The sequence below is a fragment of the Mesorhizobium sp. WSM4816 genome (assembly GCF_055811535.1).
This window is the reverse complement of record NZ_JBVVQR010000005.1, coordinates 234381-339095: the sequence shown is the minus strand read 5'-3', so window position 1 is coordinate 339095 and position 104715 is coordinate 234381. Positions and strand designations below refer to the sequence as shown.

The following is a 104715-nucleotide window of genomic DNA, read 5'->3' as shown; positions in this document are numbered from 1 at the left end:
TCAGCGGCGGCTGTGGCGGCAGCGGCGGCAGTGGCGGCAGCGGCGGCAGTGGCGGCAGCGGCGGCAGTGGCGGCAGCGGCGGCAGTGGCGGCAGTGGCGGCGGCGGCGGCGGTGGTAGCGGCGGCAGCGGCGGTGGCGGCGGCAGCGGCGGCTAACGACCCCACCAGATGTTCGCTCGATAATCGCGAAGGTGAGCGTCTAAAGGCGCTCACCTTCCGTTTGGGATACTGAACTGGAGGGCCGGCGCGAGGGTGACTATCGGCCGCGAAGCTATCTTCACTCCTCCGCGCCGGGCTTCGTCGCAGACCGGCCCTTCAATTGCAGCGACAAACCAGGATCTTCACGGCTCTCTACGCTCATTTGGAGCCCGGCCCTACAGCCGAGGCCGTTGCCACCGCATAGACCCTGCCATTACAGTCGACGGTTGAAGAGCAGCCCAAATCTCGATCAATCTCGGCGAAACCATGTCCGCCCACCGGGTTCAAACCTCCAAACGCCTCATGCCGAAGACGAGCTTTCATCGCGCCGAACGGTCTCCCGAACGACGGACGGACGTGTCGCTGCCGGAGGAGATGGCAAGGATCCGAGACTTGGCGGAAGCCTGGATAATCCGTAATATTGGAAAAAAGGGCCTGTTTACCTACAGTATTAATCCGTATACGGGCGAGAAATCCGAAAAAAACAATGAACTGAGACAGCTTATGTCATCGCGCACGTTGGCGGAAATGAGCGTAGGAAATCTCTCGCTTCGCCCTGTTCATCGCCGCAATTTATCGTTCATCATGAATACATGGTATAGGGAAGAGCGTGGCATTGGTTATATTGAATATGATGGCAAGTCAAAACTCGGGGCGAATGCGATGCTGCTTCGCACATTCGCGGCAAGCCCTCATTTTGGACAGTTCCAGTCAAAGGCCAGGGCAGCCGCGGAGGGCATCCTTGCGCTCCAGAATGCAGACGGGTCTTTTCGCCCTTGGCTAAAGGAGCCGAATTATTCCTTCGACGCAAAATATCTCTTAACATTTTACTCAGGGGAAGCACTGGTAGCTTTGCTGGAATATTATTTCCGAACTGGATTAACCCGTTATTTTGACGAAGCGGCGCGCAGTGCAGAATTCTATTTAGATGAATATGTCCGCAATATCGCAGATAATTATTACCCGGCATACGTGCCTTGGCACACCATCGCTTATCGGGATCTATATGAGTTGACGAAAGCCGATAAATTCGCCGAGGCGGTGTTTACTCTGAACGACAAATTGCTTGAACTTCAGGACCGGTCGTACAGGATTGGACGATTCTTCAATCCAGAAACCCCTCAGTACGGCCTTCCGCACGCGTCCTCGGACGGAGTTTATACCGAGGGGCTGGCTTATGCATTCGAGATGGCGCAGCGGACAGGGGATGAGGTGAGGGCAGGGCGATACCTTGACGCTATTATGCTCTCGTTGAAAAACATCGCATCTTTGCAGTATAGAGAAAAACTGGATGAATCTTCTCTTCCTTTTTATGCGTACCGAGGAGCCATCAGGACCAATGCAGAGAAAAATAGGTGGGCTCGCATAGACAATGCTCAGCATACGATAGACGCTATCCAGGCCTTGGGGAATTTTCTCGGAAGCAAGCAGGCTTCTACATTCGAGCTGGGGCTTTGACTCCCGTCAAAGGACAGCCGGGAGCCCCGAACTGCTCCTGCGTTTCTTCACCCGGGCAGTGCGGCCAGCAACCCAGTCTGGATCTGTACCATTTCGACCTTCAACGCCACCCAAAATATTGCCCATGGTTCTGCTTGACCGGCTCAAGCCATGATGCAAGCATGGAAAAGCGTTTTGAACACATCAGGCTCATAAATGCCGACGTTGGAATACCTGTTGACCCCATCGCCGGAAGAGCTGGCGCAAACCCATGTGCTGTTTTTGGCGCGTCATGCCCTCGACTCCAGCCCGGAGCGCAGGGCCAAGTACGGCTACCACGTCGTCTACCATGCCATCATGCTCGAAACGCTGCGCGGGCTGGGTTTCAGGGTCACGCCGGCGAGCGAGCACGAGGTGCTGTTCGGGCCTCTCGACTTTGATTTCCTCTATGCCATTCATTCGCATGCGATATTCGATGGTCACGAGCTCCTGGCGCCGGCAATCGCGGCCTATCGTGGCGTCCCGTGTCTCGGCGCATCGGCGTCAAGTCGGGCGGTCTCGGAAGACAAGGTATTGGCCAAGCAACTGGCTGCTTCGCTGGGGCTCGATGTCGCCAAGCACAGGATCATGCAGCCCGGTGAGGTCAGCAATGACAAGTTCAGCCTGCCCGGTTCGTGGATTGTCAAGCCGCGAGGGGGTATCGCTTCCGACGCAATTGTAAAGGTCGAGAACGAAGCGGATTGGCGGGATGCGCTGACAACCATCTCGGATCCGCGTCACGGCGGCCGTGAATTCATTGCAGAAGAGTTTGTGCCGGGCCTCAATCTGACGGTTCCAATTGTCGAGGGCTTCCCCCCGGGTTCATTGGCGGTCTTCGAGGAGCGCGGCCGCCCTGGCGACAATGTTCTGACCAATGAAGCAAAGCGAGGGCTCAACAGTTCCTACAAGTCCGCTCCTTACGACGGACCGGGAGCTGAAGAGGTTTCGGAGGCAACCGCACGAATGGTGGCCGAGATGTCGCCATTCGATTATGCCCGCTTCGACTTCCGTTATGATCCCGACACGCGGCGGACCGTTTTCATCGAAGTGAACATCGCCTGCAACATGGCGCCGGCCTCGGCGGTCTATCGTTCGGCCGCCCTGCATGGGATCAAGTATGAAGAACTGGTGGGACATGTTTTGACGCACAGTCTCAGGCGTCAGAGAAAGCGGCAAAGATAGCCGCAACGCTCGATAGGGCACTTCAGTGATGGTCAGCGCATGCAAATCGATATGGTCGACAAATTCGAAGCGTTGCAGCCGCTGAGAGAGAATTGGGACCGGGTATATGACTCCGATCCGGAGGCGAACTTCTTCCTGTCGTGGCCATGGATGTCGAATTGGCTGCGACGCCCAAATTGGGTGATTTTGGCTGCGCGATCTCCCGGGTCGAACGAGTATGTCGCCTTCTTCCCTTTGCAACTCGTCACCGGGCTTGATGAGCAGACGGGGTTTTATAGCAGCATAAGGATGGCCGGCTCGTATTTCGCCACCTATACGGGCTTCATCTGCGTTCCCGAATTCGAAGAGCAAGTCATTTCGTCGTTCGCCGATCGCCTGCAGGCGCTGAATTGGGCAACGTTACACTGCGACGACATTTCGATATCGGCCAGGCGCCGTCAAATGCTGCTTGGAAGCTTTTCCGACAATGATTTTGTGAAAGAAAAGATTGAACGACGTCGCCATACAACCCGAACAGGCGAAAACATAAATCATGACATCTACATGTATGTCGATTTGCCAGCCGATTGGGACGAATTCCTGGATGGCAACCTTGGCCCGAAAACCCGTCGTGACGTCCGTCATTTTCTTCGTCAGGTCGAAAATAGCGGAGAATACCGGATAAGTTTGGCGGACTTCGAGACAATCCAAAGCGACCTGGAGGTTTTCTATCAACTTTGGCTTGCGCAGTGGGAGGCCAAAAGCCGCGTCTATGCTCAGGGTGTTATTGCCAACTGCCGCCATATGTTACTTGAGTGCCACAAGGCGGGTGTGCTGTTCGCGCCCGTATTGTGGAAAGGCGATACTCCATTAGGAATACACATTACGTTTATCGACAGGTCGAAGCGTTCACTCGTCTGTTTCCTTGTCAGCCGCAATCTCGCAATTCGGAAGCCTCCACCGGGCTTGTTGCTTCACGCCTACAGCATCCGTTGGGCAATTCAAAACGGCCTCAGGACCTACGACCTTGGCACTGGAGATTTTTCTTACAAGTACAGTTTCGGATCGAAGGAGCGGCTTGTAGAGGGTGTCCGGATCGACTCCACCAACAGCCGCGGAAACAGGCTGGATCGAAGAAGCCTTCCCTCGGTGATTTCGTCGGTGCGAAAGCTGCGTCAGGAGGGGAAGTTCCATCTGGCCGAGCGCGGTTGCAGGCAGGTGCTCGAAACTGAACCGAGCAATCTGGAGGCGCGCCGGCTTCTGGACGAGCTTGTGGCGGCTAGGCGTATTGAGGAGCAATTTGCGCGTGCGCTGCAATGCCATCGGAGCAAGCAATTTTTGGATGCCCAGAGGATTTATCTGCAGGTATTGGCAGCAAATCCCCGGCATTACGACGCTAATTATCTGTTGGGCGTTCTATGTCTTCAGGCCGGTCGGTATCAGGCAGCGGACACCTACCTGGCTCGCGCCACCGAGATCAATCCGAAAGCCGCAGCTGCGTACAACAACAGGGGGCATGCCTTGCGCGGCCTGAAACGGTATGACGAGGCTCTCGCGTGCTACGAAAAAGCCATCGGGGTGAAACCCGATTTCGTGCAGGCAATGAACAATCGGGGGGTGACGTTGCGGGCGTTGGGGCGCATTGATGAAGCACTCGCCAGCTTTGACGAGGCGCTGACGCTCAAACCGGACTTTGCCAAGGCCTTGTCCAATCGCAACCAGTTGCGTGTGCCCCTGCCGCGCGACCGTTTGTCCATCGCCGATGATGTGGACACCTTAGAGTAAAGCGCATCGCGTTTTGCATCTGGTCAAGGACAGGAATGGCCGCGTAAACCGTCGACCTGCTAACCTTTCCACTCCATCGATAGCCCATGCGGATCGCAGATCGCGAGCGTTTTGACCCTGCGCTCGCCATTGAAGTATCTGCTGACCTTGAGAGGATTGAACGTCTCAGTGGGGTTGGGGTGTGCGACCTCGCCTTCGACGGTTACGCGCCAGACCGGCGCCGTCTTGCTCGCCTCCAACAGGATATCGTTTATGCGTCGGTGTTGATCGCCGGAAAGCTGATAGCCCATTATCGTGTGATACACGCAGCGGGCTTGATAAGGCGGAATCTCCGCCAGCGCAGAGCTCAGGTTCAACACGGCGTCGCCGCCTTTGATCCGGGGCGGATGCGCGGCGGCGACCTTCAAGGCGCCATCCAGTTTTGTGAGCCGGTCAATGCGCTCGGGCCAGACAAGCGCCTTGAGCCACCGGCGTTCATTTTCATCCCGAACATCGGTCGGATAAAGTTCGAGGCCGACCCTCGATAAAACGGGGGGCGGGAACGTCCCCAATACAGGCACGCCAGGCCCTTCAAGGATGCAGGAAAGGACGAAATCCGCATCGGTCCACCGCTCCAGCTTCGGAGCGCCTGCCCCGTCCGTATACCGATATCCATAGCTGTCGAAGTTCAGGTTGAGGCCGGCGCTGGATCCGATCTCTATGAGGCCAAGCGGAGCGGCGGCTTCGCGCGCAACCAGATCGAATGCGGGCAGCAGCAGCGCGCTGCGGCCAGCCTCGTTGGTGTTGGTGGCGCGCTTCGCGATAATGTCGACGAGTTCGGCTTCGTGGGCACCGCAAAAAGCGGCGAAAAGTTCGAATGCGCGATCGTCGGCCGGCCGCGTTCCGCCCAGACTCGGATAATATTCCCTAAGAGGATGATCGACGCCGCCAAGCAGGAGATACTGTACCGCGCCGAAGACCAGGTTCGCCGCCGGCTGACCCTTCCTGCGCCCTGCCGCCAGGCGCTGCAGCGCGACATTGTCCGCAATCCCGAGCGACAGCTTTTCATAGAGGGGAGAGCCGCCACGACGAGACTCGTTGGCAAAGAAGCGGTAATAGTGAGCGCTTGTTTCAAACACCACCATAGCACGGACCTAGCGGGTAATAGATTGTCTTGGATGTGGCTTCCACCTGTAATTGCCTTAATGCTTTCGGCCCAGCGGGTCAAGGAACCGGCCGAACAAGAGAGGCTCTCGAGCATACACTCTTGTGAGACTGGCGGATGAACGAAACCGTGGACGATTCACCTTCGGGATATACTGCCATTGATGGCGCCTTTCGCGGCGAATCGCGCAGCCGTTCGGTGCCATACCGGCTTTATGCCCCGGCTCCCCTCTCTGGCGCTTACCCGGTGATCCTTGTGTCGCATGGCATTGGAGGATCGCGCGAGGCGATGCCTTACCTCGGGCGGCGCCTGGCGGAAAGCGGTTACGTGGCGGTGCACCTGCAGCATACCGGGACGGACAGCTCGATCTGGCAACACGCAAACTCTCTTGCGGAAGTCTACCGCCTTCTTCGTGAAGCCATGTGGGACGCCAATGCGGCGCGCGCGCGATTTCAGGACGTGCCCTTTGCCCTGCGCGAGCTTGCGCGCATGAACGGCGAGGGGCGGCTCGCCGGCCGCCTGGATTTGACACGCATCGGCATGGCCGGACACTCTTATGGAGGCGTCTCGACGATGGTTGCCGCAGGGCAGAGAATGGGTCCGGGCGGGCAGTGGTCGTTCAAGGAGCCAGGAATTCGCGCTGGCCTGGTCATGAGCCCGAACATACCCATCCAGGGCGGCGACTTGGCCGCCCTTTACCGCGATATCAGTATCCCGCTGTTTCACATCACGGGCACGAAAGATGGCAATGCGGTGCCCGGCAACAAGGAATTCGATCCGATACAGCGGACCCTTCCTTACGAAGCGCTGACCATCCCTCATCAATATCTGCTCGTTCTCGACGGTGCTGGCCACAATGCGTTTTCCGGCCTGAAGCACGGACCACACGCCCACGGTCCCGAGGAGGAGACCCGCTACACGCGCGTTGTACAAGACGCAGCAGTGTCGTTCTTCGATGCCTACCTGAATGGGAAAACGGCGGCTCTGGCGGCCCTTCGCCAAACGTTTCAATCCAGCCTTGAGCCGACCGACAGGTATGAATGGAAATAGCGGGAAGTCCGCCAGCGTTCACTACAGTTGTTCGACCTGGATTCGACGTGGCAGGATGGGGGAAGCAGCCAGCTTGACTTTATCTGGTACGCCCAAGGGGAATCGAACCCCTGTTACCGCCGTGAAAGGGCGGTGTCCTGACCGCTAGACGATGGGCGCGCTCAGATGTGAGCGCTTATAGTTGCGTTGCACCAAACCGGCAACCCGTCTGCCGCTACCTGCGACAACTTTTTTCGGTGACCGCAAAACCGCGCATTTTCGGCGATTTCCCCCGGTTCGACGCAGCATCGCGCGCCGTGCTGAGACAGCACTGCGGGCGTTGCATAGACGAGAGGAGAACCGGCCGTTACCGCCGCCGACGGCAGCGCCAGTTCCAGTCGCGCTCGGGACCGACGTCGATGTGAACGGATTCGGTATGGCAGTAGGTGCCGACGCCGCCGCGCCCGGGCATGCTGCGGATGTAGCTTGCCAATTGCGCTTTCGAGACGCCTGGAACCTGGATATCGGCGGCGGCGCAATACATGTGCAGCGAATTCTTGGCGCCGTTGGCGCGGCGGTTGCGGGCCGGGTCACGATAGCCGGAGGTGACGATCATCTTCTTGCCGTAGTGGCCCTCGATCGTCTTCAGCACGCGGACCAGCGAAGGTTTCAGGCAGGCAACGTCGACATTCTCGGTCTGCTTCAAAAGACCGTTGGGCGCCAGCCGGGCAAGTCCGGGAGCGTATGCCACCTGATAGGCGTCATCCTCGTTCAGGTCGACGTCGCTGTCGTCGTCGAGGCCGGATTTGCGCTTGATCTCGAAAAGCGCGGTCTTGCGCACGCCAGGCAGCGCGTCCTCGGTGAAACGGCTGGTATCGCCGAGCGAAGCCAGTTGCACCGGCTTTTCAGCCGGTTTGGCCGAGGCCAGGGTGATGGTGGGTTTTGCCACCGCCTTGGGCTGCGCGGCCTTGGGCTGCGCCGCCGACGGTTGCTCGCCCGACCTGTTGTTGGCCTGCGGGGCTGCCGAGGCGGGCGTGGCGCTGAACAAAGAGGCGAAAAACCCCTTTTTCCTCGGCGCATAGGCCTGTGGCTCTGCGGCGGTCACATAGACCGGGTTGTTCATCGCCGGCGCGGCGGCCTCGGCCTTTGATTTCGGCGACTTCGGCGTGGCCGTGCCGGCATCGGCGGTTTCAGTCTTCTGCGTAGCAGCGTCGGCCTGTTCAACCGTCTGCGCCGCCTGTGGCTGCGGCGTTTGGCCCGCAGCCGTCTCTGCGCCCGCTGTAGCCGCGACGGGGAAGCCGGCATCCGATTTGGCGCCTCCCTGGAGGGCCTGCGCCCCTGGCTTGGCCGCCGGCACAGAAGCGACCTGCTCGGGAAGGCTTGCGTCGCCCTTGGCGGTCATCGTCATTTGTGAAGTCGTCATCTGCGACGATGAATCGGTGGTGACCTGTTGGGTGCCGGCGGCCGTGTCCGTAGCGGAGGCATTGTAGCCAGGCATGCCGACGGACAGCGACGGGTCGCCGGCCGAGGTGCAGGACGCCAGGAGCACGGAGAAAAGCGCGGCCGCAATGGCGCGGCTTTCTCCCTTCGCGAGGCGCGATCCTGCTGATTTCAAAACAAAATTCCCCCTCGATGTCCGGTCGGTACTTCATTGGCGGCACCGAAACGTCTCGCCGCAATAAACCCTTGTCCCCGAACGGAAACGAGACCTGTGTCAAATCCGCAAGCCCCAGAGTAATTCGACGGCTAGAGAAGAATCGGGAGTGCTTAAGGGTTGACGACACCATTTCGCCCTCTTTTACCGGCGCGTCAACTCACCACACATTACAGAAGGTTACACACGCACCTTGACATAGGTGCCCGGCGCATCGCCCAGGGTTTTCATGTGCTTGCCGGGTTTGCGGGCCGGCACGCGGGTGTCGTCCCTGGCCTCGATCCAGCGTTGCCAGTGCGACCACCAGGAGCCGGGATGGTTGGTGGCCTTGGCGAGCCACTCGTTGAAGTCGCCGGTTGGCTTGCCGCCGGTCCAGAAGTGATATTTCTGCGCCGCCGGCGGATTGACGACGCCGGCGATGTGGCCGGAGCCGGCCAGGACGTAGTCGACCTCGCCCCCGAAATATTTCGAACCGAGGAACACCGAAAGCGCCGGCGCGATATGGTCTTCCTTGGAGGCGAGGTTGTAGACCGGGATGGTGACATCCTTCAGCGATACGACGTGGCCCGCCAGTTCCATCTCGCCTTGCGAAAGTCTGTTCTCGAGATAGCAATTGCGCAGGTAGAAGGAGTGGTTGGCTGCGGCCATGCGGGTCGAATCGGCGTTCCAGTAGAGCAGGTCGAAGGGCAGGGGATCCTTGCCGCGCATGTAGTTGTTGACGACATAGGGCCAGATCAGGTCGCCCGAGCGCAGCATGTTGAAGGCGGTCGCCATCTTGGTGCCGTCGAGATAGCCTTTCTCGTTCATCGCCTTTTCGACGGCCGCGACCTGCTCCTCGTCGACGAACACTTTCAGGTCGCCGGCATGGGTGAAATCGACCTGCGTGGTGAAGAAGGTGGCCGATTTGATTCGGTGGTCGCCCTCCTGCGCCAAAAGCGCCAGGGCGGCTGCCAGCAACGTGCCGCCGACGCAATAGCCGACGGCGTTGACGTCCTGTTCGCCGGTGGCCTTTTCGATCGTGTCCAGGCCGTATTGCAGGCCCTCTCTGATATAGGCCTCCCAGCTCTTGGTGCCGTGCCGCTCGTCCGGGTTGATCCAGGAGATGACGAAGACGGTGTGGCCCTGCTCGACCGCCCAGCGGATGAAGGATTTTTGCGGGTTGAGATCGAGAATGTAGAATTTGTTGATCCATGGCGGGCAGATCAGCAGCGGCCGCTTGAGCACGGTCTCGGTCGCCGGATCATATTGCAGGATCTCGGCGACGTCGCTGCGGCCCACCACCTTGCCGGGTGTCGTGGCCAGGTTCTTGCCGATCTCGAAGGACGAATAGTCGGCCTGCCTCAGTTTCAGGTCGCCCTTGCCGGCGGCGATGTCCTCGGCCAGCATCTTCATGCCGCGCACCAAGTTTTCGCCATTCGAAGCGATGGTCTCGCGAAACAGTTCCGGGTTGGTCAGGATGAAATTCGACGGCGAGATGGCGTTGGACACCTGCTTGACGTAAAAACCAGCCTTGTGGCGGGTGTGCTCGTCCAGGCCATCGGCGTGCTCGACCAGGTCGTTCGCCCAGCGCGAGGTGACGAGATAGGCCTGTTTGAGGAAATCGAAAAAGGCATTGCGGCCCCATTCCGGGTCCTGGAAACGCTTGTCGCCGGGCTCGGGCTTGAACGCGCCTTCGGCGTCTTCGCCGCCGTCGCTGAGGCGCTGGATGGAGTTGGCCCAGACGGTCATGTAGCCGGAAAACAGCCGCGTTTGCGCCTCCAGCGCGCGCTGCGGATCGGAAAGCCAGTATTCGCTGAGCTTGGAGAAGGTTTTCACCATATCGACGACCGGCTCGGCGACATGATCGCGCACGTCGCCTTTCTCGCGCGGCTCGGCCCATGCGGAAGCCGCCTTGCCGGCCTGCTCGATCATGCGCGCCATGTTCAAGGCGAAGCGCTCCGGATCCTTGACCAGATATTGCTCGACGGTCGAAGGCCGGTCATCTTCCGCTTTGCCCGAATCGGGTGTTTTGGACATGGTTCGCGGGGTTCCTCCCGAAGCGTTTTCTTGACATAGTATCATGGCACATCCAACAGGGTCCAACGCGCTCTATCTTGGCTGCCCGGGAAACAATATGACGACTGGTACTGGCAAGACTGTTTTTTCTGGCACTGGTCGTTTTTGCCACATGGGCGCGGCGGTCGTCATTTTGGCGATCGCCGGCTGTTCGAGCACCAATATCGAGGGCGCCACGCCTGTCGCGGCTACCGACGGGCCGAAGAACACCGGCACCTATCCGAACCTGAATATCCCGCCGCAGGCGGCGGCGGAGCAATTCACCGAGGCGGAAAAGAACGCCAAGCTCGCCCAGTTGAAGGCGGAGGCACAGGCGCAGGGCTCAAAGGGCGGCGCGGTCAAGGTCGCGAACCCGGCGGCGCTGAACACATTGGCGAAGCAGCATGGCGCCGATGCGCTGAAGCAGATCGAAGCCAAATGCGATCCCGCCCTCGACCCTACCTGCAAATAGGATTATATCGCGCGACCGACAAGCACCACCGACGGGCACCTTTGCCAAAAACCACTTTGACCGTCTGGAATTGAACCCACCACTGGAAACGACATGGAAGAATTTCACAAGGTCCGCCGGCTTCCGCCCTACGTCTTCGAGCAGGTCAACCGGCTGAAGGCCAGTGCCCGCTCGCGCGGCGCCGACATCATCGACCTTGGCATGGGCAATCCGGACCTGCCGACGCCCAAGGCCATCGTCGACAAATTGTGCGAGGTCGTGCGCGACCCGCGCACGCACCGCTATTCATCGTCGCGCGGCATTCCGGGCCTGCGCCGCGCCCAGGCCAATTACTATGCCCGCCGTTTCGGCGTGAAACTCGACCCGGACACGCAAGTGGTGGCGACGCTGGGCTCGAAGGAGGGCTTCGCCAATATGGCGCAGGCGATCACCGCGCCCGGCGACGTGATCCTGTGCCCAAATCCGACCTATCCGATTCACGCTTTCGGCTTCATCATGTCTGGCGGCGTCATCCGCTCGTTGCAGGTGGAACCGGACGACGGCTTCATTCCGGCGCTGGAGCGCGGCATCCGCCATTCGATCCCGAAGCCGCTGGCGTTGATCCTCAATTATCCGTCGAACCCGACGGCGCAGGTCGCCTCGCTCGATTTCTACAAGGAGGTGGTGGCCTTCGCCAAGAAGAACGACATCATCATCCTGTCTGACCTTGCCTATTCGGAAATCTATTTCGACGGCAATCCGCCGCCCTCGGTGCTGCAGGTGCCGGGCGCGATCGACGTGGCGGTCGAGTTCACCTCGATGTCGAAGACCTTTTCGATGCCCGGCTGGCGCATGGGTTTTGCCGTCGGCAACGAGCGGCTGATCTCGGCGCTGACGCGGGTGAAATCCTATCTCGACTACGGCGCCTTCACGCCGATCCAGGTGGCTGCCGCGCACGCGCTCAACGGCGACGGCGCCGATATCGCGGAAGTGCGCGACATCTACCACAAGCGCCGCGACGTCATGGTCGACGCCTTCAGCCGCGCCGGCTGGGTCGTCCCGGCGCCGGCGGCGTCGATGTTCGCCTGGGCGCCGATCCCGGAGCCGTTCAAGCATCTCGGCTCGCTCGAATTCTCCAAGCTTCTGATCGAGCACGCCGACGTGGCGGTGGCGCCGGGCGTCGGCTTCGGCGAGCATGGCGACGATCATGTGCGCATCGCGCTGGTCGAGAACGAGCACCGGATCCGGCAGGCGGCGCGCAACATCAAGCGCTTCCTGGCGTCCAGCGCCAAACAGCCCAACAATGTGGTGCCGCTCGCCGCGCATCGTTGAGTTGCCACAGATCACATCGACCAAATTCTTGAGGGGCGTCGCCGGACATGGCTGAAGCGTTGCGCGTTGGAATCGCCGGTCTCGGCACTGTCGGCGCTTCGGTGGCGCGCGTGCTGCGCGACAAGGCGGCGGAACTGACTCGGCAATGCGGCCGCGAGGTCGTCGTGTCGGCCGTTTCGGCCCGCGATCCCAAACGCGACCGCGGCGTCGATCTCGGCGCGGCCAAGTGGTTCGACGATCCGGTAAGAATGGCGCAGACCGCCGAGATCGATGTTTTCGTCGAACTGATCGGCGGCGACGAAGGGCCGTCGCATTCATCGGTGAAAGCGGCGCTTGAAGCCGGCCGCCACGTCGTCACAGCCAACAAGGCGCTGCTCGCCAAACATGGCGTGGCGCTGGCCGAGACCGCCGAGAAGAAGGGCGTGCTGCTCAATTACGAGGCGGCGGTGGCGGGCGGCATTCCGGTCATCAAGACGATGCGCGAGGCGATGGCCGGCAATTCGGTGACCCGCGTCTTCGGCATCCTCAACGGCACCTGCAACTACATCCTGACCCGCATGGAAGCCGAGGGCCTGTCGTTCGACGACTGCCTGAAAGATGCGCAGCGGCTGGGCTATGCCGAGGCCGACCCGACCTTCGACATCGAGGGCCACGATACCGCGCACAAGCTGTCGATCCTGACCAGCCTTGCCTTCGGCACGAGGATTGCCGCCAACGACATCTATATGGAAGGCATTTCCAACATCAGCCAGGCCGACATCCGCGCGGCCGGCGATCTCGGCTACCGGATAAAGCTGCTCGGCGTCGCCCAGCGCACGGAAAGCGGTATCGAACAGCGCGTGCACCCGACCATGGTGCCGACGGCCTCGGTCATCGCGCAGGTGCACGGCGTCACCAATGCGGTGGCCATCGAAACCGATATCCTTGGCGAGCTTTTGCTCTCCGGTCCCGGTGCCGGCGGCAACGCCACCGCATCGGCGGTGGTCGGCGACATTGCCGACATCGCCAAGAGCCGGCCCGGCTTCCAGCACGGTCCGGTGTTCGGCCTGCCGGCGAAGGAATTGCGGCCGTACAAGAAGGCGCAGATGCGCAGCCATGCGGGCGGCTATTTCATCCGGCTGACCGTGCATGACCGCATCGGGGTCTTTGCCGCCATCGCCAAGCGCATGGCCGACAACGAGATTTCGCTGGAATCGATCGTGCAGCACGCCGCCGGGCCGGATACCGCCTTGCAGAAGACAGTGATTCTCGTCACCCACGAGACGACGGAAGCGGCGGTCCGCAAGGCCGTCGACGGCATCACCAGGGACGACCATCTGACCGACAAGCCGCAGGTCATCCGCATCGAGCGGGCGGAATAGGCGTATCGCTTTTCTCCTTCAATCGATTGATCTCGTTGTGTTTTCAAAAAAGACCCGCAGAGGTCTTGCTGTTGTCATGGAGCTTTGACACAACCGGCGCGCCTCTGGCGGGAGGCAATGTGCCGACGAGGATTGTCCACCGATGAACGTTGCCCAGAACATCGTCGCCGGTCTTGACCGGATACTCACAATGGAACTGGTGCGTGTCACCGAACGCGCCGCCGTTGCGGCAGCCAGATTGCGCGGACGCGGCGACGAAAAGGCCGCCGACCAGGTCGCGGTCGACGCGATGCGCGAAGAGCTCAACCGTCTCGCCATCAACGGCACGGTGGTGATCGGCGAAGGCGAGCGCGACGAGGCGCCGATGCTCTATATCGGCGAAGAGGTCGGTTCCGGCAAAGGCCCGGCGGTCGATATTGCGCTCGATCCGCTCGAAGGCACGACGATCTGCGCCAAGAACCTGCCCAACGCACTGGCGGTCATCGCCATTGCGGAAAAGGGCAGCCTTCTGTTCGCGCCCGACGTCTATATGGACAAGATCGCCATTGGCCCGGGTTATGCGGACGGCGTCATCGACATCGATGCCGCGCCGGCCGAAAACATCGCCAGCCTGGCCAGGGCCAAGGGCGTGGCGGTGTCGGAGATCACCGCCTGCATCCTCGACCGGCCGCGCCATGGCGCGCTGATCGAGGCGGTGCGCGCCACGGGCGCTGCGATCCGGCTGATCGGCGATGGTGACGTCGCCGGCGTCATCCATACCACCGATCCGGACGAAACCGGCATCGACATCTATCTCGGCACCGGCGGCGCGCCGGAGGGTGTGCTGGCGGCGGCAGCGTTGCGTTGCACCGGCGGCCAGATGCAGGGAAGGCTGATCCTCGACAGGCCGCAAAAGCTGGCGCGCGCGGCGAAGATGGGCATCCTCGACCCGAAGCGGGTCTACCGCGCGCAAGACATGGCGCGCGGCGACGTGCTGTTCGCGGCAACCGGCGTGACCGACGGCAACATGCTGGCCGGCGTCAAGTTCGGCCGCAATTTTATCACCACGCATACGATCGTGCTGCGCTCGTCGTCGCGCACCGTGCGCGAGATCAAGGCCAGGCACCAGGATCTGGAAAAGTTTTGATTCCCGACTCGGGTTTGCCGTCGCATATTGTGAGAAATGACAATCCGCAGACGGCGCGTCGCATGACGGGCGAAAACCGTATCTTCCTCGATGTCAGGCAGTCGGCATCAGGTGTTTCCTGGGAGCACCGGTTGACCGAGCGGCAGGACATGACCGCGCTTGCCATAGCGCAAGGCTATGGCGTGCCGGACATCGTTGCGCGCGTGCTTGCCGGGCGCGGTGTTGCCGCCGAGCAGACCGAGCGGTTCCTTGATCCGACCATCCGCGACCTTTTGCCGGACCCGGCGTCGCTGACCGACATGGAAAAGGCCGCCGCCCGCATCGCCGGGGCAGTCGTTGCCAGGGAAAAGGTGGCGATCTTCGGCGACTACGATGTCGATGGCGGGGCCTCGTCGGCGCTGCTCAAGCGGTTCCTCACGCATTTCTCGGTGCCTGCGGAGATCTACATACCGGACCGTATCTTCGAAGGGTACGGCCCCAATCCGGAAGCGATGCGCGAACTCGTCTCGCGCGGCGCGACGCTGATCGTCACCGTCGATTGCGGCACCAACAGCGCCGTCTCCGTCGACGCGGCGAACGCTGCCGGCGCCGATGTCGTGGTGCTCGATCATCACCAGCTCGGCGGTCCGCTGCCGGCAGCGGTTGCGGTCGTTAATCCCAATCGAGAGGACGACCTTTCGGGGCAGGGCCATCTTTGTGCCGCTGGCGTCGTCTTCCTGGCGCTGGTGCAAACGGCGAAGATCCTGCGCGGCCGGTTGCCCGATGCCGCACCGCCGGACCTGCTCGGTCTGCTCGACCTCGTTGCCCTGGCCACCGTTTGCGACGTGGTGCCGCTGACCGGCGTCAACCGCGCCTTCGTGGTCAAGGGACTGCAGATCGCACGCCAGCAGCGAAACGAAGGCTTGGCGGCATTGGCGCGGGTCTCGCGCATCGGCGAGCCGGTCAGCACCTTTCATCTGGCCTATCTGATCGGCCCGCGCATCAATGCCGGTGGGCGCATCGGCGACGCAGCACTCGGCAGCCGCCTGCTCGCCACCGACGATCCCGTCGAGGCCCGTACCATCGCCGAGACGCTGGACCGACTCAATCAGGAGCGGCAGCAGATGGAACTGGAAATGCTGGCCGCGGCACGGGTTGAGGCCGATGCCGAGCTTGCCGGCGGCAATGGCCCGGCCATCGTCGTCACCGCCAGCTCCAACTGGCATCCGGGCATCGTCGGCCTGCTGGCCTCGCGGCTCAAGGACCATGCGCGCCGGCCGGCTTTCGCCATCGCCTTCAACGCCAATGGTGTCGGCACCGGGTCCGGCCGTTCGGTGTCGGGCTTCGATCTTGGCCGGCTGGTGCGCGAGGCGGCCATTGCCGGGCTGATCGTCAAGGGCGGCGGCCATGGCATGGCGGCCGGCATCACGGTGGAGCGGGCGAAACTTGGCGCGCTCAGGGCCTTCTTCGAGGAACGAGCGGCGGCCGAGGTGTTTCGGCTGCAAAGCGAGGAAAGCCTGGCGATCGACGGCGCGCTGGCCGCCGAGGGCGCCACGCTTGGCCTGCTCGATGCGCTGGAGAGAGCCGGCCCGTTCGGCGCCGGGCATGTCGCACCGGTCTTCGCGCTGCCGCGCCATCGCCTTGCCGATGCGAGGCCGGTCGGCACCAATCACATCCGCGCCGAGTTGCAGTCGGAAAGCGGCGGCCGCATCCAGGCGATCGCGTTTCGCGCCGTCGATACGGCGCTCGGCGAATTCCTGTTCAAGAACAGGGGCAAGCCGGTGCATGTCGCCGGTTCGCTGTCGGGCAATCACTGGAACGGCAACCGCACGGTGCAGTTCCGCATCGTCGATGCCGCGCGCGCCTGAGGATAGCTTCCGTTTTCTGCGCGGACCTTCAGTTCGGGGTCGCGCTTCAGGCGAGAACCGCCTGCAGGCGGGCCAACTCGTCGATCTGCGCCATCGTCACCTGATAGCCGATGCGGATCGCCTCGTCGGCGCGATGGAATTCGGTCAGGCCGATGTGGCTGAGCTTTGGCTGCAGCGACATATCAGGCGGGTCGCCGGCAAGTCGCGCCCGCGAAATGCGATCCTGGATGATGTTGAAGGCTTCGACCATAACCCCGGTGATGCCGAGCCGTGTCTGGTACTGGTGCCCTGTGTCGATCAGGCCGGGCCTTGGCGCGTCCTTCTCGACGACCAGTTCGCCCGCGCTGTGCTTGATGACGGCGGCGCGGCCGAACAGATCGTAGTGAAGGTTCACCGCGACCACGAGCGGCTGCTCGTAGGCGCGGCAGACCGAGACCGGGACCGGATTGACCAGCGCACCGTCGACCAGCACGCGACCGTTGCAGCTGACCGGTTCGAATACGCCGGGCAGGGCGTAGGAGGCGCGCATGGCGGTGATCAGCGAGCCGCCCGACAGCCAGATTTCATGGCCGGTGCGGATCTCCGTGGTGACGCAGACGAAAGGTTTTGGCAGATCCTCGAAACGGATGCCGGCCATGTGCTCGCGCAGCCGTGCATCGAGCTTCATGCCGCCGAACAGTCCGCTGCCGCGCAGGTTGAGATCGAGAAGACCAAAAATGCGCCGCTTGGTCAGGCTTCTGGCGAATTCTTCCAGCTCATCCAGCTTGCCGGCAAGGTAGCAGCCGCCGACCAGCGCGCCGATCGAGGTGCCGGCGATCATCGACACTTCGATGCCTGCTTCGTCGAGCGCGCGCAGCACGCCGATATGGGCCCAGCCACGCGCGCAGCCGCCGCCCAGCGCCAGCGAAATGCCTGTTTTCCTGGCGGGGCTCTTTTCGGATGCACCGGCGGACGATGACAGGCCATTGGCCTCCCGAACGTCTGGTCTGTTATGCAATGACGCCCATTCGAGCATCACAATCTCCCTTGTCCCGCGGCTAAATTATCGGCAGGCCGTATCGAAATCATGAATATACGTGATTGCAGTTCGGCGAATGGTTCAAATAGATGGTTCATGAGGCTTTCGATACGTTTCTTGCGTATCGAACAGCGGCTTGCTGCCATCGCTGGCAAGCGTTCCCTTGCCGTCGATCAGTCCCACCGTCCGATAAAAGCAGGAACGCCGGCCGGTGTGGCAGGTTGCGTCGTGGCCCATCACTTTGACGCGCAGCCATATTGCGTCCTGGTCACAATCCGTGAGCATCTCGACGATTTTCTGGACATTCCCGGACGTTTCGCCCTTCTTCCACAGAGCGCTGCGCGAGCGCGACCAGTAGTGGGCGATGCCCGTTTCCAGCGTCAGCGCCAGCGCCTCGGCGTTCATATGCGCGACCATCAGCAGCATGCCGTCTTCGGCATCGGTGACGACGACGGTGACCAGGCCGCCGGCATCGAAGCGCGGCGAAAAGACCGTGCTTTCTTCCAGTGTTTTCTTGTCTGATGGAGCTTTCGGAAATTCTACTGCCGACATCGCCGGTCCTTGTTCAGAGCCTCGCCCAGTCCGATCGGATCGGCATGAGCGAGGCTCTGTCTTGTTGTTTGGCCATGATCTGATCCGAGAACCGGTTCTCATTTCTCGCGATCATGGCTGGCGGCCGGCGAGGCTCGTTCAGCCCCTGCCGCCGCGCACCATGGTGACGAAACGGACCTGTTCCTCGGGCGTGTCCTTGAAGACGCCGGTGAAGGTCGAGGTCAGCGTCGTCGAGCCTTCCTTGCGGATGCCGCGCATGGCCATGCACATATGCTCGGCTTCGAGCATGACGGCGACGCCGCGCGGATTGAGCACATCCTGGATGACGCCGGCGATCTGTGCGGTCATCGCTTCCTGGGTCTGCAGGCGCTGGGCGAAGATATCGACGACCCGGGCGATCTTCGACAGGCCAACGACCTTGCCGTCCGGCAGATAGCCGACATGCGCCTTGCCGATGACCGGCACCATGTGGTGCTCGCAATGCGAATGGAACGTTATATCCTTGACCAGGACAAGGTCGTCATAGCCGGCGACTTCCTCGAAGGTGCGGCCGAGTTCCTCGGCCGGGCACTTGTCGTAGCCGCCGAACATTTCGCGATAGGCCTTCACCACACGCTTTGGCGTATCGACCAGGCCCTCCCGGTCCGGATTGTCGCCGGTCCAGCGCAACAGCGTGCGAACCGCGGCCTCGGCTTCGGCTTCGGTCGGCCGATCGGTGACCGGCTTTTCCATATAGGCGGAAGGGGGCATGAATTTCTTGATGACGGCATCCATAAAGGCGTCTCCCGTAGTTCCCCTCTCAGGAGGAACGAGTTGAACGGACCACGACCTTTCGGGTGTTAGAAACGTGCCCTGTTTCCAGCCCGTAAGCGGCGTGAAGTGAATTGAGCAGGGACGCGGTCGTTGGTCGCCTTGTCCATACCCGAGTACCAGCATTATATATGATCGTTGCGAGCGAAAGGAAGGCCGTCTGCGGCAATCGCTGTTCGCTCGGCGGCGACGGATTGGAAAAATATGATCGACGACGTCTACAATGCGAAAATTCTGGGATTTGCCGGGAATATCGCGCGGATCGGCCGGCTCGACCATCCCGATGCAACCGCGCGCGCGCATTCCAAGCTGTGCGGCTCGACGGTGACCGTCGATCTGAAGATGGATGACGGCATCGTCACCGATTTCGCCCATGACGTCAAAGCCTGCGCGCTTGGCCAGGCGTCGTCCTCGATCATGGCGCAGCATGTCGTCGGCGCCAGCGCGGATGAGTTGCGCAGCGTTCGCGAGACGATGCTGAAGATGCTGAAGGAAAACGGCGCGCCGCCACAAGGCCGCTTCGCCGACCTCAGATATCTCGAGCCGGTGCGCGACTACAAGGCGCGCCATACCTCGACCATGCTGACCTTCGATGCGGTGGTCGACGCGATCGGCCAGATCGAGAAGAAGCGCGCCGAACAGGCGGCGTAGCCGTCAAATGGCCACGGATCACACGCATCAGAGGCCGCGATACACGCGCAACTGGCCAGGTCCCTGGCGCAAGACGCCCGGCCGAATCCTCGGCACCTCACTCGTCCGCTTCTACCAGCTGACGCTGTCCGGCTTTGTCGGCAATTCCTGCCGGCATTTACCGACCTGTTCCGAATACGCGCACGAAGCGATCGCCCGCCATGGGCTATGGGCCGGCGGCTGGCTGGGTTTTTTCCGCGTGCTGCGCTGCGGGCCGGGCGGAACGCATGGCATCGACCGGGTGCCGGAGGTGCTGGCCGAGCGCTATGTCTGGTTCACACCCTGGCGGTACTGGCGGATCGGGGAAAAAGCGCAGTGATCCGGAAACCGATGCCGGAGGGGCGTAAGCTCTGCATATAGAGCAGGATCTTTACGATTTGCTAGGGTTAACCGCACGTTGCGCATTTAAGACAAAATCGAGACAAGACGCCTCGCTAAGCCGCTCCTGATAGCCATCAGGAGAGACTGCCAATGCGCCAGATAGACCGCCGTCCATTCGTTTTCGCCTTGGCTATCTATCTTCTGGCCTGGCTTTTTGGTTTTCCGATCCGCGCTCAATCCGCGCCGCTGGGGGAGGTCGAATGCACGCTGATCCTGGATGCTGCAAGCGGTGAAACGCTGTATCGGGACGGGGTCTGCGACCAGCGCTTCAGTCCCGCCTCGACGTTCAAGGTCCCCTTGGCCCTGATCGGCTATGACGCCGGAATCCTGAGCGACGAGCACACGCCGGCGTGGGACTACAAGCCCGAGTTCGAGGCGGTCAAGCGGGACCAGAAAACCGTCGACCCGACGATCTGGGAAAAAGACTCGGTGCTGTGGTTTTCGCAGGAAATCACCCGCCGGCTCGGCAGCGAGCGGTTTGCCGGCTACGTCTCGAGATTCGACTACGGCAATACCGATGTTGCCGGCACTGCCGGCAAGAATGATGGCCTCACCCGGTCCTGGGTGAATTCTTCGCTTGAGATATCGCCGGTCGAACAGGTGAATTTCATGCGCCGGCTGCTTGCCGGCGAACTGCCGGTTTCGGCCAAAGCCCACGCGATGACCAAAGCGATCTTGCCGACCTTCCGGTCAGGTGGCTGGACGGTTCAGGGCAAGACCGGGACCACCAGGCTTGGCGAAAGCGCCGACAAGGGCCCGCTTGGCTGGCGCTCGCTTGGCTGGTTTGTCGGCTGGGCGAACAAGGATGCGCGCAGCATCGTCTTTGCCCGCCTGGTAATCGATACGAAACGTTCCGATACGCCGAAGGGGCCTCAGGCGCGGACGATGTTCCTGAAAGAGCTGCCGAATCTCGTCGACAGGAGCAAGTGATTGGCCATTCGCCTTTACGGCACGAAAATCTGCCCATAAAAGACTGCCGCCGGACGCATCCGGCTTTTTACTTTATGCATGTCGTCGGCCAAAAACCGCTGCACACTTTTGGGCGACATGCATTTCACCACCCGCGCTCGTTTGCGGGACTGGATAGGAGAATTTTATGCTGAATTCCGTTTCCCTGACATTTCCCGATGGCTCCGTCCGCGACTACGAAGCGGCGATGACCGGCGCCGGCCTGGCGGAATCGATCTCGAAGTCGCTGGCCAGGAAGGCGGTCGCCTACTCGATTGATGGCGTGGTGCGCGATCTTTCCGACCCGCTCGGCAAGTCCGGCAAGGTCGAGATCATCACCCGTGAAGACCCGCGCGCGCTGGAGCTCATCCGACATGACGCAGCGCACGTGCTGGCCGAAGCCGTGCAGGAATTGTGGCCGGGCACGCAGGTGACCATCGGCCCGGTGATCGAGAACGGGTTCTACTATGATTTTGCCCGCAACGAGCCGTTCACGCCCGACGATTTCTCGGTGATCGAGAAGAAGATGCGCGAGATCATCGCGCGTAACAAGCCGTTCACCAAAGAGGTCTGGTCGCGCGAGAAGGCGAAGAAGATCTTTGCCGACAAGGGCGAGCGCTACAAGCTGGAACTGATCGACGCCATTCCCGAAGATCAGGACCTCAAGATCTATGCGCAGGGCGATTGGTTCGACCTCTGCCGCGGCCCGCATATGGTCTCGACCGGACAGATCGGCAGTGCCTTCAAGCTGATGAAGGTGGCCGGCGCCTATTGGCGCGGCGATTCGAACAACCCGATGCTGACCCGCATCTATGGCACGGCCTGGGCCGATCAGGCGCAGCTCGATGCCTATCAGACCATGCTGGAGGAAGCCGAAAAGCGCGACCACAGGAAGCTCGGCCGCGAGATGGACCTGTTCCATTTCCAGGAGGAGGGGCCGGGCGTGGTCTTTTGGCATGCCAAGGGCTGGAGGCTGTTCCAGAACCTGGTCAACTACATGCGCCGCCGCCTCGACGAGCAGGGCTATCAGGAAGTCAACGCGCCGCAAGTGCTCGACAAGAGCCTGTGGGAGACGTCAGGTCACTGGGGCTGGTACCGGGACAATATGTTCAAGGTGACGGTTGCCGGCGACGACACCGACGACGACCGGATGTTTGCACTGAAGCCGATGAACTGCCCCGGCCACGTCCAGATCTTCAAGCACGGTCTGAAGTCCTACCGCGATCTGCCGGTAAAACTTGCGGAATTCGGCAATGTGCATCGCTATGAGCCGTCCGGCGCGCTGCATGGGCTGATGCGCGTGCGCGGCTTTACCCAGGACGATGCCCACATCTTCTGCACCGAGGAACAGCTCGCCGACGAGTGCATCAAGATCAACGACCTGATCCTGTCGACCTATGCCGATTTCGGCTTCGACGAAATCACCGTCAAGCTGGCGACGCGTCCCGAAAAACGGGTCGGCACCGACGCTATGTGGGATCATGCCGAGGGCGTGCTGCAGGACGTGCTCGACAAGATCGCAGCGCGGTCGGGCAACCGGATCAAGACCGGCGTCAATCCGGGCGAGGGCACGTTCTACGGGCCAAAATTCGAATATGTGCTGAAGGACGCCATCGGCCGCGATTGGCAATGCGGGACCACGCAGGTCGATTTCAACCTGCCGGAACGGTTCGGCGCCTTCTACATCGGCTCGGATTCGGAAAAAAAGCAGCCGGTGATGGTGCATCGCGCCATCTGCGGTTCGATGGAGCGCTTCCTCGGCATCCTGATGGAGAACTATTCCGGCCATTTCCCGCTGTGGTTCGCGCCGCTGCAAGTGGTGGTTGCAACTATCACCTCCGATGCCGACGACTACGCGCAAAAGGTCGTCGCGCAGCTGAAGGCGGCCGGACTGTTGGCGGAAGCCGATCTTCGCAACGAGAAGATCAACTACAAGGTCCGCGAGCACAGCCTGGCCAAGGTTCCGGTCATCCTCGTCTGCGGCAAGCGCGAGGCGGAGGAAGAGACGGTCAACATCCGTCGGCTCGGCTCGCGCGACCAGGAGTCGCTCGGCCTTGGCCAGGCGGTGGCGATGCTTGCCGAAGAAGCGGTGACGCCCGACCGCAGGCGCAAACGAGTGGCCTGAGTTCAGCCGGATTGTCGACGAAATGGCGGTGGAGCGATCCACCGCCATTTTCAGATACCCGCCAATTCATACGCTTGTCACGCCAGCCTAGTAACGAGCCTCATGCTCAAGCTGAAGATGCGCGAAAGACCGTTTCCGGAGCTCTCCTATGCCAGCTCGCATCAGCCGGCATTGACGCGCTGGTTCATCCACTCCATCGAAGGCCTGTCCGGCCGCGATCGCTTCGCGGCGCTCTATGACTTTTGGCGCCGCCATGTGGCGCCGAGCGGCGAGCGCGTGTTCAGCCGCATGCTGGAGCTGATCGATGTCAGGGTGCGGACCACCGGCCAATGGCCGCCGGAAAAATTGCCTGACACGCCGCTGGTGATCGTCGCCAACCACCCGTTCGGCATCGGCGACGGCATTGCGGTGCTGTCGCTGGCCGAGCAGCTTCAGCGCCCGTTCCGTGTCATGATCCACAAGGATCTGCTCAAGATCCGCGAGATGGAGGCCCTATTCGCTGCCGATCGACTTTTCCGAGACCAAGGACGCGCTCAGGAACAACATGGCGGTGCGCCATGAGGCGGTGCGGCTGCTGAAAGACGGCGTCATCATCGTTGTCTTCCCCGCGGGCGGCGTCGCCACCGCGCCGAAAGGTTTTGGCCGGGCGCGCGACCTGCCGTGGAAGATGTTTCCGGCCCGTCTCGTTAGGGATGCCAAGGCGTCGGTTGTCCCAATGCACTTTTCCGGCCAGAACGGGCGGCTGTTCCACCTGGTCAGCGGACCCATGAACCTGGCCGAGCGTGACGGGCGCGTGGCGAAGTTCGTCGGCAGGGCTTCGCTGACGCTGCGTACTTCGCTGCTCATCCACGAATTCGGTCGGCTGTCCGGCAAATCGATCGATGTGCGCGTCGGCGACGTGCTGGGATGGGACGAACTGGAGCAGGTGGGCGACCGCAAGGCTTTGCTCGAGCGGCTTTACCGGGCTGTCTTCGATCTGGCTCCGGCGGAACCGCGCGGCCGCGGCCAGTTTCTGCCGCAACGCACGCGTAACGCGGCTTGATCGGCAATCATACGTTGCTGGACCGGTTCCCGCACAGGGTTCGGACGTCTAGTCCGCGCCTTCCTGGGGATCGATCGCCGAGGCCTCCGTGGCCAAAACCTGGATTTCCTGGTTCTGCCCGGCCACGACCGTAAAATCTTTCTGGTAGATGCGGTCGCGGTTCTTGGCGATGATTGTGTAGTCGCCCTCGGCAAGCACCATCGAAGCAAAGGCGCCGACGGTTTCCTGGATGGGGTCGCCGGATTCGTTGAGCAACGACCAGGAGGTGTCGGCGATCGCCTCTCCGCCCGGCTCGCGCACCAGCTTCATGGTCATCTCCGCCGCACGATGCTCGACGGCTGCTTCGGTCAGCTTGCCGGCCTCGACGCGGATGTCTGAGCGGATGACCGCATTCACCGAGCCATAAGTCGAGACGACGTGATAGACGCCCGCGTTCAGCCGCACGACGCTGTTCGGCTCGACGTCGGGTATGATCAGGGCGCGATCGTGATTGGCCTCGGCCTGGCCTTCATAGATCGAAAAGCGCAATTTCTTCGGCGGTATGCGCACCCCGCCTGACAGCACGGCGTCGAGCTTGAGTCCGCCGGCATCGAGCACGAGGCTTTCGCGCTTGGCGTCCTTGCCGACGGTGATGCGCTTGGTGGCTCCGGCCCGGCCGTAAGAGGCGTGGACCAGATAGCTGCCGGGCTCGAGCTGGAACACCGCGCTGCCGCCATGGGCGGAAGCGACCATCGGCAGCTTGCCGTCGCCGGTGGCGTCAGGCTTGAAGACGCGCCAGACGATGCCGCGTGTGATGTCGGCGCCCTTGTCGGTCAATTGCGCCGACAGCGTGATCGCCCCGCTGCTCGCCGCTGCCAGCGGTGCATCGCTTTTCGGGGGCGCATAGTTCGACATTCCGGGAAGTTTCAGATCACCGAGGCCGTCCGCACCCTGCGCGACGGCAAGCGACACCGGCACCATCAACAGTGCGGCTGCGAGCCAGATCAGGAAAAGTCGCAATGTCCCCTCAAACATGGCTTGCGTTGAAGCCCAAGGCGGTGGCAATTTCAAGGCTTAAGAGTCTGATCAGCTTCTGCTAGAGGCTCTTTGTCGGCGCGCCGCGCCAATGCCCGAGCCGCCCGATGCCCCGATGGTGCGCTTCAGCTTAAATTCCAAGGAGTCTTGCGCCCATGGCGTCGCCGATCATCGACTTTCTGCTGACCCGAAATTCCGCGCCGATCCCGGAGTTGAGGGAACCGGCGCCCAGCGACGCTCACATCGCGACGATGATTGCAGCCGCCTCGCGGGTGCCGGATCACGGCCGGCTCGAGCCCTGGCGCTTCATCCTCTACCGGGGCGAGGCGCGCGTCGAGATCGGCAAGAAGCTGGCGGCCCTTGCCGCACAGCGCGAAGGGCCGCTGCCGGAAGGCCGCCATAACCAGGAACTGGCGCGCTTTTCGCGCGCGCCTTTGGTGATCGGCGTGGTGTCGAGCCCGAAGGAAAACCCAAAAATCCCGCAATGGGAGATGTTCCTGTCCGGCGGCATGGCGGCGATGAACCTGATGCTATCAGCCAATGCGCTGGGCTATGGCACCAACATGATCAGCAACTGGTATTCCGACGTGCCGGAGGGCAGGGCGATCCTGGGGCTGGCGCCGCATGAGCGGGTGGTCGGCTTCATCCATATCGGCACCTACCAAGGGCCGGCGCCGGAGCGGCCGCGGCCGGATCCGGCAAAACTCTATGCCGATTATGCAGGGCCATGGGTGGGCTGAATGTTCTACGAGCCGGCAAAGGGGCATGGGCTGCCGCATGATCCGTCCAAGGCGATCGTGGCGCCACGGCCGATCGGCTGGATCTCGACGGTGAACAAGGCCGGCGAGGTCAACCTCGCCCCCTATTCCTTCTTCAATGCGTTTTCGACGCGGCCCTTCATCGTCTGGTTTTCGTCCGAAGGCGAGAAGGACAGCGCCACCTTCGCCGAAGAAACGGGCGAGTTCGTCGCCAATCTCGTCAGCCGCGATCTCGCTGAAAAAATGGTCCGCACCGCGGTCGATGCGCCGCGCGGCGTCACCGAATTCGACTATGCCGATCTCGCCATGGCGCCGTCGCGGCTGGTTGCGCCACCCCGCGTGGCGGCGGCGCCCGCGGCGCTTGAATGCCGGGTGACGGAGATCATGCGTCCAAAGGCGCTGGACGGGACACCGACCGGCGCCATCGTCGTCGCCGGCGAAGTCGTCGGTGTGCATATCGACGATGCCTTCCTGAAAGACGGCATCTTCGATATCGTCAGGGCGGGCAATGTCGGCCGTCTCGGCTACATGGATTATGCCAGCGTCAGCGAGATCTTCTCGATGCGCCGGCCTCATTGGGGAAAAAATTAGGGCTGGGGAAAAGATCAGGCCGAAATCCCCGCCGCCCTGGCGCGTGCCAGAAGCCTCTCGGCCAGCTTGAGATGCGGCCGGTCGTACATCTTGCCGCCGATGCCGACGACGCCGGGATTTCCAGCCGCCTCGAATGCCTGGACGATTGCCAGGGAGTGTTTCACCGCCTCGGTCGACGGCGTGAAGGCGGCGTTGATGACAGGCACCTGCGCCGGATGGATCGCCATCTTGCCGGTGAAGCCGTCGCGCTCGGCCTCGGCGCATTCCGCCGCGAAGCCGGTCATGTCGCGAAAATCTGGGAAAACCGTGTCGATCGCCGCGACTTCCGCGGCACCGGCGGCGAGGATGGTCATGGTGCGGGCGAAGCGGAACACATCGGTGTAGCGGCCATTCTCGTCGCGGGCCGTGCGCGCACCGATTGCTGCCGAGAGATCTTCCGCACCCCAGGTCACGCCGACAAGCCGCGCACTTGCCTTGGCGTAGCTCGCGGCCGCCAGCACGCCGGCAGCTGTTTCGGTGATGATCGGCAGGATTTTTATCGCACCGTCCGGCACCCCGCTTTCGGCCTCGTGCACCCTGAGCTTGGCCGAGAGCTGCTGGACATCCTGTCCGCTGTTCGACTTCGGCAGCATGATGCCGTCGGGTTTCACTGGCACGAGTGCCGCCAGATCGTCATCCGCCAGGCCTGTCGAGAGATCGTTGATGCGGACATAGATCGCGGATCTGGTCTGATGCCTGTGTTCGGTGATGAAGCGTGCGGCGATATCGCGGGCCAAGGTTTTGTTTTGTGGCGCGACCGAATCCTCGAGATCGACGATGATCACGTCGGCGTCGGCGCCAATCGCCTTTTCCAGCTTCTTTTCCGTATCGCCGGGAACGAACAGCAGCGAGCGCATCGGTCAGGCCTTCTTCATCATCATCGCCTGCCTCGTGCATTTGGCGACGAGCACGTTGTCCTGGTTGTAGGCGCGGTGCTCGAATTCGACGATGCCGCGGTCCGGCTTCGACCTGGAGTCGCGCACCGACACCACCGTCGTCTCGACGCGGATGGTGTCGCCGTGGAAGACCGGATGCGGAAACACCGTCTCCTTCATGCCGAGATTGGCGACGGTGGTGCCGACGGTGATGTCGTTCACCGAAATACCGATCATCAGGCCCAGCGTGAACAGCGAATTGACCAGCGGCTTGCCCCATTCGCTTTTGGCGGCGAAATCGAAATCGATGTGCAGCGGCTGCGGGTTCAGCGTCATTACCGAGAACAGCATGTTGTCGCTTTCGGTGACGGTTTTCCGCAGCGTGTGCCGGAAGACGTGGCCGACGACGAACTCTTCCAGATAAAGCCCGGCCATGATCGATCTCCTCCGCTGCCGCATCGCCCCGAAAATCGGAATCGATTTTTGGAAAGCACGATGCTTCAAAGTGTTAGCGTGCTTTGTGCGTCCGAAAGCGCGCAAGTCGCTCTAAGGGTTGATAGGCGCTGCCTACCGCGCTCGCAAGCCAGTTAACAAAGAGGGGCAGTTAACAAAGATGGTGAACCGTTCGTAAACCATTTCTGCCTACGGTCTTCACTGGGGCGGGAACGGACTCGGGCTAGGGGCATAGCGGACGGCATGGTTGTTTCGCATTTCCTGAAATGGATTCATACGGCAAGGGTCTCTGAGCGCGCCGCGGCAGCAAGCGCATTGGCTCGCGCCTACATCAATGCCGAACTGCCTTTCGAGGATCGCTGCGCGGCGGAGGCGGCGCTGACGCTGCTGCTCGACGATACCTCGTCGAAAGTGCGGCTGGCGATGGCAGAGGCGCTGTCGATGAGCCATCACGCGCCGCTGCAGATCATCAGCGCGCTGGCGTCCGATCAGCCGGAAGTCGCCAGCCTGGTGCTGGCACGTTCGCCGCTGCTTACCGATGCCGATCTGATCGACCGGGTTGCCGGCGGCCAGAAGGCGATCCAGAAACTGATCGCCGATCGTCCGCGCGTCTCCATGGCGGTCGCCGCCGCGATCGCCGAAATCGGCGAGCCGGAAGCCTGCGCCACGCTTCTCGCCAACAGCGGCGCCGACATCGCTTCGCTCAGCTTCCGCCGTATCGCCGAACGCCATGGCCATCTGCCTTCGCTGCGCGAAGCGCTGATATCGGATGCGCGTCTGCCCGCTGACTGCCGGCATATGCTGCTGATAAAACTTGGTGAAACGCTCAAGGGTTCACCGCTGGTTCTGGCGCTGATGGGCCGTGCCAGAACCGAGCGCGTCATGCGCGACGCCTGCGTCAAGGCTTCCCTGACGCTGATCGAAGGCACGCGCCAGGAAGAACATGCGGCGCTCATCGAGCATCTGCGCCTGCGCGGCGACCTGACCGCAAGCTTCATCATTCGCACCATCGCGCACGGCAAGGTCGATTTCTTCGGCTCGGCGCTGGTCGCGCTCAGCCAGCAATCCGAACAACGGGTGAGGGCGCTGCTGGCCGGCGGGCACGACGTGGCGCTGCAGGCACTGCTCCGCAGCGCTGGCCTGGCCGCGGCCACGCACGCCATCATCCTGCGCGCGCTGAAGGTCTGGCGCGAGGTCGCCAATGGCAAGCGCCTCGCCGGCGTCCAGGAAGTCAGCTGGCTGATGCTGAAGGAATTGGGCGGGCAGTCCGCCGAAGGCGATCTCGCCGGATTGGTCAAATCGATCCACCTCGATGCGCTGCGCGAAAACGCGCGCGGTCACGCGCTGGCGATCGCGGCGGCCTAGTGGTGAAAATCTGACGGTTGATACCCAAATCGAATTGCAGCAATGGGTGAAGAGCAGTCCTTGCGGCAGTTGCAAACTCAGCGGGAGATTGGGGACAACCCGAGAACGTCCTGCATGTCGTATTCGCCGGGTCCATGGTCTGAAACCCAGCGTGCGGCAGTCAACGCACCGCGCGCGAACATGCCGCGATCCAAAGCGGAATGCGACAGTGTCAGAATCTCTTCGTCGGCGGCAAATACCACACTATGCTCTCCAATGATGCCGCCGCCTCGCAGTACGGAAAACCCGATTTCACCAAGCGCTCGCTCGCCAATAATACCATCGCGCCCGCGCCGTTCGACGGGAGCAAGCGGAACGCCCCGACCACTGGCCGCTGCTTCGCCTAGCATCAGCGCCGTTCCAGATGGTGCATCGATCTTCCGGCGATGGTGAGCTTCATGGACCTCGATATCCCAAACTTCAGCTGGGAAAGAGCGCGCGGCGCGCTCAACTAGGCCCACCAGCATGTTCACGCCAAGGGAGAAGTTGCCTGAACGCACGATCGCTATTTTACGTGCCGCCTCGGCGATCCGAGCGAGGTGAGTGTCCTCAAACCCTGTTGCGCCGATCACCATTGCTGGTCGACCCATCGCGGCGCACTTTTCTGCAAGCGCCGCCGATGCTTGGCCGGTCGTGAAATCCACGACGACATCCGCAGCGCGGAGCGCTGCGTCAACATCAATCAATCCGTCGACGACTTTTTCGGGGCGTCCGAAGCCTCCTACGAGCGAAAAGGCAGGTGCTGCGGCCACAGCAGCGAGTAATGCTCTGCCCATGTGGCCCTGCGCGCCAGCGACAGCGATTCTAATAGCAGGCACCAATGTTCTTCCCTTAGCAACATCCAGATTAAAATCGACGGTTTCGTATCGATTTTGTACCGTCGCAGAAGTGGCCCATCGCGACAACGTCTAAGGTCCGCAACGGGGTGATGGAAAGCGGCCTTGCGGCACAAGTGTCTGTCTGGATCAGTGTCCAAGCGTTTCACTCAGGAAACCGTGTGAATCCTGAAACGAGCGATTGGCGGCGAGTTCATTGTATTGCAGGAAGTGGCCGAAGGACGAGATGCCCGTTTTCAGGTTCTCGGCGTCGAATGCGTGCGGGGCGTCCGGGTAGACGATGAGTTTGACGGGGCTCCCTTTGCCGCTGCGTTGCTCCATCATTTTCCGGCAGGCCGCCGCCGGGGTCCAATCGTCGCGTTCGCCGACTAGGATCAAGGTCGGAACGGCCATCTCACCACTCGTTACCGAGCATGAGGGGTAGTAGGCAATCGCAGCTTGGAATTTCTGCTTCATAAGCGCTTCCGCAGCGCCAAGCTGGACGGCTTGCAGCACAGCGATTCCGCCAGCGGACAACCCCATTACCGCGACGCGTCGAGAGTCGACGAAGCCGAGCGTGGTGAGGAATTCCAAGGCGCCGTAGGCATCGTTGACCCGATCGTAAAACAGCCGGTCGCAGGTATGCCGGATGCCGCGCGTCGTGAAACTGTCGACGGCTAATACGACATACCCCCAGGACGACAATCTTCCTGACCAGGCCTCTCTTTCTCGGAGGCCAAGGCCGGCACAGCCGTGAAGCAGGACGACAGCCGGGAACGGTCCATCCCCTGATGGGCGTGTCAGGAATCCCTGTATCGGCGCGCCGGAAAAAATCTTTGGTTCTTCGCCTCGCACCGGACCATGGCCAGTGCCCTTCGGTTGGCGAATGGGTGCATCACGGATGCACGCCTTCATGAGAGCACAGTACAAGGGTCACCGAATTCTAGACACCGATGCCGGGGCTTTTGCCCTCGATGCGTGGAACCCGCGCGATCCCACTGACTTCTCCGTCACTATTGCTTTCTATGCCGGTCCAGAAGGAGATAACAGCGCCGACGCATTTACAGCGACTGTCTGCTCTCCCAATTGGTTCCCTCGATCTCAGGGCGGTTTTTGCGGCGGAAAGTGTGATTTTCATGCGCGTTTCGACTACCTCGAGCTCGAAAAGTTTCTCAGGGATCGTTGTGCTGCGACCGAGGGGGAAACCTGGCAGGCCATCGGCGCGCAACTCACCAGACTAGGGCGCTGGGAGTTCGCCTATCGCCTTTGAAATTTCAAACTGAGACACTACCTGCCGTTGCGGTTCGCCGAGCCGAAGAAATTCAGATATCCAGCACTTCCGTCTCGGCAAACTCCGCGCGTTCCTGGATGAAGCGGAAGCGGGCTTCCGGCTTGGTGCCCATCAGCGCGTCGACCGCATCCTTGGTCGCCGCCTCGGCATCGATCACGTCGACCCTGAGCAGCGTGCGCTTTCTCGGGTCCATGGTGGTTTCCTTGAGCTGGGCGGCCATCATTTCGCCCAACCCCTTGAAGCGGCCGATTTCGACCTTGCCGCGCCCGGTGAACTCGGTGCGCAGCAGTTCGTCCTTGTGCGCATCGTCGCGGGCATAGGCGACCTTGCCGCCCTGGCGGATCGAGTAGAGCGGCGGCACCGCCAGGTAGAGATGGCCGTCGCGGACCAGGCTCGGCATCTCCTGGTAGAAGAAGGTGATCAGCAGCGAAGCGATATGGGCGCCGTCGACGTCGGCGTCGGTCATGATGATGACCCGGTCGTAGCGCAGATCCTGATCGCGGTATTTTGACCGCGTGCCACAGCCAAGCGCCTGGATCAGGTCGGAAATCTGCTGGTTGGCAGCCAGCTTGTCGTTGCCGGCGCTGGCGACGTTGAGAATCTTGCCGCGTAGCGGCAGCACTGCCTGGCTGGCGCGGTCGCGCGCCTGTTTCGCCGAGCCGCCGGCCGAATCGCCCTCGACGATGAAGAGCTCGGCGCCGGCCGCGGCATTCTGCGTGCAGTCGGCGAGCTTGCCGGGCAGGCGCAGCTTGCGCACCGCGCTCTTGCGCGAGACTTCCTTTTCCTGGCGGCGGCGCACCCGCTCGTCAGCACGCGCGATCACCCATTCGAGCAGCTTCGAAGCTTCCTGCGGGTTGTCGGCCAGCCAGTGGTCGAAGGGGTCGCGGATCGCGGCCTCGACGATCCTGATCGCCTCGATCGTCGCCAGCCGGTCCTTGGTCTGGCCGACGAATTCCGGCTCGCGGATGAACACCGACAGCATGGCCGCCGCCGAGATCATGACGTCTTCCGAGGTGACGATCGAAGCGCGCTTGTTGCCGACCAGCTCGGCATAGGCGCGCAGGCCGCGCGTCAAGACGTTGCGGAAGCCAGCCTCATGGGTGCCGCCTTCGCCGGTCGGGATGGTGTTGCAGTAGGAGTTGAGGAACCCGTCGCCGCCGAACCAGGTCACCGCCCATTCGAGCGAGCCGTGGCCGCCTTGCCTGTCGCTTTTGCCGGCAAAGATTTCGCGGGTGACCTGGAATTCGTCGCCGAGCGAGGCTTTCAGATAGTCCTTGAGGCCGCCGGGAAAATGGAACTCGGCCTTGGCGGGCGTCGTGTCCTTCTCCTTGATCAGCGAGGGGTCGCAGGTCCAGCGGATCTCGACGCCGCCGAATAGATAGGCCTTCGAGCGCGTCATCCGATAGAGCCGCGCCGGCTCGAAAGCAGCACCCTTGCCGAAGATCTGCTCGTCGGGATGGAAGCGTATCCTGGTGCCGCGGCGGTTATGCACCTCGCCGAGCTGCTCTAGGCCGGTCACCGGAACGCCCCGCGAAAAACGCTGGCGATAGAGCTGGCGGCCGCGCGCGACCTCGACCTCGAGATGGTCCGACAGCGCGTTGACGACGGAGACGCCGACGCCGTGCAGGCCGCCCGAGGTCTCGTAGACCTTGCTGTCGAACTTGCCGCCGGAATGCAGCGTCGTCATGATGACTTCGAGCGCAGGCTTCTTGAATTTCGGATGCGGATCGACCGGAATGCCGCGGCCATTGTCGGTCACCGCCAGATATCCGTCGGCCGAAAGCTCGACATCGATGAAAGTCGCGTGGCCGGCGACCGCCTCGTCCATCGAATTGTCGATGACCTCGGCGAACAAATGGTGCATCGCCTTGTCGTCGGTGCCGCCGATATACATGCCGGGCCGCCGCCGCACCGGCTCCAGCCCTTCCAGAACCTCGATGTCGGCGGCACTGTAGCTCTCGCTACCGTCGCGGGATGCCGGGCGCTTCGCCGCCTGCACCAGCGGGTCGGCCGGGCGCGCGGTGGCGCGAACCGGTTGCGGCTGCTTGTCCAAATTGCCGAAAAGATCGTTGCTGTCGTTCATGCTGGTCCTGGATTGCGATGCTGCGAATCACCACCCGATACTGCCACGCTTTTTGCGGGCAGGCGACGGAGGTTCCCGTTACGTTCGAGGATAGAGCCTCTTACTGCAAAACCATTCGACAACCAAGCGGCGGAAATGGGCCGAGGGCATCGACGCTTTGTAAACCTTGTCCGGAGGTTGCGCCGGAAGGTTGGCCGAAAAAGGGTATTCGCGGATTGCTGCTGACCTAGAATGCGGCAGGACCCGAGAAGAGGCTGTCGCTTACGCATGTTGGATTACAGTTCGCTCCTGCTTGCGGCAGCGCTGTCGGGCACGTGCCTCAGCATCACCCTGTTTGCGATCTGGTGCACCGCGCCACAGGCACGCTTTGTGCTGACGGTGGCGTGCGGCATTCTCGTGCTCGTCGCACATGTGGTCTTGTTCTGGCACTATGCCAAGCATCCCAGCCCCTGGCTTTGTCAGATTCTACTTGCGCTTCTCAGCCTGGGCCTTCTGACCCTCTGCCTGTCGGCCATGCAGTATCTCGGCGTCCACGACTACAGGCGCGCCATCTTGCCGACCCTGGCTGCGATGGCGGTTTGCGCAGGCGCGACGTCGCGGGGCTTTGACGGCGTCGGCTTCATCGTCACCTACGCGACGGTAACGGCGCTGCTCTCGCTTATCGGGGTGATGTTCTGGATCAAAGGTGGTCATGATCGCCGGATATTGCTGGTCGTTTCGTTCCTGAGCGGCGTCTGTGCCCTGTCCTTCGGACTTTGCGGCGCGGTCCTGCTGGTCAAGGGCCAATGGGTGCTCGGCGTTGCGCCCGACAACTGGGCCGAACGGTTGAATTCCGCCGTGGCGGTCGCCTGCATGACGGGGCTCGGCGCATTGACGCTCTCCCTGCACCATTTGCAGGCGCAGATCGAACTGAAGGCCGAGACCATGACCGACCCATTGACCGGGCTGATGAACCGGCGGGCGTTGACGGCATTCTACGGCGAGCGGATTTTCGGCCCGTTCATGTCCGTCGCCATGTTCGACCTCGACCATTTCAAGAAGACGAACGATGTATTCGGTCATCCGGTCGGCGATCAGGTTCTGCGCCGCTTCGCCGCTGTCGTCAGAAAATACTCCAGGACCGGCGTCGACGCCTTCCGGCTGGGCGGCGAGGAATTCGTCCTCGTCATGTCGCGGATGACTGAAGAGAAGGCTTACGACATTGCGAGCAAGATCAGCGTCGCCTTCGGCACGGAAGTCGTCGCCACCCAACTTGGTCCGTTGCGCAGCACAGTCAGTGGCGGCATCGGCTTTGGCGGGACGGATGGCACCAGTCTCGACAATGTGCTGGCCGAAGCCGACGCCGCACTCTATGCGGCAAAGCGCGCCGGGCGAAATCGCGTCGTCGCCCAGAACAAGGCGAGCAAGGCCGACGCGCCGGCCTTGCGTTCTGCCTGATTGAGGCTTCTATCTTCTTGTTAGACCATGATCTTGTCCGAAAACCGGATTCCACTTTTCGGGATCATGGTCTACTCCGCCGCCCCCAGATATTCCGACAGCGGCGGGCAGGAGCAGACGAGGTTGCGGTCGCCGGCGACATTGTCGATGCGCGACACCGGCGGCCAGTATTTGGCTGACGTGTCGGCATCGCCGGCGGGGTAGGCCGCCTCCAGGCGCGAATAGGGATGGGTCCACTGGCCGGCCAGCGCCTCGGCGGCGGTATGCGGCGCATTAACCAGCGGATTGTCGGCCAGGGGCCATTCGCCTTTCGCCACCTTGGCTGCCTCGCCTGATATCGCGATCATCGCCTCGCAGAAGCGATCGAGCTCGCGCTTGGGCTCGGACTCGGTCGGCTCGACCATCAGCGTGCCGCCGACCGGAAACGACATGGTCGGCGCATGGAAACCATAGTCGATCAGCCGCTTGGCGACGTCGTCGACGCTGATGCCGGCACTGTCCTTGAGCACGCGGGTATCGAGGATGCATTCATGCGCGACGCGCTCGTGCCTGCCCTTGTAGAGCACCGGGAAATGCGCTCCGAGCCGCGTCGCCACATAATTGGCGGAAATGATCGCCGTCTCGGTCGCCTGCTTCAGGCCCGAAGCGCCCATCATCCGGATATACATCCAGGTGATCGGCAGGATCGAAGCGCTGCCGAACGGTGCAGCCGACACGGCATGGCCGGAGCCTTCGACGACGTGGCCGGGCAGATAGGGTTGCAGATGCGCCTTGACGCCGATCGGGCCGACGCCGGGACCGCCGCCGCCATGCGGGATGCAGAACGTCTTGTGCAGGTTCATGTGGCAGACGTCGGCGCCGATGTCGCCGGGGCGGGCGAGACCGACCAGCGCGTTGAGGTTGGCGCCGTCGAAATAGACCTGGCCGCCATGCTCATGGACAAGGGCGCAGAGGTCGCGCGCGCCTTCCTCGAAAACGCCGTGCGTCGAGGGATAGGTGAACATCAGCGCCGCAAGGTCTTGCGCATGCTCGTCCGCCTTGGCTTTCAGGTCATCGACGTCGATGTTGCCGTCTTCGGTGCAGCGCACGACGACGACGTTCATGCCGGCCATCGCCGCACTCGCCGGATTGGTGCCATGCGCCGATGACGGGATCAGGCAGACCGTGCGGTGAGCTTCGCCGCGTGAGCGGTGATAGCCGCGAATGGCGAGCAGCCCGGCATACTCGCCCTGGCTGCCGGCGTTGGGCTGCAGGGTCACCGCGTCGAACCCGGTGATCTCCGCCAGCCAGGCTTCCAGTTCGTCGATCATGGCGCGGTAGCCGGCCGAATGGCTTGCCGGGGCGAAGGGATGCAAATTGGCGATATCAGGCCAGCTTACCGGCATCATCTCGGCGGCGGCATTGAGTTTCATCGTGCAGGAGCCGAGCGGGATCATGGCGCGGTCGAGCGCCAGGTCCTTGTCGGCCAGCCGGCGCAGGAAGCGCATCATGTCGGTTTCCGAGTGGTTTTCGCGGAAGACAGGCTGCGTGAGAAACGCCTTGCCGCGCGGTTTTCCGGGCATGGTGCTGCCGACGGCTGCGCCCGGCTTGGCGCCGAACAGCGCCGCGATCGCCTCCAGATCGGCCTCGGTCGAGGTTTCGTCGAAGCTGATGCCGATGCGGTCGGCGTCGATGACGCGCAGCAATCGGCCGGTCTTTTCGGCTGCGGCGCCAATCGCCCCGGCTCTGCCTTTCACTTCCACCGCCACGGTGTCGAAGCGGCCTGCGCCAAGCACCGAAATTCCTGCTGCCTCGAGACCGGCAGCCAGCCGGTTGGCCAATGCATGGATTCGGCCGGCAATCGCCTGCAGCCCGGCAGGGCCGTGCCAGATCGCATAGGCGGTCGCCATGTTGGCGAGCAGCGCCTGCGCGGTGCAGATGTTGGAGGTCGCCTTGTCGCGGCGGATATGCTGCTCACGCGTCTGCAAGGCGAGGCGATAGCCGGGCCGGCCCTTGCTGTCGGTGGACTGACCGACCAGGCGGCCGGGCATCAGCCGAGTCAGCCTGTCGGAAACGGCGCAATAAGCGGCATGCGGCCCGCCAAAGCCCATCGGCACGCCGAAGCGCTGCATCGGGCCGACGGCGATGTCGGCGCCAAGCGCAGCCGGCGCGTCGGTCAGCGTCAGGGCGAGCGGATCGGCAATGAAGACGACCAGCGCGCCGGTGGCGCGAGCTTTCTCGATTGCCGCCCTGTGGTCGCCATAGACGCCAAACGTATCGGGCCAGGAGACCAGCAGAGCGGCTGTGTTGTCGTCGATCGTGTCACCGTCGACCTCGATGCCGAGCGGCTCGGCGCGGGTGCGCACGACGTCAAGCGTCTGCGGATGCGGCGTGCCGGCCAGCGCCACCTTGGTCCGCTTGTCGCGGTGGTGGCGTAACGCGATGCCGACTGCTTCGGCCACCGCCGTCGCCTCGTCGAGCAACGAGGCCGACGCGACCGGCAGCCCGGTCAGTTCGGTGACCAAGGTCTGGAAATTGAACAGCATTTCGAGCCGGCCCTGGCTGATCTCGGCCTGGTAGGGCGTGTAAGCCGTATACCAGGCCGGGTTCTCGAACAGGTTGCGCTGGATGACCGGCGGCACGTGGACGCCGTGATAGCCGGCGCCGATGAAGCTCTTCAAAACTGTATTTTTCGCCATTGTCGCTGACAGCTCGGCCAGCGCCTCGGCTTCGCTCGCCGGGGCCGGCAAGGCCAGCGGCCGGTCGAGCCGGATCGATTTCGGCACAGCCTGGCTGATCAGCGTCTCGACCGACGGAACGCCGATCGTCGCCAGCATGGCTCTGACATCATTGAGGCCGGGGCCGATATGGCGGGCCGAGAAGGAGTAGGGTGCTGCGGTCATCTTTCCTGGTCCTGCTCTCTCAACCAATATGGGCTTTGTAGGCGGCCTCATCCAGGAGACCTTCGAGTTGGCTTTCATCGGCCAGCTTCATCTTCCACAGCCAGCCGTCGCTGGCCGCCGCCGAATTGACCAGGGACGGATCAGACGAAAGCGCGGTGTTGGCCTCGGTGATCTCGCCGTCGACCGGCGCATAGACGTCCGATGCCGCCTTGACCGATTCGACCACGACGGCGGTATCGCCCTTGGCCAGCTTTTTCCCAGGCTCCGGCAATTCGACGAAGACGAGATCGCCGAGCTGTTCCTGCGCGTAGTCGGTGATGCCGATGGTGGCGATCCCGCCTTCGACGCGGAGCCATTCGTGATCTTCAGTGAAATAGGTCTTTGCCATGAAGTTCATCCTTTGCGGTAGCGATGCGGCGTGAAGGGCAGGGGATTGATATCGACCGGGATTTTGGTCCCGCGAACGTCGGCGAAGAGTTTTGCGCCGGGTTTGGCCAGCGACGCCTGGACGTAGCCCATGGCGACCGGATGGCCGGCCGAGGGGCCGAAGCCGCCGGAGGTGACGTGGCCGGCGGGATTGCCGTCGGCATCGAAAAGGGTTGCACCGGGGCGCACCGGCTGGCGGCCCTCCGGCTTCAGGCCGACGCGTTTTTGCGCCGGGCCGCGCTCCAGGATTGAACGCAAGGCGTCGGCGCCAATGAAAGCGCCAGAGGCGCGAACCTCCTTCGGGATCGCCCACATCAGCCCGGCGCCGGCCGGGTCCATCTCAGGCGTGATGTCCAGTCCGTGCAGGCACAGCCCTGCTTCGAGCCGCAGGCTGTCGCGGGCGGCCAGCCCAACCCACATCACTCGCTTGTCCTCGAGCAGTTTGGCGACGAGATTTCGCGCATCCGCTTCCGGCAGGCCGACCTCGAAGCCGTCCTCGCCGGTATAGCCCGAGCGGCTCATGAACCAGTTTTCGCGCGGCTCGAAGCCGTGCATGAACAGCAGCGATCCGGTTTCGATGCCGGCGCGCGACAAGGCGGCCCAGGCTTCGGGACCCTGGATTGCCAGGAATACGCGGTCGAGTGCTTCAATCTTGGCGTCAAAGTCCGCCTTGGCATCAAAGTCGGCAAGCTCACGAAGGTGTTTTTCGTCGGCTTCAGCATTGCCGGCATTGGCGACGACCATGAAGCGTTGCCGGCCGAGCCTGGTGACGATCAGATCGTCGATGATGCCGGCGGCTTCATTGAGAAAGAACGTGTATTTGGACTGGGAAATCTCAAGCGCGCCGGCGTCGAACGGGCAGGCCCGATTGAGCAGTGCTTCAGCGCCCAAGCCACTGATCTCGAACAGCTTCATGTGTGAGATGTCGAACAGGCCGGCATGTTCGCGGGTATGAAGGTGCTCCTTCATCACCCCGGCCGGATAGGTGAGCGGCATCGACCAGCCGGCGAACGCGCCAAAGCGCGCACTGGCGGCCACGTGCAGGTCTTCGAGGGGAAGGTGTTTGGTGTCGTCGCCCGTCATGTCGTCTCCAGAGTCGCACGCAATCGGCCGCGAATGGCGACCAGTCCGTGCCCCTCTGTCTGAAGCCTGAGAGACTCGCGCCCCGTAACTCTGTCGGCAGCGCTTACACCTTCGGCGCGGGGCGAAAAAAGCCCCGACTTTCCAGAGTGTCTTTCCCGTCTACGGTTCTTTTTGCCTGAGAGATTTCGGGCGATTTCCCCTTCGGCGGCAGCTCTCGCTGCTCTCTCCCGCAAACAGGTAGGACTCAATTTGAGCCCTCGACTCGTCATCCATAGCCTGTCGGCGACACCTTGTCACCTGCTAGCGACAGCTTACCGACAAGTCTTCGCTAACCACGCGGTTTGCCGGTTTCTCAAGGAACTGCCGATATGTTGGGTCCAAGTGACGTATGGATGGGAAACGAAATGGGCGAATTGAAGAGAGTTCCGGTGGCCGAGCTGGCCTCGAAAAATCGGGTCACAGCGGAAGACGTGGTCATGCTGCGCCGCGAGGTGTTCGGCGATGGGGTGGTGACGCGGAGCGAGGCCGAGGCGCTGTTTGCGCTCGACGCGATAGAAGGGGACAAATGCGCGGAATGGCCGGATTTTTTCATCGAAGCCATCACCGACCTCATCGTTCATCAGGAAAAGCCGGCGGGCTATATCTCGCAGGACAATGCCGACTGGCTGGTCCAAGCGATTTCGCGTGACGGCATGGTCGACAGCCTGACCGAACTCGAACTGCTCGTGCATGTGCTGGAAAAGGCGAAATCCTCGCCGAACGGGCTTTGCGCCTATGCGCTGGAGCAGGTCGCCCATGCCATCATCGACGGCAAAGGGCCGCTGATGCACGGCGGTAAGCTGGTTCCCGGGCTAATCGCCAAGGCTGAAGTCGAGCTTCTGCGCCGCATCCTCTATGCCTATGGCGGCGACGGCAACATTGCCATCACCCGCGCCGAGGCAGAGGTGCTGTTCAAGATCAACGAGCGGACCGCGGCAGCCAGCAACGATCCATCGTGGAAGGATCTGTTCGTCAAGGCGCTCGCCAATTACGTCATGTGCTCGGCCGGCTACGAAGCTCCGGTGCGCGACGTGGCGCTGCGGCAAGATGCTTTCCTGGAGCAAGCCGATCCAGAGATCGGCGGTTTCTTCGGCCGCATGGTTTCGGGTGGCCTCGCCGGCATCATGGCAGCCTACCGCGCGCCGGGCGATATCGAATCCGAATGGGAATCGAAGAACAAGGCAGCCGAGGCACTGGCCCGCCGCGCCGAAACGATCGACGCGTGCGAGGCGAAATGGCTGGCCGAGCGCATCGGCAGCGACCGGCCGCTGCATGAGAACGAGCGCGCGCTGCTGACACTGATCAAGCGCGCCTCGCCGGAAATCCATCCGGTGCTCAAGCCGCTGATCGACAAGGTCGCCTGAGCAAAGCACCAAACACTGATCGGAAATGGCGGAGCTATGGCGTCAAATGCCGCCGTACCAGTCGTAGCCATTGTCCTCCCAGTAGCCGCCCCTGCCGCCGCCGATAGCGGCGAAACTGTCGACCAGTTCGATCTGGCGGAGATACTTTGGCATCTTGTAGCCGATCTGGCGCTCGACGCGGACACGCAGCGGCGCGCCGTTCTCGACCGGCAGCGGCTTGCCGTTCAGGCCATAGGCAAGGATCGTCTGCGGGTGACGGGCATCGTTCAGGTCGATCGAGCCGTAATATTTGATGTCGCCGGACAGGCTGCGGTCGATCGTGTCGAGGCAATGGAACACGACGTAGCGCGCCTGCGGCTTGACCACCGCCTGATCAAGCACCAGCGACAGCGGCGTGCCGGTCCATTTGGCGATGCAACTCCAGCCTTCGACGCAGTCGTGGCGGGTGATCTGGGTGCGGCTTGGCAGTTTCATCAATTGCTCGCGGGTCAGCGACAGCGGCTTTTCGACGAGGCCGGAAACCTCGAGGCGCCAGTTGGCGAAATTGTTGGCGAGCAGGCCCTTGTAGACATCGTCGTCCGGCGCGGTGACGCCGTTCGGCCGCTGCGGCTGGCGAATGTCGGCTTCGGTGAATTCCGGCGCCAGCGAATCGCCGGCGAGCAGGCGCTGCGCGCGCCAGGTCAGGCCGTTGGCGCCTTCGAGGAAACTGCGCAGGCCGTCGCCGACGCGAAGCTGGCTGTCGAAGGCATCGCAACCCGACAGCATGATGCCGGTGACGCCGAGGCTGGCCGAGGTCAGGAATTTTCTGCGGCTGATCACAAACTTCGCCATCTCACGCACCCCTCTGCGGCGTCTTGCTGCCATGCGCCGGCGGATCGGTTCGGTACCAGCCGGTGATGATGGAACGCAGTTCGTTGATCGGGCCGGCGGCGAAGATCATCAGTATATGGATGATGAAGAAGGCGACGAGCAGCAGCATCACGACGAAATGGATTGTCCGCGACGTCTGCCTGCCGCCAAGCAAATCGTTGAGGAATGGCAGCGCCGCGTTCATGCTCGGCGACATGGCAAGGCCGGTGATGATCATCAGCGGCAGCAGCACGAACATCACGCCGCCATAGGCCATCTTCTGCAGCGTGTTGTATTCGCGCGTGTGATGAAACTTGAATTTGGCATGATCGATGATGTCTCGCGGCAAACGCCTGAGATCGTCGATGCGCGGGACAAGATCGCGGCGCAGATGACCGTTGACCAGGCTGGCGACCAGCCACACGACCAGGGTCGTGGACAGTATCCAGGCGAAGAAGAAATGGACGACGCGGGCGGTGCCGAGGTCGTAATAGGAGGGGATTGTCGCCCAGGACGGGAAGGCGCGGGACGTCTCCCGACCCGCCGGCCCCGACCAGCCGAGCACACCGGTTGTGTCGAAGCGCTTGCCGAAGATTTCGGTGTAGCCGCGCGGGCCGTTTGCGGTGTTCTCGGCGCCGATGGCGAAGATGGTGTTGTTATATGCGAATCCCGATTCCTTGCCGATATAGAGCTGGGGGCGGGCATTGAAGATCTGCAGGCCGGAAAGCAGCATGAAGAACAGCGAAATGGCCCAGAGCCAGTGCGTCAGCCGCGTCCAGCGCGACTGCCGGTAGATCAGCGTTGCATCTTTCGGCGCGGCAGTATCTGGCCCGACAGTGGATTGGCTCCTGGCAACCGATTGCATTTTTTCATGTCCTTCCGGCCGCTCAGTCGGCCTTTCCGATCGTTCTCCTCCCAATACGTTGCCAGCCAAAGCGGTGTTTCATCCGATCACGGAATTATTACAGACTGCCCGGTGCTACCGGCTCCCGAGACTGACGGCGAGGTTGACCGCGGCGGCGACAATCACTGTATTAAAAAAGAGCGACAGGATCGAATGCAAAAGCATGATGTGACGCATTTGCGTGGTCGAGACCGCGGTATCGGAGGTCTGCGAGGTCATGCCGACGGTGGTCGAGAAGTAGAGGAAATCCCAGCCGTCCGGCCGCTCCTTACCGGCAAATACGAGGCCGCCGACCGGCTTTTTCTGCTTCGCGTTGCTGCCGGGGTCGGTCTCTTCATCGTTGACCCAGTAATCATGGGCGTAGTGCAGTGCCGTCATGGCGTGGATGGTGAACCAGCCGAGGGGGATCGACAGCAGCGCGAAGGTGAGTTCGACAGGATGCGCGCTGCCCTCGCGATTGATCAATTGGAACAGCGAGATATGGCAATGGTGACGACAATCAGCGTCACCGCAAAGATGACTAGCACCGGCTGGTCGGTGGCCCGCGCGTTCTTGCTTAAAAGCGGCCGGTGAGCAGCGGCATCTGGGCGACGACGATGACGGTGTAGGCGGCGAAAAACGCATTGGCGCCGATCGAAAAGGCGAGCGGAGTGCGCAAGACCAGCGCGATCGCCAGTGCCACTACACCGATGCAGGCCGACACCGCGAACTGCATGTGGCGGTGCAGTGGTGTCTTCAGGGGCGTCTCGGTCGTCATGGCCCGGCCTCTGATGGCGGTCCGTCTTACCGCCGCTCGTCTCTTAGGGCTCGAACATTATAGCACTTTAGACTGTGCGCATGATGCCGAAGTTCGATTCCGGTCTTGCTGCGCTGACCTCCGGTTCGGGGTCAAGCGCTAGCCCAGTGCGGCGGATTTCAGCGCACGCCGCAGGATGCGGTCGAGCTCGCCGAGAAACCGCGAGCGGTCCTGTGGCGCGAAACTGGCATTGTAGCCCTTGCTTTCGCCGGTCTCGCGCAGATGCTGCTTGAGGTCGCGCATCGCCACCGCCATGCCGATCGTTTCCGGCGTGAACGGGCGTCCGGTCGGCCCAAGCACATGGGCGCCGAGCGCCACCGTGCGGGCGGCAAGCGGGATGTCTGATGTCACGACGATGTCGTTGGGCTGGGCATTGTCGACGATCCAGTCGTCCGCCGCGTCGGCGCCTTTCGACACGACGACGTTGCGGATCATCGGATCGCGCGACGGGCGCAGGCCGCCATTGGAGACAAAGGTGACGACGACGCCATGGCGCTCGGCGACTTTTTCGACCTCGGCCTTCACCGGACAGGCATCGGCATCGACGTAAATGGCGGGTGCGGGCATGGTTCGTTCCAAGCGTATGGAGCCGGGCGATTGTGCCTGGCTTGATGTTCGATCGGTCAAAGGTCGGCGCTGCCCCTCATCCGCCTGCCGGCACCTTCTGCCCGTATAGTGACGGGGCGAAGGGGCTGGCCGCAACCTCGGCACGCTTTCTGCCACGCTGCAGATTGGCGAAATCCCTTTGCGAAGGCGTCTTTCTCCCCGTCACTATACGGGGAGAAATGCCCGGCAGGGCAATGAGGGGCGGCGCAGACCTGAAGCGATTGCCTTGCTTCCTCCCGCCACGTCGCGATTTCTCAATAGACCACCACGCTCCTGATGCTCTTGCCTTCGTGCATCAGGTCAAAACCCTTGTTGATGTCCTCCAGCTTCAGCGTGTGGGTGATCATCGGGTCGATCTCGATCTTGCCGTCCATGTACCAGTCGACGATCTTCGGCACGTCGGTGCGGCCGCGCGCTCCGCCGAAGGCGGTGCCCATCCAGGTGCGGCCGGTGACCAGCTGGAACGGCCGCGTCGAGATCTCCTGGCCGGCGCCGGCAACGCCGATGACCACCGACTTGCCCCAGCCGCGGTGCGAAGCTTCCAGCGCCTGGCGCATCACCTTGGTGCTGCCGGTGCAGTCGAACGTATAGTCGGCGCCGCCGATCTGGTCGGCGCCGCGTTTTGTCATGTTGACGAGATAGGGCACGATATCGCCGTCGATCTCCTTCGGATTGACGAAATGCGTCATGCCGAATTTCTCGCCCCATTCCTTCTTGTCGTTGTTCAGGTCGACGCCGATGATCATGTCGGCGCCGGCAAGGCGCAGCCCCTGGATGACGTTGAGGCCGATGCCGCCGAGGCCGAAGACGGCGGCCGTGGCGCCGATCTCGACCTTGGCTGTGTTGATCACCGCGCCGATGCCGGTGGTGACGCCGCAGCCGATGTAGCAGATCTTGTCGAAGGGCGCGTCGGGATTGACCTTGGCCACCGCAATCTCGGGCAGCACGGTGAAGTTGGTAAAGGTCGAGCAGCCCATATAGTGGAAGATCTTGTCCTTGCCGATCGAGAAGCGCGACGAGCCGTCCGGCATCAGCCCTTGCCCCTGCGTGGCACGGATCGCGGTGCACAGATTGGTCTTTCTGGACAGGCAGGACGGGCATTGCCGGCATTCCGGCGTGTAGAGCGGGATGACGTGGTCACCCTTCTTGACCGAGGTGACGCCCTTGCCGACATCGACGACGATCCCGGCGCCCTCATGGCCGAGGATCGCCGGAAAAATGCCTTCGGGATCGGCGCCCGACAGCGTGAACTCGTCGGTGTGGCAGATGCCGGTCGCCTTGATCTCGACCAGCACCTCGCCGGCTCGCGGGCCGTCGAGATCGACCTCCAGGATTTCCAGCGGCTTTCCGGCGGCGACAGCGACAGCGGCACGGGTTTTCATCGGGGCTCTCCTCTCAAGCCAAATCGGCAATCGAGGCGAGCTTTAGCGTATCTGCAGGTTCTGGACTATGGGACGAATTGACAGTTCGTAGCGCGCTTTTGGTCAGCACCAGCCGACTTACGCCCGGATATGCGCCTACGTGCCTTGACCGGCCGGGCCAAGCCCATAAAAGAAAGGCAGCCGAGGGAACAAAACCCGTATGTTCACAAAAATCCTGATCGCCAATCGTGGCGAGATCGCCTGCCGCGTCATCAAGACGGCGCGCAAGATGGGCATCGCCACCGTCGCGGTCTATTCGGACGCCGATCGTGACGCCGTGCATGTCGAGATGGCCGACGAGGCTGTCCATATCGGGCCTTCGCCGGCATCTGAGAGCTATCTGGTGCCGGAGAAGATCATTGCCGCCTGCAAGGCGACGGGTGCTGAAGCCGTGCATCCCGGCTACGGGTTTTTGTCCGAACGCGCCTCCTTCTGTGAAGCGCTGGAGCAGGAAGGCATCGTCTTCATCGGCCCGAAACCCGGAGCGATCAGGGCGATGGGCGACAAGATCGAATCGAAGAAATTCGCCAATGCAGCCAGGGTCAGCACGGTGCCCGGCTGGCTCGGCGTCATCGAGAATGCCGGTCATGCCGAGAAAATAGCCGGCGAGATCGGCTATCCCGTGATGATCAAGGCCTCGGCCGGCGGCGGCGGCAAGGGCATGCGCATCGCCTGGAGCAAGGCCGAGGTGCGCGACGGGTTCGACCGGGCGCGGTCGGAGGCCAAAAGCTCGTTCGGTGACGACCGCGTCTTCATCGAAAAGTTCGTGGTGGATCCGCGCCACATCGAGATCCAGGTGCTGGCCGACGCGCATGGCAATGCGCTTTATCTCGGCGAGCGCGAATGCTCGATCCAGCGCCGCAACCAGAAGGTCGTCGAAGAGGCGCCTTCACCTTTCCTCGACGCCAGGGCCCGGAAAGCCATGGGCGAGCAGGCGGTGGCGCTGGCCAGCGCGGTCGACTACCAGAGCGCCGGCACGGTCGAGTTCATCGTCGACAGCGAAAAGAACTTCTATTTCCTTGAAATGAATACACGATTGCAGGTCGAGCATCCGGTGACCGAGCTCGTCACCGGCATTGACCTAGTCGAGCAGATGATCCGCATAGCAGCCGGCGAAAAGCTCGCCATCAAGCAAAGCGACGTCAAGCTGAACGGCTGGGCGGTGGAAAGCCGGCTCTACGCCGAGGACCCGTATCGCAATTTCCTGCCGTCGATCGGCCGGCTGACGAGATACCGGCCACCGCAAGAGGGACAGTTCGGCGAGGTCGTCGTCCGCAACGATACCGGGGTTACCGAGGGTTCGGAAATCTCGATGTTTTATGACCCGATGGTGGCCAAGCTGTGCACCTGGGCGCCGACTCGGCTCGCGGCAATAGACGCCATGTCGGAAGCGCTCGACAGTTTTGTCGTCGACGGCATCGAGCACAACATGCCGTTCCTGGCAGCACTTATGCAGCATCCGCGCTGGCGGGAAGGGCGGATATCGACCGCCTTCATATCAGAGGAATATCCCGACGGCTTCGCGCCGATCGTGCCTGATAGCGAGGAAAAGGCCGTTCTCGCAGCGATCGCCGCCGCGGTCGAACTGCTGCGCCGCGACCGGCTCGACCGGCTCGGCGGGCGGCTGGCGCCGCATTCTGGTGTGCTTATACGCGACTGGGTGGTCAAGATCGGCAAGGATTACCTTTCGGCTTCGGTTATCGAAGGCATGATCTCCATTCCGATGGAGCTCGGTCTGTCGATCGACGGCGGCACGGCGCTGACGGTGGCGTCCGACTGGCGGCCGGGCGATCTCGTCTGGCGCGGCATGGTCGGCGACCGAAGGATCGCTGCGCAGGTCAGGCCGGTGCTGAACGGGCTTCGCGTCGCCTGGAAAGGCATGTCGGTGAGCGCACGCGCCATGCTGCCGCGCACCGCCGAGCTCGAAAGGCTGATGCCGGAAAAAGTGGCGCCGGATACGTCGAAGATGCTGCTCTGCCCGATGCCCGGCCTTGTCGTGTCGATCGCCGTTGCCGAAGGGCAGGAGGTCAAGGCCGGCGAGACGCTGGCGGTCGTCGAGGCGATGAAGATGGAAAACGTGCTGCGCGCCGAGCGCGATCTCACCGTGTCGAAACTCAAGGCAAAACCGGGCGACAGTCTCGCCGTCGACGCGGTGATCATGGAATTTGCGTGAGGATGCCGTCACTTGGCACCATCGACAGTTACAAGGCAATTGCATTGGTTGGCGCTGCCCCTCATTGCCCTGCCGGGCATTTCTCCCCGTATAGTGACGGGGAGAAAGGGGCCTTCGCACAGGATTTCGCCAATCTCCAGCGTTGTAGATGGGAGCCAAGGTTGCGGCCAGCCCCTTCGCCCCGTCACTATACGGGGAGAAGGTGCCGGCAGGCGGATGAGGGGCAGCGCCAGCATCGACAATTGGCCTGTCGCTGGACTCGCATCGTCCGGTGCCGGACAATACATCCTCATCGACTGAGTCCTCTCAAACGGCGATAAAAAAATGGCGAATGAGACACTTCCCCGCGATCCGTTGCGGCGCGAGGCCTTTGTGAAGGCGTCGCGGCCGGAAGCGCCGGCGCGGCCGTTCATTCATCTGCGCGTGCATTCGGCCTATTCGCTGCTCGAAGGCGCCTTGCAGCTGGGTACGATCGTCGGCCATGCGGTGAGGGATGACGCCCCGGCGATTGCCGTCACCGACACCAACAATCTGTTCGGCGCGCTCGAATTTGCTCAAAAGGCGGTGAAGGAGGGTATCCAGCCGATCATCGGCTGCCAGACCGCTCTCGCTTTTTCCGGTGAAGCCAGCGACAGCCAGCGCGACCGCAGGCGGCAAGGCCCGGAAATGCGGCCCGTGGTTTTGATCGCGGCGACCGGGGCCGGCTACAGCAACCTGGTCAGGCTGGTCAGCCGGGTCTATCTGGAAACGCCGCCCGGCGAGGCCGTGCATCTGACGACCGAGATGCTGCAAGGCCATTGCGACGGCCTGATCTGTCTCAGCGGCGGGCCGCGCGGCCCGATCGGCAACGCGCTGAAAGAGGACCGCCGCGACCTCGCCGAGACGCGGCTTCTGGCGCTCAAGGCGCTGTTCGGCGACCGGCTCTACGTCGAGCTGGAACGGGTTTCCGGCTATGACCGGGCCATCGAGAAATCGTCAGTCGACCTCGCCTATATCAATGACTTGCCGCTGGTTGCCACCAACGAGGCGTTTTTCTCCTCGCGCGACGACTATGAGGCGCATGATGCGCTGATCGCCATCGCCGAAGGGTCGGTCGTCGCCGTCGACAATCGCCGGCGGCTGTCGCCCGACAATTTTCTGAGAAGCCAGGCCGAGATGGCGAGGCTGTTCGCCGATCTGCCGGAGGCGATCGACAACACCGTCGAGATCGCGCTGCGCTGCTCCTACTATCCCAAGACCCGCAACCCGATCCTGCCGCGCTTTGCCGGCGGCGATGTCGCCGACGCCGACGCGGCGGTGAAGGCGGAGGCGCAGGAGCTTTCCAGGCAGGCGCATGAAGGGCTGGAGGCGCGGCGCGCCGCGCACGGCCTCGCCCCTGGCTATACGGTCGAGCAATATCGCGAACGGCTGGAATTCGAGCTCGGCATCATCGAGAAGATGAAATTCCCCGGCTACTTCCTGATCGTCGCCGACTTCATCAAATGGGCGAAGGCGCAGGGCATTCCGGTCGGGCCGGGGCGCGGCTCGGGCGCCGGCTCGCTGGTCGCCTATTCGACGACCATCACCGACATCGATCCGCTGCGCTTCTCGCTGCTGTTCGAGCGCTTCCTCAATCCCGACCGCGTGTCGATGCCCGACTTCGACATCGATTTCTGCCAGGACCGGCGCGAGGAGGTCATCCGCTACGTCCAGCAGAAATACGGACGCGACCAGGTCGGCCAGATCATCACCTTCGGCACGCTGCAGGCCCGCGCGGTGCTGCGCGATGTCGGCCGCGTGCTGCAGATGCCCTATGGCCAAGTCGACAAGCTCAGCAAAATGGTGCCGTCGAACCCGGCCAATCCGGTCAAGCTCGCCGACGCCATCGCCAACGAGCCGCGCTTTGCCGAGGAGGCCGAGCGCGAGCCGATCGTGCAGACGCTGCTCGACATGGCGCAGAAGCTGGAAGGGCTCTACCGCCACGCCTCGACGCATGCCGCCGGCATCGTCATCGGCGACCGGCCGCTGTGGGAGCTGGTGCCGATGTACCGCGATCCGCGCTCGGACATGCCGGTCACCCAGTTCAACATGAAGTATGTCGAGCAGGCCGGCCTGGTGAAGTTCGACTTCCTCGGCCTGAAGACGCTGACGGTGCTGGAGACCGCGGTCAAGCTGATCCGCCGCCGCGGCATCGAGATCGATCTTGCCCACATTCCGCTCGACGACCCCGACACCTATGCCATGCTGTCACGCGGCGAAGTGGTCGGCGTGTTCCAGGTGGAAAGTGCCGGCATGCGCAAGGCGCTGATCGGCATGCGGCCCGACTGCATCGAGGACATCATTGCGCTGGTCGCGCTTTACCGGCCCGGCCCGATGGAGAACATCCCGACCTACAACGCCAGAAAGCACGGCGAGGAGGAGATGGCGTCGATCCATCCGAAGATCGACCATCTGGTGAAGGAGACGCAAGGCGTCATCGTCTACCAGGAACAGGTGATGCAGATCGCGCAGGAGCTTGCCGGCTATTCGCTGGGCGAAGCCGACCTGTTGCGTCGCGCCATGGGCAAAAAGATCCGCGCCGAGATGGACAAGCAGCGCGAGCGCTTCGTCTCGGGCGCGATCGAGCGCGGCGTCGGCAAGCCGCAAGCCGACTTCATTTTCGACCTGCTGGCAAAGTTCGCCGACTATGGTTTCAACAAGTCGCATGCCGCCGCCTATGCGGTCGTTTCCTACCAGACGGCCTATCTGAAGGCGCACTACCCGGTCGAATTCCTGGCCGCGTCGATGACGCTCGACATGGGCAACACCGATAAACTCGCTGATTTCCGCCAGGATGCGCTGCGCCTCGGTATCGATGTCGTGGCGCCGTCGGTGATATCAAGCTTCCGCGCCTTCGAAGTCGCCGAGAACCGGATCTTCTATTCGCTGGCCGCGCTCAAGGGCGTCGGCGACGCGGCGGTCGAGCATATCGTCGCCATGCGCGGCGAAAAACCGTTCAAGAACCTCGCCGATTTTTGCGAAAGGGTCGACCCGAAGATCGTCGGCAAACGCGTCTTCGAAAGCCTGATCATGGCCGGCGCGCTCGACTGCTTCGGTCACGACCGCGCCGCGATGATGGCGGGCGTCGAGCGGATGATGGGGCTGGCGTCGCTTGCGCAGCAGAATGCAATGTCGGGCCAGCACGACATTTTCGGCGCCTCGCTCGGGGCGCAGTCGCAGGCGCTCAACCTGCCGGCGACCGACCCGTGGCTTGCCGCCGACCGCCTGCACCGTGAATTTCAGGTGGTCGGCTTCTATCTCTCGGCGCACCCGCTGGACGAATACAAGGCGGCGCTGCAGAAGATGCGGGTGCAGACCTGGGCCGAGTTCTCGGGCGCCGTCAAACGCGGCGCTGCCGCCGGGCGGCTTGCCGGCACCGTCACCACCAAGCAGGAGCGCAAGACGCGCACCGGCAACAAGATGGGCGTCGTGCAGTTCTCCGACACGTCGGGCCAGTATGAAGCAGTGCTGTTTTCCGAAGGTCTGGCGCAATATCGCGACCTGCTCGAGCCCGGCCGTTCGGTGGTGGTCACAGTTTCGGCCGAGGACAGGCCCGAAGGCGTCAATCTGCGCATCCAGACGGTGCAGTCGCTGGAGGACGAGGCAAGCCGCATCCAAAAAGCCTTGCGCATTTTTGTCAGGGATGACCGGCCGGCGTCGGCGATTCAATCGCAGCTTACCCAGCGCGGCGACAGCCTGGTGAGCATTATCGTCATCAAGGACGAGGCGCAGGGCGAGGTCGAGATCGAACTGCCCAACCGTTACCGCGTCTCGCCACAGATCGCCTCGGCCATGCGGGCGGTGCCGGGCGTGGTGGAGGTGGAGTTGGTGTGAGCTAACGACCGTATTCCGCCAGCCCGGTCGCATTGCCTGGTGACGATGCCGCTGGTATTGTGGGCTCGGCGGCCTGGGTCTTTTGGCGGCCGGGGGGAGTGCGTCATGGATGAGCGGGATGCCGCTGCCGAACTCCAGAAAATGGTCAATGGCTTCCAGGTATCTCAGGCGATATGCGTCGCCGCCACGCTGGGCATTGCAGACCATCTCAAGGACGGAAAACGCACCAGCGGCGAACTGGCCGTGCTGACCAATACCCATCCGCAGGCGCTCTACCGGCTGCTGCGCGCCCTTGCGTCGGCCGGCGTGTTCCATGAAGCGGAAGACCGATCCTTCTCGCTGACCCCGGTTGGCGGCGCGTTGCGATCCGACGTTCAGCATTCGGTCGCGTCGTGGGCAATTCTGGCCGGACGGCCGTATTTCCGTCAGGCATGGAGCGATCTGCTGCACAGTGTCAGCACCGGCGAAAACGCCTTTCGCCACGCTTATGGCAAGGGCGTTTGGGAATACCGGGCAGAGCATCCGGAAGAGTCCGTCGTTTTCGACCGGGCGATGACGGCGATGTCGCGTGGCGTCGCCGCTGCGGTGCTCGCGGCCTATGACTTCCGGCGGTTCTCTGTCGTTATGGATGTAGGCGGCGGGCAGGGCGCGCTGCTTGCCGAAATCCTCCGCCGCAATCCCGGCCAACGCGGCATTCTATTTGATCAGCCGCAGGTCGTGGCGAAGGCCGGCCCGGTCTTTGACGCCGCGGCTGTCGCCGATCGCTGCGACATCGTCGCCGGCGATTTCTTCGTCTCGGTGCCCGAAGGAGCCGATGCGATTGTGCTTAAATGGATCCTGCATGACTGGGACGACGACACAAACATCCGGATCCTGAAAACCTGCCGCCGGGCGATTCGCCCGGAAGGCAAACTGCTGGTGCTCGAGAGCATTCTGGCGCCGCCCAATGAAGGCGCCGTCGCAAAATTCGGCGATCTGAACATGCTGGTCATGCCGGGCGGGCAGGAGCGCACGGCGGAAGAATTCAGGTTGCTGCTTGCGGCGTCGGATTTTCGGGTCGCCAATATCGTTGAAGCCGGACCTCGCATCAGCATCATCGAGGCGGAACCGGTCTGATTGCTTTCCGGGTCTGGAACGCTGCGGATGTTCTCAAGCCACAGCGGCTTCCCCCTGCTCTGCCCACTGGACGGCTGTCGCAGCGAGCGTTATCGCAGTTGTCATGAAGGCGCCGAAAAGGGACGGAGTGCAGGATTTTTCAGCCTTGACGCGGCTGCGCGACACATTGCGCAAACTCTATCACGGGCGCACGCCTGCGGCTTTCCGGTTTCAGCTGGCGGCTGTTATCATCGACCTTGCCATCATCGCCTTCTTCATCGCCACACCGGTGATCCAGGAATCGTCCTCGTTCCTCTGGCTCGATTATTCAGTGGCAGCGCTTGTCGCCGCCGACATGATTGCCCGGCTGCTGGCGTCAAACGACATGCTGCGCCTGATGAAGCAGCCGACGTCGTGGGTCGACGGCTTCATCCTGCTGACGCTGCTGATGCCTTCGGCGCTGGCCAATTTGGGATTCCTGCGCATATTGCGGCTGTGGTCGCTGTCGCGCAGCGGCGCGCTGTGGCGGTTTTTCGAGATGCGCGGCCTCAAAAAATGGCGCGAGGCAAGCCACGCAGTCATCAATCTCCTGACATTCCTGTTTGTCGTCACCGGTTTCGTCTACACCTTCTTCTTCCGCACCGGGGCCGGCCTCGAAGGCTATGTCGATGCGCTGTATTTCACTGTCGCCACGGTGACCACGACCGGCTTCGGCGACATCGTCCTGCCGGGAATAGCCGGCAAGCTCACCGCGATCGTTACCATGATTATCGGCATATCGCTGTTCGTCAGGCTGGCACAGGCGCTCTTCCGTCCCAACAAGGTCTTCTTCCCGTGCCCGCAATGCGGCCTTCAGCGGCATGAAGCCGACGCCGTCCACTGCAAGGCCTGCGGGCATCTCCTCAACATACCCGACGAAGGCGACTGAAATGCGAGGCGGTTTTGTGAAACCAAAACCGCGCGGTAGCTCTTTGCTTTGACGCATTTTGTCGGACGCCAAACGAAGACGTTTGGCTGCAAAATGCTAAGACGCTGCCACTTCCGCTGGTTTGGTCGCCTTTTTCTGCAGATTGAGCAGATTGCCCAGCAGGATCAGCAAGGCGCCCCCGGCGGTGAAGGCGTCGATCTGCTCCTGATACAGCAGCCAGCCGATCAGCGCCGACAGCGGCACGCGCAAAAAGTCCATCGGCGAGATGACGGTGGCGTCGGCATAGGCGAGTGCACGCGCCATGCAGAAATGCGACGACATGCCGGTGAAGGCGATCAGCAGGATCCACGGCCACAGTTCGAGCGGCGGGTTGCCCCATTCGTAGAGCGCCGGGATCAGCCCGAGCACCGACTGGATGACCAGCATCCAGAAGATGATGGACACGACGCTGTCCGTCCGCGTCAACGATTTGACCAGGACCACGGATATGCCGAAGCAGACCGCGGCACCCAGCACGACAACATGTCCCGGATCGACGGAGCCGACGCCCGGACGGACGATGATCAGCACACCGATCAGCCCGAGCACGATCGCCGCTAGTCTTGGCCGGCTTAGTCTTTCACCAAGAAAGCCGACCGCCAGAATGGCCGTCCAGATCGGCGTCGTGAATTCGATGGAGATCAGCACGGCCAGCGGGATCAATGTCAAGGCGTAGAGCCATGCCGCCTGGCCGACAAAATGGACGACGTTGCGGGCGATATGGGCGGCAGGGCGTTTGCTGCGCATTGCCGCAAAACCGCCTGACATCATCACCAGCGGCAGGAGGATGAACAGGCCGATCACCGAGCGCAGCTCCAGCACCTGGAAGACGTTGAGCTCGGCGGTCGTGGCGCGGCCGGCGACCGACATCGTCAGAAACGATGCGATCGACAGCGCCATCCAGAACGCGGCCTGGGGGATCGAGGGCGAGGGTGCCATGCGCGCTATGTCGCAAGTCGGGACTTTCACCGCAACCGCTAGTCGACGCATTCGGCTGGGCCAGAGCGGCACGTTGCAAAACGGTCATGCTGAAGGCGGAACCTGCCGTCACGGCGAGCGTTGGTCCAACAGCCAGATCAAGGGGAGAGATCCAATGAAATCATGTGCACGATTTGCACTTGCCGGCTGCCTGGCGGCTGCCGCCGGCGCGGCTCATGCCGATGAGGCCGATTTTCTTCGCTCGTTCGAGGGGAATTTTGCCGGCAAGGGCACCGTCAAGGTAACCACCGAGGCGCCGACGGTGAACGTCTCCTGCCGCTTCAATTCCGACGCGACATCGAGTTCACTGTCACTGGACGGCACCTGCCGCGGTCTCGTCGTGGTGACGCGCGCCATCAGTGCCGACCTGAAGTCCAGCGGGACGAAGTACACCGGCACCTATGTCGGATCCCGCACCGGGCCGGCGCAGCTCAGCGGCAGGCGCTCGGGCAATGCGATCAATCTCGGCATCCGCTGGGCGAAGGAGGTCAACGGCGATCGCACGGCGCAAATGACCGTCGAGAAGAACGGCGAGGACGGCATGCGGCTGACCGTTATCGACGTCGACCCGAAAACCGGCGAGCGCGTGATGACCAGCCGGATCGATTTGCGACGCACCTGAAGCGGCCCGCTTTACCTTGTCTTGTTTGAGCGTGGTCTTTCCGAGAACTGGATCCGCTTTTCGCTTGCGCGGACATTCGGTTCGGGGTCATGCTTAAACTAATCCTCGATCGGCTCTGGCGGGTGGGCGTTGCGGCCCTTACCGAAGGTGTAGCCGGTCTCCACCGCCCTGCGGCCGAACTTGTCGCGCAACCTGTCGATGGCGCCTTCGGCCATGGCACGCTTGCGTGACTGGATATCGACGAGGTCGGGCGGATCGGCCTTTTCGTCATTCGAGAGGTCGCTGACGCCGATGCCGAGCAGCCGGTATCTGGTGCCGTCCGCCTCCTTGCGCAGCAACTCGAGCCCGGCCGAGAATATGCGGTCGGCCAGCCGTGTCGGGTCGCCGAGCTGCCGGTTGCGCGTGCGGGTCTTGAAATCCTGCGTCTTCAGCTTCAGCACGACGGTGCGCCCGGCAATGCCCGACTTCTTCAGCCGCCCCGAGACTTTTTCCGACAGCGCTCTCAGCACCGAAACCAGTTGCTCGGGGGAGGCGATGTCGGTGTCGAAAGTGGTCTCTGCCGAGACGCTTTTCGCATCCTGGTCGGGGTGAACGCGGCGGTCGTCCTCGCCGCGTGAAAGATGGTACAGCCGGTCGCCCATCACGCCGTAGCGGCGCATCAGGTCGCCGTGCTGCACGCGCTGCAACTGGCCGATGGTGCGGATGCCGTCGCGCTCAAGCGTGGCGGCGAAGGCTTTTCCCACCCCCCAGATCAGCGTCACCGGCTGCTCGGCCAGAAAGCCGGTCGCCTCGGCTTGGCCGATCACCGAAAAGCCGCGCGGCTTGCGAAAGTCCGACGCCACCTTGGCCAAGAACTTGCAGTAGGAAAGGCCTGATGAAACGGTGATGCCGATCTCCTTCTCCACCTCGAGCGCGAAGCGTGCCAGCACCACCGCCGGCGGCAAGCCATGCAGGCGCTCGGTGCCGGCAAGGTCCAGAAACGCTTCGTCGATGGAGATCGGCTCGACCAGCGGCGTCAGCGCCTGCATCATGGCGCGCACCTCGCGGCCGACGCGACCATATTTTTCCATGTCCGGTGGGATGACGACCGCTTCCGGACAGGCTTCGAGCGCCTTGAACATCGGCATCGCCGAGCGCACCCCGCGGATGCGGGCGATGTAGCAAGCGGTGGAGACGACGCCGCGCTTGCCGCCGCCGATGATCAACGGCCGGTCCTTCAGCGCCGGGTTGTCGCGCTTTTCGACCGCCGCATAAAACGCGTCGCAATCGATATGGGCAAGATGCAGCCGGTAGAGCTCCGGATGGCGGGCCAGCCGTGGACTGCCGCAGCGCTCACAGCGCCGTACCTCACCGCGCTGAAAGGTCAGGCAGTCGCGGCAAAAACCGTGATCGGGATTGTTGACAGGAACCGCCATCGCTGCGAACATAAAGAGAACAAAAGCAATGGTACGTCAGGACGGACGCCACGACAAGGCGGTGGGCCGGGAGAGAGTTCGTGAATACGACCATAGCGCCGCTGGTGCCCGAGCTTTGGGCGGATTTTGAAGATCTTTTCGGTAAGCAGGGTGCCTGCTTCGGCTGTTGGTGCACACATTTCCGGCTGTCGCCGGCAGCGCGCCGCGCCGGCAACCGGGAACGCGACAAGGACCACATCAAGGCGCGGATCGAGGCCGGGCCGCCACCGGGCGTGCTGGCGTTCGAGAATGGCAAGGCGGTCGGCTGGATGCAGATCGGCCCGCGCGCCGACGTGCCCGAATGGAACAACAAGGGCAGGGGGTCGGCGCCGGTCGATCCCGCCGACGCCACCGATCCGGGCGTCTGGGCGATTTCCTGCTTCTTCATCCGCGTCAAGGCACGCGGCAGGGGCGTGACGCACCGGCTGGTCGAAGGCGGGATCGAATTTGCTCGCCAGAATGGCGCGCGGCTGGTCGAGGCATGTCCGATCGACCTGTCGAAAGATTCGCGTTCGATCGGGCTGTTCGTCGGCTCGTCGCGGGTCTTCGAGAAAGCCGGTTTCGAGAGGCTGGTCGAGCGCAAGGCTGGCCGGCCGCTGATGCGATTGGTGCTTTAGCCAACGCTGCTGTGCGCGCCGCGGCCGAACTATCGTAGTCGGCCTGCATATCAGACGCCCACCCGGGAATAAATCCGACTGCGGCCCGTTCCTCCTCGGATTTTTCCATGGAGGCCATCGATGTTTCATTTTTCCCAGACTTCTCAGAAGACCTCTCGCTCGATCCGGTTTGCCTGTCGGCCGGAAGATCATGGCGTCATCGCGCCGCCGGTAGCGGCCAAGACGGTCCTGCCGGACTGGTTCCGCAAACTGCCGCCGGTCGATGCGCAGCAAGCCTCGGCCACCAACAATGGCCTGACCGTCAAGCGCTGCATGCCATTTCTCGACGCGATGACAACCGGCTGGATCCTGCCGCTCGCGGCGACAGTCCGCCTTGAGGTCAAGGATGGCGGCAGCGCCGTCGATGCCGGCTGGGAGTTCGACAGGGTGATGGTCAGCAATCATGGCGCGCATCAGGTCGCCGGCAATCCGAAGGAACCGGCACCGCCATGCAAATTTCACAATTACTGGTCGATCCGTACCCCGCCGGGCTGGAGTTGTCTGTTCCTGCCGCCGCTCAATCGGCCGGCTCAGCCTTTCGAATGCGTCGCCGGCATCGTCGATACCGACACCTACGCAGCCCACATCCATTTTCCGTTCTTTGCGACGGCGCCGGATGGCCTCTACGTCATCGAAAAGGGAACGCCGCTGGTCCAGGTCATACCGTTTCGCCGCGAAGATGCGGCGCTCAAGGCCGAAATCCAGGCGGAGACCGGAGCCGAGGCGACCGAGCGCGAAGCGGTCTACCGCAACACGATTGCCAGCGAAGGCTGGTATCGCAAATGGGCCCGCGCGGCCCGCTAGGCTTTTTCTGGAGAACAATGCGAAACGGGGCCGCTGGGCCCCGTTTCCTTGTGGATTGGCCAGGGGCGCGAAGCGAAGCGGCGCAGACCCCTAATGCTGATCTGCAGTGATCCTTCGCGCCCCCCTCTGTCCTGCCGGACATCTCCCCCACTTGGCGGGAGATTGGCTCCCCTCGGCTTTCGCCAATTTTCAACGTTGAAAAATTGGCGCCGTCGCCGAAGCCGCCGATCTCCCCCCAAGTGGGGGAGATGTCCGGCAGGACAGAGGGGGGCGCCTCGCTCCGCCATCACAGGTTCTGCGCCAATCGCCAGCGAATGCGAAACGGGAGCCAGCTGGCCCCCGTTTCTCGGTCGATTGCCAAAGCGGCGGGTCGAAGCGCCGTCGCTCTATCACCCGGCCAACGTCAACGCCGCCAGTTGCGCGCCCACCCGCGATCCGAACCGTTCGAGTTCGAGTTGGCGGAACTGTTCGACGATGAGTTCGAATTCGAGTTGCTCGAGGAATTGGAGCTGGAGTTCGAAGACGAGTTCGAATTCGAATTGCTCGACGAATTAGAGCTGGAATTCGACGAACCGTTGGACGACGAATTGGAGCTCGAATTTGAAGAGCTGTTGCCAGCGACGATGAAGGAACCGTCGCTTTGGCTGGACATTGCCGCCGGCGGACGCTCGGTTTCCGGCGCCCCCGCGGCAGACTCCTTCGCCTGTGCCGTGGTGCTTGCGAGCGCTGCCATTCCTGCGACCAGTGTCGACTTGAGCTTCCAGTGTCTTGTCATGGTAGTTACTCCTTGTTTCAGACCGGACCGGCAGCTGCGGCCCGGCGGAGTAACGGGCGATCGCCGGCTTTATTCCATTCAAAGAAAGTTGGATTCCATTTCAGAGCAAGCCGGGTCAGAGCAAGCCGGGTCAGAGCAGCCGGGCCGTCGCAGTTTCACTTCCGGTCCTTTTGACGGATCTCGTCCAGCGCTTTGACTTCCTCCTCGGCTGTCATCGGAGCGCCTGCTTCGATCGCCGAAAGATAGGCGTCGAGGGCTTCGGTCGACGAGGCCGGGGCATAGCCTCCGGCGTCGCCGGGCGCCACGACCGCGAAGCTGACGCGCCATTCGTCGCCGGAACGGCAGGCGACCGACATCACCGTGGAGCGGTCCTGCGAGTCGACCTCGAATTCGCGGCACAAATCCTGCGAATCGTTACGGAACGTAGCGATGGCCCGGAACCGGTCGCTGATCCCGGCGAGCTTGATTTCCTTGCCGGACTCGACCGTTTCAAGGGCCTGGGCCAGGCCCGGCCTGATGACACCGGCAACCCACAAGCCGCCCTGCGTGCGTTCGTTGCTGCCTGCTGCCCAATAGCCGGCGAGCCCGCCGCCAATTGCCGCCGCGAGAGAGGCGGCAATTGGCAGCATCCATCGAGACCTCGAAGCGGGCCCTGCCAAGCGCCTGCTGCCGAAGGGCAATATCGATGCCGTCGCCGCTTGCTCGCCGGCATGCCTGGCCTCGATCATCTGCTCGACGGCCGCGACAAGTTTTTCGGGAACCGGCTCGTCGAGCAGCGGCTTCAGCGCGGCCTGCGCCTGCGCTCTGGTTTCGATGAACACAGCAATCCTGGCAACCAGACGGTCGTCCGTTTCCATCGCCTGCTCGATCCTGGCGACCATGGCCGGATCAAGCTCACCGTCGGCGAACCGCATCAGGATCTCGTCCGAGAAAGTCTCTTCGGTCATTTTGCAGCCCCTTTTGTGACCGGAGAACGGGTGGGAGCCGAAGATATTCCAGTCGCCTCCGCCAGATTCCTCCTCGCTCGTGCCAGCCTGCTCATCACCGTCCCGATCGGCACGGCAAGGACTTCCGCAGCCTCCTTGTAGGAAAGCTCTTCGACGCAGACCAGAAGCAGCACGTCGCGCTGGTCGGCGGCGAGCTCGCCTATGGCTTGCGCCACGCTGTTCAGCGCCAGCCGCGCCTCCATCTCGCGCTCGCCGGAAACGCCGGCGATGTCATGGCGCTCGTCGATATCGTCCTGCGGGCCGGCGACCTTGCGCTTGCGGATGTCGTCGATCCACAGATTTCGCAGGATCTTGAACATCCACGCGTCGAAGCGCGTCCCTGGCTCGAAACGCTGCTCGTTGGCGAGCGCCCGTTCGCAGGCACGCTGGACAAGATCGTCCGCGATGTCGCGGGACCGGCACAGCGCAATCGCGAACCGGCGCAGATTCGGCAGAAAAGCGACAAGCTGATCTTGGACGCGGTCGGCTTTTTCCGGCATGTTGCTCCAGGTTCTGGAATAAAGCGGCCCCGCGCCCGTTCCTCGCAAGGCTAGCTTATTGCCAGACAGCTCCGCTAGCCTCGCGATGTTGATGCGATGGCCGGAAATGTGAGGGAGACCATGCGCGCCACCTCCTGGTTGAGACCAAAAGCCCTGCTGCTTTTCTGGGTCGCCGTCGCATTGCTCGTCGATCCTCAGGCGCCGGGCGGCCAGCTGGCGCTCGGCGAGTTCGGACCAAGATCGGCGTTGGCCGATGACGACGGTGGCGGTGACGATGGTGGCGACGATGGCGGTAGTGATGACGGCGGTCAGTCCGGCGCTTCGCCCGGTGGCTCGCGAACGACGTCCAGCCGATCGACCGGCCCGAACCTGTTTCGCGCGCTGACGGATCGGTTTCTTCCGCGCCCGCCAAGGCGCAGCGGCAGGCGCGCGCAACGGCCAGCCGCCCCTTTGCCGTCTCGGGTACCGGACCAGATCGTGGCGACCGGGCTGAGTTCGGCTGAGATCGGTCGGCTTCAGGCAACCGGCTTCACCGTACTGGACCGTTCCGACATTCAGCTTCTTGGATCGGAGCTGATTCGGCTGCGCATTCCGCCCAACATGCCGCTGGAGGCTGCGCGCGATCTTGTCGTCGATGCCGCTCCGCAGTCGACGGCAGATTTCGTGCATTACTACCGGCCGGGACAAGAAGCCGAATGTGCCGGGCCGCACTGCGCCGCCGCGGGCCTGATCGGCTGGCCGGCCGGTAGCGGACTGCCAGCCGGCTGCGGTGGCAATGTCACGATCGGCCTTATCGACACCGCGATCAATCCTGCGCATGACGCCTTCTCGAAAGGCCGGGTCGAAGTTATTCGCCTGTCGGACGACGGCGTTCCCGAGTCCGGCCGCCAGCACGGCACCGCCGTCGCGGCCCTGCTTGTCGGCGGCGCCGACAGCCGTACTCCCGGCCTGCTGCCGCACGCCAGGATCATCGCGGTCGATGCGTTTCATCGGGGCGATCGCCAGGATGACCGCTCGGACGCCTACGATCTGCTTCGCGCGCTCGATCTTCTTTCGGTGCGCGGCGTGCAGGTGACGAATATGAGCCTGTCGGGTCCTGCGAATGCGCTTCTCGAGCAGGTTGTCCGAAGACTCTCCGAACGCGGCATGGTGATCGTCGCCGCCGCCGGCAATGGCGGCCCAAAAGCCGGGCCTGCCTATCCGGCGGCCTATGCTGAAGTGATCGCGGTGACGGCGGTCGACCGCATGAAACGCCCATACAGGCGCGCCGGCCGCGGCGAGCATATCGACCTGGCCGCTCCCGGCGTCCAAGTGTGGACGGCCGCGTCGGTCAGCGGCGCACGGCCGAAGACCGGCACCTCCTTCGCGGCGCCCTTCGTCACCGCAGCCGCTGCCTTGATGAAATCGGCAAACAGCAACGCCACCGCAGCCGACATTCAAGACGCGCTCGGCAAGTCGGCGGAAGATCTCGGCGCGCCGGGCAAGGACGACGTCTTCGGCTGGGGCCTGCTCAATGCCAGCGCCGCTTGCCTCGTCACGTCGAAGAAGGCGACCTGAAGCTCCACTGTCGATGCCGGAGGATAGCGCGGAGGGCGAACGCTGGTTATAGACCGGCTTCCAGCCCCAACGAGGGGATTGCACCCCAACGGTTTCCGATTACGGTTGCGGCTGGAGTTTTACCAGAGAAACAGCAACGGAGATTCTGCGTGAATCGTGTTCTGCCGGCCGTCTTTGTCCTCGCGCTCAGCGCGCCTGCCGTCGGCCAGACCGTCGACGGCGAGGGTGCCAAGCAGCTCTCCGAAAATCTGTCCCGCTATTTCGGCAGCAAGGCGATCGACAGCGGCTTCCTGAAGGTTTCGGTGGAAGGCGACGCCTATAAACTCGCCGTCGACTTCAAACCTGTCGTCGACCTGCTGGCGGCGCAGAATTCCTTCAAGTTCGACTTCAGCCCCTACGCATTGCTCGTCAAACCAGGCAGCAACGGGACATGGAGCGTCTCGGCGGACGTGTCGCAAAGCGGGTCCTTCGAGTTCAAGGGGCCAGAGGGCCCGCAGAGCATGGAGTTCTCGATTACAGACGGCAAGTTTTCCGGCGTCTACGACCCCGAACTCGCGGCTTTCACCAGCGCCACACAGTCGATAGCCGGGATGACGATGAATTCCCGGGACGCCGTGCAGCGCGCCAAGGTGAGCACCGGCGTCGGTACGGCCACCATGAACGCAAGCAAAGCTGCGAATGGCGGCGTGGATTTTACCGCAACGCAGTCGCTCGCCGATTTCGCCGAAGCGCTCGACTTTGACGATCCCAAGAGCGGGCTGAAATTCCCGCTCACGATCAAATCGCCAAAGCTGGCGGTGAACGCGACCGGCAAAGGCGTGCGGACCAGGCCGCTTCTCGATCTGCTGGCATTTGCCGTCGCCAATGAAGACGAGGCCAGACTGAAGGCCAACCAGGCGCAGCTCAAATCGCTGCTGCTCGCCGCGCTGCCGCTGTGGGAGCGGATCGACGGAACCTACGGGTTCAAGGATCTCACCGTCGAAAGCCCGGTCGGGCTTTTCGGGGCGACTGAGTTGGACACAGGCTTCGGGACCGACGGCATCGCCCGGAACGGAGCAATCAACTACTCGATCAGGGCCGCGGAACTGAAGATCCCTGACAATCTCGCGCCCGCCTGGAGCACGGCGCTGCTGCCGACCGATGTCAATCTGAGTTTCGGCGGCGCCAATATCGATCTCGACAGCATGGCGAAGAAGGCGATCGAAGCCTTTGATCTGAACAAGAATCCACCGCTGCCGACCGACTTCGGCGATACCTTGACCGCTGATTTCATGGCCAAGATGCCGAAATTTGTCATCGGCCACAGCACGGTGAAAAACGGCGATATGGAAATCGCGATGGAAGGCGAGATGACGTTCGCCGGCATGAAGCCGGAGGCCAATGTGACCATCGATATCGCAGGCTATGACAAGATCGTGGAAAGCCTGCAGGCGGCAGCGAAGTCGGAGCCGGAAGCCGCGCAATATGTGCCGGTGGCGCTTGCGATCAAGGGATTCGGCAAGACGCTGCCGGACGGCCGCATCGAATGGGTCGTCAACGGCAAGCCGGACGGTTCGGTCACCGTCAATGGTGTCATGGTGAAGCCGGCCGATCCGGTTGCGAATGATGAAGGCGACGACGGCGAAGAAGAAGCGACGCCATAGGCGTTTTGGCGATCCGATCGTAGCTTATATCGAATGCTCATGGTCGTCGTCGCCAAGCGGCAGCGCCCGCAGCGCCTTGCCGACGGAAGCCGGCGGCGTGCCGGTTTCCGCCGCGAACTGCATGAGCGTCGGCTCGTGGGCGAGGATGAACTGCAGCACGCCGGCCAGGAATCCCGGCTCGCCGGCGGCCTGGCGGATCGAATGCGCCTCGATGCCGGTGATCGCCAGGAAGCGGGGCAGAAGTTCCGGATCGGCGGCGACGAAGCCCAATGCCTTCACGGCAATGGTTTCCGCTTCCTCGCGCATTGACCCTGAGTTTGCCATCACTACCTTCTTGTGGGTTGAATGAGTCTGTTTTTGGCAGTAATCGCAAGCGTCGCCTGCGGCAAGCCATTTGTCTCTGCAATGCGGAGTTCGCGGTGAAATCCGAAGCTTTTCCGGCAGCCGGTTTCCGTTTCGTCAATTATCTCGCGGTAGAGTTGAGCAGGGTTTGGTGCGTACCGGCGAGGGCGCATGGCGGCATCCTTCGAGCGGAAGGCAGGCCGGGACGGGAATTTGATGCCTAAGAAGGTCATGATCGTCGAGGACAACGAGCTCAACATGAAGCTCTTTCGCGACCTCATTGAAGCGAGCGGTTACGAGACGGTACGCACGCGCAACGGTCTGGAAGCGCTGGATCTGGCGCGACTGCACAAGCCGGACCTCATTTTGATGGACATCCAGCTGCCCGAAGTGTCGGGGCTGGAAGTGACCAAATGGCTGAAGGAGGACGACGACCTCCATGTCATCCCGGTCATTGCCGTCACCGCATTCGCGATGAAAGGCGATGAGGAGCGTATCCGCCAGGGTGGCTGCGAAGCCTATATTTCCAAGCCGATCTCGGTGCCGCGTTTCATCGAAACCATCAAATCGTACCTGGGCGACGCCTGATGCGCCCTTCCAGCCGAGCCGGAGCTTTATGAGATGACTGCACGGATCCTCGTCGTCGACGACATCCCTGCCAATGTCAGGCTGCTCGAGGTCCGGCTGCTTGCCGAATATTTCGAGGTGCTGACCGCCACCAACGGGCCGGACGCGATCGAGACCTGTGAAAACGGTAAGGTCGATGTCGTATTGCTCGACGTGATGATGCCTGACATGGACGGGTTCGAAGTCTGCCGCCGGCTGAAGAGCGATCCGGCGACGTCGCACATCCCGGTTGTCATGATCACCGCGCTCGACCAGGTTTCGGACCGGGTGCGCGGCCTCGAGGCCGGTGCTGACGATTTTCTGACCAAGCCGGTCAACGATCTGCAGTTGATGACCCGCGTCAAAAGCCTGGTCCGGCTGAAGACTTTGACCGATGAGCTGCGCCTGCGCGCCTCGACCACGCGCAATATCGGCATCGAGGAGCTGTTGAGCCGCAACTTCGCGTCCGCGGACACCACGCCGAAGGTTCTGCTGATCGACGAGCGCAAATCCTCCATTGAGCGCGTCCAGAAGATGCTGCGCAGCAGTGCCGACCTCGACATCGCCACCGATCCGCATGCCGGCTTCTTCCAGGCCGCCGAGACGCCCTATGAATGCGTGATGATCTCGACGGGTTTTGCCGATTTCGATCCGCTCAGGCTCTGCTCGCAACTGCGTTCGCTCGATCGCACCCGTTTCGTGCCGATCATCCTTCTGGCGGAGCAGGGTGAGGAGGGACGCATCGTCCGCGGCCTCGAGCTTGGCATCAACGATTATCTGATGCGTCCGATCGACCAGCATGAATTGACCGCGCGGCTGCGCACGCAGGTGCGCCGCAAGCGCTACAACGACCAGTTGCGCGCCAGCGTCACCCAGACCATCGAGATGGCGGTGACCGACCCGCTGACGGGATTGCACAATCGCCGTTACCTCGACAGCCATCTGCAGACACTGTTCGACCGCGCCGTGGCGCGGCGGCGGCCGCTGTCGGTAATGATCACCGATCTCGACCGCTTCAAGACCATCAACGACACGCATGGCCATGACGGCGGCGACGAGGTGCTGCGCGAATTCGCGCGGCGGCTGCGCAAGAATGTGCGCGGCATCGATCTCGCCTGCCGCTTCGGTGGCGAGGAGTTCGTCGTGGTGATGCCGGACACGGACGGCGCGGTCGCCGAAAAGGTCGCGGAGCGTATTCGCGCCGAAATCGCCCAGATGCCGTTTGCCGTCGGTCAGGACGGCAAGACGATCGAGGTTACCGTCAGCGTCGGCGTGTCGTCGGTGCTGAAGGGTGTCGACTCGGTTGCCGGGCTGATGAAGCGGGCCGACCTCGCGCTCTATGAAGCCAAGAGCGCCGGCCGCAACCGGGTCGTCGCCAAGGCGGCGTAAAAGTCCGATTATCCTGTCAATGTGACAGGGTTACGAATTTACCTTAACGCAAGCGATTCGCCGGGCTTGGTTAAGAAATTGTTGATTTTCGCAGGCTGTTGCGCAAATGTGCAGGCCGATGACGGGACCGGCGCCAGGCTAGATCGCCGGATCGATCCGAAGAATACCCCATGATTCAGGTCCGCCGCATCTCCTGGGTCCGTGGGGTCGGCCGGCCGGCGCTGGCACATAGTGGCCTCCTCGTACCGCTGCCAAACGCCGGCCGGCCCCCATTCTCAAAATGACATCAAGTCTCTGCGCCAAGCATTGGAAATTCTGGGCTTTTCGAGCTTTGAAAACAAAAAAGCCGCCCACGGGGCGGCGTTTTGTCTAGGCAGGAAAGCAGATTACTTGATCTTGGTTTCCTTGAACTCGACGTGCTTCTTGGCGATCGGATCGTATTTGCGGAACGACAGCTTGTCGGTCTTGGTGCGGCTGTTCTTGCTGGTGACGTAGAAGAAACCGGTGTCGGCGGTCGACAGAAGCTTGATCTTGATGTTTGCGGCTTTGGCCATTGTATCAGTCCATTATGTTCGTGGAGTCTTGGCCGCTGGAGCACGGGAAAACACCCGGACGCGGGAAACTTGGCGCGACACATAAACAACGCGCCCGGAAAGTCAACCCTGTGAGCCGGCCTCTTCCTTCTCCCCTTGTGGAGAAGGTGGATCGGCGCGTAGCGCCGAGACGGAAGAGAGGTGTTGGACGGAGTGCCGCCAGTGCCAACCCGGAGCACCCCTCATCCAGCCGCGTTCCGATTCTACGCATCTTCTTTAACTGGAGCGGCCTTCTTCCAGTCTCCCGTGGTGTTCCACCAGCGGTTCGGGTTCGAGCGGTCGTCCAATCCCTTGGAGCGGCTGGCGAGGATCGGCTGGATGCGGATCACCGGCTCCTGATAGCTGTGGACCTGGAAGATTGCCTCGACGATGCGGGCGGCCAACGCCTGGTCGTCGGGCAGTTCGAACGACACTTCCACCGTGCCATGCCGTCTGCGCAATTCGGTCTCGGCGCCGGCGGCAGCACCTTCGAGCGCCCGGTAGCGCTCGATGCCGTGCGCCGACTGGTAGGCATTGCTGTCGTATTTGCCCGTGGTGAGCGGGGCGATCGCGACCACCGCTTCCATGATACGGTCGACATCGGAAGCCGGCGCCTGGAAGGTCACAAGCAGCAGCAATTCCATCCGCAGCGATTTCGTTTCAAACCCGGAGTCGATCATGGCGGCATCCTCAAATTCGTGGCGTGTTGCTGACAATCTACCCAGGTGCTGCTGACACGGTTATGTCAGCAGCCTTGCGCCACCTGAGGCATCGATCGGGTCTTTTACAGGATTTTTCGGATGAGCCTGGCGCCGACCAGCGCGATATAGAAGGCGAAGAACAAGCCGAGCGCCCAGCCGAAACCGGAGGGGCCGAAAAGGTCCATGCCGATGCCGATCGCCTGCGGGCCGAGCACCATGCCGACACCGTAGCAGAGCACGAAGGCAGCGTTGGCCGAGGCCAGGTCGTGGCCGGAAAGCTGCGAGCCGAGATGGGCCAGGCCGATCGTGTACATGGCCGCGACGACGCCGCCCCAGACGAACAGAAGCGCCGCCATTAGATGCCAGTTCTGCGCGAAGTGCGGCATGAAGATGGTGCCGGCAAGCCCGATGGTTGCACAGGCCAGAAGCAGATAACGGCGGTCGCTGACCCGGTCGCTGATCATGCCGAGCGGGATCTGCAACAGCACGTTGCCGAGGCCGATCATGGTGAGCAGCAGGGCGGCATCGGCCTCGGAGTAGCCGATACGATTGCCATAGACGGGAAACAGCGCAAAGCCACCGGTCTCGACCGCGCCGAACACCAGCACCGCAGCGGTCGCTGTCGGCACCAGCCAGATGTAGCGCAGGAAATTGCTGGTTTCGCCGTTGGAGACGATCGTCGGGCTCTCGTTGCGGGCCGCCAGAACTGGAATGGCGGCCAGCGTCACCAGCGCCATGATGACGCCGAAGGGCAGGAAGCCAGCGCTGCCGAGTTGCGCGAACAGCCACGGCCCGGCGGCAAAGCCGAGCGACAGCACGGTGGCGTAGATGCCGAGGACGAGTCCGCGCCGGTGCGGCGGCGCCGACGTGCTGATCCAGAATTCCGACAGGATGAAAAGCACCGTCAGCGCGATGTGCAGCAGGACGCGCAGCGGAAACCACATCCAGAAGTCCGGTGCGAAATGGAAGCCGACAAAGGCCAGCACTCCGGTGGCGATCATGGCGAGCATCGTCCTGGCGACGCCGAACCGCATCGCCAGCGGGGTGGCGAGCGGTGCGCCGGCGATCGAGGCGAGGCCGGCGACAGCGGTGTTGAAGCCGATCATCGACGCCGAATGGCCACGCGTTTCGAGAATGACGCTGAGCAGCGGCATGCCGAGGCCGATGGCGATGCCGACGACGCTGATCGACGAGATCGCCGCGATCATCGGCAGCCAATGGACGCGTTCTTCGACCTCTTGCTGGGTATCGACTGTCATGGGATGTGAATGCTCTATGCTCTACAGAATTTCGCGAACGAAGCGATTGCCGACAAGCCGGTAGAACGGCACGGAACCACCGGGGCGCAACAGCGGATCGTCGACGAGCCGCTTTTCCAGCTCCCCCAGGATGGCCCTGGTGATGTCGGGCACATCAGCTTCTCTGGCCTTGGCGAGCGGCAGCCAGACCAGTTCCTCCAGCTCGTTGGTCGGACCGCCGTCCGGCAGCTCCACGGCGACGTCTTCGCGCCAGGCGCTGAAGAAGCGCGTGTCGAAGCGCCGCACCCGGTTTGGCGGCGTGATGGCGCGCGCGACGAAGCGCAGCGCTTCCAGCGACGGTCTTACGCCGTGCTCGGCAAAACCCTGCCAATCGCGCCTGGTCGTGGCGAAGGCGCCCTTCTGGCCGATCAGCAGGCCGGCTTCTTCATAGGTCTCGCGAATCGCCGACAGGGCGATGGCGCGGGCACGGGCCGGGCTGGTGCGGCCGACGCCGGCGGTCAGCCTCGCCTGTTCCTCAGGGTGCAGCGCTGTGGCAACGGGAATTCGGCTGTCGGCCGGATCGGTGCGGCCACCGGGAAAGACGAATTTCCCCGGCATGAAGGCGTGCCGGGCGTGGCGCCTGCCCATCAGCACCAGGAACTCGGCGCCCTTGCGGTCGAGTAGGATCAGCGTCGCGGCGTCGCGCGGGCGTATAGGCCTGGCGTCGAGCGCGATCGGCTCAACCTTGTCGACTTCCGCCTTGGTCACAACGTCCATGCGCACGACCTAGCGGAATCTTCTTCGATGCGAAAGTGGCGTCCAGCCATGCCGATTTGCGCCAGCCTCGATTTCAAGCCTCGGGATGCGACTCGATCAGATCTTCTTCCCCGCCGAAGCCGTGCATATAGAACGCCCATTGCAGGCCGATGACGGCGCCCTTGACCGGCTGCAGCAAGACGATCGCCATGAGGATGGTCAGCGGGACCCAGATGGCGACGTGCTGCCAGGTGGACAAAGTGGAGGTCGCTTCGACACCCATGAAGGCGCCGAGCACGATGTGGCCGACGATGGCCACCACCAGATAGGCCGGCAGGTCGTCGGCGCGGTGGTGATGAAGCGCCTCACCGCAATGATCGCATGTATCGACGGTCTTGACGAAGGCACGAAACAGCTTTCCCTCGCCGCAATGCGGGCAGCGGCCAAACGCGCCACGCTTCATCGCCGTCCATAGCGGGCGGGCGATCCGGCCCGAGTGCTGTTGGCCGCCGAAAACCTGTTCGTTCATTTTCAGATCGCTTGGCATTACCGTCTCCTGCCGCGCGAGCCTGGACGCGATTGCGACGCACGGGCGCGGCCCTTGGCCTTGTGAAACGACCGTTTGGAGCCGGGCAGCGGCTTTGGGTCGGTCAGCATCTCGAAACGCATCGCGCCGGCCATAGGCGCCACCTCGATCAGGCGAACCTCGACGCGGTCGGCAAGCTGATAGCCCTTGCCGGTGCGTTCTCCGAAAAGCGATCGGGCAGTTTCGTCGTATATATAGTAATCGCCGCCCAGACTTGACACCGGAATGAAACCATCTGCGCCATACTGCGGCAATTGGACAAATAGTCCCGATTTGGTGACGCCCGAAATGCGTGCATCGAAGCGATCGTCGACACGCTCTGCCAGATAGGCGGCGATCAGCCGGTCGATCGTGTCGCGCTCGGCCGCCATGGCGCGGCGCTCGGTGGCTGAGATCAGCGCGGAAACTTCTTCCAGCCGCTCCGCTTCATCCTGCGTCAGTCCGCCTGCACCGAAGCCGAGCGCGGCAATCAGCCCGCGATGCACGATCAGGTCGGCATATCTGCGGATCGGCGAGGTGAAGTGCGCATAGCGTTTCAGGTTGAGGCCGAAATGGCCGATATTGCTTGGCGAATATTCGGCCTGCATCTGCGTGCGCAGCACCACCTCGTTGACCAGCCCCTCATGGTCGGCGCCGCGGACGCGATCCAGGATGCCGTTGAACTGGTTTGGCCGCATCTGGGCGCCGCGCGCCAGCGACAGGCCAAGCGTTTGCAGGAATTCACGCAGCGATTCCTGCTTGGCGAGCGAAGGTGCGTCATGGATGCGGTAGACCAGCGCCTGTCGTTTCGCCTCCAGCGTCTCGGCTGCCGCGACATTGGCCTGGATCATGAATTCTTCGATCAGCTTGTGCGCGTCGAGCCGCTCCGGCACGACGACGCGGTCGACGGTGCCGTCCTCCTTGAGCAGGATTTTCCGCTCCGGCAGTTCGAGCTCGAGCGGCTGGCGCGTCTCACGACCGCGCTTCACCACGGCATAGGCGTCCCACAGCGGCTTCATCACCGTGTCGAGAATCGGGCCGGTCTTGTCGTCCGGCGCGCCGTCGATCGCGGCCTGCGCCTGGCGATAGGCGAGTTTTGCCGCCGATTTCATCATGATGCGGTGGAACGAATGCCTGAGCTTGCGGCCATCGGCCGAGAAGGTCATGCGGACCGCCAGCGCCGGGCGGTCCTGGCCTTCGCGCAGCGAACAAAGGTCGTTGGAGATGCGCTCCGGCAGCATCGGCACGACGCGATCCGGGAAATAGACCGAGTTGCCACGCTTCAGCGCCTCGCGGTCGAGCGCGGTGCCATAGCGCACATAAGCGGCGACATCGGCAATCGCCACGGTAACGACCACGCCGCCGGGGTTCTTCTCGTCCGGATCCGCTGTCGCGAACACGGCGTCGTCATGGTCCTTGGCGTCGGCCGGGTCGATGGTGACCAACGGCAGGTCGCGCCAGTCTTCACGGCCGGCCAGCGTCGCCGGTTTGACCGCCTCCGCCTCGGCGATGACGTCTGCCGGGAAAATATGCGGAATGTCGTGCGCGTGGATGGCGATCATCGAGACCGCCTTTTCGCTGGTCAGCGAACCCAGCACCGCCAGCACCTTGGCCCTTGGCAGCCCGTAGCGGGAGGCTCGCGCCGGCTCGACCTCGACCAGATCGCCGTTCTTGGCGCCGTTCTGGAATTCCTTGTCGACGACCAACTCCGGCTGGCGCCTTTCGACAGGCTCGATGCGGAAGGTACCGTCCTGCAGCACGCGAAAAACGCCGAGAACGGCATCGGTGCGCTTCTCGAAGATCTTCATCACCCGCCCGGTATAGGCAGGGCCGGTCGGGTCATCGGTTGGAAAGGTCTTGGCCAGCACGCGGTCGCCAATGCCCGGTGTCGGACCGCCGCCGCCACGCGACACGCGGATTGCTATGACGGGAGGCTCGCCGTTGCCCACGGCTTCGGTCGGGTGCGCCAAAAGCAAGCCGTCGGCGTCGCGGCCAAAGATGTCGAGCACGGCAACATGGGCGAGGGCGCCGACGCGGGCGAGCCGCTTGCGCTCCTTGGTCAGCAGGCCCTCATCCTGCAAGTCGCGCAAAACATCCTTCAGCCAGATACGGTCTTCGCCGCGCAGCGCAAACGCCTTGGCGATGTCGCGTTTGCCTGAGCGATCCGGATTTTCGGCGATGTAGCGCAGGATTTCGTCGCGGGACGGCCGGTAGTCATCCTTGACCTTGGCCCGGGTGTCGGCGGTGCGCAGATCGCCATGACTTCTTCCGGATTCCCTGCGCGCCACGATGCACTATCCCTTTTTGTTGGCCACTTTCTTGGCCGCCACTTTCTGGGCCGCCGGTTTCTTGGCCGCAGGCTTTTTGGCAGGTGCGGCCGCTTTGCGGAAGGGCTTTCTGCCGCCATTGCCGCCCTTGGCTTCCTTCTCGGCAATCAGCGCCACCGCATCCTCGATCGTCACCGACTGCGGGTCCTTGCCCTTCGGCAGCGTCGCATTGACCTTGCCGAAATTGACATAGGGCCCGTATTTGCCGTCACGCACGACGATCTTGCCGCCGCCCGCCGGATGCTCGCCAAGTTCCTTCAAGGCGGCGGGCGTGCCGCCATTGCGACCGCCGGGGCCTTTCAACTGCTTCTCGGCGATCACCGACACAGCGCGGTTGAGACCGATCGAGAACACGTCCTCGATATTGTCGAGATTGGCGTAGGTGCCGTCGTGCAGCACGAACGGACCGTAGCGCCCCAGCCCGGCCGAGATCATCTTGCCGGATTCCGGATGCTTGCCGACGTCGCGCGGCAGCGACAGCAGGGCGAGGGCTTTTTCGTGGTCGATCGAATCGACGGTCCAGCCCTTGGGCAGGCTGGAGCGCTTGGCTTCCTTGCCGTCGCCGCGCTGGACATAGGGCCCGAAACGACCGCTGCGCAGCGTGATTTCCTCCGCCGTGTAGGGGTCCTTGCCCAGCACCTTGGTGCCGTCCTCGCCATTGCCGTTTTCGGCATTGGGGTTGGCGGCGTCGCCGAGCTGGCGGGTGAAGGAGCATTCGGGATAGTTCGAGCAGCCGACAAAGGCGCCGAATTTGCCGAGCTTCAGCGACAGGTTGCCGGTACCGCATTTCGGGCAGATCCGCGGGTTCGAACCGTCTTCTCGCGCCGGAAATACCAGCGGCGCCAGTTCCTCGTTGAGGGCGTCGAGCACGTCGGTGACGCGCAATTCCTTGATGTCGGCGACGGCGCCTGAAAAATCCTTCCAGAAATCGCGCAGCACATCCTTCCAGGCGAGCTTGCCGTCGGAAATCTCGTCGAGTTTTTCCTCGAGCGAGGCGGTAAAATCATATTCGACATAGCGCTCGAAGAAGCTTTCGAGGAAGGCCGACAACAGCCGGCCCTTGGCCTGCGGCAACAGCTTGCGCTTGTCCATGCTGACGTAGTCGCGGTCCTCCAGCGTCTTCAGGATCGCCGTGTAGGTCGACGGCCGGCCGATGCCGAGCTCTTCCAGCTTCTTGATCAGCGAGGCTTCCGAATAGCGCGGCGGCGGTTCGGTGGTGTGCTGGGTGGCGTTGATCGCCTCGCGGTCGAGTTGTTCGCCGGCACGGATCTCGGGCAGACGGCGGTCTTCCTCGTCTTCCGCATCCTCGTCCTTCTGGTCGGTATAGGCGGCAATGAAGCCATCGAATCGAACGACCGAACCGACGGCGCGAAGCTCCGCGCTGCGGGCGCCGTTGACCGCCTCGATCTCGACCGTGGTGCGCTCGATCTCGGCTGGCTGCATCTGGCTGGCGATGGCGCGTTTCCAGACAATCTCGTAAAGCCGCGCCTGATCGGCATCGAGATATTGCCTGACCGAAGCCGGCGTGCGCATGAAGTCGGTCGGGCGGATCGCTTCGTGCGCTTCCTGGGCGTTCTTGGCCTTGGTCGTGTAGTTGCGCGGCTTTTCGGGCAGGTATTTTGGGCCGAACTCTTTTGCGATCGCATCGCGCGCGGCTGATATCGCCTCGGGCGCCATCTGCACGCCGTCGGTTCGCATATAGGTGATCAGGCCGGTGGTTTCGCCGCCGATGTCCATGCCTTCATAGAGCCGCTGCGCCACCTGCATGGTGCGGGTTGCCGAAAAACCGAGGCGCGAGGAGGCGGCCTGCTGCAGCGTCGAGGTGGTGAAGGGCGGGCCTGGATTGCGCCTGGTCGGCTTGGCTTCGACCGACAGCGCCTTGAAGGTCGCGCCATCCAGCATCGCCTTGATGTCGTCGGCCTGCGCCTTGTTCGAAATGTCGAGCTTTTGCAGCTTCTTGCGATCGAAGGCAGTCAGCCGCGCCTCGAAATTATCCTTGCGCGGCGTGCCGAGAATGGCGGCGATCTGCCAGTATTCCTCGCGGATGAAGCGCTCGATTTCCAATTCGCGGTCGCAGACGAGGCGCAGTGCCACCGACTGGACGCGGCCGGCAGAGCGGGCGCCCGGCAGCTTGCGCCACAGCACGGGCGACAGCGTGAAGCCGACGAGATAGTCGAGCGCGCGGCGGGCGAGATAGGCGTCGACCAGCGGCGCATCGATCTGGCGCGGACTGGCCATCGCTTCCAGCACCGACGATTTCGTGATGGCGTTGAAGACGACGCGGCTGACCGGCTTGTCCTTCAGCGCGCGCTTCTGCTTCAGCACTTCCAGAACGTGCCAGGAAATGGCTTCGCCCTCACGGTCCGGATCGGTGGCGAGGATCAGGCCGTCGGCGTCCTTGACCGCCTTGGCGATGTCGGCAAGACGTTTGCTCGAGGCGGTGTCGACAGCCCAGGACATGGCAAAATCCTCGTCCGGACGCACCGAGCCATCCTTGGCCGGCAGATCGCGGACGTGGCCGAACGAGGCCAGGACCTTGTAGTTCTTTCCGAGGTACTTGTTGATTGTCTTCGCTTTGGCCGGCGATTCGACGACGACGACGTCCATGAGGTCTCATATCAGCTGTGGTGCGGCAGAAGAATTCCGCTGCGCGCGACGAAATCTCGTATAATTGTCGCTCACATGGCCGTGCTTTTGCATCCGGTCAAGGGCAAGCGCCCAAAATGCAGTCCTGCATTGAGGGGTGCGTCATGTGATATCCGCAATCCTGGATAGGGAGAGCGGCTGCCCTGATCGTTGGACAAACCGGCAATGAATCCGGGAGAACGGGACAAATACTTCCGCCGATATAAGAGAAACATCGATCACGCGCCAGCCCTGGTTTGAAGAGACGGCAGGCATGATGCGACGTTGACAGGCGTGGCATGCGGCCGTGCGACTTGCCACGCGATGGTGATTGGCGGATCGGCGCGGTCGCGGCTATATGGCAGCGCAAACCATCAGGAGTTCGGGAATGGCGTTGGATATCGGCTATGTCAGCGCGGTCGGGGCGGGGGCGATCTCGTTCCTGTCGCCTTGCGTGCTGCCGCTGGTGCCGCCCTATCTCTGCTATATGGCCGGCGTGTCGGTCGATGATTTCCGCGGCAATGCCGGCGTCACCGCCAGGGCCGACGCACGCGGCGCGCTGCTTTTTGCCTCGATCGCCTTCGTTCTCGGCTTCTCGACCGTCTTCGTGGCGCTGGGCGCCGGCGCCTCGACCATCGGCCGGCTGCTGCGCGTCTGGCAGGAGCCGCTGGCGATGGCGGCTGGCGTGCTCATCATCCTGATGGGGCTGAATTTTCTCGGCATATTGCGCATCCCGCTGCTGTCGCGTGAGGCGCGCTTCCAGTCACAGGGCAAGCCGGCCAGTATCGTTGCCGCTTATGTCATGGGACTGGCCTTCGCCTTCGGCTGGACACCCTGCATCGGACCGGTGCTGGGTCCGATCCTGACGCTGGCCGGCGGCCGCGAGACGGTGGGCGAGGGCGCGGCTCTGCTTGCCGCCTATTCGCTCGGCCTCGGCATACCGTTCCTGGTCGCGGCGCTGTTTTCCGGCGCCTTCATGCGCTTTCTCGCAAAATTCCGCGTCCATCTCGGCCGCGTCGAAAAGGCAATGGGCGCACTGCTGGTCGTCGCCGGCGTGTTTTTTCTGACCGGCGGTGTGCAGGCTGCATCCTACTGGCTGCTGGAGAATTTCCCGGTGCTGGGGCAGTTGGGGTGAAATTGGATCAAGTCGTGCGGCTCACAGCTATCGCAACTGACATTGTCAGCGCGACGATCGCTCAGGTTTGCGCTGCCCCTCATCTGCCTGCCGGCAGCGCCGGCATTGGCTGACAGCAGCACTACCGTCTCACCGGAATTTAACCGCATTGGTGCAGCATGGCGCCAATGTTAGTGAGTTTCCGGGCTAGACATGCCTTGATTCCCAACCCTCTTTATATGGTCGCATTCCATGAGCCAGAGAACCTGCCTGTCCGTCATCCTCGCCGCCGGCGAGGGCACGCGCATGAAAAGCGCTGTGCCAAAAGTGCTGCACCCGATCGCCGGCCTGCCGATGGTCGCCCATGTCGTCAAGGCTGCGGAAGCCGCAGGCAGCGGCGATCTGGCGCTGGTGATCGGCCATGGTGCGGACGAGATGCGCAATGCCACGCAAAAATTCGCGCCGAAGGCGGAGACCTTCGTCCAGGACAAGCGGCTCGGCACGGCGCATGCCGTTCTGGCGGCTCGCGACGCGATCTCAAAGGGTTACGACGACATCCTCGTCATGTTCGGCGACACGCCGCTGATCGACCCGGAGGTGCTGAGTGCTGCGCGTCTGAAACTGGCCGAAGGCGCTGCCGTCGTTGTGGTCGGCTTCCGCACGTCAAATCCGTCCGGCTATGGCCGGCTGATCGAAAAAGGCGGCAAGCTCATCGCCATCCGCGAGGAAAAGGACTGCACCGACGAGGAGAAGAAGATCACCTTCTGCAATGGCGGTCTGATGGCGGTTGCCGGCAAGCACGCGCTGCAGCTGCTCGACCAGGTCGGCAACGACAACGCCAAGGGCGAATACTATCTCACCGACATCGTCGAGATCGCCGGCGGGCAGGGTTTTGACGTCGTTGCGGCAGAAGCCGGCTTCGAGAACGTGCTCGGCATCAACAACCGTGCCGAACTCGCTGCGGCCGAAGGCATCTGGCAGGCGCGCCGGCGGCGCGAGGCCATGCTCTCCGGGGTTTCCCTGATCGCACCCGAAACCGTATTCTTTTCATACGATACCGAGATCGGCGCCGATACGATCGTCGAGCCCAATGTCTGGTTCGGGCCGGGCGTGACAATCGCCACCGGCGCCAGGATCAATGCCTTCAGCCATATTGAAGGTGCCACGATCGCTTCGAACTGCGATGTCGGTCCGTTTGCACGGCTGCGGCCGGGTTCCGATCTCAAGCAAAAAGCCAAGGTCGGCAATTTCTGCGAGGTCAAGCAGGCGACGGTCGAGGAGGGCGCCAAGGTCAATCACCTGACCTATATCGGCGATGCCCGCGTCGGCGCCGGCGCCAATATCGGCGCTGGAACCATCACCTGCAATTATGACGGCTACTCGAAGTTCTTCACCGACATCGGCGAAGGCGCCTTCGTCGGCTCGAATTCGTCGCTGGTGGCGCCTGTCACAATCGGCAAGGGCGGCTACGTCGCTTCGGGCAGCGTGATCACCGAAAGCGTGCCCGACGATGCGCTCGCCTTCGGCCGCGCCCGCCAGAGGACGCTGCCCGGCAAGGGCAAGGAATTGCGCGAGCGTTTTGCTTCGGCTGCGGCTGCCCGGAAAAAAGGCTAGCCTGGCTGCGGTAATCGGATTGCAAGCGCACTCGGTCATGGTGCATTTGTGCAGAACCGTTCCGGCTGATACGGAACGAAGCGCAATGTGATTTTCGCGGCAGCCCGGCCAACCCTAAATGGCGCCGGGTTTTCATGCCGGAATCGGGGGCAACGTCTATGTGCGGTATCGTCGGAATTGTCAGTCACTCGCCGGTCGCGCCACTGATCGTCGATGCGCTGAAAAGGCTCGAATATCGCGGCTATGATTCGGCCGGAGTCGCCACCGTCGAGCACGGCCAGCTGGCGCGTCGCCGCGCCGAGGGCAAGCTGATCAATCTCGAACGCCGGCTGAAGGACGAACCGCTCGACGGCATGATCGGCATCGGCCACACGCGCTGGGCGACGCATGGCGTGCCCAACGAGACCAATGCGCATCCGCATTTTTCCGATGGCGTCGCCATCGTCCACAACGGCATCATCGAGAATTTCGCCGAATTGCGCGACGAGCTGATGCGCGACGGCTACACATTTTCATCGCAGACCGATACCGAGGTCGTCGCACATCTAGTGGGGCGCGAACTGGCCAGGGGCCTGCAGCCGGTCGAGGCCGCGCACCAGGCGCTGAAGCGGCTGGAAGGCGCCTTTGCGCTGGCCATCATGTTCAGGGGAGACGAGGATCTCATCGTTGGCGCGCGCAACGGCCCGCCGCTGGCCGTCGGCCACGGCGATGGCGAGATGTTTTTGGGCTCCGACGCCATCGCGCTTGCCCCCTTCACCAATTCGATCACCTATCTGGAGGACGGCGACTGGGCGGTGGTGCGCCGCAACGACGTCGCCATCTTCGACATGGACGGCAACAAGGTCGACCGCAAGCGCCAGCAGTCGCTCAGCACCAGCTTCATGGTCGACAAGGGCAACCGGCGCCATTTCATGGAGAAGGAGATCCATGAACAGCCCGAGGTGATCTCGCACACGCTGGCGCATTATGTGGATTTCGTTGGCGGCGTCTCGAAGCCGCTCGACCTGCCGTTCGATTTCGCCAAAATCGACCGGCTGGCGATTTCGGCCTGCGGCACTGCCTATCTGGCCGGCCTGATCAGCAAATACTGGTTCGAGCGCTATGCGCGGCTGCCGGTCGACATCGATGTCGCTTCGGAATTCCGTTACCGTGAAATGCCGCTGTCGAAGACAGACGCCGCCTTCTTCATCTCGCAATCGGGCGAGACCGCCGACACGCTGGCCTCGCTGCGCTATTGCCGCAAAGCGGGCATGAAGATCGGCGCGGTCGTCAATGTCCGCGAATCGACGATGGCGCGTGAATCCGACGTTATCCTGCCGACGCTGGCCGGGCCGGAGATCGGCGTCGCCTCGACCAAGGCCTTCACCTGTCAATTGTCGGTGCTGGCCTCGCTTGCCGTGCGGGCGGGCGTGGCGCGCGGTACGATTTCGCAGGAACAGGAAACGACGCTGGTCCGCCAACTGTCGGAAGCGCCGCGCTATGCCAACCAGGTCCTGAAACTCGACGGCCAGATCGAAAAGGTCGCGCGCGACCTCTCGCACTACAAGAACGTGCTTTATCTTGGCCGCGATACCAATTTCCCGCTGGCCATGGAAGGCGCGCTGAAGCTCAAGGAAATCTCCTATATCCATGCCGAGGGCTATGCTGCCGGCGAGCTGAAGCACGGGCCGATCGCGCTAATCGACGAGAACATGCCGGTGATCGTCATTGCCCCGCATGACCGGATTTTTGAAAAAACCGTGTCGAACATGCAGGAAGTGGCGGCGCGCGGCGGCAAGATCATCCTGATCACCGACAGCAAGGGTGCCGCGCACGCCACGGTGAAGACGATGGAGACGATCGTGCTGCCGGACGTGCCGGAAATCATCTCGCCGATCATCTACGCGCTGCCAATCCAGATGCTGGCCTATTTCACCGCGGTGTTCATGGGCACCGACGTCGACCAGCCGCGCAACCTGGCGAAATCGGTGACGGTGGAGTAAGGGCTGGCAAGTTTCGACCAGCTGCCGATAGGTCCGGTGACGGTTAGTATCAGTTATTGATACATATTTCTTGCACGCCCTCGTGTATCATGTATGATACGTGACGAGGGGCAGAAATTGATCGTTTCGTTCAAAGGCAAGGCGGTGGAAGCGGTTGCCGAGGGGAAGGCGCCGAAGGGTTTTCCACCCAATCTGGTTGCCCGTGGCGAACGTCGTCTTCGTGCTATCGCCAATGCCGCCCAATTGAATGACCTTAGATCGCCACCCGGAAACCACCTTGAAGCCCTGAAAGGGAGTAGAGCTGGGCAGCATTCTATCCGTATCAACGACCAATGGCGCATCTGCTTCAGATGGACTGATGCTGGCGCCGAGGATGTGGAGATCGTCGACTACCATTGAGTGGGCACTTGCCCTAATCCTTCGAGGTCCCTGAACCATGCTCAAGTTCGCACGTCCAATTCACCCCGGAGAATTCCTGCGCGAGGAATATCTCCTCCCGCTTGGCATGAGCGCTGGCGCGCTGGCGAAGAAGCTTAATCTTCCGCGCACTCGTATCGAACGCATTGCCAAGGAAGAGATCGGCTTGACTCCCGATACCGCGCTTCGCCTCGCCAGGTTCTTCAACACCACGCCGGAATTCTGGATGAATTTTCAGCAGGCCTATGAGCTCGAAACCGAGGCACGGAAACTCGCGCCTGAGCTCGAGAAGATCGAGCCGCTGGAAGTCGCGGCATAGTTGATCATTTAAAAAATTCGCAGTTCCAAAGCCGGATGCGGTTCATTAATGTCGCGCCGCAATCAGCGCTGCGGTGAACCATGTCCGATGCTTCCAAGACCTCAGGCATGACCCGGCTGCGGAATTACTTTCTGACAGGCTTTGTCGTCTGCGCGCCGCTGGCGATCACCGCCTACATCGCCTGGTCGTTTATCGGCTGGGTCGATTCCTGGGTGAAACCCTATATTCCGGCGCGTTACAACCCCGATAGCTATCTGCCGGCGCCGGTTCCGGGATTCGGGCTGATCGTCGCCTTGATCCTGATCACCCTGATCGGTTTCCTGACCGCCAATATCGTTGGCCGGGCTATCGTCTTGTTCGGTGAGCGGCTGCTCGGCCGCATGCCGCTGGTGCGCGGCATCTATGGGTCGCTGAAGCAGATCTTCGAGACCGTGCTGTCGAACAAGGGCGACATGTTTCGCCAGGTCGGGCTGGTCGAATACCCGCGCAAGGGCGTCTGGTCGCTGGTCTTCGTCGCCAGCGAGAAGGAGACCGAGATCAACCAGAAGCTCGACCAGGAGGGTGATCCGCTGATCGCGGTGTTCATGCCGTGCACGCCCAACCCGACCACCGGCTTCCTGATGTACGTGCCGAAATCCGATATCGTGCTGCTCGACATGACGATCGAGGACGGCGCCAAGCTGATCGTTTCAGCAGGGCTGGTGGCGCCGGCGGTCAAGACGAAAATGGTGACGCTGAACGGCACGCCGATCGGCGGCCAGATCGGCAATCCGCCGGTGGATGCCGAGCCTCAGCCGGCGCGCAAGAGCCGCACCGCATCGTCGCGGCCGAACAAATAAAGCAGCATGCGAAGGGCGGCGCCGCGTTCGGATTGCAATTCCGGATCGCGCGACAGGATCAGCCGCGCGTCGTCGCGAGCGGCTTCGAGCAGGTCGGCATGCGCCTCGATGCGCGCCACCTGGAAGCCAGGTGTGCCGGACTGGCGGGTGCCGAGCAACTCGCCTTCGCCACGCAGTTTCAGATCTTCCTCGGCGATGCGAAACCCGTCCTCGGTCTCGCGCATCACTGACAGCCGGCGCGTTGCCGTCTCGCCGAGCGGGTCCTTGTAGAGCAGCACGCAGGACGACGGTTTTTCGCCGCGACCGACCCGGCCGCGCAACTGGTGCAGCTGGGCGAGGCCGAAGCGCTCGGCATGCTCGATGACCATGATCGTCGCATCCGGCACATCGACGCCGACCTCGATGACCGTGGTGGCGATCAGGATGCGTGTCTCGCCGGCCTTGAAGGCGCGCACCGCCTCGTCTTTTTCGGCGCCCTTCATGCGGCCGTGCACCAGGCCGATCCGGTCGCCGAACAGCGGCTTCAAGGAGGCAAAACGGTCCTCCGCCGACATCAGCTTGATCTCTTCGGATTCTTCGACCAGAGGACAGATCCAATAGATCTTCTGGCCGTCGGCGACGGCGTCGCGCATGCGGCCGACCAGTTCGTCGAGCCGCTCGAGCGGCAGGGTGACGGTGCGGATCGGCTGGCGCCCGGCCGGCTTTTCCGTCAGCTTCGACACATCCATGTCGCCGAAGGCAGTAAGCACCAGCGTGCGCGGGATCGGCGTCGCCGTCATCACCAGCATGTCGGGCGCGTCGCCCTTGGCGGTGATGGCGAGCCGCTGGTGGACGCCAAACCGGTGCTGCTCGTCGATGACGGCAAGGACCAGGTCGTGGAACGTCACCGTTTGCTGGAACAGCGCGTGGGTGCCGACGACGATGTCGATCTCGCCACTGGCCAGACCGGTCAGCGTCTCGGTGCGCTCGCGGCCCTTTTCGCGGCCGGTGAGGATGGCGATGCGCAGGCCGGCTTGTTCCGCCAACGGCGCAATCGTCGCAAGATGCTGGCGCGCCAGGATTTCGGTCGGCGCCATCAATGCCGCCTGGCCGCCGGCCTCGACAGCGCGCGCCATGGCGAGCAGCGCGACAACCGTCTTGCCTGACCCGACATCACCCTGCAGCAGGCGCAGCATGCGTTCGGGGTCACCGAGATCGGCATTGATTTCGGCAAGCGCCATTTCCTGCGAATTGGTCAGCGAATAGGGAAGGGCGGCGCGCAGCTTTTCGACGAAGCGGCCGTCGCCGACCAGCGGCCGGCCGGACAGGCGGCGGATTTTTGCGCGCACCAGCGCCAGCGACACCTGGCCTGCCAGAAACTCGTCATAGGCGAGACGCCGCCAGGCCGCGCCGTCGACGGACACGTTGATCGTGTCGGCGGGATTATGGATGCGGGCGAGCGCGTCGCCGAAGGCGGGAAAGCTGCGGCGGCGCAGAAACTCATCCTCCTGCCATTCCGGCAGCACCGGCAAGCGAGCGAGCGCCTGGCCGATTGCCCGGCGCAGCACTTTTCCCGAGAGCCCGGTGGTGAGCGGATAGACCGGCTCGACCAGCGGCAGGTTTTCCGCTTCGCTGGCCAGCGCGATGTGGTCGGGATGAACCATGGTCGGGCGGCCGTTGAACCATTCCATGCGGCCGGAGACCACGACATGCTCGCCCTCGGGCATTGCTTTTTGGAGATAGGCGGCGTGCGCATGGAAGAAGGTCAGCGCGATCTCGCCGGTGTCGTCATGGGCGTAAACCCGGTACGGCACCGATCTGTTGCCGCGCGGCGGCGGCTGGTGGCGATCGATGCGCACTTCCAGGGTGACGATCGCGCCTTCAGCCGAACCGGCGATGCCCGGCCGGTTGCGGCGGTCGATCACCGAATGCGGCAGCACGAACAGAAGATCGCCGGCACGTGCGGGGCGGCGATCACCAAGATCGGCCGGCACGATTTTCTCGATCAGTGCGCCGACCTTCGGCCCGACGCCGGCAAGCGAGGTGATCGGGACAAACAGCGGATCGAGGAGGGAAGGTCTCATGGGTGTCGGCGCTCACCTGGGCCGATGTTGTCAGAAGTGTATGTCACACCGGGATGTTAGACACCCACCGGACCGTTGCAAGGCTGACACCGCGCTCTATCCACGCTATATGCGCCGCTTCAGGCAAGGATGCTGGACGATGACCGGAACGAGACGATCAAGCGAGGGGCTCGACGCCCGCCGCCGCAAGCTTCTGTTTCGATCCTGGCATCGCGGCATGCGCGAAATGGACCTTATTCTCGGCATTTTCGCCGACGCCGAGATCGGCGCCTTGACCGGCGACGAACTCGACCAATATGAGAGGCTCCTCGAAATTGCCGATACCGAATTCCTGCCCGTGATCACCGGCGAGCGGCCGATTCCGGCTGACATCGACTGTGCCGTCCTGCAAAAAATCCTGGCGTCGCGCCAGGCGATGACATTCTGAAATACGTGATTCCATGAGCCTGATTCCCACTATTGGCCTGCCGAAAGGCCGCGCCGGCCAGTTCATCGTCGACGGAGTCGCCGACGGTTACGAAGCCTTCGCGCTGGTGCAGGCCGCGCACGAGATCGCGCCCGACAAGCCGGTGCTGTTCGTGGCACGCGACGGCCAGCGCCTGCCTTCGATCGTCGAGGCGCTTTCCTTCGCCGCGCCTGGCCTGCCGGTGCTCGAACTGCCGGCCTGGGATTGTCTGCCCTATGACCGCGTTTCGCCCGGCCCGGATGCAGCCGCGCGGCGACTGGACGCGCTCACCGCGATGATCGCGTTGGCAAAAAATCCGCACCGCGCCGTCATCCTGACCACTGCCAACGCGCTGCTGCAGCGCATTCCGCCGGCAAGCCTTGTCGAGGCGCAGACATTTCACGCCAAACCCGGCAACCAGATCGACATGAACGCACTGGCGTCGCGGCTGGAGATATCAGGCTTCGAGCGGGTGCCGACCGTGCGCGGCGTCGGCGAGTTCGCCGTGCGCGGCGGCATTCTTGACCTGTTCGCGCCGGGCTGGACGGAAGCGCTCAGGCTCGATTTCTTCGGCGACACGCTGGAATCGATCCGCGTCTTCGACGCCGCCACGCAGCGCACCACCGGCCAGCGCAAGTCGATGGCGCTGCAGGCGATGAGCGAAGTGGCGCTGACGCCGGAGACCATCAGCCGCTTCCGCCGCAGCTACATCGACGCTTTTGGCGCGCCCTCGCGCGACGACGGGTTGTATGCGGCGGTCAGCGAGGGACGGCGTTTCGCCGGCATGGAGCACTGGCTGCCGTTCTTCTACGAGCGGCTGGAGACGGTGTTCGACTATCTGCCGGACACGCCTGTGGTGTTCGACCATCTGGCGCATGAGGCACTGGCCGAGCGCCATGCGCTGATCCTCGACCATTACGAGGCGCGCAGGAAGCAGGCCGACGGCGCGCTGAAGGACGCCGTCCCCTACAAGCCGGTGCCGCCCGACCTGCTTTATCTGTCGCCGGAAAACCTCATCGCCTCGCTTGGCCCGCGCGAGGCGATCGACTTCACGCCGTTCGACGCGCCCAACGCCGGCGCCAGGAAAATCTTCCATGCCGGCTCGCGGCATGGCCGCAGCTTCGTCGAGGAACGCGCCGACCCCAACGTCAACGTCTTCGACGTCGTCGTAAAACACATCGCCGACGAGCGCGCCGCCCGCCGCCGCGTCGTCGTCGCCGGCTGGACCGAAGGTTCGCTCGACCGGCTCGGCCAGATCCTGGCCGAGCACCATCTCGGCAACCTCGAGCCGGTGGCTACGCTGGCCGAGGCGGAAAAGCTCGAGCCGGGGCAGGCGGGACTTGCCGTACTGCCGCTCGAATCCGGCTTCGAGACCGGGAAACTGGTCGTCGTCGCCGAGCAGGACATTCTGGGCGACCGGCTCATCCGTCGCTCGAAGCGCAAGAAGCGCCCTTCCGATTTCATCGCCGAGGCCTCGGCTTTGTCCTCCGGCGACATCGTCGTCCATAGCGACCACGGTATTGGCCGCTTCATTGGGCTGCGCACCATCGAGGCGGTCGGCGCACCGCATGATTGCCTCGAAATCCATTACGCCGGCGACGACCGGCTGTTCCTGCCGGTGGAGAACATCGAGCTTTTGTCGCGCTATGGCTCGGATTCGACTGAGGCGACATTGGACAAGCTTGGCGGCGGCGCCTGGCAGTCCAGAAAAGCGCGGCTGAAGCGGCGGCTGCTCGACATGGCCGGGCAGTTGATCCGCATCGCCGCCGAGCGGCAGATGCGCGCTGCCCCTTCGCTGGTGCCGGCAGACGGTCTCTATGACGAATTCGCCGCGCGGTTTCCCTATGAGGAGACCGACGACCAGCAGACGGCGATCGATTCGGTCATGGGCGACCTGGGCGCCGGCAAGCCGATGGATCGGCTGATCTGCGGCGATGTCGGCTTCGGCAAGACCGAGGTGGCACTTCGCGCCGCCTTCATTGCGGCGATGGAAGGCTTTCAGGTCGCGGTGGTGGTGCCGACGACGCTGCTGTCGCGCCAGCATTTCAAGACCTTCTCGCAGCGCTTCTCCGGCCTGCCGATCCGCGTCGCCCAGGCCTCGCGGCTGGTCGGCGCCAAGGAACTGGCAGAGGCCAAGAAAGGCATCGCCGACGGCACCGTCGACATCGTCATCGGCACTCACGCGCTGCTCGGCTCGTCGATCTCGTTCAAGAATCTCGGCCTGTTGATCATCGACGAGGAACAGCATTTTGGCGTCAAGCACAAGGAACGGCTAAAGGACCTGAAGAGCGACGTGCATGTGCTGACGCTGTCGGCAACGCCGATCCCGCGCACGCTGCAACTGGCATTGACCGGGGTGCGCGAACTGTCGCTGATCGCCACGCCGCCGGTCGACCGCCTGGCGGTGCGCACCTTCATCTCGCCTTTCGACCCGCTGGTCATTCGCGAGACCCTGCTGCGGGAACGCTACCGCGGCGGGCATTCCTTCTATGTCGTGCCACGCATCAGCGATCTGGCGGAAATTCATGATTTCCTTCGTGAATCCGTGCCCGAACTAAAGGTGGCTGTCGCTCACGGCCAGATGCCGCCCGGCGAGCTCGACGACATCATGAACGCCTTCTACGACGGCCAGTACGACGTGCTGTTGTCGACCACCATCGTCGAATCCGGCCTCGATATCCCGACCGCCAACACGCTGATCGTGCATCGCGCCGACATGTTCGGCCTGTCGCAGCTCTACCAGCTGCGCGGCCGCGTCGGCCGCTCGAAGGTGCGCGCCTATGCGCTGTTCACGCTGCCGGCCAACCGCAAGCTGACCGATACCGCCGAGCGCCGGCTGAAGGTGCTGCAGTCGCTCGACACGCTCGGCGCCGGTTTCCAGCTCGCCAGCCACGATCTCGACATCCGAGGTGCTGGCAATCTTCTCGGCGAGGAGCAGTCCGGCCACATCAAGGAGGTCGGCTTCGAGCTCTACCAGCAGATGCTGGAAGAGGCCGTCGCCGAGGTCAAGGATTCCGGCGAGGTGCAGGATGGCGGCTGGTCGCCGCAGATCGCCGTCGGCACGGCGGTGATGATCCCCGAAAACTATGTTCCGGACCTGCAGCTGCGGCTGGCGCTCTACCGCCGCCTCGGCGATCTCGAAAACACCGAGGAGATCGACGCTTTCGGCGCCGAGCTGATCGACCGCTTCGGACCGCTGCCGGAGGAAGTGAAGCATCTCTTGAAGATCGTCTTCATCAAGGCGCTGTGCCGCAAGGCCAATGTCGAAAAGCTCGATGCCGGACCAAAGGGCGTCGTCATCCATTTCCGCAAACGCGAGTTCTCCAACCCCGTCGGGCTGGTCACCTTCATCGGCGAGCAGGGTTCGCTGGCCAAGATCCGGCCGGACCACAGCGTCGTTTTCGTCCGCGACTGGCCGACACCTGAAAAGCGGCTGGCCGGTTCAGCGGTCGTCATGACGCAGCTGGCAAGGCTGGTGGAGAAGGCGGCTTAGCGCGGCTCAGCCGGCTCCTTCTTCTCCCCTTGTGGGAGAAGGTGGCCGCGAAGCGGTCGGATGAGACACATCGCCCGGCGTCGGGCGCCATCGTAGATGAAAGGTGCGCGGGCCGCTTTCTCTGGTATATCGGTTTTAAAATCGAGCCCTTGGCCCAAGTCGCTATCCGATTGAAATGAAACAGAGTTTGAAGTTACTTTCATGGCAGGGGTGTTCCAGCTTGGCAAAACCGCGCTCCGGCCAACACCCCTCATCCGTCTTGGCGCTGCGCGCCAATCCACCTTCTCCCACAAGGGGAGAAGGAAAGACAGGCGGCGAGCTTGCGCCATTCGCCACCATCGAAATTCCGGTCTAGAATAGGAAATCGGCTTCGTGTATGGAGCCGCGATCCCCATATTGGGGCGAAATGGCGGGCGACAGCACCCGCTGGAAAGAATTTTGGGTGCAACGATGACGAAATGGTCGCCGAATTCGTGGAGAGCAAAGCCGATCCAGCAGGTTCCTGCCTATCCGGATCTTGCCGCGCTGAAGAACACGGAAGCCCAGCTCGCCACCTTTCCACCGCTGGTTTTTGCAGGTGAGGCACGCAAGCTGAAGAAGCAGCTTGCGACCGTCGCTGCCGGTGACGCATTCCTTCTGCAGGGCGGCGATTGCGCCGAGAGTTTCGCCGAGCATGGCGCGGACAACATCCGCGACTTCTTCCGCGTCTTCCTGCAGATGTCCGTGGTGCTGACCTTCGCCGGCGCGCAGCCGGTGGTGAAGGTCGGCCGTGTTGCCGGCCAGTTTGCCAAGCCGCGCTCATCCGACAACGAGACCAAGGGCGGCGTGACCTTGCCCAGCTATCGCGGCGACATCATCAACGGCATCGAGTTCGACGCCAAGTCGCGCATTCCCGACCCTGCACGCCAGGAGATGGCCTACCGCCAGTCAGCGGCGACGCTCAACCTGTTGCGCGCTTTTGCGCAGGGCGGCTACGCCAGCCTGGAGAACGTGCATCAATGGATGCTCGGCTTCGTGTCCGACAGCCCGCAAGGGGAGAAATACGAGTCGCTCGCCAACCGCATCACCGAGACGATGGACTTCATGAAGGCTGTCGGCATCACCTCGGAGACCAATTACGCGCTGCGCGAGACCGACTTCTACACCAGCCACGAGGCGCTGCTGCTCGGCTACGAGGAGGCGCTGACCCGCGTCGATTCGACCTCGGGCGACTGGTATGCAACCTCCGGCCACATGATCTGGATCGGCGATCGCACCCGCCAGCCCGACCATGCCCATGTCGAATACTGCCGTGGCATCAAGAACCCGCTGGGCCTGAAATGCGGCCCGTCGCTGACGCCGGACGGCTTGCTGCAGCTCATCGACCTGCTCAATCCGGAAAACGAGCCCGGCCGGCTGACGCTGATCGCGCGCTTTGGCTCCGACAAGGTCGCCGAGCATCTGCCGAAGCTGGTGCGCGCAGTGCAGAAGGAAGGCCGCAGCGTGGTGTGGTCGTCGGACCCGATGCATGGCAACACGATCGAGGCCGCCGGCTACAAGACACGGCCGTTCGACCGCATCCTGAAGGAGGTGCAGAGCTTCTTCGAGGTGCATCGCGCCGAAGGCACGCATCCGGGCGGCATCCATATCGAGATGACCGGCAAGAACGTCACCGAATGCACCGGTGGCGCTCGCGCCATCACCGCCGAGGAATTGCAGGACCGCTACCACACCCATTGCGATCCGCGCCTCAACGCCGACCAGGCGATCGAACTGGCGTTCCTGGTCTCGGACCTGCTCAAGAAGAGCCACCCGGTTCAGCACAAGCGGGCCGTCAACGGCTGATTTCAGTCGCCATCGGAATTCACGATAAAGAAGCGCCGGAGAAATCCGGTGCTTCTTGATTCCGCATTGAATTCCACGCATCTTGCGATGGACTGATTGCGATGTGCAATCGGTTATGTATCTTCGCGCGAGGACATAAACGGAGGCACCGATGGCCAGGATCGTCTATGCCATGCTGATGTCCCTGGACGGCTACATCGCCGGGCCGGACGGAGACATTGCCTTGCCGGTACCCGAAGGGGAACTGCACCGGCATTTCAACGACATGATGAGACAGACCTCGATCGCGCTCTGCGGACGCCGGATGTACGAGGTGATGCGCTTCTGGGACAGTCCTGACCGAGAGACCGGTGCCGAGATCGAGCGGGATTTTGCCGGCGCCTGGCGCGAGACCCCAAAGATCGTGTTTTCGACGACGCTTCGGGAAGTCGGACCCAATGCCCGTCTGCTGAACGGCGATGTCGAGAACGTGGTGAGATCCCTCAAGTCGGAAGCGGATGGCCAGATTACCGTTGCCGGCGCCGATTTGCCGCGCATCTTGCACGCTCCGGTCTGATCGACGAGTACCGGCTCTACATCCACCCGGTCGTGCTTGGCGGCGGCAAGCCGTATTTCCAGTCCGGCCTGTCGCTGACCTTGAAGCCGCTTGGTAAGGAAAGCCTAACCCAGGGCGTGACGCTGCTGCGCTACGCACCCGCCGGTTTTTAGCGAGGATCCGGCTAGCGGCCGCGCTCCCAGCGCAGTCCGTTGAGCCGGGGATCGGCGGCAAACGCCGTCCTCGAAAACTCGATCCGCTTTTGCGGAAACTCGCAGATCGCCTGCACGCCGAAGGCGCCCAGCCGGATGCGCCAGGTGTGGGGTTCCAGCGGTTTCGGCTTGGCAAAGCCGCTGCATGCCAGCAGCGCCACGTTAGCGCCTTTCGGGTCGCGCACGGAGCGATAGCGGATTGCCTCCAGCCTGGCTTCGCGCGCGACATCGGCAATATTTTGGCAGGCCGCATAGTCGGTCGGGTGCGTCCACGCCGCTGCGTCGCGGTCGAGCGGCGGCCGCGTCAGGTCGATTACCTTTGTGCTGCGTATCGCTGCGGCGAAGGCGGTGTATTCGGCGGCGTCGCGTGGCCACGGCGTAGCCGGCGATTCGGCGAAGAACAGCAGGCGGTAAAAAGCCATCTCAGAGACGGCGGTCATAATGGTTTCCGCCGCATAGTAGACGCCCTTGGTCCTGCCGGCGCGGCGGAAGCGCGAACCGTGCGGATAGATCGAGCCGTAGCGGAAGGGCGTTGCCAGGAGATAATGCAGATGCCGGCATTCCAAGGGGATTTGCGGCTTGGTTTCCTCGATCAGGTCTTCGAGGACGGCCTGCTCGTCGAGCGTGTCAACGACTTTCAATGTCGAGACGCGGTGCTGCGCCTCGACCATGCGCCAGTATTTGCCATCGAGCCCATGCTTGCCACCTCGTTTGGCGGCTTCAGACGAGAGCGCGTCGGGAGTCCAGATAGGCGATGACATCGACAAGCCCTGATATCGTCACGATTTTTTCGAGCGGGGTGCCATCGAAGGCCGTGTTGGCATTCTTCAGCCATGCCCGGGCGACGGTCTCGTCGCCGCCGACAATGGCGTCGAGCGAGCGGAACAGGCGGACGAACAGCACGGCAAGCTCGAACGGCTTGGTTCCACGCTCCAGCAGGAATTCCTGCCTGCGCATGCGCGAAACCGTGGCTTCCGAAACCCCGATGATGGAGGCCAGCATCCTGGCGGTAATGTCCAGCAGGTCGGCGGCGCGCAGCGTCGCCTTGGTCAGCACTGCATTTTCGGCCGTGTTGGCGGCGAGATTGGGTTGCATTGTCGGCAGCGTCTCCTTTCTGATGAAAATATAGCGCACAAAAATTCATATGGAAAGATATTGCTTTAACAATTGGCGGACCGTCGAGAGGCTGTTGGCGCGGCCTTGCCGCTTTGTCCAAAGCGTGCTGTGCGGAACACGCCCGTCGAATGTCGCATTCGCTTGAGCACGGCCGCTGCAAAACTGGAATCCTGGCAAGGGACGCCGAGGATCACGGCTGCGTCGGGAGGCCCGAGATGGACAACACACATAGCGGCTCTTGCCTGTGCGGGGCTGTCCGGTTCAAGACGCGAGGGGCCTTGCGCGACGTCATCTATTGCCATTGCTCGCAGTGCCGGAAGCAGAGCGGGCATTTCTACGCTGCAACCAATGTTGCCAATGCAGACATCACGATTATGGGCGCGGAAAGCATCACCTGGTACGAAGCATCTTCGTTTGCCAGGCGCGGTTTCTGCAAGACATGCGGCTCGTTGCTGTTCTGGAAGCCGCAGGATGATGAATATGTCTCGGTTCTCGCCGGACTGTTCGACAAGCCCACCGGACTTCAGGGCCAATGCCACATCTTCGTCGGCGACAAGGGCGACTACTACACGATCGACGATGGGTTGCCGCAGTTCGAAAAGTCGACGCCGTCGATCAAGGTCGCCGATGAGTGACAAGCTCGCCGGCAAATGATTTTTGCAGCGATCGCCTTATTCCCTTGATCCGGCCATTGCGCTATCCCCCTGCCGGTGGTTCGGAAAGGTTTGGCATGCAGCGGCTGATCGATGCTTTCTACAATTCAGTGCGGGCATTTCGCAAATTGGCTTCCAGCGAAAAAGCCTTCCAGCAGGAGCTGATGCTGCTCGTGCTTGCGCTGCCGCTCGGCTGGTTTGTTTCGGTGTCGTGGCGCGGCTATGCGCTGCTGATCGGCGCGGTGCTGCTGCTGATCATGGTCGAAGTGCTGAACACCGGCATCGAGGCCGCATGCGATGCGTTCAGCCGGGAGTTCAACGTCGATATCCAGCTCGCCAAGGACTGCGGTTCGCTGGCGGTGCTGATTTCGGTGGTGATCGTTGCCGGCGTCTGGGGCATCGCCATCATCGAGCGAATCATGGGGCTACCGATCTAGCCATCAAACCCCTACATGCCGGTCACCACAACCTGATCCCATGATCTGTTCCGAAACCCGGTATCCACTTTCCGGGATCATGGTCTGAGGAGACCGACATGACCGCCGATTCCCTGCTGCTCGAACGCGCAGGCCTGCCGGACGATTTGCGCTGGCTGGCTGAAAAATACCCGCGCGAGGTCTGGCAGGGCCACGCCAATATCCATGGCATCGCCACTATGTGGCTGCAGCGGCACGAAATGTTCCGCGAGCTCGGCGGCATGCTGACCAACGGCACTGGCGACTATCGCGAGGGTCGGCTGACGGCGCCGGAGTTCGCACGCTGGTTCGCGCCGCGCCTCAATCATTTTCTTGGGCACCTCGACGGCCACCATAATGTCGAAGATATCCATTATTTTCCGGTCTTCGCCAAGGCCGAGACCCGGCTGAAGCGCGGCTTCGAGATTCTCGATGCCGATCATCATACGATCCATGAAGGGCTGGAGCGCAATGCCGAGGCGGCAAACGCTTTCATCCGCACGCTAAGCGAGAGCGAGGACAAGCAGCGCTTTGCCGCCGATGTGTATGCCGACGAGAACAGCCGGCTGATCGCCATGCTGACCCGGCACCTTGCCGACGAGGAAGACCTGATCATTCCACTGATCCTCGATCGTGGCCGGGCGCTCGGCATCGACTGATCATCACGTCTCCTTGCTACGCTCCTTCTTGGCAATTGTGTGAGCGATGAACCAGGCGAGGATCGCTGCTGCCAGGCCGATCGCGAGGGCGATCAACAATCGCTCGTGACGGACCAACGCCTGGCCGACGATGCGCTCCGCGCCAAGCCCGAACACATAGCCGATGGTGGTGAACAATCCGGCCCAGACCATCGATGAAATGGCGTTGAGAATGACAAAGCGCGTCACGGCAATGCCGGACAATCCGGCCGCGATGCCGCCGACAAGGCGCAGGCCATAGATAAAGCGGTTCGTCAGCACGAAAATGTCGGGATGGGTGGAGACAAGACGATAGGCGTGGCTGAAACCCGGCCGGCCCTTCAGTTTGACCACGAACGGATGGTCGGCGAAGCTTCGTCCGAGGATAAAGAAACAGCTGTCGCCGGCAAAGGCGCCGATGGCCGCCGCCAAAAACGCCTGCCACAGGACGAAAACATGCTGATGCGCGAAAAAACCGCCGAGGAGGGCGGCACTTTCGCCCTCGGCGACACAGCCCAGGAAGACGGCAATCAGCCCATATTGCTCGATGAGATTATGGATGGCATCCGTCATGAAGGCGTCCGCTGCTTCGACAGGATATCGTCGATCCGCTTCACTTGTTCGGCCAGCTGCGCGATCTCGTCGCGCATGCCAACGATCTGGCTGTGGCGCAGTTCGTCCAGCTTCTCATGCAGCGCCATGATCTCGATCTCGGCCTTGAGATTGACCTCGTAGTCGTGGGCGGCGTCGATGCGGTCGCGCTCGGCCTGGCGGTTCTGCGCCATCATGATCACCGGCGCCTGCAGCGCAGCGATCATCGACAGGATAAGGTTGAGGAAGATGAAGGGATAGGGATCGAAGGCGTCGCGCGACAAAAGCCAGGCATTGCCTGACGTCCACAGGATCAGGAAGGCGATGAAGACCAGGATGAAGGACCACGAACCGCCGATCCGGGCGATGGTATCGGCGAGGCGGTCGCCAAACGTCTGGTGAAAAGCGACGGCCTTGTTGGTGTCCTTCGCGATCGTGGTGCGTTCGAGCGTGCTTTGCAGCACCTGGCTCTCGATCTGGCTTAGGCCATCCGGCCTTCGCCGCAGCCAGCGGTTTGCCAGATCTTCGATCGTCTTGTTCATTGTCGCCTCCGTCGTCAGCGTCCGCATAGACCTAGAGGCTGCCGGTTCGCGCGGGAAGTGGTAGATTGACGCGACAGGGTGAGGAAACAATGATGGATTTTCAGAAAATCCGCGCCCGCGCGGCCAAACGCAAGGGCGGGGAAGCGGTGCTGGCATCGCTGCTGGGGCCGATGCCCGACAATGCCGCGGTGGCTGACATTAGCGATGACCGCATCCTGTCGACGATGGCCGAGCGTGTTTTTGCCGCCGGTTTCGTCTGGCGCGTCATCGAGCAGAAATGGCCGGGTTTCGAACAAGCGTTTCTCGGCTTCGAGCCGAAGCGGCTGTTGTTCCAGCCTGACGATTTCTGGCACGAGCTGACGGCCGACGAGCGCATCGTGCGCAATCCGCAGAAGATCAAGGCGGTTCGCGACAACGCGGCTTTCGTCGAGCTTGTGTCGAAGGAGCACGGCGGCTTTGGCAGGTTCCTCGCCGACTGGCCAGAAGACGACCAGGTTGGACTGATGGCCTATCTCGGCAAGCATGGCAGCCGGCTCGGCGGCAATACCGGCCAGTATTTCTTGAGGTGGCTGGAGTGGGACGCCTTCATCGTCTCAGGCGACATGGCCGCCGCACTGCGCGACGCCGGCCTGGACATCGCCGAACACCCGACCTCGAAGCGGGATCTCGACAAGATCCAGAACCAGATCAATGCCTGGGCGGCAGACACCGGGCTGCCGCGCCGGCATATTTCGCGCATCCTGGCGATGTCGATCGGCGAAAACCATTGGCCGCAGGCATTGCGCGAATATATGGGCGAATAGGACGCGATCGGTATCCTGCGGTCCGATCGGTCTTACGAATGAGATGTGTCATACGGTCTGACACGAATGACCTAGGTCATTCGGTCTGGACACGAATGACATAGCTCATCGGTCCGGGGTGGTCCAAGCAAACGCCATTGCCCGGCCAATTCTGTCGCGCTAAGTCAGCAGGCATGACCGACAAGACCGCTTCCGACATATTGCGCATCGCCGTCGCCCAGCTCAATCCAACGGTTGGCGATGTCGCCGGCAATCTCGCCAAGGCGCGCGAGGCGAGGGCGGATGCCGCTCGCCAGGGCGCCGACATCGTGCTGTTCACCGAGCTTTTCCTTGCTGGGTATCCGCCCGAAGACCTGGTGCTGAAACCGGCGTTTCTGAAGGCCTGCGAGCGTGCGGCGCAGGATTTCGCTGGCGATACTGCCGATGGCGGGCCTGGCTTCATTATTGGCACGCCGCTGAAGCGCAAGACCGGCACGCACAATTCGATCATCTTTGCCGATGGCGGCAAGATCCTTGCCGAGCGCTACAAGCTCGATCTGCCGAACTACGGCGAATTCGACGAGAAGCGCGTCTTCCAGCCCGGCCCTGAAATCCAGGGGCCGGTCAATTTCCGCGGCGTGCGCCTGGGGATTCCGATCTGCGAAGATATTTGGGGCGATGTCGGCGTCTGCGAGACGCTGGCCGAAAGCGGTGCTGAAATCCTGCTGGTGCCGAACGGCTCGCCCTATTATCGCGGCAAGGTCGATGTTCGCCACCAGATTGTCATCCGCCAGGTCATCGAATGCGGATTGCCGATCATCTATGCCAACCAACTTGGCGGCCAGGACGAGCTGATCTTCGACGGCGCGTCGTTTGCCATAGGTTCCGACAAGACGCTGGCCTTCCAGATGAGCCAGTTCGAGGAAACGGTCAACGTCACCACCTGGAAGCGCAACCGCGCCGCCGCAGGCGCGCAAAATAGAAATAACGCTGCGGCAGGCGCGCAACTTGGAAATGGTCCTGATGGCTGGGTCTGCTCCGAAGGACCGATGTCAAAAATCCCGGAAAAGGAGGAGGCCGATTACCGCGCCTGCATGCTGGGCCTGCGCGACTACGTCAACAAGAACGGTTTCAGGAATGTCGTGCTCGGGCTTTCCGGCGGCATCGATTCGGCGATCTGCGCCGCACTTGCCGTCGATGCGCTCGGCGAGGAACGGCTGCGCGCCGTGATGATGCCCTACCGCTACACCTCGAAGGACTCGCTCAAAGACGCCGAGGATTGCGCCCGCGCGCTCGGCTGCCGTTACGACATCGTGCCGATCTTCGAGCCGGTCGAGGGATTCCTGCATACGCTGACGCAGCTTTTCGAGGGCACCAAGCAAGGCATCACCGAGGAAAACCTGCAGAGCCGCGCGCGCGGCACCATTTTGATGGCGATCTCCAACAAGTTCGGCTCGATGGTGGTCACCACCGGCAACAAGAGCGAGATGTCGGTCGGCTATGCCACGCTCTACGGCGACATGAATGGCGGCTTCAACCCGATAAAAGACCTCTACAAGATGCAGGTCTATGCGCTGGCGCGCTGGCGCAATACGCATGTCCCGCCGGGTGCGCTGGGCCCTTCCGGCGAGGTGATCCCGAACAACATCATCGACAAGGCGCCGTCGGCGGAACTGCGCGAGAACCAGACGGATCAGGACTCGCTGCCGCCCTATCCGGTGCTGGACGACATATTAGAGTGTCTGGTCGAGAACGAGATGGGTGTCGACGAGATTGTGGCCCGCGGCCACGACCGGGCAACGGTGACGCGCATCGAGCACCTGCTCTACATCGCCGAATACAAGCGCCGGCAGGCAGCGCCGGGCGTGAAGATCACCAAAAAGAATTTCGGCCGCGACCGCCGTTATCCCATCACCAACCGGTTCAGGGACGGCGGATAGATCGCCGTTTTTTGCTCCTGTGAAAATGGCTGCCGCGAGGAAGTGCACAACCCGCGATTGTTGCAAAATCGCCTCACCAGTTGGACCAGATGCGCTTTCGGCAACCTGCTGGCTTGGCGCGGCGTAGACGCGTCTCTATAAAGGCGTCTCCGCGATCCCTACGCATCGGCCTGAAAATCGGAATCGATTTTCAGAAAGCACGATGCGCAGATTCAAGAAGTTGGAGCGTACTTTGTGCGTCCGAATGGACGCACGTCGCTCTAACGGGAGGACCGAATGCCAGGATTTGACATCGTTATGCGAGGCCGCGAAGCCTAGGTTTCAGAGGGCGCGCCGGAAGGTTTTCACCTTCATGGCCAGGCAATCTGACAGCAGGCATTCGTCGATGCCGGTCGCCGCCCGTATTCGGGCGAGCCGCCAATATGCCGAACCTTCCGCATTCCCGGGCACTCACGCGCCCAACGCGGTTTTCTCAGTTTCGACCTTACCGGGACCGGGCTCGTTTGCGCCCGAATGACATCATGGCTCGTTTTCAGATCGATTTGCGCGCCGGCGCCTTTCGCAGCGTCCTTGGCTTCACGCTCAGTCATTGGCGGCGCCAGCCGTGGCGGCTTTCGCTCATCATGGGCACATTCCTGCTGTCGACCTTGGCCGACGTGCTGACGCCGCTCTATTCCGGCCGGCTGGTCGACGCCGTCGCCAGCAGTGCTGCGGCCGACGATGTCGCCTGGGACGCGGCGATGGCGGCCTTTTCGATGCTGGTGGCGCTGGCGCTCACCGGTGTCGTGCTGCGCAACCTCGCCTTCATGGCCATCGTCGAATTGACCCTGAAGATGATGGCGGATATCGCCGCCGACGCCTTCCACCGGGTCCAGCGTTTCTCCACCGACTGGCACGCCAACAGCTTCGCCGGATCGACCGTGCGCAAGATAACCCGCGGCATGTGGGCGCTCGACCTGCTCAACGACACGATCCTGATCGCGCTGCTGCCGTCCGTCGTCATGCTCGTCGGCTCGACGCTGCTGCTCGGCTGGTTCTGGCCGCTGATGGGTGCTGTCGTCGCCGCAGGCTCGGTGCTGTTCATCGCGGTGACGGCGCTGCTGTCGCTTGGCTATGTCGCGCCCGCGGCAAGGCTTGCCAATGCATGGGACACGCGCCTTGGCGGCTCGCTGGCCGATGCGGTGAGCTGCAACGCCGTGGTCAAGGGCTTTGGCGCCGAGGAACGCGAGGAAACACGCCTCGCCAAGGTCGTCGCCAGATGGCGCGCCCGCACGCGCCGCACCTGGGTGCGCGGCACCATCAACGGCACCACGCAAGGATCGATGCTGCTGCTTCTGCGAACAGCGGTGATCGGATTTTCGCTGCTTTTGTGGTCGTGGGGGCAGGCGAGCGCCGGCGATGTCACCTTCGTGCTGACCTCGTTCTTCGTGCTGCAAGGCTATCTGCGCGATATCGGCACGCACATCCGCAATTTGCAGCGCTCGATCAACGACATGGAGGAACTGGTCGACTTCCAGTTCGAGCCGCTCGGCATCGAGGATGTGCCCGGCGCCAGGCCGATCCGCATCACCAACGGCCGCATCAGCTTCGACAACGTCACCTTCCATTATGGCAGCCACCGACTGCCGCTGTATCGCGACTTTTCGGTGGACATCGCGCCGGGCGAGCGCGTCGGGCTGGTCGGCCATTCGGGTTCGGGCAAGACGACCTTCGTCAAGCTGATCCAGCGGCTTTACGACGTGAACGCGGGAACGATCCTGATCGACGGCCAGGATATTTCCGGGGTGGCGCAGGCGTCGCTGCGCGGACAGATCGCTATCGTCCAGCAGGAGCCGATCCTGTTCCACCGGTCGCTGGCCGAAAACATCGCTTATGCCCGGCCGAGCGCGACGCAGGCCGAGATCGAGCATGCCGCACGGCTGGCAAGCGCGCACGATTTCATCGTCGATCTGCCGAAAGGCTATGGCACGCTGGTCGGCGAGCGCGGCGTGAAATTGTCGGGCGGCGAGCGCCAGCGGGTGGCGATCGCGCGGGCCTTCCTTGCCGATGCGCGGATCCTCATTCTGGACGAGGCGACATCGAGCCTCGATTCGGAATCGGAGGTGCTGATCCAGCAGGCGATGGAGCGGTTGATGGTCGGCCGCACGACGCTGGTCATCGCGCACCGGCTTTCGACGGTGCGAACGCTTGACAGGCTCCTGGTGTTCGATCGCGGCCGCATTGTCGAGGAGGGCTCGCATGATCAGCTGATCCGGCTGCAAGGCGGCATCTACCGCCGGCTGTTCGAGCGCCAGGCGCTCGAATTGACCAAGGGGCTGGCGATCTGACGACTTGCGGCGCCGCGCGCGTCCAACAACTTTGAATCTGCGCATCGTGCTTTCCGCAAATCGGTTCCGATTTTCGGGCCGATTAGAGCGACGTGCGTCCCCTTGGACGCACAAAGTACGCTCTAACAACTTTGAATCTGCGCATCGTGCTTTCCGCAAATCGGTTCCGATTTTCGGGCCGATGCGCTAAAACGCGCGTCGCTGCCGCCTTCTCATCGCCTTCGTCATGTCTTATGTCTGCGGCCAAGCGCGGGGGCGTGTCTTGTCAACAGCAAAACCATCCGGTACGCCCCATTCATGACAGTTACCGTCCGTTTCGCCCCATCACCCACCGGCCGCATTCATATCGGCAATGCCCGCACTGCGCTGTTCAACTGGCTGTTCGCCATGAACAACAAGGGCCGCTTCATCCAGCGCTTCGACGACACCGACGTCGCGCGCTCGACACAGGAATTCTCCGACGCCATCCTCTACGACCTGCATTGGCTTGGCATCTTTCCCGACGCCACGGAATACCAGTCGCGGCGCTTCGAGTTCTACGATGCGGCGGTGGAGAAATTGAAGGCGGCGCGCCTTCTCTATGCTTGCTACGAAACACCGGAAGAGCTCGATCTCAGGCGAAAGGTGCGCCGCACGCGCGGCCTGCCGCCGGTCTACGGCCGCGAGGCGCTGACGCTGACGGCTGAGCAGGTCGCCGAATACCAGGCCGATGGCCGCCGGCCGCATTGGCGCTTTCTGCTGCCCAATTTCACCAGCGATCCGCTGCAGCCGGAGCGCACCGAAATCCACTGGAACGATCTGGTGCGCGGCGAGGAAACCGTCGACCTAGCCTCGCTTTCCGACCCGGTTCTCATGCGCGAGGACGGCACCTATCTTTATACTCTGCCTTCGGTGGTCGACGACATCGAGATGGGGATCAGCCATGTCATCCGCGGCGACGACCATGTCACCAATACCGGCGTGCAGTTGGCCTTGTTCCAGGCGCTGGGTGCCGAGCCGCCGGTGTTCGGCCACCACAATCTGTTGACCACCGCATCGGGCGAGGGCCTGTCGAAGCGGAGTGGCGGGCTGTCCATCGAAAGCCTGCGCGAGACCGGCATCGAGCCGATGGCGGTCGCCTCGCTGGCGGTGCTCGTCGGCACCTCGGAAAATGTCGTCGCGGTGCAGACGATGGCTGAGCTTGCCGAGCGCTTCGATCCGGCGGCGACATCGAAATCCCCGGCCAAATTCGATCCGGACGAGCTTTTCGTGCTCAATCGCACGCTGCTGCACCATATGCCGTTTTCCGAGGCGCGCGACCGGCTGATCGTGCTCGGCATTTCCGGCGAACAGGCGGAGCCGTTCTGGCTGGCGGTTCGCGGCAATCTCGACAGGTTGGCCGACGCCGCAATCTGGTGGCGCACACTTCGCGACGGCCCGCAGGAGCAGCCGGACTTTTCCGACCCCGACCGCGAGTTCCTTCGCCAGGCGTTCGATCTTTTGCCGGAAGACCCCTGGAACGGGTCGGTCTGGAAGGAGTGGACCGGCAGGATCAGGGAAGCAACCGGCCGCAAGGGCAAAGCGCTGTTCACGCCGCTCAGGCTGGCGCTTACAGGCCAGCCCTCGGGGCCGGAGCTTGCAGATCTGTTGCCGCTGCTGGGTCGGGAAGGAACGTTGGCCCGACGACCCTGACCTTGCGCTGTTCCGGTGGCGGCAAGGTCGTCGGCGAGGGTTTTGCGGCGGGGCGCTCGATGGCTTCGCGATCGAGCCGGCCTTCGCCATTGGCCAAACTCTCGGGGTCGGCGGGGGCAGCCTGTTCCGGGCTTGGCGGGTTGCCGGCAATGATCTCGAAATTTCGCGCGGCGTTGCAGCCGCAGGCCGGCGGACGCGCGGGCTGCTTGTAGAGATAGGCGGTCGGCAGCTCGCTGTAGGGCCTGCCGGTTACCGAAGACGTCATGCCGCCCGAGTCGTCGCCAAAGCCGCGCGCATAAAACACCTGCATCTCGGTGCCGGGGCAACTCGAATCGCAGTTCTTCTGGTCGCGCTCGAAATCGCCCAGCGAGGCGGCGTTCGACATCGGGAAGAAATAGCCGTCGCAGGTGCGCACGCACATGGTGCGGAATTTGCCGTGCGGCTGGCCCATGTCGTCGGCATTATCGAGCATGGTGCGGATGTCGCGCGGACCCACGGCTTGATCGGGCTCTTCAGGCCGGTCGGACGCGCCGGGTCCAATTGCGTCGCTGCCCAAAAGATGGTCGAGCAAGTTTTTCTCGCCGGTTCCACGGCTGGCGTCGCGGCCCGGTGCCGGCTTTGGCGGCGCCGCATCATCGCGGCAGCCATTGGCGTCGAGCGAAGCCAATATGCGTGCGCGATTGCGGTGCGAGCCGTCGCCGGCGAGTTCAGCGCGCGTGGCTTGCAAGCCGTCGAGATTGGCTGCCATCCGATCGATGGTGGCGTCGAGTGTGGCGCATGCGTTGGCGTTGCGGCGCGACGGCGAAAAGCCGCAGCCGGCGCGGCTGGATTGGCTGACGGCCTTTGAAATCTGCTGGCGCTGCCGCACGATTGCATCGTCATATTTCCTGAGCAGGGCTGGCTTGGTGCCGCCACCGCGCGAAGCGGCCGCGAGATCGGCTTCCAGCTGCCGGCAAACACCGGAGGCGGCCTGCAGTTCGGTGGCGGCAAAGCCTGACAATGCCAGGGCACCGAGCAGTGCTGCGGCGCGCGTCAGCTTCCACCCTCCGCCCATACGGAACTCCGCTTGCCTCGTCCGTTGCGAAGGTTACCGCGTCCGCGGTTAACTGTTTATTTAGCTTACCCGTCAAATTGCGTTTTGTTGGGCGTGACCAATGCAACGTCGGCGCCGCCCCTCATCTGCCTGCCGGCATCATCTCCCCGTATAGTGACGGGGAGAAGGGGCTGGCCGCAACCTCGGCACACTTTTTGCAACGCTGGAGATTGGCGAAATCGTTTGCGAAGGCGTCTTTCTCCCCGTCACTATACCGGGAGAAATGCCCGGCAGGGCAATGAGGGGCAGCGCAGACCTGAAGCGATTGCCTTAGCCCAGAGTTACGACCGCTTGCGCCTTGTGGGCCGCTTCGACCACCGCGAGCGCCGTCATGTTGACGACGCCGCGCGATGTCACCGACGGCGTCAATATATGCGCCGGCCTGTCGGTGCCGAGCAGGATCGGGCCGACATGCAGCGCGTCCATCATCGCGCGCAGCGCAGTGAGCGTGATGTTGGCCGAATCGAGATTGGGGAAGACCAGCAGATTGGCTTCGCCCTTCAGCCGCGAATGCGGATAGACCCGCTGGCGCAGCGGCTCCGACAGAGCCGAGTCGGCATGCATCTCGCCGTCGCATTGCAGGTCCGGCGCGATGCGCGCCAGGATCGCCGCTGCCTGCCGCATCTTGAGCGCACTTGGCGAATCGCGCGAGCCGAAATCCGAATGCGACAGCAGGGCGGCCTTGGGCTCGATGCCGAAGCGCTGGATTTCCTCGGCCGCCAGCACCGTCATCTCGGCGATCTCTTCGGCGGTCGGATCGACGGTGACATGGGTGTCGGTGAGGAAAATGATGCCGCGTTGCGAGATCAGCATGGAGAGCGTCGACAGGTCGTGATCCTTGATGCCGGCGCGCGGGCCGATGATCAGGGTGACATTGCGCAAGTGCCGCTCAAACCGTCCTTCCAGGCCGCAGACCATGGCGTCGGCGTCGCCACGCTTGAGGGCAAGTGCGGCGATCACCGTGTTGTCGGTGCGCACCATGGTGCGCGCGGCCTCCGTCGTGACGCCACGCCGGCCGGCGAGCTCGATCAAAAGGTCGACATAGTGGCGATAACGCGGATCGTCCTCGGGATTGATCAGGCCGAAATCGACCCCCGGCTTGATGCGCAGCCCGTAGCGTTTCAGCCTGACTTCGATGACATGCGGGCGGCCGATCAGGATCGGCTCGGCGATGCCTTCCTCCAGCACCACCTGGGCGGCGCGCAGCACGCGCTCGTCCTCGCCGTCGGCATAGATGACGCGCTTGGCGCTCGACGTCTTGGCCATCGTGAACACCGGCTTCATGACCAGGCCGGAGCGGAAGACGAAGCGGTTGAGCGTGTCGATATAAGCCGCAAAGTCGGTGATCGGCCGTGTCGCGACGCCGGTGTCGCAGGCGGCCTTGGCCACCGCCGGCGCGATGCGCAGGATCAGCCTGGGATCGAACGGCGAGGGGATCAGGAAATCGGGCCCGAAGATCGGCGTTTCGCCGGAATAGGCGCGGGCAGCGACATCAGACGGTTCCTCGCGGGCAAGGGCTGCGATCGCCCGCACCGCAGCCATCTTCATCTCTTCGTTGATGGCGCTGGCGCCGCAGTCCAGGGCGCCACGGAAAATGTAAGGAAAACAAAGCACGTTGTTGACCTGGTTGGGAAAATCGGAACGGCCGGTGCAGATCATCGCGTCGGGTCGCGCCGCCCGTGCCGCTTCCGGCATGATCTCGGGGTTGGGGTTGGCCAAGGCCAGGATCAGCGGTTTTGGGGCCATGTGCTGGAGCAATTCCGGTTTCAGCACGCCGGCGGCCGAAAGACCCAGGAACACGTCGGCGCCCGGCAGCACATCGGCCAGCGTGCGCGCCTCGGTGTCCTTCACATAGGGGTCCTTCCAGCGGTCCATTTCGTCGACGCGGCCCTTGTAGGCGACGCCGAAACGGTCGGTGACCCAGATGTTTTCGATGCGCGCGCCGAGCAAAACCAGCAAGTTGAGGCAGGCGAGGGCCGCTGCCCCGGCGCCGGAGGTGACAATCTTGATGTCGGAGATCGTCTTGCCGGCAAATTCCAGCCCGTTGAGCACGGCGGCGGCGACGATGATCGCGGTGCCGTGCTGGTCGTCGTGGAAGACCGGTATGGCCATGCGCGCCTTCAGCCGTTCCTCGACCTCAAAGCATTCGGGCGCCTTGATGTCCTCGAGGTTGATGCCGCCGAAGGTCGGCTCCAGCGCCGAGATCGTCTCGACCATCCGCTCGATGTCAGGCGCGTCGATCTCGATGTCGAAGACGTCGATGCCGGCGAATTTCTTGAACAGCACCGCCTTGCCTTCCATCACCGGCTTGGAGGCCAGCGGGCCGATATTGCCCAAGCCGAGCACCGCCGTACCGTTGGAGACGACACCAACCAGATTGGCCCGCGCCGTGTAGTCGGCGGCGGCTGCCGGATTGTCGCGGATCTCCAGACAGGGCGCCGCGACGCCAGGCGAATAGGCAAGCGCCAGATCGCGCTGGTTGCCGAGCGGCTTTGTCGCCTGGATTTCAAGCTTTCCAGGGCGTGGGTGCTTGTGGAAATAGAGGGCGGCCTCATCGAGGTCCGACCGGGCTGCTTTTTTGTTTTCGCCTTGCATGCCGGCCGCTCCTCAGTTCAGTCCGTTTGCTGTTTTGAGTCTCTTAGCATGCAGCCGAGGCTTTTCGAGAGGTGATATGTCGCAAAGTGCGGCCTTTGGCTTCGCATCGCCGGTCCGGCCTGTGTGGTCTGCCATTGAAATGTTGGGATGACGGGCGGGGTGCTGTGACGAGCTACGCCGACATCCCAGTTTGAATGTCTGCAATGGGTGGAGAACGACCTTCACGAGCGAGCCGCGTCGAATACGAGCGCGCTTCTGTTCGCTTGGGCAAAGGAGAAAATTCTACGTCTTGACCGACGTGCCGAGTTTTCACACGCCCTCGGTCGTGAACTGCCGGAGCCGACATCACCCCGGCCCAACAATGTCAGCGCTAGATCTTTTCGATGAGGGTGACGACTGGCAGGCTCTCGAAATGCTTGTCGCAAGTCAGGAGCGTCGCGTCATGCGCCCGAGCGGTCGCGAAAATGATCGCATCTGCGGTCGCCAATTTGTGCTTCCGGCAGGCTTCGGCGGCCGCCAGGGCGATTTCCGTGTCAAGCGGGACCACCGTACAGACCTGCGTAAAGGCGATGGTCTGATCGGCTTTGTCTTCGCCTACTTCGCGAGTGAGCCATTTTGCGAGTTCCAACTGCACAATGGTCGGAACGAGCCAGTCGGCTCGCTCGGGCAGATGCTCTGCCACCTGCTCTCCAGTCGGAGAGTCTATCAGCCATTCGATCCAAGCCGAGGTATCGACGAGCACCATCAGAAACGGTCCGACCGGTCGCGATATTCCGTCGCCGAAGCGCCCTTCGCCAGCCCCTTCAGCGCTTCCCGCTTCGGCACAGGGACGAGTAGCACGCCCGTTCCCTTCGGGATGAAGGCCAAGGTCAAACCCGCTTCCCAATGCTGGGCGGTCCGGATCGCCTTGGGGATCGATATCTGGAACTTCGAGGACAGG

90 protein-coding genes, 1 tRNA gene, 2 pseudogenes and 1 riboswitch (1 of these 94 cut by a window edge) are annotated in these 104715 nt (G+C 62.7%); of the genes and pseudogenes, 51 read left to right on the top strand and 42 right to left on the bottom strand.

The annotated features are described in order from the left end of the window. From AC0L3H_RS09355 to AC0L3H_RS09340, 4 genes are all read left to right on the top strand, one after another. On the top strand, positions 1-231 hold a 231-nt coding region (locus AC0L3H_RS09355), incomplete at its 5' end, for a hypothetical protein (RefSeq protein ID WP_473585258.1). 359 nt (positions 232-590) lie between these two features. Beyond that, positions 591-1655 carry a glycoside hydrolase family 88 protein gene (locus tag AC0L3H_RS09350; protein ID WP_473585257.1) on the top strand — a complete coding sequence of 355 codons (1065 nt, stop codon included), beginning with the start codon at positions 591-593 and terminating at the stop codon, positions 1653-1655. A gap of 195 nt (positions 1656-1850) precedes the next feature. Further along, entirely contained in the window at positions 1851-2855 is a 1005-nt protein-coding gene (locus AC0L3H_RS09345) for a D-alanine--D-alanine ligase family protein (RefSeq protein WP_027156252.1), read from the top strand. Positions 2856-2906: 51 nt separating this feature from the next. Continuing rightward, on the top strand, positions 2907-4619 hold the full coding sequence (locus tag AC0L3H_RS09340) for a GNAT family N-acetyltransferase (RefSeq protein ID WP_473585256.1): 1713 nt from the start codon (positions 2907-2909) through the stop codon (positions 4617-4619). Positions 4620-4678: 59 nt separating this feature from the next. On the opposite strand, the gene AC0L3H_RS09335 is transcribed toward AC0L3H_RS09340, so the two are convergent. After that, positions 4679-5743: a DUF2332 domain-containing protein gene (locus AC0L3H_RS09335; RefSeq protein ID WP_473585255.1), complete on the bottom strand. Its 1065-nt coding sequence runs from the start codon at positions 5741-5743 to the stop codon at positions 4679-4681. 137 nt (positions 5744-5880) lie between these two features. Between AC0L3H_RS09335 and AC0L3H_RS09330 the strand changes: the two genes are divergently transcribed. Then, complete coding sequence (locus AC0L3H_RS09330) at positions 5881-6813, top strand: alpha/beta hydrolase family protein (RefSeq protein WP_473585254.1); 933 nt, start codon at positions 5881-5883, stop codon at positions 6811-6813. Between the two features lie 84 nt (positions 6814-6897). Here the strand turns inward: AC0L3H_RS09330 and AC0L3H_RS09325 are convergent. From AC0L3H_RS09325 to phaC, 3 genes are all read right to left on the bottom strand, one after another. After that, positions 6898-6972, bottom strand: a tRNA-Glu gene (locus AC0L3H_RS09325). Between the two features lie 187 nt (positions 6973-7159). Beyond that, positions 7160-8290, bottom strand: a complete 1131-nt coding sequence (locus tag AC0L3H_RS09320; RefSeq protein ID WP_473585269.1) for a YcbK family protein — start codon at positions 8288-8290, stop codon at positions 7160-7162. 336 nt (positions 8291-8626) lie between these two features. Next, positions 8627-10462, bottom strand: a complete 1836-nt coding sequence (gene phaC / locus AC0L3H_RS09315; protein WP_473490336.1) for a class I poly(R)-hydroxyalkanoic acid synthase — start codon at positions 10460-10462, stop codon at positions 8627-8629. A 97-nt stretch (positions 10463-10559) separates the two neighbouring features. On the opposite strand from phaC, the gene AC0L3H_RS09310 reads away from it, so the two are divergent. From AC0L3H_RS09310 to recJ, 5 genes are all read left to right on the top strand, one after another. Continuing rightward, positions 10560-10952 (top strand): hypothetical protein, encoded by a 393-nt coding sequence (locus tag AC0L3H_RS09310; RefSeq protein ID WP_473585253.1) that lies wholly within the window; start codon positions 10560-10562, stop codon positions 10950-10952. A gap of 93 nt (positions 10953-11045) precedes the next feature. After that, positions 11046-12263: an LL-diaminopimelate aminotransferase gene (locus AC0L3H_RS09305; protein WP_077383891.1), complete on the top strand. Its 1218-nt coding sequence runs from the start codon at positions 11046-11048 to the stop codon at positions 12261-12263. A 47-nt stretch (positions 12264-12310) separates the two neighbouring features. Next, the gene (locus tag AC0L3H_RS09300; RefSeq protein ID WP_473490334.1) at positions 12311-13624 is read left to right on the top strand and encodes a homoserine dehydrogenase; all 1314 of its coding nucleotides are present in this window, start codon (positions 12311-12313) and stop codon (positions 13622-13624) included. Positions 13625-13766: 142 nt separating this feature from the next. After that, a complete protein-coding gene (glpX, locus tag AC0L3H_RS09295; protein ID WP_473585252.1) occupies positions 13767-14750 on the top strand; it encodes a class II fructose-bisphosphatase in 984 nt (327 codons plus the stop codon). Between the two features lie 62 nt (positions 14751-14812). Further along, positions 14813-16597 (top strand): single-stranded-DNA-specific exonuclease RecJ, encoded by a 1785-nt coding sequence (gene recJ / locus AC0L3H_RS09290; RefSeq protein ID WP_473585251.1) that lies wholly within the window; start codon positions 14813-14815, stop codon positions 16595-16597. Positions 16598-16643: 46 nt separating this feature from the next. On the opposite strand, the gene AC0L3H_RS09285 is transcribed toward recJ, so the two are convergent. The 3 genes from AC0L3H_RS09285 to folE form a co-directional block, all read right to left on the bottom strand. Continuing rightward, positions 16644-17612, bottom strand: a complete 969-nt coding sequence (locus AC0L3H_RS09285) for a patatin family protein (RefSeq protein WP_023801041.1) — start codon at positions 17610-17612, stop codon at positions 16644-16646. A gap of 84 nt (positions 17613-17696) precedes the next feature. Beyond that, on the bottom strand, positions 17697-18167 hold the full coding sequence (gene hisI, locus AC0L3H_RS09280; RefSeq protein WP_128170794.1) for a phosphoribosyl-AMP cyclohydrolase: 471 nt from the start codon (positions 18165-18167) through the stop codon (positions 17697-17699). A gap of 138 nt (positions 18168-18305) precedes the next feature. Beyond that, on the bottom strand, positions 18306-18941 hold the full coding sequence (gene folE / locus AC0L3H_RS09275; RefSeq protein ID WP_287062877.1) for a GTP cyclohydrolase I FolE: 636 nt from the start codon (positions 18939-18941) through the stop codon (positions 18306-18308). A 240-nt stretch (positions 18942-19181) separates the two neighbouring features. Between folE and AC0L3H_RS09270 the strand changes: the two genes are divergently transcribed. The 5 genes and pseudogenes from AC0L3H_RS09270 to AC0L3H_RS09250 all read left to right on the top strand — a co-directional run bounded on the left by AC0L3H_RS09270 (position 19182) and on the right by AC0L3H_RS09250 (position 24163). Further along, complete coding sequence (locus AC0L3H_RS09270) at positions 19182-19628, top strand: iron-sulfur cluster assembly scaffold protein (RefSeq protein WP_473585250.1); 447 nt, start codon at positions 19182-19184, stop codon at positions 19626-19628. Between the two features lie 7 nt (positions 19629-19635). Beyond that, complete coding sequence (gene yidD, locus AC0L3H_RS09265) at positions 19636-19986, top strand: membrane protein insertion efficiency factor YidD (RefSeq protein WP_473585249.1); 351 nt, start codon at positions 19636-19638, stop codon at positions 19984-19986. A gap of 152 nt (positions 19987-20138) precedes the next feature. Continuing rightward, complete coding sequence (gene blaOXA, locus AC0L3H_RS09260; RefSeq protein WP_473585248.1) at positions 20139-20978, top strand: class D beta-lactamase; 840 nt, start codon at positions 20139-20141, stop codon at positions 20976-20978. A 166-nt stretch (positions 20979-21144) separates the two neighbouring features. After that, entirely contained in the window at positions 21145-23121 is a 1977-nt protein-coding gene (thrS, locus tag AC0L3H_RS09255; protein ID WP_473585247.1) for a threonine--tRNA ligase, read from the top strand. A gap of 102 nt (positions 23122-23223) precedes the next feature. Continuing rightward, positions 23224-24163: pseudogene (locus tag AC0L3H_RS09250) on the top strand (lysophospholipid acyltransferase family protein). 48 nt (positions 24164-24211) lie between these two features. Here AC0L3H_RS09250 and AC0L3H_RS09245 read toward each other — a convergent pair. Next, positions 24212-25177, bottom strand: coding sequence for a hypothetical protein (locus tag AC0L3H_RS09245; protein WP_473585245.1), 966 nt, complete (start codon positions 25175-25177; stop codon positions 24212-24214). A gap of 155 nt (positions 25178-25332) precedes the next feature. Here AC0L3H_RS09245 and AC0L3H_RS09240 point away from each other — a divergent pair, with 155 nt between their 5' ends. Together AC0L3H_RS09240 and AC0L3H_RS09235 are read left to right on the top strand one after the other, a co-directional pair. Continuing rightward, positions 25333-25917: a nitroreductase family protein gene (locus tag AC0L3H_RS09240; protein ID WP_473585244.1), complete on the top strand. Its 585-nt coding sequence runs from the start codon at positions 25333-25335 to the stop codon at positions 25915-25917. Beyond that, the gene (locus tag AC0L3H_RS09235) at positions 25918-26526 is read left to right on the top strand and encodes a flavin reductase family protein (RefSeq protein ID WP_473585243.1); all 609 of its coding nucleotides are present in this window, start codon (positions 25918-25920) and stop codon (positions 26524-26526) included. 14 nt (positions 26527-26540) lie between these two features. Here AC0L3H_RS09235 and AC0L3H_RS09230 read toward each other — a convergent pair whose 3' ends face one another. Then, positions 26541-27422 (bottom strand): HpcH/HpaI aldolase/citrate lyase family protein, encoded by an 882-nt coding sequence (locus AC0L3H_RS09230; RefSeq protein WP_473585242.1) that lies wholly within the window; start codon positions 27420-27422, stop codon positions 26541-26543. 3 nt (positions 27423-27425) lie between these two features. Continuing rightward, positions 27426-27899, bottom strand: a complete 474-nt coding sequence (locus tag AC0L3H_RS09225) for a MaoC family dehydratase (protein WP_473585241.1) — start codon at positions 27897-27899, stop codon at positions 27426-27428. A 237-nt stretch (positions 27900-28136) separates the two neighbouring features. Between AC0L3H_RS09225 and AC0L3H_RS09220 the strand changes: the two genes are divergently transcribed. Beyond that, positions 28137-29258, top strand: a complete 1122-nt coding sequence (locus AC0L3H_RS09220) for a DUF2336 domain-containing protein (RefSeq protein ID WP_091597123.1) — start codon at positions 28137-28139, stop codon at positions 29256-29258. Between the two features lie 77 nt (positions 29259-29335). On the opposite strand, the gene dapB is transcribed toward AC0L3H_RS09220, so the two are convergent. Further along, positions 29336-30118: a 4-hydroxy-tetrahydrodipicolinate reductase gene (gene dapB, locus AC0L3H_RS09215; protein ID WP_473585268.1), complete on the bottom strand. Its 783-nt coding sequence runs from the start codon at positions 30116-30118 to the stop codon at positions 29336-29338. 144 nt (positions 30119-30262) lie between these two features. After that, positions 30263-31027 (bottom strand): dienelactone hydrolase family protein, encoded by a 765-nt coding sequence (locus AC0L3H_RS09210; RefSeq protein ID WP_473585240.1) that lies wholly within the window; start codon positions 31025-31027, stop codon positions 30263-30265. On the opposite strand from AC0L3H_RS09210, the gene AC0L3H_RS09205 reads away from it, so the two are divergent. Further along, on the top strand, positions 31014-31382 hold the full coding sequence (locus AC0L3H_RS09205; protein WP_473585239.1) for an Imm8 family immunity protein: 369 nt from the start codon (positions 31014-31016) through the stop codon (positions 31380-31382). The two genes, AC0L3H_RS09210 and AC0L3H_RS09205, sit on opposite strands and share 14 nt — an antisense overlap. 52 nt (positions 31383-31434) lie before the next feature. Here AC0L3H_RS09205 and parE read toward each other — a convergent pair whose 3' ends face one another. Further along, positions 31435-33486, bottom strand: a complete 2052-nt coding sequence (parE, locus tag AC0L3H_RS09200; RefSeq protein ID WP_473585238.1) for a DNA topoisomerase IV subunit B — start codon at positions 33484-33486, stop codon at positions 31435-31437. 267 nt (positions 33487-33753) lie between these two features. Between parE and AC0L3H_RS09195 the strand changes: the two genes are divergently transcribed. Then, entirely contained in the window at positions 33754-34923 is a 1170-nt protein-coding gene (locus AC0L3H_RS09195; protein WP_473585237.1) for a GGDEF domain-containing protein, read from the top strand. A gap of 71 nt (positions 34924-34994) precedes the next feature. On the opposite strand, the gene gcvP is transcribed toward AC0L3H_RS09195, so the two are convergent. From gcvP to gcvT, 3 genes are read right to left on the bottom strand one after another with little or no spacing between them, the layout of a single operon-like run. After that, positions 34995-37805 (bottom strand): aminomethyl-transferring glycine dehydrogenase, encoded by a 2811-nt coding sequence (gene gcvP, locus AC0L3H_RS09190; RefSeq protein WP_473585236.1) that lies wholly within the window; start codon positions 37803-37805, stop codon positions 34995-34997. A gap of 19 nt (positions 37806-37824) precedes the next feature. Beyond that, entirely contained in the window at positions 37825-38193 is a 369-nt protein-coding gene (gcvH, locus tag AC0L3H_RS09185) for a glycine cleavage system protein GcvH (protein WP_027156276.1), read from the bottom strand. A 5-nt stretch (positions 38194-38198) separates the two neighbouring features. Further along, a complete protein-coding gene (gene gcvT / locus AC0L3H_RS09180) occupies positions 38199-39314 on the bottom strand; it encodes a glycine cleavage system aminomethyltransferase GcvT (protein ID WP_473585235.1) in 1116 nt (371 codons plus the stop codon). Between the two features lie 152 nt (positions 39315-39466). Next, a riboswitch (glycine riboswitch) is annotated at positions 39467-39554 on the bottom strand. Positions 39555-39718: 164 nt separating this feature from the next. On the opposite strand from gcvT, the gene AC0L3H_RS09175 reads away from it, so the two are divergent. Further along, entirely contained in the window at positions 39719-40717 is a 999-nt protein-coding gene (locus AC0L3H_RS09175; RefSeq protein ID WP_473585234.1) for a hypothetical protein, read from the top strand. Positions 40718-40759: 42 nt separating this feature from the next. Here the strand turns inward: AC0L3H_RS09175 and AC0L3H_RS09170 are convergent, their stop codons facing one another. From AC0L3H_RS09170 to AC0L3H_RS09150, 5 genes and pseudogenes are all read right to left on the bottom strand, one after another. After that, positions 40760-41548 carry a molybdopterin-binding protein gene (locus AC0L3H_RS09170; protein ID WP_473585233.1) on the bottom strand — a complete coding sequence of 263 codons (789 nt, stop codon included), beginning with the start codon at positions 41546-41548 and terminating at the stop codon, positions 40760-40762. 1 nt (position 41549) lies between these two features. Further along, complete coding sequence (locus AC0L3H_RS09165; RefSeq protein ID WP_473585232.1) at positions 41550-42431, bottom strand: cytochrome b/b6 domain-containing protein; 882 nt, start codon at positions 42429-42431, stop codon at positions 41550-41552. 114 nt (positions 42432-42545) lie between these two features. Then, a pseudogene (locus tag AC0L3H_RS09160) lies at positions 42546-43227 on the bottom strand (DUF1345 domain-containing protein). Between the two features lie 138 nt (positions 43228-43365). Beyond that, on the bottom strand, positions 43366-43833 hold the full coding sequence (locus tag AC0L3H_RS09155; RefSeq protein WP_473585231.1) for a YaiI/YqxD family protein: 468 nt from the start codon (positions 43831-43833) through the stop codon (positions 43366-43368). Positions 43834-44126: 293 nt separating this feature from the next. Then, positions 44127-45254, bottom strand: a complete 1128-nt coding sequence (locus AC0L3H_RS09150) for an S-(hydroxymethyl)glutathione dehydrogenase/class III alcohol dehydrogenase (RefSeq protein ID WP_473585230.1) — start codon at positions 45252-45254, stop codon at positions 44127-44129. 199 nt (positions 45255-45453) lie between these two features. Between AC0L3H_RS09150 and AC0L3H_RS09145 the strand changes: the two genes are divergently transcribed. From AC0L3H_RS09145 to AC0L3H_RS09130, 4 genes are all read left to right on the top strand, one after another. Continuing rightward, positions 45454-47466, top strand: coding sequence for an acetyl-CoA carboxylase biotin carboxylase subunit (locus AC0L3H_RS09145; protein ID WP_473585229.1), 2013 nt, complete (start codon positions 45454-45456; stop codon positions 47464-47466). A 324-nt stretch (positions 47467-47790) separates the two neighbouring features. Continuing rightward, positions 47791-51318 (top strand): DNA polymerase III subunit alpha, encoded by a 3528-nt coding sequence (gene dnaE, locus AC0L3H_RS09140; protein ID WP_473585228.1) that lies wholly within the window; start codon positions 47791-47793, stop codon positions 51316-51318. Between the two features lie 105 nt (positions 51319-51423). Beyond that, positions 51424-52434: a methyltransferase gene (locus tag AC0L3H_RS09135; RefSeq protein WP_128244810.1), complete on the top strand. Its 1011-nt coding sequence runs from the start codon at positions 51424-51426 to the stop codon at positions 52432-52434. 103 nt (positions 52435-52537) lie between these two features. Continuing rightward, positions 52538-53341, top strand: a complete 804-nt coding sequence (locus AC0L3H_RS09130; protein WP_473490311.1) for a potassium channel family protein — start codon at positions 52538-52540, stop codon at positions 53339-53341. 96 nt (positions 53342-53437) lie between these two features. On the opposite strand, the gene AC0L3H_RS09125 is transcribed toward AC0L3H_RS09130, so the two are convergent. After that, positions 53438-54319, bottom strand: a complete 882-nt coding sequence (locus AC0L3H_RS09125; RefSeq protein ID WP_473585227.1) for a DMT family transporter — start codon at positions 54317-54319, stop codon at positions 53438-53440. A 154-nt stretch (positions 54320-54473) separates the two neighbouring features. Here AC0L3H_RS09125 and AC0L3H_RS09120 point away from each other — a divergent pair, with 154 nt between their 5' ends. Then, on the top strand, positions 54474-54980 hold the full coding sequence (locus AC0L3H_RS09120) for a hypothetical protein (RefSeq protein WP_473490309.1): 507 nt from the start codon (positions 54474-54476) through the stop codon (positions 54978-54980). A 98-nt stretch (positions 54981-55078) separates the two neighbouring features. Here AC0L3H_RS09120 and AC0L3H_RS09115 read toward each other — a convergent pair whose 3' ends face one another. After that, the gene (locus AC0L3H_RS09115) at positions 55079-56407 is read right to left on the bottom strand and encodes a DNA polymerase IV (RefSeq protein ID WP_473585226.1); all 1329 of its coding nucleotides are present in this window, start codon (positions 56405-56407) and stop codon (positions 55079-55081) included. Positions 56408-56475: 68 nt separating this feature from the next. Between AC0L3H_RS09115 and AC0L3H_RS09110 the strand changes: the two genes are divergently transcribed. The 3 genes from AC0L3H_RS09110 to AC0L3H_RS09100 all read left to right on the top strand — a co-directional run bounded on the left by AC0L3H_RS09110 (position 56476) and on the right by AC0L3H_RS09100 (position 58865). Next, on the top strand, positions 56476-57051 hold the full coding sequence (locus AC0L3H_RS09110) for a GNAT family N-acetyltransferase (RefSeq protein ID WP_473585225.1): 576 nt from the start codon (positions 56476-56478) through the stop codon (positions 57049-57051). A 120-nt stretch (positions 57052-57171) separates the two neighbouring features. Next, entirely contained in the window at positions 57172-57894 is a 723-nt protein-coding gene (locus AC0L3H_RS09105; RefSeq protein WP_236374372.1) for a DUF6065 family protein, read from the top strand. Between the two features lie 455 nt (positions 57895-58349). Further along, positions 58350-58865 (top strand): hypothetical protein, encoded by a 516-nt coding sequence (locus AC0L3H_RS09100; protein WP_473585224.1) that lies wholly within the window; start codon positions 58350-58352, stop codon positions 58863-58865. On the opposite strand, the gene AC0L3H_RS09095 is transcribed toward AC0L3H_RS09100, so the two are convergent. Both AC0L3H_RS09095 and AC0L3H_RS09090 read right to left on the bottom strand, forming a co-directional pair. Further along, positions 58825-59616 (bottom strand): anti-sigma factor family protein, encoded by a 792-nt coding sequence (locus AC0L3H_RS09095; protein WP_473585223.1) that lies wholly within the window; start codon positions 59614-59616, stop codon positions 58825-58827. The genes AC0L3H_RS09100 and AC0L3H_RS09095 overlap by 41 nt on opposite strands. Next, entirely contained in the window at positions 59613-60155 is a 543-nt protein-coding gene (locus tag AC0L3H_RS09090) for an RNA polymerase sigma factor (RefSeq protein WP_128186096.1), read from the bottom strand. Before AC0L3H_RS09090 ends, AC0L3H_RS09095 begins: the two co-directional genes overlap by 4 nt. 120 nt (positions 60156-60275) lie before the next feature. Between AC0L3H_RS09090 and AC0L3H_RS09085 the strand changes: the two genes are divergently transcribed. After that, positions 60276-61712 (top strand): S8 family serine peptidase, encoded by a 1437-nt coding sequence (locus tag AC0L3H_RS09085; protein ID WP_473585222.1) that lies wholly within the window; start codon positions 60276-60278, stop codon positions 61710-61712. 149 nt (positions 61713-61861) lie between these two features. Continuing rightward, complete coding sequence (locus AC0L3H_RS09080; protein ID WP_473585221.1) at positions 61862-63355, top strand: hypothetical protein; 1494 nt, start codon at positions 61862-61864, stop codon at positions 63353-63355. A gap of 24 nt (positions 63356-63379) precedes the next feature. Here the strand turns inward: AC0L3H_RS09080 and AC0L3H_RS09075 are convergent, their stop codons facing one another. Continuing rightward, positions 63380-63679, bottom strand: a complete 300-nt coding sequence (locus AC0L3H_RS09075; protein WP_473585220.1) for a DUF3572 domain-containing protein — start codon at positions 63677-63679, stop codon at positions 63380-63382. A gap of 249 nt (positions 63680-63928) precedes the next feature. On the opposite strand from AC0L3H_RS09075, the gene AC0L3H_RS09070 reads away from it, so the two are divergent. Both AC0L3H_RS09070 and AC0L3H_RS09065 read left to right on the top strand, forming a co-directional pair. After that, positions 63929-64285 carry a response regulator gene (locus AC0L3H_RS09070; protein ID WP_287247952.1) on the top strand — a complete coding sequence of 119 codons (357 nt, stop codon included), beginning with the start codon at positions 63929-63931 and terminating at the stop codon, positions 64283-64285. 33 nt (positions 64286-64318) lie between these two features. Beyond that, positions 64319-65692, top strand: coding sequence for a PleD family two-component system response regulator (locus tag AC0L3H_RS09065; protein ID WP_473585219.1), 1374 nt, complete (start codon positions 64319-64321; stop codon positions 65690-65692). A gap of 386 nt (positions 65693-66078) precedes the next feature. On the opposite strand, the gene rpmG is transcribed toward AC0L3H_RS09065, so the two are convergent. The 7 genes from rpmG to topA form a co-directional block, all read right to left on the bottom strand. After that, positions 66079-66246 carry a 50S ribosomal protein L33 gene (gene rpmG / locus AC0L3H_RS09060; protein ID WP_040995604.1) on the bottom strand — a complete coding sequence of 56 codons (168 nt, stop codon included), beginning with the start codon at positions 66244-66246 and terminating at the stop codon, positions 66079-66081. Between the two features lie 242 nt (positions 66247-66488). Continuing rightward, positions 66489-66944, bottom strand: coding sequence for a YqfO family protein (locus tag AC0L3H_RS09055; protein ID WP_473585218.1), 456 nt, complete (start codon positions 66942-66944; stop codon positions 66489-66491). A 104-nt stretch (positions 66945-67048) separates the two neighbouring features. Next, complete coding sequence (locus AC0L3H_RS09050; protein ID WP_023801086.1) at positions 67049-68224, bottom strand: MFS transporter; 1176 nt, start codon at positions 68222-68224, stop codon at positions 67049-67051. A 21-nt stretch (positions 68225-68245) separates the two neighbouring features. After that, positions 68246-68980, bottom strand: a complete 735-nt coding sequence (locus AC0L3H_RS09045) for an NUDIX hydrolase (protein ID WP_473585217.1) — start codon at positions 68978-68980, stop codon at positions 68246-68248. A gap of 73 nt (positions 68981-69053) precedes the next feature. Beyond that, entirely contained in the window at positions 69054-69506 is a 453-nt protein-coding gene (locus AC0L3H_RS09040) for a DUF983 domain-containing protein (protein WP_473585216.1), read from the bottom strand. After that, positions 69506-71812, bottom strand: coding sequence for a ribonuclease R (gene rnr / locus AC0L3H_RS09035; protein WP_473585215.1), 2307 nt, complete (start codon positions 71810-71812; stop codon positions 69506-69508). The genes AC0L3H_RS09040 and rnr overlap by 1 nt, the downstream gene beginning before the upstream one ends. Before the next feature lie 6 nt (positions 71813-71818). Further along, a complete protein-coding gene (gene topA / locus AC0L3H_RS09030) occupies positions 71819-74458 on the bottom strand; it encodes a type I DNA topoisomerase (RefSeq protein WP_473585214.1) in 2640 nt (879 codons plus the stop codon). Between the two features lie 406 nt (positions 74459-74864). Between topA and AC0L3H_RS09025 the strand changes: the two genes are divergently transcribed. The 6 genes from AC0L3H_RS09025 to AC0L3H_RS09000 all read left to right on the top strand — a co-directional run bounded on the left by AC0L3H_RS09025 (position 74865) and on the right by AC0L3H_RS09000 (position 80761). Further along, complete coding sequence (locus AC0L3H_RS09025; RefSeq protein WP_473585213.1) at positions 74865-75611, top strand: cytochrome c biogenesis CcdA family protein; 747 nt, start codon at positions 74865-74867, stop codon at positions 75609-75611. 231 nt (positions 75612-75842) lie between these two features. Further along, on the top strand, positions 75843-77204 hold the full coding sequence (gene glmU, locus AC0L3H_RS09020) for a bifunctional UDP-N-acetylglucosamine diphosphorylase/glucosamine-1-phosphate N-acetyltransferase GlmU (RefSeq protein WP_473585212.1): 1362 nt from the start codon (positions 75843-75845) through the stop codon (positions 77202-77204). A gap of 158 nt (positions 77205-77362) precedes the next feature. Beyond that, a complete protein-coding gene (glmS, locus tag AC0L3H_RS09015) occupies positions 77363-79186 on the top strand; it encodes a glutamine--fructose-6-phosphate transaminase (isomerizing) (protein WP_027155143.1) in 1824 nt (607 codons plus the stop codon). Positions 79187-79303: 117 nt separating this feature from the next. After that, a complete protein-coding gene (locus AC0L3H_RS09010) occupies positions 79304-79585 on the top strand; it encodes a type II toxin-antitoxin system RelE/ParE family toxin (protein ID WP_473585211.1) in 282 nt (93 codons plus the stop codon). 37 nt (positions 79586-79622) lie between these two features. After that, on the top strand, positions 79623-79922 hold the full coding sequence (locus AC0L3H_RS09005) for a HigA family addiction module antitoxin (RefSeq protein ID WP_077383967.1): 300 nt from the start codon (positions 79623-79625) through the stop codon (positions 79920-79922). Positions 79923-80002: 80 nt separating this feature from the next. Next, positions 80003-80761, top strand: a complete 759-nt coding sequence (locus AC0L3H_RS09000) for a DUF502 domain-containing protein (protein ID WP_473585210.1) — start codon at positions 80003-80005, stop codon at positions 80759-80761. Here AC0L3H_RS09000 and recG read toward each other — a convergent pair. Further along, positions 80713-82824, bottom strand: coding sequence for an ATP-dependent DNA helicase RecG (gene recG / locus AC0L3H_RS08995; RefSeq protein ID WP_473585209.1), 2112 nt, complete (start codon positions 82822-82824; stop codon positions 80713-80715). The genes AC0L3H_RS09000 and recG overlap by 49 nt on opposite strands. A 139-nt stretch (positions 82825-82963) precedes the next feature. On the opposite strand from recG, the gene AC0L3H_RS08990 reads away from it, so the two are divergent. From AC0L3H_RS08990 to AC0L3H_RS08970, 5 genes are all read left to right on the top strand, one after another. Further along, the gene (locus tag AC0L3H_RS08990) at positions 82964-83251 is read left to right on the top strand and encodes an FAD assembly factor SdhE (protein ID WP_473585208.1); all 288 of its coding nucleotides are present in this window, start codon (positions 82964-82966) and stop codon (positions 83249-83251) included. A gap of 13 nt (positions 83252-83264) precedes the next feature. Continuing rightward, positions 83265-86762: a transcription-repair coupling factor gene (mfd, locus tag AC0L3H_RS08985; RefSeq protein ID WP_473585207.1), complete on the top strand. Its 3498-nt coding sequence runs from the start codon at positions 83265-83267 to the stop codon at positions 86760-86762. Between the two features lie 450 nt (positions 86763-87212). Next, complete coding sequence (locus AC0L3H_RS08980; protein WP_473585206.1) at positions 87213-88586, top strand: class II 3-deoxy-7-phosphoheptulonate synthase; 1374 nt, start codon at positions 87213-87215, stop codon at positions 88584-88586. Positions 88587-88737: 151 nt separating this feature from the next. Beyond that, a complete protein-coding gene (locus AC0L3H_RS08975) occupies positions 88738-89142 on the top strand; it encodes a dihydrofolate reductase family protein (protein WP_473585205.1) in 405 nt (134 codons plus the stop codon). Next, positions 89064-89294 carry a dihydrofolate reductase family protein gene (locus AC0L3H_RS08970; protein WP_473585267.1) on the top strand — a complete coding sequence of 77 codons (231 nt, stop codon included), beginning with the start codon at positions 89064-89066 and terminating at the stop codon, positions 89292-89294. Before AC0L3H_RS08975 ends, AC0L3H_RS08970 begins: the two co-directional genes overlap by 79 nt. Positions 89295-89305: 11 nt before the next feature. Here the strand turns inward: AC0L3H_RS08970 and AC0L3H_RS08965 are convergent, their stop codons facing one another. Both AC0L3H_RS08965 and AC0L3H_RS08960 read right to left on the bottom strand, forming a co-directional pair. Continuing rightward, a complete protein-coding gene (locus AC0L3H_RS08965; protein ID WP_473585204.1) occupies positions 89306-90094 on the bottom strand; it encodes an RES family NAD+ phosphorylase in 789 nt (262 codons plus the stop codon). After that, positions 90054-90428 (bottom strand): MbcA/ParS/Xre antitoxin family protein, encoded by a 375-nt coding sequence (locus tag AC0L3H_RS08960; RefSeq protein WP_091593990.1) that lies wholly within the window; start codon positions 90426-90428, stop codon positions 90054-90056. Before AC0L3H_RS08960 ends, AC0L3H_RS08965 begins: the two co-directional genes overlap by 41 nt. 236 nt (positions 90429-90664) lie before the next feature. Here AC0L3H_RS08960 and AC0L3H_RS08955 point away from each other — a divergent pair, with 236 nt between their 5' ends. The 3 genes from AC0L3H_RS08955 to AC0L3H_RS08945 all read left to right on the top strand — a co-directional run bounded on the left by AC0L3H_RS08955 (position 90665) and on the right by AC0L3H_RS08945 (position 92216). Further along, positions 90665-91084 (top strand): GFA family protein, encoded by a 420-nt coding sequence (locus AC0L3H_RS08955; protein ID WP_128169005.1) that lies wholly within the window; start codon positions 90665-90667, stop codon positions 91082-91084. A 95-nt stretch (positions 91085-91179) separates the two neighbouring features. Beyond that, complete coding sequence (locus AC0L3H_RS08950) at positions 91180-91539, top strand: diacylglycerol kinase (RefSeq protein ID WP_091593617.1); 360 nt, start codon at positions 91180-91182, stop codon at positions 91537-91539. Between the two features lie 98 nt (positions 91540-91637). After that, positions 91638-92216: a hemerythrin domain-containing protein gene (locus AC0L3H_RS08945; protein WP_473585203.1), complete on the top strand. Its 579-nt coding sequence runs from the start codon at positions 91638-91640 to the stop codon at positions 92214-92216. 3 nt (positions 92217-92219) lie between these two features. On the opposite strand, the gene AC0L3H_RS08940 is transcribed toward AC0L3H_RS08945, so the two are convergent. Then, positions 92220-92807 (bottom strand): DedA family protein, encoded by a 588-nt coding sequence (locus tag AC0L3H_RS08940; protein ID WP_128183150.1) that lies wholly within the window; start codon positions 92805-92807, stop codon positions 92220-92222. Beyond that, positions 92804-93367, bottom strand: a complete 564-nt coding sequence (locus AC0L3H_RS08935; RefSeq protein WP_473585202.1) for a DUF1003 domain-containing protein — start codon at positions 93365-93367, stop codon at positions 92804-92806. Before AC0L3H_RS08935 ends, AC0L3H_RS08940 begins: the two co-directional genes overlap by 4 nt. Before the next feature lie 89 nt (positions 93368-93456). Here AC0L3H_RS08935 and AC0L3H_RS08930 point away from each other — a divergent pair, with 89 nt between their 5' ends. From AC0L3H_RS08930 to gltX, 4 genes are all read left to right on the top strand, one after another. Then, positions 93457-94170: a DNA-3-methyladenine glycosylase I gene (locus AC0L3H_RS08930; protein ID WP_473585201.1), complete on the top strand. Its 714-nt coding sequence runs from the start codon at positions 93457-93459 to the stop codon at positions 94168-94170. Positions 94171-94343: 173 nt separating this feature from the next. Next, entirely contained in the window at positions 94344-96089 is a 1746-nt protein-coding gene (locus AC0L3H_RS08925) for an NAD+ synthase (protein WP_473585200.1), read from the top strand. 521 nt (positions 96090-96610) lie between these two features. Further along, the gene (locus AC0L3H_RS08920) at positions 96611-98416 is read left to right on the top strand and encodes an ABC transporter ATP-binding protein (RefSeq protein WP_473585199.1); all 1806 of its coding nucleotides are present in this window, start codon (positions 96611-96613) and stop codon (positions 98414-98416) included. Positions 98417-98713: 297 nt separating this feature from the next. Continuing rightward, positions 98714-100087 carry a glutamate--tRNA ligase gene (gene gltX / locus AC0L3H_RS08915; protein WP_287319591.1) on the top strand — a complete coding sequence of 458 codons (1374 nt, stop codon included), beginning with the start codon at positions 98714-98716 and terminating at the stop codon, positions 100085-100087. On the opposite strand, the gene AC0L3H_RS08910 is transcribed toward gltX, so the two are convergent. The 4 genes from AC0L3H_RS08910 to AC0L3H_RS08895 form a co-directional block, all read right to left on the bottom strand. Further along, positions 100005-101141, bottom strand: coding sequence for a DUF2865 domain-containing protein (locus AC0L3H_RS08910; RefSeq protein ID WP_473585198.1), 1137 nt, complete (start codon positions 101139-101141; stop codon positions 100005-100007). The two genes, gltX and AC0L3H_RS08910, sit on opposite strands and share 83 nt — an antisense overlap. A 309-nt stretch (positions 101142-101450) precedes the next feature. Then, a complete protein-coding gene (locus tag AC0L3H_RS08905; RefSeq protein WP_027155125.1) occupies positions 101451-103775 on the bottom strand; it encodes an NADP-dependent malic enzyme in 2325 nt (774 codons plus the stop codon). Between the two features lie 370 nt (positions 103776-104145). After that, positions 104146-104520, bottom strand: coding sequence for a PIN domain-containing protein (locus AC0L3H_RS08900; protein WP_473585197.1), 375 nt, complete (start codon positions 104518-104520; stop codon positions 104146-104148). Next, positions 104520-104715, bottom strand: partial view of an AbrB/MazE/SpoVT family DNA-binding domain-containing protein gene (locus AC0L3H_RS08895; protein WP_023801115.1) — the 3' portion only. Its footprint extends 17 nt past the window's final position; only the last 196 of its 213 coding nucleotides appear in the window; its start codon lies off the right edge, out of view; its stop codon occupies positions 104520-104522. Before AC0L3H_RS08895 ends, AC0L3H_RS08900 begins: the two co-directional genes overlap by 1 nt.

Bases quoted from the DNA above. Each gene is read 5' to 3' on its own strand.
- AC0L3H_RS09345 (WP_027156252.1), top strand. From the start codon at position 1,851: ATGCCGACGTTGGAATACCTGTTGACCCCATCGCCGGAAGAGCTGGCG.
- AC0L3H_RS09340 (WP_473585256.1), top strand. From the start codon at position 2,907: ATGGTCGACAAATTCGAAGCGTTGCAGCCGCTGAGAGAGAATTGGGAC.
- AC0L3H_RS09335 (WP_473585255.1), bottom strand. From the start codon at position 5,743: ATGGTGGTGTTTGAAACAAGCGCTCACTATTACCGCTTCTTTGCCAAC.
- AC0L3H_RS09330 (WP_473585254.1), top strand. From the start codon at position 5,881: ATGAACGAAACCGTGGACGATTCACCTTCGGGATATACTGCCATTGAT.
- AC0L3H_RS09320 (WP_473585269.1), bottom strand. From the start codon at position 8,290: ATGCCTGGCTACAATGCCTCCGCTACGGACACGGCCGCCGGCACCCAA.
- phaC (WP_473490336.1), bottom strand. From the start codon at position 10,462: ATGTCCAAAACACCCGATTCGGGCAAAGCGGAAGATGACCGGCCTTCG.
- AC0L3H_RS09310 (WP_473585253.1), top strand. From the start codon at position 10,560: ATGACGACTGGTACTGGCAAGACTGTTTTTTCTGGCACTGGTCGTTTT.
- AC0L3H_RS09305 (WP_077383891.1), top strand. From the start codon at position 11,046: ATGGAAGAATTTCACAAGGTCCGCCGGCTTCCGCCCTACGTCTTCGAG.
- AC0L3H_RS09300 (WP_473490334.1), top strand. From the start codon at position 12,311: ATGGCTGAAGCGTTGCGCGTTGGAATCGCCGGTCTCGGCACTGTCGGC.
- glpX (WP_473585252.1), top strand. From the start codon at position 13,767: ATGAACGTTGCCCAGAACATCGTCGCCGGTCTTGACCGGATACTCACA.
- recJ (WP_473585251.1), top strand. From the start codon at position 14,813: ATGACGGGCGAAAACCGTATCTTCCTCGATGTCAGGCAGTCGGCATCA.
- AC0L3H_RS09285 (WP_023801041.1), bottom strand. From the start codon at position 17,612: ATGCTCGAATGGGCGTCATTGCATAACAGACCAGACGTTCGGGAGGCC.
- hisI (WP_128170794.1), bottom strand. From the start codon at position 18,167: ATGTCGGCAGTAGAATTTCCGAAAGCTCCATCAGACAAGAAAACACTG.
- folE (WP_287062877.1), bottom strand. From the start codon at position 18,941: ATGGATGCCGTCATCAAGAAATTCATGCCCCCTTCCGCCTATATGGAA.
- AC0L3H_RS09270 (WP_473585250.1), top strand. From the start codon at position 19,182: ATGATCGACGACGTCTACAATGCGAAAATTCTGGGATTTGCCGGGAAT.
- yidD (WP_473585249.1), top strand. From the start codon at position 19,636: ATGGCCACGGATCACACGCATCAGAGGCCGCGATACACGCGCAACTGG.
- blaOXA (WP_473585248.1), top strand. From the start codon at position 20,139: ATGCGCCAGATAGACCGCCGTCCATTCGTTTTCGCCTTGGCTATCTAT.
- thrS (WP_473585247.1), top strand. From the start codon at position 21,145: ATGCTGAATTCCGTTTCCCTGACATTTCCCGATGGCTCCGTCCGCGAC.
- AC0L3H_RS09245 (WP_473585245.1), bottom strand. From the start codon at position 25,177: ATGTTTGAGGGGACATTGCGACTTTTCCTGATCTGGCTCGCAGCCGCA.
- AC0L3H_RS09240 (WP_473585244.1), top strand. From the start codon at position 25,333: ATGGCGTCGCCGATCATCGACTTTCTGCTGACCCGAAATTCCGCGCCG.
- AC0L3H_RS09235 (WP_473585243.1), top strand. From the start codon at position 25,918: ATGTTCTACGAGCCGGCAAAGGGGCATGGGCTGCCGCATGATCCGTCC.
- AC0L3H_RS09230 (WP_473585242.1), bottom strand. From the start codon at position 27,422: ATGCGCTCGCTGCTGTTCGTTCCCGGCGATACGGAAAAGAAGCTGGAA.
- AC0L3H_RS09225 (WP_473585241.1), bottom strand. From the start codon at position 27,899: ATGCGGCAGCGGAGGAGATCGATCATGGCCGGGCTTTATCTGGAAGAG.
- AC0L3H_RS09220 (WP_091597123.1), top strand. From the start codon at position 28,137: ATGGTTGTTTCGCATTTCCTGAAATGGATTCATACGGCAAGGGTCTCT.
- AC0L3H_RS09205 (WP_473585239.1), top strand. From the start codon at position 31,014: ATGCACGCCTTCATGAGAGCACAGTACAAGGGTCACCGAATTCTAGAC.
- AC0L3H_RS09210 (WP_473585240.1), bottom strand. From the start codon at position 31,027: ATGAAGGCGTGCATCCGTGATGCACCCATTCGCCAACCGAAGGGCACT.
- parE (WP_473585238.1), bottom strand. From the start codon at position 33,486: ATGAACGACAGCAACGATCTTTTCGGCAATTTGGACAAGCAGCCGCAA.
- AC0L3H_RS09195 (WP_473585237.1), top strand. From the start codon at position 33,754: ATGTTGGATTACAGTTCGCTCCTGCTTGCGGCAGCGCTGTCGGGCACG.
- gcvP (WP_473585236.1), bottom strand. From the start codon at position 37,805: ATGACCGCAGCACCCTACTCCTTCTCGGCCCGCCATATCGGCCCCGGC.
- gcvH (WP_027156276.1), bottom strand. From the start codon at position 38,193: ATGGCAAAGACCTATTTCACTGAAGATCACGAATGGCTCCGCGTCGAA.
- gcvT (WP_473585235.1), bottom strand. From the start codon at position 39,314: ATGACGGGCGACGACACCAAACACCTTCCCCTCGAAGACCTGCACGTG.
- AC0L3H_RS09175 (WP_473585234.1), top strand. From the start codon at position 39,719: ATGGGCGAATTGAAGAGAGTTCCGGTGGCCGAGCTGGCCTCGAAAAAT.
- AC0L3H_RS09170 (WP_473585233.1), bottom strand. From the start codon at position 41,548: ATGGCGAAGTTTGTGATCAGCCGCAGAAAATTCCTGACCTCGGCCAGC.
- AC0L3H_RS09165 (WP_473585232.1), bottom strand. From the start codon at position 42,431: ATGCAATCGGTTGCCAGGAGCCAATCCACTGTCGGGCCAGATACTGCC.
- AC0L3H_RS09155 (WP_473585231.1), bottom strand. From the start codon at position 43,833: ATGCCCGCACCCGCCATTTACGTCGATGCCGATGCCTGTCCGGTGAAG.
- AC0L3H_RS09150 (WP_473585230.1), bottom strand. From the start codon at position 45,254: ATGAAAACCCGTGCCGCTGTCGCTGTCGCCGCCGGAAAGCCGCTGGAA.
- AC0L3H_RS09145 (WP_473585229.1), top strand. From the start codon at position 45,454: ATGTTCACAAAAATCCTGATCGCCAATCGTGGCGAGATCGCCTGCCGC.
- dnaE (WP_473585228.1), top strand. From the start codon at position 47,791: ATGGCGAATGAGACACTTCCCCGCGATCCGTTGCGGCGCGAGGCCTTT.
- AC0L3H_RS09135 (WP_128244810.1), top strand. From the start codon at position 51,424: ATGGATGAGCGGGATGCCGCTGCCGAACTCCAGAAAATGGTCAATGGC.
- AC0L3H_RS09130 (WP_473490311.1), top strand. From the start codon at position 52,538: ATGAAGGCGCCGAAAAGGGACGGAGTGCAGGATTTTTCAGCCTTGACG.
- AC0L3H_RS09125 (WP_473585227.1), bottom strand. From the start codon at position 54,319: ATGGCACCCTCGCCCTCGATCCCCCAGGCCGCGTTCTGGATGGCGCTG.
- AC0L3H_RS09120 (WP_473490309.1), top strand. From the start codon at position 54,474: ATGAAATCATGTGCACGATTTGCACTTGCCGGCTGCCTGGCGGCTGCC.
- AC0L3H_RS09115 (WP_473585226.1), bottom strand. From the start codon at position 56,407: ATGTTCGCAGCGATGGCGGTTCCTGTCAACAATCCCGATCACGGTTTT.
- AC0L3H_RS09105 (WP_236374372.1), top strand. From the start codon at position 57,172: ATGTTTCATTTTTCCCAGACTTCTCAGAAGACCTCTCGCTCGATCCGG.
- AC0L3H_RS09095 (WP_473585223.1), bottom strand. From the start codon at position 59,616: ATGACCGAAGAGACTTTCTCGGACGAGATCCTGATGCGGTTCGCCGAC.
- AC0L3H_RS09090 (WP_128186096.1), bottom strand. From the start codon at position 60,155: ATGCCGGAAAAAGCCGACCGCGTCCAAGATCAGCTTGTCGCTTTTCTG.
- AC0L3H_RS09085 (WP_473585222.1), top strand. From the start codon at position 60,276: ATGCGCGCCACCTCCTGGTTGAGACCAAAAGCCCTGCTGCTTTTCTGG.
- AC0L3H_RS09075 (WP_473585220.1), bottom strand. From the start codon at position 63,679: ATGGCAAACTCAGGGTCAATGCGCGAGGAAGCGGAAACCATTGCCGTG.
- AC0L3H_RS09070 (WP_287247952.1), top strand. From the start codon at position 63,929: ATGATCGTCGAGGACAACGAGCTCAACATGAAGCTCTTTCGCGACCTC.
- AC0L3H_RS09065 (WP_473585219.1), top strand. From the start codon at position 64,319: ATGACTGCACGGATCCTCGTCGTCGACGACATCCCTGCCAATGTCAGG.
- rpmG (WP_040995604.1), bottom strand. From the start codon at position 66,246: ATGGCCAAAGCCGCAAACATCAAGATCAAGCTTCTGTCGACCGCCGAC.
- AC0L3H_RS09055 (WP_473585218.1), bottom strand. From the start codon at position 66,944: ATGATCGACTCCGGGTTTGAAACGAAATCGCTGCGGATGGAATTGCTG.
- AC0L3H_RS09050 (WP_023801086.1), bottom strand. From the start codon at position 68,224: ATGACAGTCGATACCCAGCAAGAGGTCGAAGAACGCGTCCATTGGCTG.
- AC0L3H_RS09045 (WP_473585217.1), bottom strand. From the start codon at position 68,980: ATGGACGTTGTGACCAAGGCGGAAGTCGACAAGGTTGAGCCGATCGCG.
- AC0L3H_RS09040 (WP_473585216.1), bottom strand. From the start codon at position 69,506: ATGCCAAGCGATCTGAAAATGAACGAACAGGTTTTCGGCGGCCAACAG.
- topA (WP_473585214.1), bottom strand. From the start codon at position 74,458: ATGGACGTCGTCGTCGTCGAATCGCCGGCCAAAGCGAAGACAATCAAC.
- AC0L3H_RS09025 (WP_473585213.1), top strand. From the start codon at position 74,865: ATGGCGTTGGATATCGGCTATGTCAGCGCGGTCGGGGCGGGGGCGATC.
- glmU (WP_473585212.1), top strand. From the start codon at position 75,843: ATGAGCCAGAGAACCTGCCTGTCCGTCATCCTCGCCGCCGGCGAGGGC.
- glmS (WP_027155143.1), top strand. From the start codon at position 77,363: ATGTGCGGTATCGTCGGAATTGTCAGTCACTCGCCGGTCGCGCCACTG.
- AC0L3H_RS09005 (WP_077383967.1), top strand. From the start codon at position 79,623: ATGCTCAAGTTCGCACGTCCAATTCACCCCGGAGAATTCCTGCGCGAG.
- AC0L3H_RS09000 (WP_473585210.1), top strand. From the start codon at position 80,003: ATGTCCGATGCTTCCAAGACCTCAGGCATGACCCGGCTGCGGAATTAC.
- recG (WP_473585209.1), bottom strand. From the start codon at position 82,824: ATGAGACCTTCCCTCCTCGATCCGCTGTTTGTCCCGATCACCTCGCTT.
- AC0L3H_RS08990 (WP_473585208.1), top strand. From the start codon at position 82,964: ATGACCGGAACGAGACGATCAAGCGAGGGGCTCGACGCCCGCCGCCGC.
- mfd (WP_473585207.1), top strand. From the start codon at position 83,265: ATGAGCCTGATTCCCACTATTGGCCTGCCGAAAGGCCGCGCCGGCCAG.
- AC0L3H_RS08980 (WP_473585206.1), top strand. From the start codon at position 87,213: ATGACGAAATGGTCGCCGAATTCGTGGAGAGCAAAGCCGATCCAGCAG.
- AC0L3H_RS08975 (WP_473585205.1), top strand. From the start codon at position 88,738: ATGGCCAGGATCGTCTATGCCATGCTGATGTCCCTGGACGGCTACATC.
- AC0L3H_RS08965 (WP_473585204.1), bottom strand. From the start codon at position 90,094: ATGTCATCGCCTATCTGGACTCCCGACGCGCTCTCGTCTGAAGCCGCC.
- AC0L3H_RS08960 (WP_091593990.1), bottom strand. From the start codon at position 90,428: ATGCAACCCAATCTCGCCGCCAACACGGCCGAAAATGCAGTGCTGACC.
- AC0L3H_RS08955 (WP_128169005.1), top strand. From the start codon at position 90,665: ATGGACAACACACATAGCGGCTCTTGCCTGTGCGGGGCTGTCCGGTTC.
- AC0L3H_RS08950 (WP_091593617.1), top strand. From the start codon at position 91,180: ATGCAGCGGCTGATCGATGCTTTCTACAATTCAGTGCGGGCATTTCGC.
- AC0L3H_RS08945 (WP_473585203.1), top strand. From the start codon at position 91,638: ATGACCGCCGATTCCCTGCTGCTCGAACGCGCAGGCCTGCCGGACGAT.
- AC0L3H_RS08940 (WP_128183150.1), bottom strand. From the start codon at position 92,807: ATGACGGATGCCATCCATAATCTCATCGAGCAATATGGGCTGATTGCC.
- AC0L3H_RS08935 (WP_473585202.1), bottom strand. From the start codon at position 93,367: ATGAACAAGACGATCGAAGATCTGGCAAACCGCTGGCTGCGGCGAAGG.
- AC0L3H_RS08930 (WP_473585201.1), top strand. From the start codon at position 93,457: ATGATGGATTTTCAGAAAATCCGCGCCCGCGCGGCCAAACGCAAGGGC.
- AC0L3H_RS08925 (WP_473585200.1), top strand. From the start codon at position 94,344: ATGACCGACAAGACCGCTTCCGACATATTGCGCATCGCCGTCGCCCAG.
- AC0L3H_RS08920 (WP_473585199.1), top strand. From the start codon at position 96,611: ATGGCTCGTTTTCAGATCGATTTGCGCGCCGGCGCCTTTCGCAGCGTC.
- gltX (WP_287319591.1), top strand. From the start codon at position 98,714: ATGACAGTTACCGTCCGTTTCGCCCCATCACCCACCGGCCGCATTCAT.
- AC0L3H_RS08910 (WP_473585198.1), bottom strand. From the start codon at position 101,141: ATGGGCGGAGGGTGGAAGCTGACGCGCGCCGCAGCACTGCTCGGTGCC.
- AC0L3H_RS08905 (WP_027155125.1), bottom strand. From the start codon at position 103,775: ATGCAAGGCGAAAACAAAAAAGCAGCCCGGTCGGACCTCGATGAGGCC.
- AC0L3H_RS08900 (WP_473585197.1), bottom strand. From the start codon at position 104,520: ATGGTGCTCGTCGATACCTCGGCTTGGATCGAATGGCTGATAGACTCT.